This is a genomic window from Kitasatospora sp. NPDC048722, assembly GCF_040650235.1.
GTDB lineage: Bacteria > Actinomycetota > Actinomycetes > Streptomycetales > Streptomycetaceae > Kitasatospora.
The window spans coordinates 1-115,343 of record NZ_JBEZGX010000023.1; the positions used below are offsets into that span (position 1 = coordinate 1).

Here is a 115,343-nt window from a genome sequence, read left to right on the forward strand (position 1 = left end):
CCCCGCGTCCGGTGACGCGGGGCGGCCTCCTCGCACCGCACGGGGTCAGGGCAGCAGGCCACCGATCAGCGGCACTGTCGCGGTGGCACTGCCCGGCGTCGAGGCGGCCGGCGTGCCCGTGCCGCTCGGCGTCGGCGTCCCGGTACCGGTGGGCGTCGGAGTCCCCGTGCCCGACGGGGTCGGCGTCGCGGTGCCGGTGCCGGTGCCGGTGGGCGTCGGAGTCCCCGTACCGCCCGGCGTCGGCGTTCCCGTACCCGACGGCGACCCCGTACCCGACGGCGTCCCGGTCCCGGACGGCGTCCCCGGATTGGTCGACGGCGTGCCGGGCGTGGTGGACGGGGTCCCCGGGTTCGGCGCCGGCGTGCCCGGGGCCGGGGTCGGCACCGGCGGCCGCTGCTCGGCCGGGGTCGGGGCGATCGGCGTGACGGCGTCCCAGCCGGCCGGGAGGGCGGGCACCTTCCAGGCACCGCCGGCGTCGTCGGCCGCGCCGGACGGGTCGGGGCGGACGGCCCCGAGGATCGGCATCGAACCGATCGGCGAGACCTTGATCACCGCGCCCGGCCGGGGGGCCTGCACGATCAGCCCGCCGCCGATGTACATCGCGACGTGGGTGGCGCCCTGGAAGTACACGATGAGGTCGCCGGGCCTGATCTGGTTCAGTGCGACGTGCGGGAGCTCGGCCCACTGCTCCTGGCTGGTGCGCGGGATCGGCTTGCCCGCGTGCAGCCAGGCCTGCGAGGTGAGCCCCGAGCAGTCGTACGAGTCCGGGCCGACGCCGCCCCACAGGTAGGGCTTGTTGAGCTGGGCCAGTGCGAAGGCGACCGCCGCGCGCCCGGCCAGCGAGGGCGTGCGCTCGCCCTGGCCGAGGGCGCCGCTGGCGAGGAAGGCCAGCTGGGCCTCGTCGGCCTTGGCCTTCTCCAGCTTCTCCAGTTCGGTGCGCTGGGCGCCGGTGAGCGAGGAGACCAGCTGCTCGACGGCGGCGAGGTCGGTGGCGACCTTGGCCTTCGCCGCCTCCTGCTGCGCGACGAGCGCCTGGGAGGTCTTGAGGGCGTCCGCGGTCTGAGTGGTCAGCCCGGCGAGTTCGTTGCGGTCGGCCTTGAGCCGGTCGAGGAACTCGGACTGCGAGCGGCTGGCGGTGGCGAGCAGCTCGGCGATGGTGACGGCCTCGTACGGGTCCTTGGAGAGCAGGAGTTCGGCGTAGGCGGAGGTGGCGCCGTTGCGGTACTGGGCGGCGGCGAGCTGCGCGGCGATGTCGGTGCCGGCGTCGACCTGCTTCTGCTGGCGTTCGAGCCGGTTCTGCAGGTCTGTGAGGGCGGCCTGCTGCTCGGTGACCTTGGCGACCGCGCCGTTGTACTGCTCGGTGGCGGCCTCTGCGCCCTGGTAGAGCGCGTGCAGCTGGTCGAGCAGCGGTCCGAGGGTGGCCTTGGCAGCAGCGAGCGGGTCGTCCCCCGGGGCGGCCGTGGGAGCCGTCACGCCGGGCGTGCCGGGGTCGGGTGCGGCGTACGCGGCCCCGGCGGCCAACGGGAGCGCCAGCGCCGCGGCGGCCAGCACGGCTCCGCACCGCAGGGCGGCCCGCACCCAGGGTCGTACGCCCACCGTCTCGCCGCGCCGCGATTCCCCGCCCATGGGTCTTCCTCCCCGCCCTGCCCGTCCCCGGGTTCCCCGGATCCCGGCGATCCTCCCACGGGTTACCCGCCGGAAACAGGGCGCGCCAGGACCGGAAGGTGAATTCTCGCTTCACGACCCCGTTCACCTGTGAGACAGGTCTCAGCAAACCGGAGCGAACCGGGGCGTTCTTCGCTAAGGTCCAGCTCAGCACGGCCGATGTCACTCCTGCGAAAGCTCCTGGCCATCGCCGGGACACCAGCGGAACCACAATTCCCGGCTCAGTTCACCTTCCGTTCACCGAACCTGCCTACGGTCGCGAGCGACACCAACGTCCGTGCGACAACTACGACGATTGTTTGGGTATGGAACACATCTCGTTCCTGGTGGCCGTTGTGATCATCACGGCGCTCGCCTTCGACTTCACCAACGGGTTCCACGACACCGCGAACGCGTCCGCCACCGCGATCGCGACGGGAGCCCTCCGGCCGAAGGTCGCGGTCACCATCGCGGCCGTCCTCAACTTCGCGGGCGCGTTCCTGTCCGTGAAGGTCGCCACCACCATCTCCGGCGGCATCGTCAACGAGAAGACCGGCATCCACCCCGAGATCATCTTCGCCGCCCTGGTCGGCGCGATCCTGTGGAACCTGCTGACCTGGCTGCGCGGCCTGCCGTCCAGCTCCTCGCACGCCCTGTACGGCGGCCTGATCGGCGCCACGATCGTCGGCGTCGGCATGAACGGCGTCAACTTCGACACCGTGATCACCAAGATCCTCATCCCGGCGGTCGCCTCCCCGTTCGTCGCGGGCCTGGCCTCCTTCGGCGCCACCAAGCTGGCGTACCTGATCACCCGCCGCGGCAACGAGGCCACCACGAACAAGGGCTTCCGGACCGGCCAGATCTTCTCCTCCTCGCTGATCTCGCTCGCGCACGGCACCAACGACGCCCAGAAGACGATGGGCATCATCACCCTGACCCTGGTCTCGGTCGGCGCCCTGCCGAAGGGCGCGCTGCCCCCCACCTGGGTGATCGTCTCGGCGGGCGCCGCGATCGCGCTCGGCACCTACATGGGCGGCTGGCGGATCATCCGCTCGATGGGCAAGGGCCTGGCGGACATCCAGCCGCGGCAGGGCTTCGCCTCCGAGTCGTCGGTCGCGACCGTCATCCTCACCTCGTCGCACATGGGCTTCGGCCTCTCCACCACCCAGGTCTGCACCGGCGGCATCATGGGCGCCGGCCTCGGCGGCCCGAAGCCGGAGCTGCGCTGGAGCATGGTCCGCCGCATGGTCTACACCTGGGGCCTGACCCTGCCGGCCGCCGGCCTGGTCGCCGGTGGTGCGGCCCTGGTGGTCCGCCAGGGCACCTGGGGCGTGGTGCTGGTCGGCGCCGCGCTGGTCGCCGGCGCGGGCGGCATGTGGCTGATCTCCCGCCGCCAGCCGGTCAGCGCGGACAACGTCAACGAGGTCGGCTCGGTCGAGGACGTCACCGCGGTCGACGCCATCCCGGTCGACGTCACCGCGGTCGACGTCACCCCGGTCGCCCCGGCGAACGCCGCCCCCACCACCGCCTCGACCACGGTCGCGGCCTGAGCGCCGCCGGCTGAGGAGCACACACCATGCACATCAAGTGGAACGCCCTGGCCCAGACCGCCGGAGTCAGCTTCGGCGTCACCGTCGCCGTGGTCACCGTCTTCGCGCTCGGCATCCTGGCCCTGTCCCGCCGCGAGGCCGCGCTGACCGCCCGCGAGGACGGCACCGCCCAGGCCGGCGGCGGCCGGCTGGTGCTGGCCGGCGCGTACGCCTGCTTCGCCGTCTGCGCCGCGGCCGTCGCCTACGGCCTGGTGCTGATCGCCGCACCGTAGGCACGACCGCGCACACGCGAACGGGCCGGGAAGTGGATCCCCACTTCCCGGCCCGTTTCCGTGCCCGCGTACCGGACGCGTCAGTTCTGCTGCGTGGTCCGCAGCGCCGTCTCCCGGATGAAGAGCACCGTGACGAAGGAGGCCAGCGCGAACGGCGCGGCCCACAGGAACACCGTGCCGACGCCGTGCCCGAAGGCGTCCGTCACCAGCGGCAGGATCGGGGCCGGCAGCTTGTGCAGGTCCGGGATGCCGCCGCCGGAGGCCGCGTGCCCGGCCGGGATGTGCGCGGCGGCCAGGTTCTCGGCGAGGTAGTGGCCGACCTTGTTGTTCATCAGCGCGCCGAGCGCGGAGACGCCCATCGCGCCGCCCATGGTGCGGAAGAACGTGACGACCGAGCTGGCCGCGCCGAGCTCGTTGCGGGGCACCGTGTTCTGCACCGCGAGCACCAGGTTCTGCATGGTGAGGCCGAGCCCGATGCCGGTGATCGCCATGTAGACGGAGAGCAGCCCGTAGCTGGTGTCGGTCCGCATGGTGCCGAGCAGGCCGAAGCCGATCGCGAGCAGCGCCGTGCCGGAGACCAGGTAGGCCTTCCAGCGGCCGTACTTGGTGATCAGCCGGCCGGCGACGGTCGAGGAGAGCGCCAGGCCGAGGATCATCGGCAGGGTCATCAGGCCGGCCATCGTCGGGGACTTGGCGCGGGCCAGTTGGAAGTACTGGCTGAGGAAGGTGGTCGCGCCGTACATCCCGACACCGACCAGCACGCTCGCGAGCGCGGCCAGGGTGACGGTGCGGTAGCGGAAGAGGTCCGGCGGGATGATCGGCTCGGCGGCGCGGCGCTCGATGACGACGGCGAGCGCGCCCAGCAGCAGGCCGCCGCCGACCATGGCCGCGGTCTGCCAGGACAGCCACGCGTAGTTCTTGCCGGCCAGGGTGATCCAGACCATCAGCAGGCTGACGGCGCCGGTGATGGTCAGCGCGCCGAGGTAGTCGATCTTCGGCTTGCGCTTGACCACCGGCAGCTTGAGGGTGCGCTGGACCACCAGGATCGCGGCGATCGCGAACGGGATGCCGACGTAGAAGCACCAGCGCCAGCCGAGCCACGAGGTGTCGACGATGACGCCGCCGATGAGCGGGCCGCCGATGGTGGCGAGGGCGAACACCGCGCCGAAGTAGCCGCTGTAGCGGCCGCGCTCGCGCGGCGGGACCATCGCGGCCAGGCAGATCTGACCGAGTGCGACGACACCGCCCGCGCCGATGCCCTGGAGGGCGCGGCAGGCGATGAGTTCGCCGGTGTTCTGGGAGAGGCCGGCCAGGGCGGAGGTGGCGATGTAGATCAGCAGGGCGATCTGCAGCAGCACCTTCTTGCTGGCGAGGTCGGAGAGCTTGCCCCAGATCGGGGTGGAGGCGGTGAGGGTGAGCAGCGCGGCGGTGATCACCCAGGTGTAGGCGGACTGGCCGCCGTGGAGGTCGGTGAGGATGTGCGGCAGGGCGTTGGAGACGACGGTCGACGAGAGCACGGCCACGAAGAGGCCGAGCAGCAGGCCGGACAGCGCCTCCATCACCTGTCGGTGGGTCATGGGTCGGTCGTCGACGGCGGCGGCTGCGCCGGTCGCGGCCTCGGTGGTCACGGTCATCCCGGTCCTTAGAAATCGTTGACTTAGGCAACCATACGAGCAAATGGTTGCTTAGGGCAACTTTCTTCAAGGCAAAGTAAAGACCGGCCCCACCCGCGCGACCCCCTGCGGTCACTCCCCGGCGGGCTCGCCGAACACGTCGTTGAAACGGTGCAGCAGCTCGGCGAAGCGGACCACGTCCCCCTGGGACCAGCCGCCCATCACCTCGCGGACCCGCCGCATCCGGACGTCCCTGGCCGCGAGGTAGCGCCGCCTCCCGTCCTCGGTCAGCGAGACGAACGCGGCCCGCCGGTCCAGCGGGTCCGCCACCCGGGCGACCAGGCCCAGCTCCTCCAGCGCCCTGATCTGCCGGCTCACGGTGGCCTTGCCGACCGCGAAGTACACGCCGACGTCGGTCACCCGCACCCGCCCGGCCTGCTCGATGTAGCCGAGCATGCTGTACGCCATGCCCTCCAGCTCCGGGTGCACCCGGCGGGACAGCTCGGCGACCCTCGCCCGACCGCGCCGGAACATCAGCGCGACCTCGCGGTCCACCGCCAGCAGCGCGTCCTCGTCCAGTGTTCGCCCGCCCGGCACCCGCTCGCCACTCTCCGCACTCACCGCGCCAGTATCCCGCAGCGGCCGTGGCCGGAACGCGGCGCGTGCGGTGCGACAAGCCAACTACTTCATGGTATGAAGTATCTGTTCTCGTAGTATCTGTTTTCGCTCGAAACGTGGGTTTCCCCCCGAAACCCCAGGTTTCCCCCGATACCAAGGAGATGTGGATGGCCGCCCCGGGGCAGGGTTTCGTCGCCGAACTGAAGGGAGCGGTCACCCCGCGCGCAGCGCTGATGGTGATCGCCGTGCTGCTGCTCCAACTCGGCTTCATCACGTCGTACGTCGGGGCGCTGCACAAGCCGACCCCGCACAACCTGTCGATCGCGGTGGTCGCCCCGCCGCAGGTCGCGCCCAAGCTGGTCGGCGCGCTGGAGTCGGTGCCGAACGACGCCGTGAAGCCGGTCACGTCGCCGGACGCCGGGACGGCCACCCAGCAGATCAAGGACCAGAAGATCTACGCCGCGCTGGTCTTCAACCCGGCCGGCACCGAGGACACCCTGCTGACCGGCGGCGCCCGCGGCACCTCGGCCGCCAAGGCCGCCGAGAGCATCACGACCGCGCTGGAGAAGAGCCAGGGCCGCACCGTCAAGGTCGAGGACGTCGTCCCGCTGGCCAAGGGCGACACCAACGGCCTCTCCGCCTTCTACCTGGTCATCGGCTGGTGCGTCGGCGGCTACCTGGTCGCCTCGATCCTCGGCATCAGCGCCGGCTCCAAGCCGGCCAACGTCCACCGCCTGCTGATCCGGCTCGGTGCGCTGGCGCTGTACTCGATCGCGGCCGGCGTCTTCGGCACGCTGATCGCCGGTCCGGTCCTGGACGCCCTGCCGGGCTCGATCCTGAGCCTGTCGGCGGTGGGCGCCCTGGTGGTGTTCACGGTCGGCGCGTTCACCATGGCGCTGCAGTGCCTGTTCGACATCATCGGCATCGGCATCGCGGTGCTGATCTTCGTCGTGCTCGGCAACCCGAGCGCGGGCGGGGTCTACCCGGCACCGATGATGCCGCCGTTCTGGCGCGCGATCGGCTCGTGGATCCCGAACGGCGCCGGCACCGCCGCGACCAAGTCGATCGCCTACTTCGACTCGACCAACATGGCGATGCCGCTCCTGGTGCTCGTCGTGTGGGCGGTCCTCGGCGTGGCGGTCGCCCTGCTCGCCGTCGTGCGCGGTCCGCGCTCGGGCGGCCGGGAGCTGGTCCAGGAGGCCTGAACCCCCGCGTGGCCGACCTCCTTGCGGAGGGATCCCGTGCCCCCCGGCCCCAGCGGCCGGGGGGCACGGCCGTCTCAGGCGCCCGCCAGCCGGCCGGGGTCGGCCACGACGGCGCGCACCACCCCGACGGCGGCACCCAGCAGCGGCCCGCGCCGCCCGAGCCGGGAGACCGTGAGCCGGTCGTCCGACCAGGGGCGGACGGTCACCCGGGCGCCCATCTCGGCCCGCATCGACGGCAGGAGCCAGGGCGCCAGCTGGGCGTAGCCGCCGCCCAGCACCACCTCGGCCGGGTCCAGCAGGTTGACCGCGCCGGAGGCCGCGATGCCGAGCGCCGCCCCCGCCCCGGCCAGCGCGTCGCGCACCTCCTCGTCCCCGGCCTCGGCGCGCTCGGCGAGCAGGGCCACCCAGTCGCCGCGGATGCCCTCCAGCCCGGCCGCGCGCAGCACCGCCGTCTCCCCCGCGTACTGCTCCAGGCAGCCGTGCGCGCCGCACGCGCAGCGCGGCCCGTCCGGGCGGACCGGCACGTGGCCGAGCTCGCCCGCGTAGCCGTGTGCGCCGCGCAGCAGCCGACCGCCGATCACGATCGCCGCGCCGACGCCGGCCTCGGCCGAGACGTGCAGGAAGTGGTCCGGGCCGCCGCCCAGCCAGAGTTCGGCGAGCCCGCCCAGATTGGCCTCGTTGTCCACGTCGATCGCGAGCTCCGCCAGGTCCTCCGAGCCGGCCGCGCGCAGGGCCAGGCGCAGCTCGGCGGCGAGCGGCACCTCCCGCCAGCCGAGGTTGGCGGCCCGCTGGAGCACCCCGCCGGCGGTGCCGACCAGTCCGGGCACGGCGAGCGCGAGCGCGGCCGGGCGCAGGCCCGCCTCGGCGACGGCGCGGCGCAGCAGTTCGGCGAGGTCGGCCATGACGGCGGCGGGCGTGCGGCCCCGGTTGCGGATCTCCTGACGGCGCCAGGAGACGACCTCGCCGCGCAGGTCGACGACGCAGGCGCCGAGGTGCTCGACACCGATCTCGGCGCCGAGGCCGCCGGGCCCGTGCGGGTTGAGGCCGAGCGCGGTGCCGGGGCGGCCGACCTTGCCGCTCGGCGCGGCCGGGCCCTCCTCGACGACCAGGCCGCCGGCGATCAGCTCCTCGGCGAGCGAGGAGACCGCCGCCCGGGTGAGTCCGGTCTCCGCGGCGACCTCGGCGCGGGAGCGCGGGGCCCGCGCGATCACGCCGAGCACCAAGGCCAGGTTGGCCCGGCGCATGCCCTGCTGGCTGGCGGGTCCGCTCCGGACGCCGTCCGGCTCACGCATGCACCCACCCCGCTCCCTGGCGGTCACCCGGCCTCACCGAGCCCCGGGCACCTCCCGGGACGTCTCGTGTGCAGCGTAACCGGGTTCGAGGGGCGGCTGCGTCCCGGTGGCGACGGGCTCGGCGAGGTGGGTGAACACCCAGCGCTGCATCGCCCAGAAGCGGAAGAGCATCGCCACGAAGGTTCCGACGATCATGCCGCTGAGGAAGTCCGCGACCTCCTGGGTGAACGCGCCCACGTAGGGCTCACGCAGGTCCAGGACGTACCGCGAGACCGCCAGCGGCACGTCGTTGACGGCGATCGCCACCGCGCTGACCAGGAAGAACAGCACCGCCTCGCGCCGCCGCCCCTGGGCCCGGAAGGCCCAGCGGCGGTTCAGTACGTAGGAGACGACGGTGGCGATCACGGTCGCGATGGTCAGCGCGACCACCGGCTTGTGCTCCAGGACGGTGAACTTCAGCTCGAAGTTGATCACCGTGGTGAGCGCGAAGCAGCCGCCGCCGACCAGCAGGAACTTCACCAGCCTGCGGTGGCGCACCAGGACGGGACGCAGCCTCGCCGGCACCCGGGCCAGGACGCGCTGAGTGGGGGACGGCATCCTCGCAGTTTCGCACGCGGTCCGCCGTCCCCCGGCGTCACTCGGCGGAAATCCTCAGGACGCCGGTGGCCGTCCCCCGGCAGACCACTCTGCGGGCAGGGCCCGGCCGGAGCGGCGGTGCCGCTCCGGCCGGGCCCTGATCCCGCGTCAGGCAGCGGCGACGAGCACCTCGGCCGGCTCCAGGGCCAGCTTGAGCACCTCGCGGACGTCCGCCACCGGGTGCACGGTGAGCCGCTCCAGCACCTCGGCCGGGACGTCGTCCAGATCGGCCTCGTTGCGCTTGGGGATGATCACCGTGGTGACCCCGGCCCGGTCGGCGGCGAGCAGCTTCTGCTTCACCCCGCCGATCGGCAGCACCCGTCCGGTCAGCGACACCTCGCCCGTCATCGCCACGTCCGTGCGCACCTTGCGGCCGGAGAGCAGCGAGGCGAGCGCGGTGGTCATGGTGATGCCGGCGCTCGGCCCGTCCTTGGGGACGGCCCCGGCCGGGACGTGCAGGTGCACGCCGCGGTCGCGCAGCGAGGTGACCGGCAGCTCCAGCTCGGCGCCGCGCGAGCGCAGGAAGGAGAGCGCGATGTGCGCGGACTCCTTCATCACGTCGCCCAGCTGCCCGGTCAGGGTCAGCCCGGTGCCGCCCGTCTCGGCGTCGGCGAGCGAGGCCTCGATGTAGAGGACGTCGCCACCGGCGCCGGTGACCGCGAGGCCGGTGGCCACGCCGGGGACGGCGGTGCGCCGCTCGGCCGGCTCCTGGGCGGCCTCCGGCACGTGGTGCGGGCGGCCGATCAGCGCGCGCAGGTCGTCCGCGCCGATCACGGCGGGCAGCTCCCGCTCGCCGAGCTCGGCCTGCGCCGCGACCTTGCGCAGCACCCGGGCGATCGAACGCTCCAGGTTCCGCACGCCGGCCTCCCGGGTGTACTCCCCGGCGAGCCTGCGCAGCGCCGGCTCCTCGACGCCGACCTGCCCGCCGCCGAGCCCGGCCCGCTCCAGCTGGCGCGGGAGCAGGTGGTCGCGGGCGATGACGACCTTCTCGTCCTCGGTGTAGCCGTCGAGCCGGACGAGCTCCATCCGGTCGAGCAGCGGCTCGGGGATGGCCTCCAGCACGTTGGCGGTGGCGAGGAAGACGACGTCGGAGAGGTCGAGCTCGACCTCCAGGTAGTGGTCCCGGAAGGTGTGGTTCTGCGCCGGGTCCAGCACCTCCAGCAGCGCGGCGGCCGGGTCCCCCCGGTAGTCGGAGCCGACCTTGTCGATCTCGTCGAGCAGGACGACCGGGTTCATCGAGCCGGCTTCCTTGATCGCCCGCACCAGGCGGCCGGGCAGCGCGCCGACGTAGGTGCGCCGGTGACCGCGGATCTCGGCCTCGTCCCGGACGCCGCCGAGCGCGACCCGGACGAACCTGCGGCCCATCGCGCGGGCCACCGACTCGCCGAGCGAGGTCTTGCCGACCCCGGGCGGCCCGACCAGGGCCAGCACCGCTCCCCCTCGGCGGCCGCCGACCAGCCCGAGCCCCTGCTCGGCGCGGCGCTTGCGCACGGCGAGGTACTCGACGATGCGCTCCTTCACGTCGCCGAGGCCGGCGTGGTCGGCGTCCAGCACCGCGCGGGCGCCGGTGATGTCGTACGCGTCCTCGGTGCGCTCGTTCCACGGCAGCTCCAGGACGGTGTCCAGCCAGGTGCGGATCCACGAGCCCTCGGGGGACTGTTCGGACGCGCGCTCCAGCTTGTCGACCTCCTTGAGAGCGGCCTCGCGGACCTTCTCGGGCAGGTCGGCCGCCTCGACGCGGGCGCGGTAGTCGTCCTCCTCTCCGGCCGGGTCGCCGTTGAGCTCGGCCAGCTCCTTGCGGACGGCCTCCAGCTGGCGGCGGAGCAGGAACTCCTTCTGCTGCTTGGCCACGCCCTCCTCGACGTCCTTGCGGATCGAGTCGTTGACCTCCTCCTCGGCGAGGTGGTCGCGCAGCAGCGTCAGCGCGTACTCCAGGCGGGCGACCTGGTCGGCCTCCAGCAGCACCTTGAGCTTCTGCTCGGCGGTGGCGAAGGGCGCGTAGCCGATGTTGTCGGCGAGCTCGCCGACGCCCTCGATCCGGTCCACCCGGTCGACGATCTGCCAGGCGCCGCGCCTGCGCAGCCACTGGGTGGACAGCGCCTTGTACTCCTTGACCAGCTCGGCGGCCCGGCCGGCCACCGGCATGCCGACCGAGGACTCCCGGAACGGCGTGGTCTCGACCCAGAGGGCGGCTCCGGGGCCCGTGGTGCCGGCCCCGATCCGGACCCGCCGCACGGCGCGCACCAGCGCCGCCGGGTCGCCGTCGGCCAGCCGGCCGACCTGCTCGACCGCGGCCAGCGTGCCGACCGCCGCGTACGAGCCGTCCACCCGGGGGACCAGGAGGACCTGAGGCTTGTCGGCGCCGCCGGCCGCCGCGCGGGCGGCCTCCACCGCGGCGCGCACCTCCGTGTCCTTCAGGTCCAGCGGGACGACCATGCCCGGCAGGACGACCTCGTCGTCGAGCGGCAGCACGGGCAGGGTGAGCGGTGCGGACGTCGATGCCATGATCTCTCCCCAGTCAGCGAACTTGAGTCGACCTGACTAAGTCTTCGGAGGCGCCGGATGTTCCCCGACCTTTGTTCGCCGTGAGCGAACGGAAGAGGAGCGCAGCCGGGGGCGGCGGGAAGGTCGTCAAAAACCCCCGAACGAGTTAACGGACGTCCAAGACCGGGGCACCGCCGGCGGCCGCGGCCGGCCCGGGACCGGCCTCCGGAGCCTCCGCGCGCAGCGGGCGCGCCCCGCGCCGGGGGCCGTGGCGCAGCCAGCGCCACAGTGCCACGCCGGTCAGCACCGCCGCCGGGTGGCCCACCGCGGTGACCAGGTCGTTCTCGGTGACGATCTGCTCGGCGATCAGCGCCGCCGCGCCGCCCAGCGCCGGCAGCCGCCCGCGCCAGGAGAGCAGCCCGGCGAGCGCGCCGAGACTGACCAGCACGCCGTAGCTGACCCCGATGTCCAGGTAGTCCATCGCCGCGGACTCAAGTCGCCCGGTCTCCACGGCGGTGATCACCACCGCCTGGGACAGCAGCGTGGCCGTCACGTGCCCGATCGCGAAGACCGCCGCCGCCCGCCGGGAGCCGACCCGGCGCTCCAGCGGCGCGACGGTGAAGGCGAATCCCCAGAGGTACGGCATCCACACCGAGCCCGCCACCCAGAAACCACTGAGCAGCAGCGCCCGCAATGGGTGGTGCAAAAGATTGTGACCGTCCGAACTGGAGGCCTCCTGCAGCCGCAGGACGAGATCCGGATCGGCGAGTTTGGCAAAGGTCGTGGTGGCGCCCACCACGGCGAGATATCCGAGGGCGAAAGGGTTGCGCCGGGGCGTCGGCACCCGGGCCAGCAGCCACTCGGCCACCCCGGTGCGCAGCCCGAGCCGCAGCATCCCGTACGGCGGTCCGGCCCACGGCGGGCACGGCCCCGGGCGCGGTCCCACCGGTCCGCCGCCGCGCCGCAGTCCAGCCATGCCGCCTCCGCTCCACGCCCGCAGCAACCGGTCCCCGGCTCCCGCCCGGGGAACCAACGTACCGGCGCGCGCCCGCAATCCCTCCCGCGGGGCGTTGTCGTGATCACGTTACGTCGAGGTTCTGAGAACCAGCTGGGAAAAGCCCGTGAAGACCGGTGAACCGGTCGACCGGTCGGATTCCGGCATTGGTCCAGACCTACTTCCGTTTGACCCGTCAGTAACGGCCCTGACCGGCGACTTGGCGTCAACTCGACTGCATACGTACCGTTACGCAGTGAAAAAACGCCGGGTAAGGTATCGGCCCGTGCCCACTCGTGAGTGGGTCCGAGAGCGGGCCGGAACCGGCCCAACGGGCCGGAAACGTCCGGTCCACCTGCCGGGAGGCACCCGCTGTCCGTACGCTGCGAAGTGCGCGGGAGAAGCGGGTGGCCGACCTCCGCCCTCCGATCCGCGCACGCGACGGGACGGCGGACCCGGCACACAGTCCACGACGGAACAAGACTACGAAGCGGAGCCCCGCCATCCCCACAGGTGGCCGGCCCGCAGCCCTGGGGGCGGTGGCGTGACCGTGACAGAAATTCAGCAGGACAACAGCAACAGCGGCGGCACGGTGAGCAGCCAGCGCAGAGTGCTGGTGGTGGAGGACGAGCCCACGATCGCGGAGTCGATCGCGGCCCGGCTGGGCGCGGAGGGCTTCAAGGTCGCCGTGGCCCACGACGGCCCCGGCGCGGTCGACGGCTTCCACACCTGGCAGCCTGACCTGGTCGTCCTCGACATCATGCTGCCCGGATTCGACGGCCTCGAAGTGTGCCGCCGGATCCAGGCCCAGCGACCGGTGCCGGTGCTGATGCTGACCGCGCGCGACGACGAGACGGACCTGCTGGTCGGCCTCGGCGTCGGTGCCGACGACTACATGACCAAGCCCTTCTCCATGCGCGAACTGGCCGCCCGGGTCAACGTGCTGCTGCGCCGCGTCGAGCGCGCCCAGCAGGCCGCCCGCACGCCCGCGCTCGGTTCGCTGCGCTTCGGCGAGCTGGAGATCGACCACGTGCAGCGCCGGGTTCGGCTCGCCTCGGGCGACGTCCACCTGACGCCGACCGAGTTCGACCTGCTCGCCTGCCTGGCCGCCCAGCCGCGTGCCGTGCTCACCCGCGAGCAGCTGCTGGCCGAGGTGTGGGACTGGACCGACGCGTCCGGCACCCGCACCGTCGACAGCCACGTCAAGGCGCTGCGCCGGAAGATCGGCGCCAGCTGGATCCGCACCGTCCACGGTGTCGGCTACGCGCTGGAGGCCCCGCTCTCCTAGCGGCGCCTCGGGCATCGGGCCTCCGGGGGGCCCGTGTCCCGAACCGCCGTACCCATGCGGGGGACCACAGGGACCAATGACCTTTCCACAGCAACGCAACGGCGACGCCGCCGGCACCCGGTCGCAGACCCTCGCCGCCCGCGCCGCCCGCCGGGTCTGGGCCGACATCCGGCCGCTCGACCCCGTCCGGTCGATCAAGGGCAAGCTCGCGCTGCTCGTGATCGTCTCCGTCTTCCTCGCCAGCGGCATGGTCGTCGTGGCGATGAAGTCCGAGACGCAGATCCGCATCATCATGATCTTCTCGATGATCGCGTCGCTGCTCTTCATGCAGTTCCTCGCGCACGGGCTCACCGCCCCGCTGCGCGAGATGACCGCGGCCGCCCGCGCGATGGCCTCCGGCGACTACAGCCGCCGGGTCGAGGTGAGCTCGCGCGACGAGATCGGCGAACTGGCCGCCACCTTCAACCAGATGGCCGCCGACCTGGAGGCCGCGGACCGCCACCGGCGCGAACTGGTCGCCAACGTCTCGCACGAGCTGCGCACGCCCATCGCGGCGCTGCGCGCCGTGCTGGAGAACGTGGTCGACGGCGTGGTGCAGCCCAATCCGGCGACCCTCGAAGCGGCCCTGGAGCAGACCGAGCGGCTCGGCCGCCTGGTCACCCACCTGCTCGACCTCTCCAAGATCGACGACGGCGTGGTCGACCTCGACGCCCGCCCCTTCGAGGTGCGCGAGTTCCTCGACGGCGTGCTGCGCGGCGTCACCGTGGACGGCGCGACGGCGGGCGGAGCCTTCTCCCGGCGCGGGGACGTCCGGCTCGCGCTGGAGGTCAGCCCGGCCGGCCTGACCGGCGTCGCGGACCCGGAACGCCTCCACCAGGTGGTCGCCAACCTGGTCGACAACGCCTGCAAGCACTCCCCGCCCGGTGGCACCGTGACGGTGCGCGCGCGGCCCGACGGCGAGCCCGGCGGCCTGGTGCTGGAGGTCGAGGACGAAGGGCCCGGCATCCCGCCGGCCGACCGCAACCGGGTGTTCGAGCGGTTCAGCCGCAGCGGCACGGCCACCGCCCAGGGGCCGGGCTCCGACGGCGGCACCGGCCTCGGCCTGGCCATCGCCCGCTGGGCGGTGGACCTGCACGGCGGGCGGATCGCGGTCGCGGAGTCGCCGCGCGGCTGCCGGATCGAGGTCCGGCTGCCCGGTCCGCACTGACCCGCGGCGGCCGGCCCCGCATGATCGTCTCGTGTGATCCCCCAAGGGGGCCCGAAGGGGGTCCCACGGGCACGGAGTGGGGTTTGTGTCACAGATCCGACACAGACGTACACGAAGATCGTTCGAAGATTCGACCGGCTTTTTGTCCGCTTTGATCCCGATTTGGGGGGCGATCCGGCCTGGTCAGTTCCCCTCAGATGCGCGTTTCTAACGCACATTTTCGGCCAATCTGCAGGTCAGGACTGTGATCTGGACGACGCCTGCCCCCCGGGGACTGCGCGATCACTGGTCAGGGGCGTAGCCTTAATCCCCGCTGTCCAAACATCCCAAAAGGAAGCGGAAGAGGGCGGTTGCCGCCGTGTCGCCACAGTCCCAAGAAACCCCCAACAGCTCGGCTAGCTCCACTGGCTTCGGCCCCAATGAGTGGCTCGTCGATGAGATCTACCAGCAGTACCTCCAGGACCCGAACTCGGTCGACCGAGCCTGGTGGGACTTTTTCGCCGACTACAAGCCCGGTTCCGAGGTGACCCCAGTGACCCAGGCCGCGACCCAGGCCGGCCCCACGCCGACCCCCGCCGCTGCCCCCGCGCCCGCTGCCGCTCCGGCCGCCGCGCCCGCCCCCGCCGCGCCGGCCGCCCCGGCCCCGGTGGCGGCTCCCGCGCCGCTCGCCGCCGCGCCCGCCGCGCCGCCGGCCCCCAAGGCCGCCGCCCCGGCCGCCCCCGCCGCTCCCGAGGCCACCGGCCCGGAGCTGGTCCAGCTGCGCGGCCCGGCGAAGGCCGTCGCCACCAACATGGACGCCTCGCTGGAGGTGCCGACCGCGACCTCGGTCCGCGCCGTCCCGGCGAAGCTGTTGATCGACAACCGCATCGTCATCAACAACCACCTGCAGCGCGCCCGCGGCGGCAAGGTCTCCTTCACCCACCTGATCGGCTACGCCCTGGTCCAGGCCATCAAGGCCCACCCGGGGATGAACCACAGCTACAAGGTGGAGGGCGGCAAGGCCTTCCTGGTCAAGCCCGAGCACATCAACCTGGGCCTGGCCATCGACCTGGTCAAGCCCAACGGCGACCGCCAGCTCGTCGTCGCGGCCATCAAGAAGGCCGAGACGCTCGACTTCTTCGGCTTCTGGCAGGCCTACGAGGACATCGTCCGCCGGGCCCGCGCCAACAAGCTGACCATGGACGACTTCACCGGCGTCACGGTCTCGCTGACCAACCCCGGCGGCATCGGCACCGTGCACTCCGTGCCGCGCCTGATGCAGAACCAGGGCACCATCGTCGGCGTCGGCGCCATGGAGTACCCGGCCGAGTTCCAGGGCTCCGCCCCGGAGACCCTGTCCCGCCTGGGCGTCTCCAAGATCATGACGCTGACCTCGACCTACGACCACCGCGTCATCCAGGGCGCGGCGTCCGGCGAGTTCCTGCGCGAGATCCACCGCCTGCTGCTCGGCGAGAACGGCTTCTACGACGAGATCTTCGAGTCGCTGCGGATCCCGTACGAGCCGGTCCGCTGGGCGACCGACGTCGCCACCACCCACGACGACGAGGTCAACAAGACCGCCCGCGTCATGGAGCTCATCCACGCGTACCGCGTGCGCGGCCACCTGATGGCCGACACCGACCCGCTGGAGTACAAGCAGCGCAAGCACCCCGACCTGGACGTCGTCCAGCACGGCCTCACCCTGTGGGACCTGGAGCGCGAGTTCGCGGTCGGCGGCTTCGGCGGCCAGAAGATGATGAAGCTCCGCGACATCCTCGGCCTGCTGCGCAACACCTACTGCCGCACCGTCGGCATCGAGTACATGCACATCCAGGACCCGAACCAGCGCAAGTGGCTGCAGGAGCGCCTGGAGAAGCCGTACACGAAGCCGGAACGCGAGGAGCAGCTGCGCATCCTGCGCCGCCTGAACTCCGCGGAGGCCTTCGAGACCTTCCTGCAGACCAAGTACGTCGGGCAGAAGCGCTTCTCGCTGGAGGGCGGCGAGTCGCTCATCCCGCTGCTGGACGCCACCATCGACGCGGCCGCCGAGCACCGCCTCGACGAGGCCGTCATCGGCATGGCCCACCGCGGCCGCCTGAACGTGCTGGCCAACATCGTCGGCAAGCCGTACGGCAAGATCTTCGGCGAGTTCGAGGGCAACCTCGACCCGAAGTCGATGCACGGCTCCGGCGACGTCAAGTACCACCTGGGCGCCGAGGGCACCTTCACCGGCCTGGACGGCGAGACCATCAAGGTCTCGCTCGCCGCGAACCCCTCCCACCTGGAGGCCGTGGACCCGGTCGTCGAGGGCATCGTCCGCGCCAAGCAGGACGTCCTGGACCAGGGCGGCACGACCTTCCCGGTGCTGCCGATCCAGATCCACGGCGACGCGGCCTTCGCGGGCCAGGGCGTCGTCGCGGAGACGCTGAACATGTCGCAGCTGCGCGGCTACCGCACCGGCGGCACGATCCACCTCGTGGTGAACAACCAGGTCGGCTTCACCGCCGCCCCGGCGTCCTCGCGCTCGTCGATGTACTGCACCGACGTGGCCCGCATGATCGAGGCCCCGATCTTCCACGTGAACGGCGACGACCCGGAGGCCGTGGTCCGCGTCGCGCGGCTCGCCTTCGAGTTCCGCCAGGAGTTCCACAAGGACGTGGTGATCGACCTCATCTGCTACCGCCGCCGCGGTCACAACGAGGCCGACAACCCGTCGTTCACCCAGCCGCTGATGTACGACCTGATCGACAAGAAGCGCTCGGTGCGCAAGCTGTACACCGAGGGCCTGATCGGTCGCGGCGACATCACCATGGAAGAGGCGGAGCAGGCGCTCCAGGACTTCCAGGGCCAGCTGGAGAAGGTCTTCGCCGAGGTCCGCGACGCGGCCCAGACGCCGGCCGCCGGCGCCACCGGCAAGCCGGTCGCCGACTTCCCGGTGAACATCCAGACCGGCATCTCGCAGGAGATGGTCAAGCGGATCGCCGCCTCGCAGGTCAACCTGCCGGAGTGGCTGACCGTCCACCCGCGTCTGTTCCCGCAGCTGCAGCGCCGCGCCGCCTCGGTCGAGGACAACACCATCGACTGGGCGATGGGCGAGACCCTCGCCATCGGCTCGCTGCTCATGGAGGGCCACCCGGTCCGCCTGGCCGGCCAGGACAGCCGCCGCGGCACCTTCGGCCAGCGGCACGCCGTCCTGATCGACCGCAAGACCGGCGAGGACTACACCCCGCTGCAGTACCTCACCGAGGACCAGGCCCGCTACACCGTCTACGACAGCCTGCTGTCGGAGTACGCGGCCATGGGCTTCGAGTACGGCTACTCGCTGACCCGCCCGAACGCGCTGGTCATGTGGGAGGCGCAGTTCGGCGACTTCGTCAACGGCGCGCAGACCATGGTGGACGAGTACATCGCCTCCGCCGAGCAGAAGTGGGGCCAGCACTCGGGCGTCACCCTGCTCCTGCCGCACGGCTACGAGGGCCAGGGCCCGGACCACTCGTCCGCCCGCCCGGAGCGCTTCCTGCAGCTGTGCGCGCAGAACAACATGACGGTCGCCATGCCGACGCTGCCGTCGAACTACTTCCACCTGCTGCGCTGGCAGGCGCACAACCCGCACCACAAGCCGCTCGTCGTCTTCACCCCGAAGTCGATGCTGCGCTTGAAGGCCGCGGCGAGTGCGACCGAGGAGTTCCTGTCCGGCTCGTTCCGCCCGGTCATCGGCGACTCCACCGTCGACCCGGCGCAGGTGCGCAAGGTGGTCATCACCGCCGGCAAGTTCTACTACGACCTGGAGGCGGCGCGCACCGAGCGCGGCGTCACCGACACGGCGATCGTCCGGGTCGAGCGGCTCTACCCGCTGCCGGTGGCCGAGCTCCAGGAGGAGCTGGCCCGCTACGGCGACAACGTCCAGTTCATCTGGGCGCAGGAGGAGCCGGCCAACCAGGGTTCCTGGCCGTTCATCGCGATGAACCTGGTCGACCACCTGCAGGTCGTCATCGGCCGCAGCGCCAACGGCTCGCGCCTGCGTCGCGTCGCGCGCCCGGCGGCCTCGTCGCCGGCGGTCGGCTCGGCCAAGCGCCACGGCGCCGAGCAGCAGGCCCTGATCGAAGAGGTCTACTCGATCTGAGGCCCTGAGCCAGGCTGACGCAACCGGCCCCCGTCCTCCCCTTGCGGGAGGGCGGGGGCCGCTTCGTTTGTCGCAGAACCGTTTCCCCACGATGCCATGTCAAGGTCGCAGCTCTGCAACCAATCGGATACCGGCGTGCCGGCCTTCCTGACGGATCGATAGGTTATGCCTCGCCAGATCGCTGCCCCGGGGGCCCGTCTCCGCGTCCCGGGCCGGTCGGACGCGACCTCACCGCTCTCCCAGGGGGATGACCCAGATGACCGCCGACACGCCGAGGGATGCCAGCAAGCTCCCGCCGGTCTTCCAGCCACTGCAGCCCGACGACCCCCGGGAGGTCGGCGGCTACCGGCTCTTCGCCCGGCTGGGCGCCGGCGGCATGGGCCGGGTCTACCTCTCGTACACGCCGGGCGGGCGCCCGGTCGCCCTCAAGGTGGTCCGCCCCGAGTTCGCCGAGGACGGCGAGTTCCGCCGCCGCTTCGCCCAGGAGGTCAGCAACGCCCAGCGGATCCACGGGCTCTACACCGCGCAGGTGATCGACTCCGGCGGCCTGGACTCGGACGCCCCCTGGCTGGTCACCGCGTACGTGCCCGGCCCGTCCCTCCAGCAGGTCGTGCGCGAGAACGGCGCGCTGCCGGTGCGCACCGTCCTGCTGCTGATGGGCGGCATCGCCGAGGCGCTGCAGGCCATCCACAGCGTCGAGGTGGTGCACCGCGACCTCAAGCCCGCCAACGTGCTGGTCGCCGGGGACGGCCCGCGGGTGATCGACTTCGGCATCGCCCGGGCCGCCGATGCCACCGCGCTGACCGGCACCGGCTACCGGATCGGCTCACCCGCCTTCATGTCCCCCGAGCAGGCCCAGGGCCGCCCGGTCACCCCGGCCACCGACGTGTTCGCGCTCGGCGCGCTGGCCGCGTACGTGGCCGGCGGCGCGGCGCCGTTCGGCGACGGCCCGGACACCGCCGTCCTCTACCGGGTCGTGCACGAGGAGCCCGACCTGGACGCCGTCCCGGCCGACCTGCGCGAGCTGGTCCTGCGCTGCCTGGCGAAGCTCCCGGAGGACCGGCCGACGCCGGCCGAGATCATCCAGGTCGCCCGCAACCACCCGGAGGTCGGCGGGCAGCTGCGGTTCGGCGAGGACTGGCTGCCGCGCCAGGTCAACACCGAGATCACCCGTCGCTCGGACCTGCCCAAGACGCCGCCCACGCCGGTCCCGGCCGTCCCCGCCACCCCGCCGACCCCGGTGCCGGCCGTGCCCGCCACTCCCCCGCCGCCGGCCGTCCTCCCGTCGCCCGCGGGCCCGACCCACCCGCCCACGGCCGTGACGCACCAGCCGGCCGCGCCCCAGGCGCCTGCGGGCCCCCCGCCCGGCTTCGTGCCGCCGCCGGTCGGCGCTTACGGCGGCCCGCAGCCGCCCACCGAGGCGCCGACCGCCCCGGTGCTCACCTCGCCGCCCACCATGCAGCTGCGCAGCGGGCCGCCGAACTTCGACACCCCTCCGCCCGGCCCGGTGGTCACCGACGTCCCGGAGCCCGCCAAACCCGAGCCGAAGGCCAAGAAGGGCGGGGTCTCCTGGAAGGCCCTGCTCGTCGTCGCCCTGGTGATGGCGATCGGCGGCACCGCGGGCGGCGTCTTCCTGATGAAGAAGCTGAACGACGGCAAGTCGAGCGGCGGCACCCCGGCCGCCGTCCAGTCGGTGAGCCAGTCGGCCGCGCCGCTGCCGACGTCGGGCGCCGTCACCGCCCCGGCCTCCGGCACCGGTCCGTCCTCCGGGAACACCCCGGTGCCGGCACCGACGGGCAAGTCCGGCACGCCCGGCGCCACCGTCTCGGCGCCCGCCCGGCCCGCCGGCTACACCCCGGCGCTCGACAAGGTCTCGCTCGCCATCCCCGGCGCCGAGTACTCCAGCGACGCGTACCGGATCGACCTGAACGCCGGCAAGGTCGTCCCGCGCGACACCAACCTGAAGTGGGGCTTCGGGGTCGGCAAGGCGCAGTGCTGCGGCGGCCGGGCGGACGCCTTCTCCGCCTACGGGGACAGCACCTCCGACTTCGCCGTGATCAGCGAGGCCAGCGTCACGCCGGAGCAGTGCGCGAGCGCGATCGACTCCCGCCCGGACACCGACCTCAGCTTCAACCACGTCCCGGCGGGCCGGCTGCTGTGCATCCGCGACCGGGTGACCCAGAACATCGCCGTCGCCGCCGTGGAGGTCGCCGACGCGAGCACCGGGGCCGCCAAGGTGACCGTCAGCACCTGGCGGGCCAACGGCCAGCCGGGTCTATCCTGACCAGGTCAATCCCCATCCGACCGGAGCGAACCGTGTACTTCACCGACCGAGGCATCGAGGAGCTGGAGAACCGGCGCGGCGACGAGGAGGTCACCTTCGAGTGGCTGGCCGAGCGCCTGCGCGAGTTCGTCGACCTCAACCCCGACTTCGAGATCCCGGTCGAGCGGCTGGCCACCTGGCTGGCGCGGCTCGACGACGAGGACGACGAGTGACGCGGTGAACCGCCCGCGAGAGGCCCGGAGGCTGCTGCCCTCCGGGCCTCTCGCGTTGTCCCGTAGGGGTGGCCTCAGGGCCGCGTCCGGGCCGGGATCAGGGGCCGAACCGCTTGCTTTTCCCGCCACGCGATATATCGTCTTCAACAGAGAACGCGATACATCGCGAGTCGCAACGGGAGGCGGCAGAGATGAGCCAGTGGACGGTCGACGGACCCGACAGCATCACCATCGACGAGGCCGTGCGCACGGTCAACGTACGGGTCATCGACGGCACCGTGAACGTGGTGGCGGCCGACGGCCCGGCCCGCCTGGAGGTCACCGAGCTGCGCGGCGAACCGCTGCACGTGACGCTGGTCGACGGCGTCCTCACGGTCACCTACAAGGACATCAGCAGCTGGGGAGAGGTCGGCGACTGGCTCAAGTCCGCCACCTCGATCAAGAGCTTCTTCGGCTCGCTCAAGAACAAGCGCGTCGCCGGCGTCACCCTGACCGTCCCGGCCGCCACCGAGGTCAAGGTCGGCACCGTCTCGGCCGGCGCCACCGTCTCCGGCTTCGCCGGCCACGTCTCGGTGCAGAGCGCCAACGGCGACGCCACGCTCGTCGGGCTCAGCGGCCGCACCGACGCCAACACCGTCTCGGGCGACGTGGACGCCCAGTCGGTGGGCGGCCAGCTCAAGGTGAACACCGTCTCCGGCCAGCTCACCGTGGTCGCCGGCACGGCCGAGCGGATCCAGGCCAACTCGGTCACCGGTGCGGTCACCCTGGACCTCGACGTGGTCACCCCGGCCGACATCAAGGTCACCACGGTCAGCGGCCAGGTCGCCGTCCGGCTCCCCTCGCTCGCCGACGCCCGGGTCGACGCCGGCTCCACCAGCGGCGACGTCTCCAGCACCTTCGACCAGCTCAAGCTCAGCGGCAGCTGGGGCGCCAAGCGCCTGTCCGGCCAGCTCGGCGACGGCCAGGGCAGCCTCGCGGTGACGACCGTCTCCGGCGCCGTCACGGTGCTGCGCCGCCCGGACGCGGAGGACGAGACGCCGGTGGTGGTCCGCGAGCTGCCGGCCGGCCCGAGCCTCGACAAGCCCGCCGGACCCGACTTCACCAAGGAGGCGTGAGATGAGCCCCGTCTTCGGCCACGGCCGGCTGCGGCTCTACCTGCTGAAGCTGCTGGACGAGTCCCCGCGGCACGGCTACGAGGTGATCCGCCTCCTGGAGGAGCGCTTCCAGGGCCTCTACGCGCCCTCCGCCGGGACGGTCTACCCCCGGCTCGCCAAGCTGGAGCAGGAGGGCCTGGTCGCCCACAGCACCGAGGGCGGCCGCAAGGTGTACCGGCTCACCGATGCCGGTCGCACCGAACTGGCTGGCCGCCAGGCCGAGTTGGACCAGCTTGAGGTGGAGATCCACGACTCCGTGACGCAGCTCGCCGGGGCGATCCGCGAGGACGTCCGGGACAGCGCCAAGGACCTGCGCGAGGAGCTGTGGAACGCCGCGAAGGCGGCCCCCAGGCCGGACCGCGCCGAGGACGGGGACCCGTGGGCCGGGCCCTGGGGGGACAAGGAGTCCTGGCAGCGTGCCAAGGACGAGTTCGCCCAGTTCAAGCGCCAGGCCAAGGAGCAGGCCAAGCGGGCCAAGGACCAGGAGAAGGCCGCCAAGGCCAAGGCGAAGGCCGCCGAGGAGGAGGCCCGCCGGCTGCGCGAGCAGTCCAGGGCGGCCCGCACCGCGGCGCAGCAGGAGGCCCTGCGGATCAAGCGTCGGGTCGAGCAGCAGGTGCGCGAGCACGCCGCGAAGGGCGACTGGCCGACCGGGCTGGCCGAGGGCCTCTCGGAGCTGACCAAGGGGCTGGCCGGGCTGGCCGACGCGGCCCGCTGGGGCCACCCGGGCGCGGAGGCGCCCGCCGCACCGGCCGACCGGGTCACGGTGACCAGGATCGACCTGGACAAGGACGAGCCGGTCACCGCCCCGGCCGACCTGCCGCCGTGGGCGGCGACCGACCCGGCCGGCGACCCGGCCCGGGAGCTGGAGCGGCTGCTCGACCGCTTCCGCGACCAGGTCCGCGACGCGGCCCGGGACGGCGGGGTGACGCCCGAGGGGCTCGCCGAGGCGCGCTCGGTGCTCGGCGCGGCCGGCGAGCGGCTCAAGCGGCTGCTCGGCTGAGGCGGGACGGCCGTGCGACAGCACGGCAGGACCGGACGGGCCCGGCGCTTCTCGGGGGAGGGCGCCGGGCCCGTCCGCGCGCGGGGACGGGCCGAGGGACCCTACGGGTTGAGGACGATCTTGCCGAAGACGTCGCCCTTGGCGAGCCGGCCGAAGCCCTCCCGGGCCTCGGCCAGCGGCAGCACCGAGTCGATCACCGGCCGGACGCCGGAGGTCGCGCAGAGCGAGAGCAGCCCGGCCAGCTCCTCCTTGGTGCCCATGGTCGAACCGACCACCTTGAGCTCCAGGAAGAAGATGCGGTTGAGCTCGGCGGCCTTCGGGCTGGGGCCGGAGGTGGCACCGGAGATGACGATGGTGCCGCCCGGGCGCAGCGACTTCACCGAGTGCGACCAGGTGGCGGCGCCGACCGTCTCCATCACCGCGTCCACCCGCTCCGGGAGCCGGGCGCCGCTCTCGAACGCCGCGTCGGCGCCGAGCCCGACGGCACGCGCGCGCTTGGCCTCGTCCCGTCCGGTGACCCAGACCCGCAGGCCGGCCGCCTTGCCGAGGACGATCAGCGCGGTCGCCACCCCGCCGCCCGCGCCCTGCACGAGGACGGTGTCGCCGGGCTTCACCCCCGCGTTCGTGAACAGCATCCGGTAGGCCGTCAGCCAGGCCGTGGGCAGGCAGGCGGCCTCCTCGAAGCTGAGCTCGGCGGGCTTGGGCAGCAGGTTCCAGGTCGGGACGGCCACCCGCTGGGCGAAGGTGCCCTGGTAGCGCTCGGTGAGGATGGACCGGGGCTCGTCCGGCCCCACCCCGTGGCCGGACTGGCCGATCACCGAGTGGAGGACGACCTCGTTGCCGTGCTCGTCGATGCCGGCCGCGTCGCAGCCGAGGATCATCGGCAGCCGCTCGGCGGGCAGGCCGACGCCGCGCAGCGACCAGAGGTCGTGGTGGTTGAGGCTGGCGGCCTTCACGGTGACCACGCTCCACCCTGGGCGGGCCTGGGGCTCGGGGAGTTCGCCCAACTCCAGTCCGGAGAGCGGGTCGTCGGCGTCGATGCGGGCGGCGTAGGCAGCAAACATGCTCGGGACGATAGCCGCGACGGCCGGGGCCGGGAACCACGCGTGGGTGTGACGCGTGTCCCGGCCCCGGCCGTCTGGTTGTCCGATCGTCCTGCCGCACCGGTCGCCGGACCGGTCGCCGGACCGGTCGCCCGGCTCAGATCCGGGCGACGCCCTCGGCGCGCGCGGCCTCGGCGACGGCCTTGGAGACCGCCGGGGCGACCCGGTCGTCGAACGGCGAGGGGATGACCTTCTGCGGGGTCAGCTCGTCGGCGACGACGCCCGCGAGCGCCTTGGCGGCGGCCAGCTTCATGCCCTCGGTGATCCGGCTGGCCCGGACCTGCAGGGCGCCCGCGAAGATGCCGGGGAAGGCCAGCACGTTGTTGATCTGGTTCGGGAAGTCGCTGCGTCCGGTGGCGACGACGGCCGCGTACTTGTGCGCGACCTCGGGGTGGATCTCCGGGTTCGGGTTGGCCATCGCGAAGACGAACGCGCCCTCGGCCATCGTCGCGACGACCTCCTCCGGCACGGTGCCGCCGGAGACGCCGATGAACACGTCGGCGCCGGACAGCGCGTCGGCCAGCGAGCCCTTGAGGCCGGAGCGGTTCGTCAGCGCCGCGATCTCGGCCTTGACGTCCGTCAGGTCGCCGCGGCCCTCGTGGACCACGCCCTTGCGGTCGCAGACCGCGACGTCGCCGATGCCGGCCGCGAGCAGCATCTTGGCGATGGCGATGCCGGCCGCGCCGGCGCCGGAGATGACGGCCCGCAGCGAGCCGACCTCCCGGCCGGTCACCTTGGCGGCGTTCCACAGGGCGGCGGTGGTGACGATCGCGGTGCCGTGCTGGTCGTCGTGGAAGACCGGGATGTCCACGGCCTCCTGCAGCCGGCGCTCGATCTCGAAGCAGCGAGGGGCGGAGATGTCCTCCAGGTTGACGCCGCCGAAGGAGGGCGCCAGCCGGACCACGGTCTCGACGATCTCGTCCACGTCGGTGCAGGCGAGCGCGATCGGCACCGCGTCGACGCCGCCGAACTGCTTGAACAGGATCGCCTTGCCCTCCATCACGGGCAGCGAGGCCTGCGGGCCGATGTCACCGAGGCCGAGCACCGCGGTGCCGTCGGTGACCACGGCGACCGTGTTGGACTTCCAGGTGTAGTCGTTCACCAGCTCCGGCTGCTCGGCGATGGCCGTGCAGACCCGTGCGACACCCGGGGTGTAGGCGAGGGACAGGTCGTCCGCGTCGCGCACCGGGACGGTCGCCCGGATCTCCATCTTGCCGCCGCGGTGCAGTGCGAAAACGGCGTCGACCGGATCGTCGGTGTCCTGGGTGCTGCTGTGGATGATCTCCGCTGCCACGATGACCTCTTCGTCATTGATCTGGCGAGGACGCGCGGCCGACGGACGGAGCGACCCCGTCCGGAAACCGGAAACCGGGTACGCCGAAGCGGACCCGGGGCGGGGCCGGGGCGCTGCGTCGGGCGGCGCCCTCGGATGAGGGTTTTATGGGGTCTTTTGAAAGTCCGCGTCGTACTACCGGGCGAGCGTAAGTCGGACGAAGGCGTTGCACCTGTGCCTTTTCGTCCTCGTCACGAGCCGTTCATCGCCGCGCTGTCGCGTCACGGGCCCGGCTTCGGAAGCGCCGGGCTCCGGCGGCGGCAACGGCGATGACGCGCGTACACCCGCGGGAGTGAACGCAGACACGGAGGGGAGCAGGTGTTCCGGATACGGAGCCGCGTGAGGACTTCCGTTCCTGAGCACCCCGAGCCTGTCGGGACTCGGCGGTCTGGTTCGCGTTCGGGGGTCACCCGGTACCGAATTCTGACACACCCGCCCACCGGCCCGGCAGGGCGGGATGACAGGATCGCTTGTCCGCCATCCGCCGTACACCACCACGGCACCCTGGCGACCGCACAGACCTCCCACAGGAGCAACCACCCTCATGCACCACCGCACCCGTTCCCGAAGCTCCGCCGTCGCCGGCGCCGCCCTGGCCGTCACCGGAGCCCTGCTGTTGACCGGCTGCAACGACGGCGGACAGGCCGCCGCGAAGGACCCGGTCCAGGAGATCCGCGCCAAGCTCCCGAAGGCCCAGCGCTCCGCCGGCGCGCTGCGCGTCGGGATGGACGTGAACTACGCGCCGGTCGAGTTCCGCGGCCCCGACGGCAAGCCGGCCGGCCTGGACCCGGACATCGCCACCGCACTGGGCAAGATCCTCGACGTGCGGGTCGAGCTGGTCGACACCCCGTTCGACAAGCTGATACCGAGCCTCCAGTCCAAGCAGTACGACTTCGCGATGTCCGCACTGAGCGACATCCAGAAGCGCCGCGAGGGCCTGGACGACAACGGCAAGCAGGTCGGCCCCGGCGTCGACTTCGTGGACTACTTCATCGCCGGCACCTCGATCGTCGTCCCCAAGGGCAACCCCAAGGGCATCAAGACCCTGGACGACCTGTGCGGCCGCACGGTGGCGCTCCAGCAGGGCACCACGCAGGACGAGATCATCACCCGTCAGGTGGCCGTCTGCGCACGCACCGGCCGCCAGCTGACCCCCCACAAGTTCGACAGCGACACCAAGGCGCTGGCCGAGGTCGCCTCCGGCGCCGCGGCGGCCGGCGTCAACGACTTCCCGGTGGCCGCGTACGCGGCGAAGACCACCGACGGCGGCAACCGCTTCGAGGTGACGGGCGCGCAGTCCACGTCCAACCCGTACGGGATCGCGTTCCGCAAGGGCGACGACGAGCTGCGCGACACCCTGGCGAAGGCCGTCGACCAGCTCATCCGCAGCGGCGAGTACGACAAGATCCTCGCCAAGTGGGGCGTCCAGGCGGGCGCGGCCCAGAACGCGGTGGTCAACGGCGGCATCTGACGGCGGCATCGAAAAGGGGCGGCGGGCCTCCCGGCGCAGCGCAGAGGGATCTGCATACTTATACGCAGGGTGACAGGGACAAGGGAATCGTCCGAATAGCGGGCAGCGTGACCCCTCGTTATCCGATTTTGATCTGAATGAGGGCCTTCCGACCGTCATCAGATGGCAGGATTCCCCCCATCTCGGATCGAGCCGGCCACTGGTCGAGGCGGTTCGGTCAACGTCCACCTCGGCGGAGGGTGGCGGAAGCAGTACCCAAGCTTCACCCTGGACACCCCCGGTCCAGGCGCACGACCCGGCCCTGCCCGTACGACGACGTACAGCGCCGTGTGTGTACCCGTACAGCGCCGTACGGCCTTGCTGCCCCGGTGCGCCGCTTCCCGCGGCGCGCTCCGCCCGACCTCTCCCTCAGGAGGAGATCCCCCTCATGACCGCCCGTACCCAGCGCACCCGCCTCCTCGCGGTCGGCGCCGTCGCCGCGTCCCTGACCCTCGGCCTCACCGCCTGCGGCAGCAGCGGTTCCTCCAGCGGCTCCTCGACCGGCGCGAACGCGAGCGCCACGGTCCCGGCCGTGTCCGCCGACCCGTCGCTGGCCGCCCTCGTCCCGGCCGACGTCAAGTCCGCGGGCAAGATCGTCGCCGCGACGGACGCGTCCTACGCGCCCAACGAGTTCAAGGACGACAAGGGCAACATCGTCGGCATGGACGTCGACCTGGCCACCGCGATCGCCACGAAGCTGGGCCTGACCGTCGACGTGCAGAACGCCACGTTCGACTCGATCATCCCGGGCATCACGGGCAAGAAGTACACCCTCAGCATGAGCTCCTTCACCGACACGAAGGAGCGCGAGGCCACGGTCGACATGGTCACGTACTTCAACGCCGGCACGGGCGCCGCGGTCAAGAAGGGCAACCCGGACAAGATCGACCCCAAGGACCTGTGCGGCAAGAAGGTCGCCGTCCAGACCGGCACCACCCAGGCCGACTCGATCAAGGACACGATCAACCCCGCCTGCGTCAAGGCCGGCAAGCCCCCCGTCCCGAACGACGGCGACAAGTTCGACCTGCAGACGGACGTCACCCAGGCGCTGGTCTCCGGCCGCGACCAGGTCATGCTGGCCGACTCCCCGGTCGTCGACTACGCGATCAAGCAGACCAACGGGCAGCTGGAGAAGGTCGGCGACGTCACCGACACCGCCCCGTACGGCGTCGTGCTCGCCAAGAACTCGGACCTGACCAAGGCGGTCCAGGGCGCCGTCCAGTCCCTGATGGCGGACGGCACGTACAAGAGCATCCTGGAGAAGTGGGGCGTCCAGGCGGGCGCGATCGACAAGCCCGTCGTCAACGGTGCCACCAGCTGAACCCGCTCTTCTGAACACAACCCCTGAGGCCACACAGTGAACCCTTCCGACCAGGGGTCGGTGCCCCCGGGACGGCCTGAGACCATCAAGGCCGTCCCGGTCCGCCACCCCGGACGCTGGGTGGGAGCAGCCGTCGTCGCCGTCCTCGCGGCGATGCTGATCCACGCCCTCATCACCAACAGCCAGTTCCAGTGGGACGTCGTCGGGAAGTACCTCTTCGACTCCTCGATCACGCACGGCCTCGGCGTCACGCTCGAACTGACCTTCCTGTCCATGGCGATCGGCATCGCCGGCGGCATCACGCTGGCGATCATGCGCCTGTCGCCGAACCCGGTGCTCTCCAGCACGGCGTGGTTCTACATCTGGGTCTTCCGCGGTACCCCGGTGCTGGTCCAGCTGCTGTTCTGGAACTTCCTGGGCTCGCTCTGGGCCAACATCTCCATCGGCATCCCGTTCGGCCCGGCCTTCTGGTCCGAGCCGACCAACCAGGCGATCCCGCTGTTCGTCGCGGCGCTGCTGGGCCTCGGCCTCAACGAGGCCGCGTACATGGCCGAGATCGTCCGCGGCGGCATCCAGTCCGTGCCGCTCGGCCAGACCGAGGCCGCGCACGCGCTGGGCATGAGCCAGTTCAAGACCATGCGGCGGATCATCCTGCCGCAGGCGATGCGCGTGATCATCCCGCCGACCGGCAACGAGACCATCTCGATGCTGAAGACCACCTCGCTGGTCTCGGCGATCTCGCTGGAGGAGCTGCTCCGGGCCGGCCAGAACATCTACTCGCGCACCTTCCAGACCATTCCGCTGCTGCTCGTCGTCAGCATCTGGTACCTGCTGATGACCTCGATCCTCACCGTGGGCCAGTACTACGTCGAGCGCCACTACGCCCGCGGCGCCAACCGCGCGCTCCCGCCGACCCCGCTGCAGCGACTGCGGCGGCTGTTCGCCGGCAAGCCCGTTCCGCCGGCCGGGAACGACGTGGTCCCGGGCATCGAGGGAGGCGGTCACGTATGACCGATCTGACCAAGACCACCGACTCCCGGCCCGTGCCGATGGTCGAGGCGCAGGGCGTGCGCAAGTCCTACGGCCTCGTGGAGGTGCTCAAGGGCATCGACCTGGAGGTGCGCAAGGGCGAGGTGTTCGTCCTCGTCGGCCCCTCCGGGTCCGGCAAGTCGACCTTCCTGCGGTGCATCAACCACCTGGAGAAGATCAACGGCGGCTTCCTCTCGGTCGACGGCGAACTGGTCGGCTACCGGATGAAGGGCGACCGGCTCCACGAGCTGAAGGAGAGCGAGGTCGCGCAGAAGCGCCGGGACATCGGCATGGTGTTCCAGCACTTCAACCTGTTCCCGCACATGACCGCGCTCGAGAACGTCATGGAGGCGCCGGTCCAGGTCAAGGGCGAGTCCAAGGCCGAGGCGCGCGAGCGCGGCATGGCCCTGCTGGAGCGGGTCGGCCTGTCCGACAAGGCGAAGAGCTACCCGTCACAGCTGTCGGGCGGCCAGCAGCAGCGCGTCGCGATCGCCCGCGCGCTGGCCATGAAGCCCAAGCTGATGCTCTTCGACGAGCCCACCTCGGCGCTCGACCCGGAGCTCGTCGGCGAGGTGCTGGACGTCATGCGCGGCCTCGCCGAGGAAGGGATGACGATGATCGTCGTCACCCACGAGATGGGCTTCGCCCGTGAGGTGGGCGACGCGCTGGTGTTCATGGACGGCGGCGTGGTCGTCGAGTCCGGCAACCCCCGCGACGTCCTCTCCAACCCGCAGCACGACCGCACCCGGTCCTTCCTCTCGAAGGTCCTCTGAGCGTGCGCTGAGCGAGCAACCCTTGGCGCCCGGCAGGCCGGTCCTGCCGGGCGCCGCCGTTTTCCCGATCCGGGTAATAGGCTGGAAGCAATCAGCCCGTTACCGAACCCCTGGAAGGACCGCCGTGGAGCTCGCCTCCTACGCCGATCTCGCCGTTCGGCTGGTGAACACCGAGGAACCCGAGCGCGGCACCGACACGCTGACCTCGGTGGACGCCGTGCGCGCCCTGTTCTCCGAGTCCTCTCGCGCCGCCGCCCTGGCCGACGAGTCCGACCTGCCCCGTCTGCGGGCGGTGCGGACCAGGCTGCGCGGGGTCTTCGAGGCCGCCGCCGAGGGCGACGAGGTACGTGGCGTCGACCTGCTGAACAGCCTGCTCATGGAGTACCCCGTCAGCCCGCTGGTCTCCGGCCACGACTACCTCGACGACGCCGGCCGGCCGCGCTGGCACCTGCACCTCGCCGACAACTCGCCCACCGCCACCGCGCACTTCAGCGCCGTCGCGTGCATGGGCCTGGCCGTCCACCTCACCGAGCTCGGCGCCGACCGGCTCGGGATCTGCCAGGCCGCGCCGTGCCGCAACGCCTACCTCGACACCTCCACCAACCGCTCCCGGCGCTACTGCTCGGACCGGTGCGCCACGCGCGCCAACGTCGCGGCCTACCGGGCCCGCAAGCGCCAGGAGGCCCAGGACGCGGCGCTCGGACCGCAGCAACTGCAGGCCTAGAGCCCGGCGTCCACCCAGACGCCGAGGCGGCGGGCCAGCCCCGGGACCCGGGCCAGCCGGGGGGTCAGCAGCAGTCGCTCCAGCCGGCGCCCGGGCGCCAGCCAGGCCGGGCGCGGGCGCAGCCGCAGCAGCACCCGGCCGAGCACGAGCTCGTCCGGGACCGCGCCGTAGCTGCGGCTGTCGCTGTCGACCGGCCGGTTGTCGGAGAGCAGCCACCAGCCGTTCGCCCGGCGCTCGGCCGCCCGCTTGACCACCAGCAGGTCCTGCTGGAACGGGTGTCGGAAGAGCACGACCGCGCCCGGGCGGATCCGCGCGCCGTACCGGACCAGCAGTTGGTCGCCCTCGCGCAGGGTCGGGACCATCGACGGTCCCACCACGTCGACCAGCCCGAACGGCACCGTGCCCGCCCGTACGCCGTCCCCCGGTTGCGTCATCCGCGCCACCACTCCTCCTCCCGGCCGCCGCGTCCCAGTGTGCCGTACGGACCGTCACCTGTCCGATGTCCGGATTACCCCGGTTCCGGATCGGCCTTTTGCCCTAGGCCCACCGCCCGATCGCGAAACCGGGAGGCCGGAAGGGTAGTCTCGGGCGCGGGAAGACGATCTAAGGAAGGACTCCCATGTTCTCTCGTCTGTTTGCACCGCGCGCCACCGCCCACGCCCACTGCGACCTGCCCTGCGGTGTTTACGACCCGGCGCAGGCCCGGATCGAGGCCGAGTCGGTCAAGGCCACCCAGGAGAAGTACCAGGCCAACGAGGACCCGCACTTCCGCGCCCGCGCCATCATCATCAAGGAGCAGCGCGCCGAGGCCGTCAAGCACCACATCTCGGTGCTGTGGAGCGACTACTTCAAGGCCCCGCACTTCGAGAAGTACCCGCAGCTGCACCAGCTGATCAACGACACCCTGAAGGCCGCCTCGGCCACCAAGGCGTCCACCGACCCGGCCACCGGCCAGGCCCTGCTGGACCTGATCGCCGAGGTCGACAAGATCTTCTGGGAGACCAAGCAGGCCTGAGCCTGACGCGTCGCCACGTCGAAAGCCCCCGCCCGGACCGCCGGGCGGGGGCTTTCGCGTGTCCGGGCCGTGCGTTCACGTCCGTTCATCTCCGTACACATACTTGTAAGGACCGCAGCGACCTAGTGGCTGTTATGCTGCCAAGGCGTCCGAGGGAGAAGTCCGGTGTGAATCCGGCGCTGACCCGCAACGGTGAGCGCGGCCCCGCGGCCGTGCCAGCCCGATCGCCCCCGGTCGCCGAACTCCCGACAACTCGCCGAGGACTGCGAGGGGATGGCGCCCGGGGCCCGCACCCGGCCGGCGCCGGCCCCGGCACACCCACGGCCCGAGGCAAGGCACCCGAAAGAACGTGAGCAGCCCGCCGGACTCCCGCCGCACACCCACCGCGCCCCTCGCCATCGGCCTGGCCGCCGCCCTGCTGCTCTCCCTCGTGTGCGGCGTGGCCCTCGGCTCCGCCGAGCTCGGCTGGTCACGCGTCCTGCGGCTGCTGGGCGCCGGACTGACGGGCGGTCGGCTGGAGGCCGGGGAGGCCGCCGCGTACGCGATCGTCTGGGAGATCCGGCTGCCGCGCACCGTCCTGGCCGCCGTGGTCGGCGCCGGGCTCGCCGCCACCGGAGTCGCCGTGCAGGCCCTCGTGCGCAACGCCCTCGCCGACCCGTTCGTCCTCGGCGTCTCCTCCGGCGCCGCCGTCGGCGCCAACGCCGTCCTGCTGCTCGGCGCCTTCGCCTCGCTCGGCGTGTGGGCGATCTCCGCCTCCGCGTTCGGCTCCGCACTGATCGCCATGGTGCTGGTGTACCTGGCCGCGCGCACCGCCTTCGGACTCACCCCGCTGCGCCTCGTGCTCACCGGCACCGCCCTCTCGTACGGCTTCTCCGCGCTGACCGCGCTCATGGTCTTCGCCGCCGCCCGCGGCGAGGCCGCCCGAGACGCCATGATGTGGCTGCTCGGCAGCCTCGGCGGCGCGACCTGGGGCTCGGTGCCGATCGCAGCGGCCACCGTGCTGGCCGGAATCGCCCACCTCGTCTGCGCCGCGGGGCGGTTGGACGCACTGGCCATGGGCGACGAGACCGCCGCCTCGCTCGGCGTCGCCCCCGACCGGCTGCGCCGCGAGCTGTTCGTGGTGACCGCCGCCGTCACCGGCACGGTCGTCGCCGTCAGCGGGGCGATCGGCTTCGTCGGACTGATGGTCCCGCACCTCGCGCGGATGCTGGTCGGTGCCGGGCACCGCCGGGTGCTGCTGGTCGCGCCGCTCGCCGGGGCGCTGCTGCTGGTCTGGGTGGACATCGTCTCGCGCACCCTGCTCGCCCCCGCCGAACTACCCGTCGGGGTGGTCACCGCGGTGCTCGGGGTGCCCTGCTTCCTGCTGCTGATGCGCCGTCGCGGCCACGCACTCGGAGGCCGCTGATGGACCTCGCCCTCGACGCCCTCTCGGTGGAGCTGGCCGGCACCCGGCTCGTCCACGACGTCGCCCTGGAGGCCTCCGCCGGACAGGTGGTGGGGCTCGTCGGGCCCAACGGCAGCGGGAAGTCGACGCTGCTGCGCTGCGTCTACCGGGCGCTGCGGCCCGCCGCCGGGGCCGTCCTGGTGGACGGCGACGACCTGCACGCGCTCGCCCCGCGCGAGGCCGCCCGGCGGGTGGCCGCGCTGCCGCAGGAGCACTCCGCCGAGTTCGACTTCACGGTGGCCGAGGTGGTCGCCATGGGCCGGCTGCCGCACCGGCGGGGCTTCGGCGGCCCCTCGGACGGCGACCTCGGGCGCTGTGCGGAGGCGCTGCGCCGGGTCGGCGCAGGGCACCTCGCCGAGCGCGGCTTCCTGAGCCTGTCGGGCGGCGAGAAGCAGCGCGTGCTGATCGCCCGCGCGCTCGTCCAGGAGCCGCGCCTGCTGGTGCTGGACGAGCCCACCAACCACCTCGACATCGGGCACCAGCTGGAGGTCCTGGCGCTCGTCCGCGCGGCCGGGCCGACGGTGCTCACCGCGCTGCACGACCTCAACCTGGCGGCCGGGCACTGCGACCTGCTGTACGTCCTGCGGGCCGGGCGGATCGTCGCCTCGGGGCCGCCCGCCGAGGTGCTCGAACCCGGGCTGCTCGCCGAGGTGTTCGGCGTCCGGGCCACCCCCGTGCGGCACCCGGGGACCGGGGCCGTCCACCTGCTCTTCGACCGGCCCTGACCGGCCCTGACCGGCCCTGCCCCGCTCCGACCAGACATCACCCGTTCATCGACCCCGAGGAAACCCCTTGCGCACCAAGGCCGTTGCCGCCACCGCCCTGCTCGCCCTGGGACTCACCGCCTGCGGCGCCGAGATCGCCCCGGGCGGCGGGGCCACCGCCGCGTCCGCCCACTACCCGGTGACCGTCGACAACTGCGGCACGAAGCTCACCTTCCCGCACAAGCCCGCCCGCACGGTCACCTACGACGTCGGCATCACCGAGCTGATGCTCTCCCTCGGCCTCGCCGACCGGATGGCCGGCTACGTGATGCCCGACGACAAGGGCCGGATCGACCAGGTGGCCTGGAAGGACGGCTACCAGCGGACCGCGTGGCTCTCCAGGGCACAGATCACCAAGGAGGTCGTGCTCGACGCCGAGGCCGACCTCGTCCTCGCCGGCTGGCACTACGGCTACGACGAGGGCCGCGGCTTCACCCCGGAGGCGCTCAAGGCCGTCGGCGTCGCCTCGTACGTGCTCACCGAGTCCTGCCGCAGCGGCAAGGGCACCGAGCGCGGCGTGATGTCCCCGCTGGACGCGCTCTACACCGACCTGGCCAACCTCGGCGAGATCTTCGACGTCAAGGACCGGTCCGACAAGCTGATCGCCGACTTCAGGGCGCAGGTCGCCGCCGTCCCGCAGCCCGAGCACCGGCCGTCCGTCTTCCTGTACGACAGCGGACAGGACAAGCCGTACACCGCCGGGAGGTTCGCCGCGGCCGACGAGATCATCACGAAGGCCGGCGGGCGCAACGTGATGGGCGACGTCGCCGACTCCTGGATCACCAGCGGGTGGGAGAGCGTCGTCCGGCGCGACCCCGAGGTGATCGTCATCAACGACTACGGCGACACCGGCGCGGACGCCAAGCGGGCGTTCCTGAAGTCCTTCCCGCCGCTGGCCGGGGTCTCCGCGATCAGGAACGACCGGATCTTCGTCCTGGACTACGCCGACCTCGTCGAGAGCCCGCGCAACCCGGCCGCGATCACCGCGCTCGCCGCGTACCTGCGCGGCGGGCAGGCAGGCTGATCCGCCCCGCCCCGACCCTCCGGCCGGGCGTACGCTCGGAGTACGAACCGACGGACCCCGACCGGAGGAGCGACATCATGACCACCATGGCGGCGCCGACGGCCTTCGACGCCCGCGCCCTGCGCGAGGGCATCGAGCGCAGCGACGCCGGGATCCTGCTCGCGCTGTACGCCGAGGACGCGGAACTGCGCGTCGTCGACCACCGGACCCAGCCCAGTCATCCCCTGGTGATGCACGGGCGGGAGGAGATCGGCGCCATGCTGAACGACGTCTACGGGCGCGAGATGACCCACACGCTGGAACAGGTGGTCGTCCAGGGAGACCACGTCGCCTTCATGGAGTCCTGCCGCTACCCCGACGGCGTGCGGGTGCTGATGTCCTCCATGGCCGACCTGCGGGACGGGCGGATCGTCGACCAGACCTCCGTCCAGGCCTGGGACGAGCCCGGTCCCGGCCAGTAGGCTCGGCCGCATGATCCGTACCGCCGTCCCCACCGACGTCCCCGTCATCCGCGCCATGATCCGCGAACTGGCGGAGTACGAGAAGGCCCCGCACGAGGCGGTGGCCACCGACGAACAGCTGCACGACGCACTGTTCGGCCCCGCACCGGCGCTGTTCGGCCTGATCGCCGAGGACGACACCACCGGCGAGCCGGTGGGCTTCGCGGTCTGGTTCCTCAACTTCTCCACGTGGCGCGGCACCCACGGGATCTACCTGGAGGACCTGTACGTCCGCCCGGAGTCCCGCGGCGGCGGCCACGGCAAGGCGCTGCTGCTGGAGCTGGCGCGGATCGCGGTGAAGCGCGGCTACTCGCGGGTGGAGTGGTCGGTGCTGGACTGGAACGAGCCCTCGATCGACTTCTACAAGTCGCTCGGCGCGGTGGCGATGGACGAGTGGACCGTGTACCGGCTCACCGGCGACGCGCTCGCCGCCGCCGGGAGCCGCTGAGAAAGCGCTGAGAATGCGCTGATCAGCTGCCCCGAACCCCTGCCACCCTGCGTCGCGATGCCTTACCATGAGTAACTCCCGCACCGGTATCGCGGCAGACCCCCCGGAGGGGGTACAAACGGGGTGCGAACAGGGGTACCACCAGAGGTACCAAGCAAGCACAGCGCGTCACCCAGGAGGCAAGGGTGTCCCAGATCGACAGCGATCTCGGAGTTCAGGACTTCGTGGAGGTCCGGCTGCCCGCGGCGGGGGCCTACCTCTCCGTGTTGCGCACCGCGACGGCCGGGCTGGCCGCCCGGCTCGACTTCACGCTGGACGAGATCGAGGACCTGCGGATCGCGGTGGACGAGGCCTGCGCCATCCTGCTCCAGCAGGCGGTGCCAGGCTCCGTCCTCTCGTGCGAGTTCCGCCTGGTCGGCGACTCGCTCAAGGTGACCGTCGCCGCACCGACCACCGACGGCAAGGCGCCCGAGCGGGACACCTTCGCCTGGACGGTCCTCTCCGCCCTGGCCGGCGAGGTGGACTCCTCGGTGGACGAGGACAACACCGTCTCGATCAGCCTGCACAAGAAGCGCGGCGGTTCGGCCGCCCACTAGCCGGCCGCGCCGGCAGCGCCGCCGGCAGCACCGCGCACAAGGGCCGTCGGCCGGCACCCCGACCCGGGGCCGGCCCGACGGCGCCCGGTACCGCCCACCACGCGGTACGACCACAGAGACGAATCCGGGGCCGAGGGCCCCGGTGCTCCCGGAACGGAACGGGGGAATGGCCGTGAGTGATCTGGACCGTACCGGCCTCGCGACGGCGGGCCCTGCCGTACCGACCCAGGCGAGCGTTCCCGGCCTCGCCGCCAACGACGAAGCGCACCCGAAGGACGCCCACCGGATGAGCCAGCCGACCGAGCCGACGTCTGAGCCGACGCCCGCCTCCCCGACCCCGCCCGAGCCGGCGGACGGGGCCGCGGACCTGCACGGCGCCGTGCCCGCCCAGGGCTCGCACCGCACCGGCGCGCCCGACCGGGAGGCCGCCCGGGCGCTGTTCGTGCGACTGTCCGCGCTGCCCGAGGGCTCCCCGGAGCGCGTCGAGCTGCGCAACCAGCTGGTGCGCATGCACATCCCGCTGGTCGAGCACCTGGCCCGGCGCTTCCGCAACCGCGGCGAGCCGCTGGACGACCTGACCCAGGTCGCCACCATCGGACTGATCAAGTCGGTGGACCGCTTCGACCACGAGCGCGGGGTCGAGTTCTCGACCTACGCGACGCCGACCATCGTCGGCGAGATCAAGCGCCACTTCCGCGACAAGGGCTGGGCGGTCCGGGTGCCGCGCCGGCTCCAGGAGCTGCGGCTGTCGCTCACGACGGCGACCAGCGAGCTCTCCCAGCGGCACGGCCGCTCCCCCACGGTGCACGAGCTGGCCGAGCACCTGGGCATCTCGGAGGAGGACGTCCTGGAGGGCCTGGAGTCCGCCAACGCGTACTCCACGCTGTCGCTGGACGTCCCGGACAGCGACGACGAGTCCCCGGCCGTGGCGGACACCCTGGGCGCCACCGACGAGGCCCTGGAGGGCGTCGAGTACCGCGAGTCGCTCAAGCCGCTGCTCGCCCAACTGCCGCCCAGGGAACAGAAGATCCTGGTGCTGCGGTTCTTCCGCAACATGACCCAGTCGCAGATCGCCGCCGAGGTGGGGATCTCGCAGATGCACGTGTCCCGGCTGCTGGCCCGCACGCTGGCCCAGCTCCGGGAGAAGCTCCTGGTCGAGGAGTAGAACGGCCGGCCGCTCGACGAGCGGCCGGCCGTCCGGCGGTCCTGCGCGCTCAGCCCTCGTGCTCGGCGTACAGGACCGCCGTCGTCTTCGGGCTCAGCAGCGCGACGATGCCCGCGAGTCCGAGCACGCCGACCAGCACGCCGACGCCGATCATCGCGCCGCCGCTCTTGACCATGTAGTAGGCGACCGGCAGGCAGATCGAGTTGGTCAGCACCGCCGGACTGCGGCCCCAGCGGCGCCCCTTGAGCAGCGCCAGGGCGGCCAGCACCGGCAGCACGCCCAGCAGCACGATGACCGCGCCGCCGAACTCGTTCAGGGCGAGCTGCTTGGCCTGGCCCGACAGCGCGGACACCATGTCCGAGACGCCGACGACGGCCAGCGCGGCGCCCTCCAGGGCGGTGATGGCGGCACCGGCGGTCAGGGCGACCGGGCGGGCGCGGCCGGCCGCGGGCGCGGACGCCGGGGGTACGGGGGCGGAGGATTCTGCGGTCACTCCAGCAGGGTAGCGGCCGGTTGGTCCGTACCGACCCGTAGGCTTTCCCCATGCGTGCTCTCCTGGTCGTGAACCCGAAGGCCACCACCACCAGTGGCCGCACCAGGGACGTACTGATCCACGCCCTGCGCAGCGACCTCAAGCTGGATGTGGCGGAGACCGCGTACCGCGGCCACGCCCGCGACCTGGCCCGCGAGGCCGCGGAGGACGGCACGGTCGACCTGGTGGTGGCACTGGGCGGCGACGGGACCGTCAACGAGGTGGTGAACGGGCTGCTGTCGCACGGCCCGGGCGAGAAGGTCCCGCGACTGGCCGTGGTGCCGGGCGGTTCGACCAACGTGTTCGCCCGCGCGCTGGGCCTGCCCAACGATCCGGTGGAGGCCACCGGGGCGCTGCTGAACGCGCTGGAGCACGGGCGCGAGCGCCCGATCGGCCTGGGCAAGGCGATGACCGACGGACTGCCGGACCGCTGGTTCACCTTCACCGCCGGCCTCGGCTTCGACGCCGGTGTGGTCGGCCGGGTCGAGGAGCAGCGCAGGGCCGGGCGCAAGTCCACCCACGCCCTCTACGTCGGCCAGGCGATCCGGCACTACATCACCCAGCGTGAGCAGCGCCGTTCCGGCCCGGTGGCCCTTCGCCTGCCGGGCCACGAGGCCGTTCCGGGCCTGGTGCTGGCGATAGTCAGCAACACCTCGCCGTGGACGTTCCTGGGCAACCGCCCGGTCTACCCCTCGCCGCTCGCCTCCTTCGACACGGATCTCGACGTCTTCGGCATCACCCGGATGACCGCGTTCGGTACGGCTCGAACGGTCCGTCAGATCCTGCGGTCGTACGCGCCTTCGAGTGACGGCGCCCCGTCGGCCGGCCCCTCCGGGAAGCACGTCGTCTCCTACCACGACGTCAGGCACTTCACCTTGGTTTCAGAGGAACCAGTGCCATTTCAGGTCGATGGGGACCATCTTGGAGACAGGAGTCGCGTCAGTTTCACAGGCGTACGGCGGGCACTGCGTGTGATTGTGTGACCGGAAGTGGGGTTCGCCCTTCTTCTCGAACGCACAAGCCCCCTTCACTCCATAGAAGTACGGGCTGTGAGCTAGGCGACACCGAAGAATCAAAAATTCCTCCCCGAAGGGGGTTGTATCCGAGCCCGAGGTTTGCGAACCTCTACATGGCGATCGGGACACATCGCAGCGACGGCAACCTCAGCACCTGACGGAGGCCGACCGCGGGGTGTCCCTCGAATCGCCGAATCCCTCCCCAGCACAGACCACCCGGGCCCGGCGGGCCTTTGGTCTCTTTTGCTGTTGCGGGATTCGTGAAAGCGTTCACATTCACAAGCCATCGATTATGCCGATCAGGGCCACCCCCGTCGGCAGGAGGAGTTGGACGACCATGGACTGGCGCCACCGCGCTGTCTGCCGCGAAGAGGACCCGGAGCTGTTCTTCCCGATCGGGAACACCGGTCCTGCTCTGCTGCAGATCGAGGAAGCCAAGGCCGTGTGCCGCCGCTGTCCGGTCATGGAGCAGTGCCTGCAGTGGGCTCTTGAGACCGGCCAGGACGCCGGCGTCTGGGGCGGCATGAGCGAGGACGAGCGTCGCGCGATGAAGCGCCGTGCCGCCCGCAACCGCGCCCGCACCGCCTGATCACACGCCGTAGTACCAGCAGTGACCGCAGTACCGATCAACACATGATCAAAGGCTTCCCTGCAGTTCCTGGTGAAGCCTTCCGCACAAAGGACCTTGCCCGGCAAAGTCCTGCGACACCGGTCCGTCCAGCCACTTGATACTGTTCACTTAGAGCAATATTGTGGAGCTGAGGCGCTCACCGTGTGCAACGCACCGAGCGGTGTCGCATCACCCAGAGCCCCCGTTCCGGCCGACTCCCCCCGACGGCCGGAACGGGTTGAGAGGCCCTGTCGACCCACCCCCCCCGGTCGACAGGGCCTCGTTTCTGTTTCCGCACCCGTTGCCGGCTACAGCTGGGGCGCGCGGAGTGCGCACCCGGCGCGTCGGCCGGACGCGCGCCCCGACTCGCACCACAACGCATCGACGCACCGGGTCGGCGGACCGGGTCAGGGCACCGGGATCTCCAGGATCACCTTGGTGCCGCCGTTCGGCCCGGCCACCATGTCGAAGGTGCCGCCCAGCTCGCCGGTGGCGAGCGTGCGCACGATCTGCAGACCGAGGTTGCCCGCCGTCTGCGGGTCGAAGCCCTCGGGCATGCCCCGGCCGTCGTCCTGCACGGTGATCAGCAGGTACTCCTCCGGCCGGGCTCCGCCGTTCCAGCTGTCCGACCAGCCCATGCCGGTGGCCGGGGCGCGGCCGCGCAGCGCGCTGACCTCCAGGTGGCCGGAGGCGCTCGGACCGAAGGCGTGCTCCAGCGCGTTCTGCAGCAGCTCGGTCAGCACCATCGACAGCGGGGTGGCGACCTCGGCGGACAGGATGCCGAAGCTGCCGCTGCGGCGGGTCTCCACCCGGCCGTCCTGGGACAGCTCCATCACCATCGCGAGCACCCGGTCGGCGATCTCGTCGAAGGCCACCTGCTCGTCGAGCGCCTGGGAGAGCGTCTCGTGCACGATCGCGATCGAGCCGACCCGGCGCACCGCCTCGTCCAGGGCGGCCCGGCCGGCCTCCGACTCCATCCGGCGCGACTGAAGCCGCAGCAGGGCCGCGACGGTCTGCAGGTTGTTCTTCACCCGGTGGTGGATCTCCCGGATGGTCGCGTCCTTGGTCATCAGTTCGCGGTCGCGGCGCCGCAGTTCGGTGACGTCCCGGCAGAGCACGAGCGAACCGGTCAGCGCGCCCTTGGGCTTGAGCGGGATCGCCCGCAGGGTCACCACTCCCCCCTGCGCCTCGATCTCGGTCTGCCGCGGCGCCCAGCCGCTCGCCAGCTTCACCAGCGCCTCGTGCACGGCCGCGCGCGACGGCGGGACGAGGTCGGCGGTGGCGCGGCCGAGGTGGCTGCCGACCAGGTCGGTGGTGAGGCCGAGGCGGTGGTAGGCCGAGAGCGCGTTGGGGCTCGCGTAGGTGACGATGCCGTCCGCGTCGAGGCGGATCAGGCCGTCGCCGACGCGCGGGGCGGCGTCCATGTCGACCTGCTCGACACCCGGGTACGGGAAGCTGCCGGCGGCGATCATCTGGGCGAGGTCGGAGGCGCTCTGCAGGTAGGTGAGCTCAAGCCGGCTGGGGGTGCGGACGGTCAGCAGGTTGGTGTTGCGGGCGATGACGCCGAGGACCTTGCCCTCGCGCCGCACCGGGATGGACTCGACCCGGACGGGCACCTCCTCGCGCCACTCCGGGTCGCCCTCGCGCACGATCCGGCCCTCGTCGAAGGCGGCGTCCAGCAGCGGGCGGCGGCCGCGCGGGACGAGGTGGCCGACCATGTCGTCCTGGTAGGAGGTCGGGCCGGTGTTGGGCCGCATCTGGGCGACCGAGACGTACCGGATGCCGTCCCAGGTGGGGATCCACAGCACGAGGTCGGCGAAGGAGAGATCCGACAGCAGCTGCCACTCCGAGACGAGGTTGTGGAGCCAGTCCACGTCGGCCCCGGTCAGGGTGGTGTGGCGGCGGACGAGTTCGTTCAGCGAGGGCACATGGCGAGGGTATCGCCGCCGGGCGGGCGGGGGCGCGGCGGACCGGGGAGCGGACCGGCCGGCCCCGCACCGGCCCCCGGGAGTTGTTTAGACCAATTTGCCGAGCGGCCTGGACAACCGAGATTGGTCTAGTCCACAATGGAAGGGCACCAAGGAGAGGCCCACCGCGCAACTGCCCTGACCGCGCGCGGCCGCTCCTCGGTCGGACGCCGGCGAGCGAGGACCCCGCACAGTTCTCGGTCGACCCCGGCGCCCGACGACAGCTCCGGGCTGCGGTGCCGCATGGGTTGAGGGTCCCGTGTCGGCGCCGTGGCCCGTAGTGCTTTCCGGGTGCGGTGCCCCGGAAGCCCCGACCATGTTCCGCCGCTCAAAGAGCCGGCCCCCGTCCACAGGCTGTGGACGGGGGCCGGCTCTGCTGTCGGGCGGGCGTCAGTGGGTCTCGGTGACCTTGGCCAGCGCACGGGGGGCGTCCGGGTCCTGGCCGCGGGCGATGGTGACCTCGTAGGCCAGCAGCTGCAGGGGCAGGATCTCCAGGATCGGCTGCACCTCCTCGGGCACGCCGGCCGGCAGCGCGAAGCCCGCCGAGGCCACGTCCACCTGCGCCTGCTGGCCGATGACGACCAGGTCCGCGCCGCGGCCGCGCAGGCGGTCCAGCACGGGCTGGAGGGCCTCGCCGCCCTTGCCGTCCGGAACGATCGCGATGACCGGCGAGACGTTGTCCACCATGGCCAGCGGGCCGTGCAGGAGGTCGGCGCCGGAGAACGGGGAGGCCGGGATGTAAGTGGTCTCCATGAGCTTCAGCGCCGCCTCGCGGGCGGTCGGGTAGCCGTAGCCGCGCGAGGTGATGACCAGGCGCTGGGCGAAGCGGTAGCGCTCGGCCAGGGCCCTCACCTCGGCCTGGCGGGCCAGGACGCCGGCGGCCAGGGCCGGCAGCTCCTTGGCGGCCGAGCCGTCGCCGCCGCGCAGGCCCTCGACCAGCAGGTACAGCGCCAGCAGCTCGGCGGTGTAGGTCTTGGTCGCGGGCAGCGCCTTCTCCGGGCCGGCCAGCACGTCGATGTGGAACTCGGAGACCTCGGCCAGCGGCGAGGCGGCGTTGTTGGTGACGGCGAGCGTGATCGCGCCGGCCTCGCGGGCGGCCTTGGTGGAGGCCACCAGGTCCGGCGAGCCGCCGGACTGGCTGACCGTGATCACCAGGCAGTCGGTGAGGTCCGGCGTGGCGCCGTAGGCGGTGGTGGTGGACATCGAGGTCAGGCCGGCCGGCTTGCCGAGCAGGATCTCGATCAGGTACTTGGCGTACAGCGCCGCGTTGTCGGACGTGCCGCGCGCGGTCAGCAGGACGAAGCGCGGGTTGCGGCCGGCGATCTCGGCCGCGACCTCGCGGATCTTCGGGGCGCCCTCGTCGAGGATGCGCTGGAGGACGGCCGGCTGCTCGGCCATCTCCGCCGCCATGATCCGGCCGGGGACGGAAACAGTCTGCGTGTCGGACATCTGGATGTGCCTCCGATGAGTGGTTCGACCCCACTCGGGCCTGAATGCCCGGCGGGGACCTCTACGGCGGCGAGTCCGCACACTCGCTGCGGTGATTCCTGCCGCAATCCTACGGGGGCGGAAGCCCGCCTGCTCGCCCCGGTCCCGGGCCGGCAGGCGGGCGGCGCCTCAGGACGGGTTGTTGATCAGCTGGTCGATCGCCGCGTCGGCGTCCTTGGTGGCCTGGTCCACCGACTTGCCCTTGAGGATCGCGGTCAGCATGTCCGGGATGATCTTCTGCTTCTCGACCGCGCCCCAGCCCGGGGCCAGCGGGGTGAACCAGGCGTCCGGCACCGCGTTGGCCGCGGCGGCGGTGTTGGGCCGGCTCTTGAGCGGGTTCAGCTGGGTGAGGTTGTTCGGCAGGATGTCCTTGTCGGCGAGCGCCTGCTGCGACTTGGTGCCGGTGAACATCCGGATCCAGTCGGTGGCCAGCGCGACCTGCTGGGACTTCGCGGTGACGGCGAGGTCCGAGCCGCCGATGAAGGTGGGCAGCGGCTTGCCGTCCGGGCCCGGCATGGTGGCCACCTTGACGGCGTCCTTGAGGGTCGGGTCGCCGGTGCCCGGCGCGATGACACTGGCCGCCTCGTAGCCGTTGCCGTAGAACGCCGCGGTGCGCCCGCGGGCCATCGACTCGTACTGGTTCTGCTCGTTGGCCGAGAGGTCGCCCTTGTTGTACTTGCGGACCAGGTCGGCGAAGTGGGCGATGCCCTGCTGGGACTTGGCGTCGTGCAGGGTGCCGTGCCAGTTGCCCGAGCTGTCGAACTTGGCGATGCTGCCGCCGGCCGCGGCCACGTAGCTCATCGCCGCGTACCAGTACGGTCCCGGCAGGTAGAGCGGGGAGTAGTTCCTGTCCGCCTTGTTCCTGTCCGCGATCCTGTCGAGGGCGGCCGTCAGGTCCGTCTCGGTCTTCGGGAAGTCGGCGCTGCCGGTGGCCTGCTGGAAGGCGGTCGCGTTGTAGATGGCGACCCGGGCGCCGGCGTAGTAGGGCACGCACCAGAGCTTGTCCTGGTAGGTGCAGGTGTTGGCGAGCGCCTTGATCCAGCTGTCGGAGTTGTCGAAGGTGGTCCGGTCGACCGCGGACAGCGCGCCGGACAGCACGTACTTCATCGTCTCGGTGTTGCCGAGCTCGACCACGTCGGGGGCGTTGCCGTCGGCGATCGCCTTGTCGAGCTTGCCGACCTTGTCCGCCCAGCCCTGGTAGGCGAGCCGCAGGGTGACCTTCGGGTACTTCGCCGCGAAGTCGTCGTTGACCCGCTGCACCAGGTCGGGCCAGTTCTTCTGGGCGTCGTCCATCAGCCAGACGGTGACGGTGCCGGTCGCGTTCCTCGGGTCGGCGGCGGAGCTGCCGGCGTCCCCTGCCGGTCCACCGGACGAGGAACAGGCCGTCAGGCCGACCGCCAGGGCCAGGATCCCGAACGTCGACACGAGCTGACGCTTCATCACGCCATCCTCCGAGGGTGCTAGAGCCGTTGGTGCCCGCCGGCAGCGTGATGGCGCCCGCAGCGGAGGGTCCGGGCAGGGGCGTAGAGCTTCGGGGAGGGCCGATACCACGTCCGGCGAGGTCGAATCTCGAACCGGATGGAGTGGACTCTGGCCTAGACCAATGGTGGTGTCAACGGCCAAATGCCTTTCCCGTCAAGGCCGTTGCAGAGCTGTTGTACCGCGAAGCATTCCCGTGGCGATCAGTCGCGCCCTCGTCACCCTAAGTAGAGCTTAAGGCGGATTTAAGGCTCTCTTGAGAGAGCACGGTCATGTGCGCGCCGTCACCGGTCGACGCCGGGGAAAACGGGACGGGCCCGCCATGCGACATGCGCATGACGGGCCCGTCGGCCGACGTCCCCCGGGCCCGGCCGGTGACGTCCTCGCGGGGGTTCAGCCGACCGCTCCCGGCTGGCCGGTGAGCACCTCGACGGCGGCCAGCCCGCAGACCCGGGCGGCGCCGTGGGTGGCGATGTGCAGTGCGCCGACCGGCTCGGACTGGGGCAGGCCCATCTCGACCACGGCGGCGTCCGGACGGGCCGCCACGAGGCGGCCGAGCACGGCCGACATCCAGGCGTGCCGGTGCGCGTCGCGCACCACCAGCACCATGCGGCGGCCCTCCGCGCCCGCCACCAGCTCGGCGACCAGCGCGTCCAGCAGCTCCGGAGCGGCCTCGGCCGCCGATACCTCGCGGGTGCGGGTGCCGGGGAAGCGGTCCGCCAGCATCCCGGCCACGCCCCACGGGGTGACGTCGCCGACGGCGATGTTCGGCTCGTCCGAGAACGAGGCGACGAACGGGCGCTCGGTCACCGGCAGCACCTCGCGGCCCGGCGCCCGCACCACCCGCAGCGCCCGGCGGGCGGCCCGCAGGCCCACCGCCAGGTCCGGCTCCGGCCGCTCGCCCTGGGCGGAGATCCGGCCCCAGCTGCCGAGCGCCCGCACCCGGGCGGCGGCGTCCGCGAGCCGCTCCTCGGCGAGGCGCCCGGCCCGCACGCCCGCCACGATGGCGTCGCGCAGCATCAGCACGGTCTCCTCGTCGGCGAGGCCGCCGCCGACGCAGATCGCGTCCGCGCCGGCCGCCAGGGCCAGCACCGTGCCCTCGCCCATGCCGAAGGTGTCGGCGATCGCGCCCATCTCGATCGCGTCGCTGACGATCAGGCCCTGGTAGCCGAGGCCGCCGTCGGCCGGGGCCGCGCGGAGCAGGTCGCGCAGGACGGTCGGGCTGAGCGTGGCCGGCAGCTTCGGGTCCAGCGCCGGGATCATGATGTGGGCCGTCATGACGGCCTTCGTGCCGGCCGCGATGGCCGCCTGGAACGGGATCAGGTCGCGGGCGCGCAGCACGTCCAGGTCGACGTCGATGACCGGCAGGCCGTGGTGCGAGTCGACGGCGGTGTCGCCGTGGCCGGGGAAGTGCTTGGAGCAGGCGGCCACGCCGGCCGACTGCAGGCCCTCCACCCAGGCGGCGGTGTGCCGGGCGCACAGCTCCGGGTCGGCGCCGAAGGAGCGCACGCCGATGACCGGGTTGCGCGGGTTGGAGTTGACGTCCGCGGTGGGCGCCCAGTTGTAGTTGACGCCGGCCGCGGCCAGCGCCCGGCCGAGCTCCCGGGCGACGTCCCGGGTCAGCGCCGGGTCGTCGATCGCGCCGAGGGCGAGGTTGCCGGGCCAGGACGAGCCGGAGCCCGCCTCCAGCCGGGTGACGTCCCCGCTCTCCTCGTCGATGGCGATCAGGAGGTCGGGGTTCTCCGCCCGCAGCGCCCGGGTGAGGGCGGACAGCTGGTCGAGGTCGACCACGTTGCGGTCGAACAGGGCGACCGAGCCGAGCCCGGCGGCGAGGTGGCGGCGCAGCCACTCCGGCGGCTCGGTGCCGACGAAGCCGGGCTGCAGGACGGTCAGCGCGTCGCGGTGCAGCTGGTCGCTGTCGGCGACGGTGGGGACGAGGATGCTCACGGTTTCTCAGCCCTTCACTGCGCCGTCGGTCAGACCACTGACCGCCTTGCGCTGCAGGAAGACGAACAGGATGAGGATGGGCAGCGCGAAGAGGGTGGACGCGGCCATCGTGGCGCCCCAGTCGGTGCCGGAGTTGGTCTGGAACGAGGAGAGCCACAGCGGCAGGGTCTGCGCCTGGACCTGCTTGCTCAGGATGTTGACGAGCGGGAACTCGTTCCAGGCGGTGATGAAGCCGAACAGCGAGGTCGACATCAGGCCGGGGGCGAGCAGCGGGAAGATCACCTTCACGAAGGCCTGGGTGCGGGTGCAGCCGTCCACCATCGCCGACTCCTCCAGCTCCTTCGGCACGGCGGCGATGAAGCCGCGCAGCGTCCAGATCGTGAAGGGCAGGACCATCATCATGTAGAAGGCGGTCAGCGGCACCAGGTTGTTGAGCATGTCGCTGTCGCGGACGATCAGGTAGGCCGCGATGATCATGACCTCCCAGGGCGCCATCTGCGCGGCCATGACGACCAGCACGAAGCCCTTGCGGCCGCGGAACCTCATCCGCGCGATCGCGAACGCGGCCAGGGTGGCGATCAGCAGCGAGCCGACCACGGCACCGGCCGTGACGATCAGGCTGTTGGTGACGTACGTCCAGAAGTGGTCGACGTGCACCGCGCGGTCGAAGTGGGCCAGCGTCCCGTCGAGCGGCAGGAAGACCGGGTCCCGGCTGACGATGTCCTTGTCCTGCTTGAAGGACGTCGAGAACATCCAGTAGACGGGGAAAAGGAAGAAGACCAACAGGACCGACGCGACGGCGTTCGGCCAGGTGCGTCCGATGAGCGAGCGCCTCACAGCTCGTCCTCCTGCTTCAGGATGATGCGGAAGTAGTAGGCCATCAGCAGGCTCAGCATCAGGATGGTCAGGACCGCGATCGCGGACCCGACGCCGAAGCGCTGGGCGCCGAAGCCCTCCAGGAACGCGTGGACCGGCAGGGTCCGGGTGAGTCCGTCCGGGCCGCCCTTGTTGATCAGGTAGACCTGGGTGAAGGACTTGAAGACCCAGATGACCTCGAGGAAGGTCGTGGCCAGGAAGAACGGCTTGAGGATCGGGAAGATCACCGAGCCGAAGACCTTGAAGGAGCCGGCGCCGTCCATCCGGGCGGCCTCGTAGAGCTCCTTGGGGATCGTGGTCAGGCCCGCGTAGGTGTTGAAGGCCACGAACGGGATCGACTGCCAGACGATCAGCAGGATGACCACGAAGAAGGTCGAGTACTCGCCGCTGGTCCAGCTGAAGTCGGCCATCGAGTGCCAGCCGAGCTTGTCCAGGAACCAGTTGACGACGCCGTAGTGCTGGTCGAACAGCCAGGTGTAGACGGTGGTCGCGGCGACGATCGGCATCGCCCAGGCCAGCAGTAGCGCGACGGACAGCGCGAGGCGCATCCGCTTGCCGAGCCGGTCGAGCAGCAGGCCGATCAGCGAGCCGAACACCATAATGAGGACGACGTTGACCGCGGTGAAGACCACCGTGCGCAGCGTGATCGTCCAGAACTCGGAACTGCCCAGCTGCTCCGTGTAGTTGGCGAAGCCGTTCCACTCGGTCAGGTGCTGGATGAACTGCCGCTTGTTGAGGTTCTGGAACGACACCACCGCGATCTTGAGCAGCGGCCATCCCAGCAGGAAGACGGTCGCCGCGATGGCCGGCAGCAGCAGCAGGTACGGCGCGCTCCGGGCACCCAGGCTCCGCCCGTCCGCCGGTCTGCGGCCCTTCTTCGGGGTGCGCTCGGCACCGGTAGTGGCGATCTCGTCTGTCACTGCCACCGCGGTCATCCCTGGTTCCGGGGACTGTGTCTGCACCCGCTGCGAATGCACAGCCATCGTTCTCTCTTCCTGACAACCCGTCACGACGGACAGGCGTCGCCCACCGGCCCCCCGCCGGGAGCCGGTGAGCGACGCCGCTCGACTGCCTTACTGCTTCTGGTTGAGACGCTTGGCGATCTCGTCGTCGGCCTTCTTGGCGGCGGCGGCGTAGTCGCCGGTGAGCGCCGCGGTCAGGAAGTCCTTGATCGGGTTCGGCTCGTTCTCGACGTTGCTCCAGGTCGGCACGTTCGGGGTGGTCGCACCGTTGGCCGAGGCCGGCAGGGCGGCCTTGGCGAAGTCGCCGACGACCTGGCTGTTGAGCGAGGTCTTGTTCGGGATGAGGCCGGCGCCGGCCATCAGGCCCTCGTTCTTGTCGCTCATGGCGATCTTGAGGAAGCCCTTGGCGAGCTCGGGGTTCTTGGTCTGCTGGGCGATGGCCAGGTTCGAGCCGCCGAGGAAGACGCTGGAGGGCTTGTCCGCGGTCTTGCCGGGCAGCGGGAAGTAGCCGATCTTGTCGGCGGACAGCTCCTCGGGCTTCGGGATCTCCCAGCCGAGGCCGATGATGGTGCCGATGTTGCCCTTGGCGAAGACGTCCTTCTGCTGCGGGGTGGCCTCGTCCTTGTCCTTCGGGGCGGTGGCCGAGTAGCTCTGCAGCTTCTTGTAGGTCTCGAAGGCCTTCTGCGCCTCGGGGGACGACAGGCCGCCGGCCCACTTGTCGCCGTCCTTCTTCGCGAACTTGCCGCCCTCGCTGGTCAGCAGGCCGAAGTAGGCGTACCACTCCTGGCCGGGCATGTAGAGCGGGTCGGTGACGCCCTGGACGGTCTTGACCTTGTCCAGGTCGGCGTAGAACTCGTCGAGGGTCTTCGGCGCGGTGGTGATGCCGGCCTTGCCCCAGATGTCCTTGTTGTAGGTCACCACGCGGTTGGTGAAGTACCACGGGGCGGCGTACTGCTTGCCGTCCAGGGTCGAGGACTCGTTCAGGTTGGCGGCCCAGTCGGCGCCGCCGACGTTGGCCTTGTCCTTGGTGATGTCCATCAGACCGCCGGTGGCCGCGTAGCCCGCCGTCTGGGTGTTGCCGATCTCCAGGACGTCGACCGAACCCTCGGAGAGCGCGGCGGTGACCTTCTGGCCGATGCCGTTCCACTTCTGGGTCTGGATGTCGAGCTTGGCGCCCGGGTAGGCGGCGGTGAAGTCGGCCTTGACGCTGTCCTCCCAGCCCTTCGGGGCGGAGCCGTCCATCAGCCACACGGTGAGGGTCTTGCCGTCGAAGTTCTTGGCCGCCGAGGACGAACCGCTCTTGCTGTCGTCACTCTTGCCGTCCGAGCCGCAGGCCGCGAGACCCACGACCATTGCCGCGACGCCGACCGCCGCGATGAGCTGACGCTTCACGCCATCCTCCTGAGGGATGCCTGGATTGCCCCCGTCGGGTGGCAGCGGCTCACCCACGCATAGCGGGAGGAAAGGTGCCGCGGACCCCTTCGAACGGGTGGGGGGATTCGTAGTCACCGGTCTAGTGGTGTAGACCAGATGCCTGGAGCTTGGCCTAGACCAATGGGCCTGTCAACGGCTGTTCGACCGATCAGGACCACCCGTTATCAAGCCGACACCGCACATCGTTCATCGCGTGATGAGGTATTCGTTCCGTAGCCATACATGCAACGATGTGACCCGTTAACGATGTGGCGGGGCCGGCGAAGGCCCCGCGAGGAGCGGGAGAACAGGTCCGATGAGCAGCGACGGGGGAACCAGCGCCCAGGTCAACGACCCCGAGGTGAAGAACCTCGCCACGCAGGCCGGCACCGACCCGACCGCGCGCGTCCCCAAGTACTACGGCCTCAAGCGCCACCTGCTCCAGCTCACCGAGACCCAGCCCGCGGGCACCCCGGTCCCGCCGGAGCGCGCCCTCGCCGCCCAGTTCGACACCTCCCGCACGACCGTCCGCCAGGCCCTCCAGGAACTGGTCGTCGAGGGCCGGCTGGAGCGCATCCAGGGCAAGGGCACCTTCGTCGCCAAGCCCAAGGTCGCCCAGGCGCTCCAGCTCACCTCCTACACCGAGGACATGCGGGCCCAGGGCCTGGAGCCCACCTCGCGGCTGATCGAGATCGGCTACATCACCGCCGACGACCGGCTCGCCCCGCTGCTGGACATCAAGCCCGGCGGACGCGTGCTGCGCATCGAGCGCCTGCGGCTGGCCAACGGCGACCCGATGGCCATCGAGGTCGCCCACCTGTCCGCCAAGCGGTTCCCGGCCCTACGGCGCAACCTCGCCAAGCACAACTCCCTGTACGCGGCCCTGCGCGAGGTGTACGGCGTCACCGTCGCCGAGGCCGAGGAGACCATCGAGACCACCCTCGCCAACCCCCGCGAGGCCGGCCTGCTCGGCTCGGACCTCGGCCTGCCGATGCTCCAGCTCTCCCGGCACTCCTTCGACGGCGACGGCAACCCGGTCGAGTGGGTGCGCTCCATCTACCGCGGCGACCGCTACAAGTTCATCACCCGCCTGAAGCGCCCCGAATAGACCGCTCCCCCACCCCCGAATTCCGGGCACCGGCGCACGCGCCGGTGCCCGTTTCGTCATTGCCGGCTCCCACCCGCGAACGCGCGCCGGGTGGGGGCGTCCGGATAGCGGGAAGTTCTGTCATTCCCAGTGACATGGATCACTCCATGGTCTAGATTGCGCAGCCGTACTGACAGCCGATCACCGATGGTGCTGCTCGGCGGGTCCCGGGGGTGCGCACGGCGTCCCGGGGGCTGCGGCGCCGACGGGGTGGACCCTGCGGAGCGGAGCCGAAGATGCCGTCTGATCCCGATGTCACCGAAGATGTCATGCCCGAGCCACCAGGAGCCCCGCTCCCGGCGGTGACGCCCGAGCGGGTGCTGGCCGGGCTCGCCCTGCTCGTGCCGATCGTGGCGATGCTCTGGGTGTCCTCCTACGACAAGACCGGCCCGGCGGTGGGCGGGATGCCGTTCTTCTACTGGTACCAGTTGCTCTGGGTGCCGGCGTCGGCCGTGTTCACCGTCGCCGCGTACCTGCTGATCAACCGCGACGAGAAGGCCCGCAAGGCCGCCAAGACGGGTGGCACGCGATGAAGGACGTCAACGTCCCCGCCCTGACCGTGTTCGTGCTGTTCTTCCTCCTGGTCACCGTGATGGGCTTCCTGGCCTCGCGCTGGCGCCGGGCGGACAACGCGCAGCACCTGGAGGAGTGGGGCCTCGGCGGTCGCAGCTTCGGCACCTGGGTCACCTGGTTCCTGCTCGGCGGCGACCTCTACACCGCGTACACCTTCGTGGCCGTCCCCGCGGCCGTGTACGCCACCGGCGCGGCCGGCTTCTTCGCGGTGCCGTACACGATCGTCGCCTACCCGCTGGTGTTCCTCTTCCTGCCGCGGCTGTGGTCGGTCTCCCGGGTGCACGGGTACGTCACCCCGGCCGACTTCGTGCGCGGGCGGTACGGTTCCCGGCCGCTGTCGCTGGTGGTCGCGCTGACCGGGATCCTCGCCACCATGCCGTACATCGCGCTCCAACTGGTCGGCATCCAGGCCGTGCTGGACGTCCTGGGCGTGGGCGGCGGCGCGAACGCGAACTGGTTCGTCAAGGACCTGCCGCTGTTCATCGCCTTCGGCGTGCTCGCGGCCTACACCTACTCCTCCGGGCTGCGGGCGCCGGCCCTGATCGCGTTCGTCAAGGACGCGCTGGTCTACATCGTGATCATCGTCGCGGTGATCTACATCCCGATCAGGCTCGGCGGATACGGCCACATCTTCGACGCGGCGCACCAGAAGTTCAGCGCGCCGAAGGCGGCCGGCTCGCTGACCGTCCCGGGCGACAAGCAGTGGACGTACGCGACGCTCGCGCTCGGCTCGGCGATGGCGCTGTTCATGTACCCGCACTCGGTGACCGGCGTGCTGGCCTCCAAGTCCCGCAACACGGTGCGCCGGAACATGGCGATCATGCCGGCGTACTCGCTGATGCTGGGCCTGCTCGCGCTGCTCGGCTTCATGGCGATCGCGGCCAACGTCAGCAAGGGCGACAAGACGTTCAACGCCCAGCTGTCGGTACCGCGGCTGTTCGCGGACATGTTCCCGGACTGGTTCACCGGCGTCGCCTTCGCGGCGATCGGGATCGGCGCGCTGGTGCCGGCCGCGATCATGTCGATCGCGGCGGCGAACCTCTTCACCCGCAACGTCTACAAGGAGTGGCTGAAGCCCGCCGCCACCGCGGCCGACGAGACCCGGGTCGCGAAGCTGGTCTCGCTGCTGGTCAAGGTCGGCGCGCTGGTCTTCGTGCTCGGCATGGACAAGCAGGCCGCGATCAACCTCCAGCTGCTGGGCGGCCTGTGGATCCTGCAGACCTTCGTCGCGATCGTCGGGGGCCTGTTCACCCGCTGGTTCCACCACTGGGCGCTGTTCGCCGGGTGGGCGGCCGGCATGACCTACGGCACCTGGGAGGCGTACCGGATCGCCAGCCCGGCCACCAAGCACTTCGGCGGCAACGCGGCCGAGATCCCCGGGATCGGCCAGTACGGCTACATCGGCCTGACCGCCTTCGTGCTCAACCTGGTCGTCGCCGTGGCCCTCACCCTGGTGCTGCGGGCCGTCCGGGCGCCCTACGGCCCGGACGAGACGAAGCCGGCCGACTACAGCGCCGAGGCCGGCGGCGACGACGAGCCGGAGAACGCGCCGGAGCCCGTAGCGGCGCACTGATTGGCCGTGTGCGCGCCCTGTGATCGCGCCGTCTTCTCCGTGAACACTGGGAGAAGGCGGCGCGATCATATGTATGAGCGGGCGCGCACGTCGGGCACCACCAGACCGGACCGGACACCACCGGCCGGCACCTGATCGACCACGGGGAGCTCGCGGCAATGGCAGAACTCGGCACCACCCTCAACGGCCAACACCAGTCCACCCGTCCGCCCGTCACCACGAACGGCCAGGCCGCGAACGGCCAGCCGCCCGCGGTGCGGCTGCCGTCCGTGCTGATCGCGACCCGGCACGGCGAGTCCACCGCCAACGTCGAGTTCCAGCTGGCCGAGGCGGCCGGCGCGCTCAGCGTGCCGATCAGCTGCCGGGACGCCGACATCCCGCTGTCGCTGCACGGGCAGCAGCAGGCGCAGGCGCTCGGCCGCTGGTGGGCCGCGCTGCCCAGCGCCGACCGCCCGCGCAGCGTCTGGTGCTCGCCGTACGTGCGCACCGCCGAGACCGCCCGGATCGCGCTCGCCCAGGCCGCCGGGCTCGGCGCCGTTCCGGTCACGCTCGCGGTGCGCCACGACGAGCGGCTGCGCGACCGCGAGCTCGGCGTCCTGGAGATGCTGCCGAAGGCCGCCATCGAGGCCAAGTACCCGCAGGAGGCGGCCCGGCGGCGCAAGATGGGCGAGCTGTACTACCGCCCGCCCGGCGGCGAGTCCTGGGCGGACGTCGCGCTGCGGGTGCGCAGCGTGCTGCGGGACGTGTGCGAGGAGGACGCCGGGCGGCCGGTCCTGCTGGTGGCGCACGACTGCACCGTGCTGATGCTGCGGTACGCGCTGGACCGGCTCACCGAGGAGCGGCTGATGACGCTCGGGCCGGTGCACAACTGTTCCACCAGCCTGTGGCGGGCCCGGGACGGGCGGCTGCGGCCCTCGCACTGGAACGACACCGGGCACCTGACGGTGACGGACTGACGGTGGCGGACTGACGGCCGGCCCGACGCGTCACTCCGGCCGGACCCCGGCGACGGCCGGCCCGGCGAAGCAGCGCCGGTAGGCCAGCGGCGTGGTCCCGAGCCGGCGCCCGAAGTGGTGGCGCAGGGCCGCCGCGTTGCCGAAGCCGCAGCGGGCGGCGATCGCGTCCACCGATTCGGTGGTCGACTCCAGCAACCGCTGGGCGAGCAGCACCCGCTGCCCGGTGAGCCAGCGGTGCGGGGTGGTCCCGGTCTCCTGCTGGAAGCGGCGGGCGAAGGTGCGCGGTGACATGTGGACCCGGGCGGCCAGCTGCTCGACGGTGGACTCCCGGTCCAGGTGGTGGCGCATCCAGTCGAGCAGCGGGGCCAGGGAGTCGCCGTCCCCCTCGGGCAGCGGGCGGTTCACGAACTGGGCCTGCCCGCCCTCCCGGTGCGGGGCCACCACCATCCGGCGGGCGATCGCCCGGGCCACCTCGGCGCCCTGCAGCCTGCGCACCAGGTGCAGGCAGGCGTCGATGCCGGCGGCCGTCCCGGCCGAGGTGATCACCGGGTCGTCGTCGACGTAGAGGACGTCCGGCTCGACCCTGGTCCTCGGGAAGCGCTCGGCGAGCTCCTCGGTGTGCCGCCAGTGGGTGGTGGCACAGCGGTCGTCCAGCAGGCCGGCCTCGCCGAGCACGAAGGCGCCGCTGCAGATGGAGAGCACCCGGCCGCCGCCGGCGACCGTCGCGCGCAGGGCCTCCAGCAGCGCTTCCGGGTAGCGCGGGCGGATCGCGGAGGCGGTGACGATCACCAGGTCGGCGCCGACCAACCGCTCCGGGCCGTGCGGGACGTCCATCGAGAAGCCGGCGTGGGTGCGGTGCGGGCCCGGGCGGGCGCCGGCCAGTGCGAAGTCGTACCCGGGCAGGCCGTCGGCGGTGCGGTCCAGGCCGAACACCTCACAGGCGACGCCGAGCTCGAAGGGGTGGATCTCCTCAAGCACGACCGCGACCACGTTCCTGAGCATGCGGATCAGCATGCCCGGCGGACCTCGGCGGCGGAAGCCGGCCGGGTCGAAATCAGCGGCGCGGTGGCAGGAATTCGATGCAAGCGGTCGTTCCTGCCACTCGTGGGCGCCCGCACGGTCCGGCCAGGGTGGAGCCATGGACTCCGAAACGATCGCGAGCGCAATCGCCCTGGCCGGTGCCGTCGGCGGGTTCGGCCTGCTCGGCACCCTGATCGGCCGCGAGGTCTCCCGCGGCGCCGCCGCCGGCCGCGACAACTGGCACCGCGCCGGCGGCTACCCGGCCGGCCCGGAACGCCTCGACCGCCTGTACGGCACCATGCCCGCCGCCTCGCTTCGCCCGTCGGCGGACCCGGCCGTCCTCCCGGTCCGCGCGGCCCCCGGGATCAGGACCGCGCACGGCTCCGGCACACTTTCCCCATGGACATCGTCATCCGCCCGGCCCGCGAGGAGGATCTCGCCGACGCCGGCCGCATCACCGTCGAGGCGTTCGTCGGCGACGGCCACACCGCGCCCGACAGCCGCTACGTCGAGCTCCTGCGCGACGCCGGCCGCCGCGCCCGGGAGGCCGAGCTGCTCGTCGCGGTCGACGTGGCCGGCGGACGGGTCCTCGGCTGCGTGACCTTCGCGGTCGGCGGCACCGAGTGGGCCGACATCGCCGTCCCGGGCGAGGGCGAGATCCGGATGCTCGCCACCGCCGCGGCCGCCCGCGGGCGGGGCGTCGGCGAGGCCCTCGTGCGCGCCGCCCTGGCCCGCACCCGCGAACTCGGGCTGGCCGGGATGGCGTTCTCCACCCAGCCGCGGATGACGACCGCCCACCGCATATACGAGCGGGTCGGGTTCCGGCGCGCACCCGAGCGCGACTGGGCCCCCTTCCCGGGCATGGACCTGATGGTGTACGCGATGGCCTTCTGACGGCGTTCCGGCAGCGTGCGCGGCCGGTGGCCGAAGGCCGGTGACTTGAAATGACCATCCGATAGGGACACTGCTAGGATCCGCCGCATGACGACGGGGAGTGCGCCTAGCGGCTGGTATGACGACCCTTCCGGCCAGCCCAACACGCTGCGCTGGTGGGACGGTTCCACCTGGACCGACAAGATTCAGGCCAAGCCCGGAGGCGCCGCGGGCGCCCCCGCGGACGCGGCGGCCCCGACGGCCGTCGCCGCGCCGGCGCCGGGCCCGGCCGCCGCACCGCCCACCCCGACCATGCCGTCCCTGCCGACCCAGACCGCCGCGTCGGGCCCGCAGTCCGGCCCGGCCGCCCGGCCCGCGCCGGCCCCCCAGCCCGTCCAGCCGCAGGTCCAGCAGCCCGCGCCGCAGCCGAACCCGCTGGCCGGTCCCGCCGCGTCCGCGCCGCAGCCGATCCCGACCTCCGTGGTCTTCGAGACCGTCGACCCGAAGCGCGGCAAGAACCGGATCCTCCTGGCCGTCGGCGCCGTGGTGCTGTCCCTGGCGATGGCCGGCGCCGGCTACGTCGTCGGCCACAAGACCGGTGGCTCCCCGAAGGACGCGCCGAGCACCGCGCCCGCGGCCGCCGGCGACCCCAAGAGCCCGAACGGCTTCATGGGCACCGCGCTGACCGGCGGCCAGCCGCTCGCGGGCGGGCGTCAGGTCACCGGCCAGGACGGCAAGATGAACTTCATGGTGCCGCAGGACTGGCAGGTCCAGAACGACGCCAAGACCCCGACCGACGTCCGGTACGCGGTCAACCCGTACGCCTGCGTCGGCCACGGCAACGGCGCCTGCACGCGCGGCCTCGTCGTCCAGAACCTCCGGGTGTTCAACGGCGGCTGGTCCGACCCCAAGTCCCTCGTGCTCGGCATGGGCCAGCTGCTCTACAACACCCGCTACGGCTCGGACGCGCCCAGCCCGCCGGAGCCGGTGAAGCAGTCGGCCGTCAAGATCCAGGGCCTGGACGGCTACCTCGCCCTGTGGCACGTGCCGATGTCCAGCGGCTCCTCGACCCCGGACAGCTACTGCGGCGTCCTGGAGGTCACCCCGGCGGCCGGCGCGACCACCGTCCCGGTGCTGCAGATCTGCCTGGACCAGGCGGCGGAGGCCCCGCCGCTGACGGTCATGGACCAAATCGCGAACTCCGTCAAGATCACACCGTGACGAACGAACCGTCCCGCAGGCCCCGCCCCTCCCGGCGGGGCCTGCGGGCGTTTTCGGCCGCACCGGCCCCGAACCCCCGGCTGTGATCGGTCCACCGCTACCCGTATGCTGACCGACTGAACCGACCATCAGACTGCATCCGTTACCACTCCGGCGCCCCTTCGAACCGTCGAACGACGGGCGGGTGACCACGGCCGACGGACGGTGACAGAGCAGGAAACCAGCGGCTCCGGCGTGACGGAGCGGTTGTACGGGGGAACACCGGTGGACTCCACCAACGAACACGCGGCGAACCGGACCGGCCGGGGACGAGGACGCCACGGACGCGTACTCCCCCGGGCCCGCCACGAACGGCGGCTCGTCCGCCGCGACCTGCGCAACAGCGCCGCCCAGCGCGCCTACGTAGCCGGCGCCGACGCGACCGGCCCGCTGTCCCCGGGCGAGGACGGCGCCGCCGTGCGCTACCGCTCGGTGTCCTCCCGCGGCGTCAAGTTCGTGATGACCGTCCTGGTCACGGTCAACGCGCTGGCCGGCCTCGCCTTCGTCGGCTGGCTGCTGCTGCCCGAGCACATCCCCGGCTCCGGCGTGGGCTGGTCCCCGGACTGGCGGATCAACCTGGCGCGCATCTGCTTCTGCGCCGTCATCACCGTCGAGGTGATCCGGCTCATCCAGAACCTCGCCGTCTGGGTCTTCGCGTTCCGCGCCAAGGACCCCCTGCCGGTCACCCCGCCGCCCGGCCTCAAGGTCGCCGTGCTCACCACGATCGTGCCCTCCAAGGAGCCGATCGAGATCGTCGAGCGCACCCTCGAAGCGATGCTGCGCATCGAGTACGACGGCCAGGTCGACGTCTGGATCCTCGACGAGGGCGACGACGACCGGGTCAAGAAGATGGCCGCCCGCCTCGGCGTGCACCACTTCAGCCGCAAGGGCCGCCCCGAGTACAACCAGGCCGAGGGCGAGTTCCGGGCCAAGACCAAGTCCGGCAACCACAACTCCTGGCGCGCCGAGCACGAGCACGGCTACGACGTCGTGGCCCAGATGGACCCCGACCACGTCCCGCTGCCCTGCTTCCTGGAACGCACGCTCGGCTACTTCCGCGACCCCGACACCGCGTTCGTCGTCGCCCCGCAGGTCTACGGGAACATGTACGACAACTGGGTCGCCCACGGCGCCTCCGTGCAGCAGTACCTGTTCTCCGGCCTGGTCGAGCGCGGTGGCAACGGCATGGACGCGCCGCTGCTGATCGGCACCAACCACCTGTACCGGCCCACCGCCTGGCAGCAGATCGGCGGCTACCAGGACTCGATCATCGAGGACCACCTGACCAGCATGCGGATCCAGGCCACCGTCAACCCGGCCACCGACCGCCGCTGGAAGGGCGTCTACACGCCCGACGTCCTCGCCGTCGGCGAGGGGCCGACCTCCTGGACCGACTACTTCAACCAGCAGAAGCGCTGGGCCTACGGCATCTGGGAGATCCTGCTCAAGAGCCGCCTGCGCTCGGGCCTCAAGCTGCGCCTGCGCCAGCGCGTGCTCTACGGGCTCGTCCAGTTCTACTACCCGAGCGTCGCGGTCAACACCGTCCTCGGCAGCCTCGCCACCTCCGTCTACCTGGCCCTCGGCGTCACCTCCATCCACCTCAACAGCACCCACTGGATGGCCCTGTGGGGCGCCAGCATGGGCAGTTGGTTCGTGCTGTGGCTGTGGCTGCGCCGGTTCAACCTGGCCGCGCACGAGCGGCGCGAGATCGGCATGGCCGGCATGGGCCTGGCCCTGTTCGCCGGCCCGGTGTACGTCGCCGCGGCGCTGGCCGCGCTGCTGCGCCGGCCGCTCGCGTACGCCGTCACGGCCAAGGGCGACCTGCGCAGCGCCGAGTCCCTCTCGACGTTCCGGCTGCACCTGCTGTGGGCGGCGGTCGCGGGCGGGCTGCTGGGGGCGAGCTTCACGCTCCACCACGACATCTGGATCCTGCGGTTCTGGGCGGTCGTCAGCCTGTTCACCGGGGTCGCGCCGCCGGTGATCTCCTTCGTCAGCGGTCGCCGCGAGGCCCGCGCCCAGCGCGCCGCCGCGGCCAGGGCCACCGAAGCAGCCGAAGCCGCCGAGGCCGTCGAGGCCGTCGAGGCCGTCGAGGCCGTCGAGATCGCGGAAACCACCGCCGTCCCCGCGGCTCCGGCCGCGTCCGAGGCCGGGGAATCGCCCGCCGCCCGGCCGGTGCCGACGCAGCGTCGCCGGCCCGCGCGTGCCGAAGAGGCGGACGCCGCCGAGGAGTTCGAGGAGCTGCTGGAGCCCGCACGGGCCGGCGGCCGCCGTGAGCAGAAGGGCCGCTGATGCTGCGGATCACCGTCCCCAGGATCGCCGCCCTGGTCGCCCTGGCCCTGATGGTCGGCTACACCTTCGTGCTCGCGCCCAGGCTGTCGCGCAACCACGACCAGGACCCGTACGGCTTCGCCGGCGCCGCCCCGACCGCGATGCCGACCTGGCTCACCAGCGCCCTGGCCGCGCCCCCGACCGCCACCCCCGCGACGGCCTCCCCCGACGCGAGCGCCGTCCCGGCCCCCACGCCCGCCCCGGCACCGCAGTTCCCGCCGGCCGGCGAGGCGTTCACCGGCATCATGACCAAGCCCGGCCCGTACGACCTCTCCCCGCTCGACGAATTCACCTCCGCCGTCAAGCACCAGCCCAACGTCCTGGAGTTCTCGGTCGGCTGGTGGGACCGCAAGTTCGACCGCCGGATCTTCGACACCGTCGCCCAGCGCGGCATCATGCCGATGGTCGCCTGGGAGCCGTGGGACTACCGCAAGGAGGCGAAGGAGGACAAGCTCCGCGGCGAACAGCCCGAGTACGCCCTCTCCAACATCATCGACGGCAAGTTCGACGACTACATCAAGACCTGGGCCGAGGGCGTCAAGGGCCTCGGCTACCCCGTCGCGCTGCGCTTCGCCCACGAGATGAACGGTTACTGGTACCCCTGGGCCGAGCAGTCCAACGGGAACAAGAAGGGCCAGTACGTCGAGGCCTGGAAGCACGTCCACGACATCTTCAAGCAGGTCGGCGCGACCAAGGTCACCTGGGTGTGGAGCCCCAACGTCGACTACGAGAACGCCACCAGCCTCAACACGCTCTACCCCGGCGACGACTACGTCGACTGGATCGGCCTGTCCGGCTACTACGGCACCACCGGCGTCGAGAAGTACAAGTCCTTCGACCAGATCTTCCAGCCGACGATCAAGGAGCTCCGGGGCTTCACCCAGAAGCCCGTCGTGATCACCGAGACCGGCGCCACCGACACCTCCGGGCTCAAGGCGCAGTGGATCAGCGAGATGTTCGCACAGCTCCCCCAGCACCCCGACATCATCGGCGTGATCTGGTACGAGGCGCGCAAGGAGGTCGACTGGCGGGTCGCCGCGTCCGACGCGGCCTCGCAGGCGTACGCCGCCGGGGTCTCCGCGCCCCGCTACAACACGCCGTGGACCGTCCGATCGGTGCCGGCCCTGACCGCTGCGCCGCCGCCACCGCCGCCCGCGCCCTCACCCGACCCCTCCCCGTCGCCCTCGGCGTCCCCGTCGGCCACCAGGCCGAGCCCGCCGGCCCGGAAGCCGACCAGCACCGCCACCCGGCCGCGGTCGAGCTCCACCCCCGCCGGATGAGCGCGCCCCAGGTCCGGCCGACGGACCGCACGACCACGCAGCAGCAGGGAGGCGAGCACCCCATGACCAACCCCGCCATACCCGGCGCCGGACCCGCCGGCCGGCGCCCGTGGTGGGCGCTCGCACCGGCCGCGGTCCTCGCGCTGGTCCTGTGCGCCCTTCTGCTCCCACGGGGCCAGAAGGATCCCGCCGGGCCGGTCAAGGCCGCCCCCGTGGTCACCCCGCTGCCCGCCGCGACCGCCGGCGAGCTGTGCTCCACCGCGCAGAACCGTTACCCCTCGCAGGCCGTGGACTCCGGCCGCTACCTGATCAACCCCAACGAGTGGAACGCCACCGGCGGCCTGTGCATCAGCAGCACCGACGGCGCCACCGGCTTCAAGGTCACCCGCAGCGGCGTCGGCCCGGCCAGCCTGACCGACCCGCTGCGCGGCCCCGGCGCGTACCCGCACATCAGCACCCAGTTCCAGCCGGGCACCGGACCGCTGCCGATCCCGGTCAACAACCTGCGCTACGCGACCAGCAGCTGGCACACCACCCAGGTCGACTCGGGCGTCTACAACGCCTCGTACGACATCTGGTACAGCAACAGCCGCACCAGCTGCTCGTTCACCGAGAGCGCCGAGCTGATGATCTGGCTGCGCGGCAACGGCAAGACCCCCTTCGGCGACGAGGCCGGCGAGCTCAAGGCCGGCGGCACCTCCTACCGCGTGTTCCAGGCGCCGAAGACGGGCAACCACACCCTGATCACCTACGAGATGGCCACCAGCACGGCCTCCGTCACCGACCTGGACCTGCGGGCCTTCACCCGCGACGCCGTCCAGCGCGGCTACGTCCCGGCCGGCTCCTACCTGTGCGCCGTCCAGGCCGGCTTCGAGATCTGGGACGGCGGCGCCGGGCTCGGCAGCGACTCGTTCTCCTTCCAGGCCGCCGCCGGGCAGCCCAGCGGCGCGATCACCTCGGCCCTGCCGGGCCTGTGCCTGGACAGCCGGGTCGGCGGCGACCCGGCGGCGGTCGGCGCGGGCACCTGCGACGGCTCCCCGGCCCAGACCTGGACGATGGCGGACGACGGCTCCATCAACCAGTCCGGCCGCTGCGTCGAGGACCCCGCGATCGGCTTCCCCGTCCTCACCGCGTGCACCTCACGAGCCGACCAGCGCTGGCGGGTGACCCCGACGGGACAGCTCGCGAACCAGGACTCGGGGCGCTGCATCGAGAACCCGGCGAACCCCGCGGCCCCCTCTCCGGGCGCTTCTGCGGGGGCGGCTGCGGGCGGCGCGACCCAGGTGCGGATGCGCCCGTGCGACACCCGCACGAGCCAGGAATGGCACCCCCCTGCCTGAGCAGTTTATCGCACGCGAGCTCGAACAACTGTGCCGCGCGACACTACATGTGGGGCTGCATCGGATTACCGGCACTAGATGTATGCTCATCCCTGCTGTCGACGCAGGGGAACCCGGTGCGATTCCGGGACTGCCCCGCAGCGGTGTGCGGGCGGCTCAACAGAGCCTCTCCCGCGAGTCCGAGTACCTGCCGACGGCGTGCAGAGGCCCTCCCGCAGAGGCCGGCAGCACACGCAGTACCTTCCGGGCCTCGCGGGCGGGCCGGGGATGACACCGTCGCGCGACGCACCCTTGCGTGCCCGCGCGCGTGCGCCCCTGCCCCGAACGGTCCGGTACTCCGATCACCGCCGCCGATCGCCGCCAGGAGAGAGCGCCTTGACCATCGCTGCCTCAGCCACCCTGCCCACCCAGGGCACCGGCTCCGCCCCCGCCGACCCCACGGTCTCCGACCCCGGCGGCGCGCTCCTGCGACTCCTCACCGACCGCAGCGCCGATCTCCCCCAGGTGGACCCCGGCCACGTCGCCGCCGCCGCGCTGCGCGGGCGCCACGCCGGCTCGGACTTCGCCGAGCTGCGCGGGCTGGCCGTGGACGCCGCCGCGTCGATGATCGCCGAGGACCCCCAGTACTCGAAGCTGGCCGCCCGCCTGCTCGCCCTGGAGATCGTCGACGAGGCCGTCGGCCAGGGCGCCGTCTCCTTCGCCGCCTCCGTCGCCGTCGGCCACGCCGAGGGCCTCATCGGCGACACCACCGCCGCCTTCGTCGCCAAGCACGCCACCGCCCTCGACGCGCTGATCGACCCTCAGGGCGACGACCGCTTCGAGTACTTCGGCCTGCGCACCGTGCAGTCCCGCTACCTGCTGCGCCACCCGATCACCCGCAAGGTCGTCGAGACCCCGCAGCACTTCCTGCTCCGCGTCGCCTGCGGCCTGGCGGTCGGCGACAGCGAGCAGTCGGTGCGCGAGGTCGCCGAGCTGTACGGCCTGATGAGCCGCCTGGAGTACCTGACCTCCTCGCCGACGCTCTTCAACTCCGGCACCCGCCACCCGCAGATGTCGAGCTGCTACCTGCTCGACTCGCCGCTGGACAACCTCGACTCGATCTACAACCGCTACGCGCAGATCGCCCGGCTGTCCAAGCACGCCGGCGGCATCGGCCTGTCCTACTCGCGCATCCGCTCGCGCGGCAGCCTGATCCGCGGCACCAACGGCAAGTCCAACGGCATCGTCCCGTTCCTGCGCACCCTCGACTCCTCGGTCGCCGCGGTCAACCAGGGCGGCCGCCGCAAGGGCGCGGCCTGCGTCTACCTGGAGACCTGGCACGCCGACATCGAGGAGTTCCTGGAGCTGCGCGACAACACCGGTGAGGAGGCGCGCCGCACCCACAACCTGAACCTGGCGCACTGGATCCCGGACGAGTTCATGCGCCGCGTGAACGCCAACGCCGACTGGTCGCTGTTCTCCCCCGCCGACGTGCCCGAGCTCGTCGACCTGTGGGGCGAGGAGTTCGACGAGGCCTACCGCAAGGCCGAGCAGGCCGGCAAGGCCGTACGCACCATCCCCGCGCAGACCCTCTACGCCCGCATGATGCGCACCCTCGCCCAGACCGGCAACGGCTGGATGACCTTCAAGGACGCCTCCAACCGCGCCGCCAACCAGACCGCGCTGCCGGGCCGCACGGTGCACTCCTCCAACCTGTGCACCGAGATCCTGGAGGTCACGGACGACTCCGAGACCGCCGTCTGCAACCTCGGCTCGGTCAACCTCGGCGCCCACGTGGCCGACGGGGCCTCCGTCGAGGACCTGGTCAACGCCATGGACTGGGAGCGCCTGGACGCCACCGTCCGCACGGCCGTGACCTTCCTCGACCGCGTGGTGGACATCAACTTCTACCCGACGGTCGAGGCCGGCGCCTCCAACTCCCGCTGGCGGCCGGTCGGTCTCGGCGTGATGGGCCTGCAGGACGTCTTCTTCAAGCTGCGGATCGACTTCGACTCGGCCGAGGCCGCGCGGCTGTCCACGCTCATCGCCGAGCGCATCATGCTCACCGCGTACGAGCGCTCCGCCGACCTGGCCGAGCAGCTGGGCCGCCACGAGGCGTACGGCGAGACCCGCGCCGCCCGCGGCGAGCTGCACATCGACCACTTCCCGTCGGCCGCCCCGCAGTGGGCCGACCGCTGGGAGGCGCTGCGCGCCCGCATCGCCGTCACCGGCCTGCGCAACTCGCTGCTGCTGGCCATCGCCCCGACCGCGACGATCGCCTCGATCGCCGGCGTGTACGAGTGCATCGAGCCCCAGGTCTCCAACCTGTTCAAGCGCGAGACGCTCTCCGGCGAGTTCCTCCAGGTCAACCCGTACCTGGTGCGCGAGCTCAAGGAGCTCGGTGTCTGGGACCAGCAGACCCGGGACGCGCTGCGCGACTCCAACGGCTCGGTCCAGGACTTCAACTGGCTTCCGGCCGAGGTCCGTTCGCTCTACCGGACGGCCTGGGAGCTGCCGCAGCGCGCGCTGATCGACCTGGCCGCGGCCCGCATGCCGTACATCGACCAGAGCCAGTCGCTGAACCTGTTCATGGCCGCGCCGACCATCGGCAAGCTCAGCTCGATGTACGCGTACGCGTGGAAGGTCGGCCTGAAGACCACCTACTACCTGCGCTCGCGCCCGGCGACCCGCATCGCCCAGGCCGCGCCGGGTGCCGCCCGCGCCGCCGCGCCGGTGCCGGTGAACACCCCCGCCCTCACCCCGGAGCAGGAAGCCGCCCTCGCCTGCTCCCTGGAGAACCCCGAGTCCTGCGAGGCCTGCCAGTGAGCACCCCCGAGAACGACCGCAAGATGCTGCTCGACCCCGGCTTCGAACTGACGCTGCGCCCGATGCGCTACCCGTCGTTCTACGACCGGTACCGCGACGCGATCAAGAACACCTGGACCGTCGAGGAGGTGGACCTGCACTCCGACGTCGCCGACCTGGCCAAGCTGAGCGAGGGCGAGCGCCACCTGATCGGCCGCCTGGTCGCCTTCTTCGCGACCGGTGACTCGATCGTCGCGAACAACGTGGTGCTGAGCCTCTACAAGCACATCAACTCCCCGGAGGCGCGCCTGTACCTGTCGCGCCAGCTGTTCGAGGAGGCCGTGCACGTCCAGTTCTACCTGACGCTGCTCGACACCTACCTGCCCGACCCCGAGGACCGCAACGCCGCCTTCGCCGCGGTGGAGAACATCCCCTCCATCCACCAGAAGGCCCAGTTCTGCTTCAAGTACATGAACGCGGTCGACCACATCGACTCGCTGCAGACCAAGGAGGACCGCCGCGCGTTCCTCCTGAACCTGATCTGCTTCGCGGCCTGCGTCGAGGGCCTGTTCTTCTACGGCGCCTTCGCGTACGTGTACTGGTTCCGCTCGCGCGGCCTGCTGCACGGCCTCGCGACCGGCACCAACTGGGTGTTCCGCGACGAGTCCATGCACATGGACTTCGCGATGTCGGTGGTGGACACGGTCCGCGAGGAGGAGCCCGACCTCTTCGACGACGAGATGGCCAAGCAGGTCACGGAGATGCTGGAGGAAGCCGTCGCGGCCGAGCTCCAGTTCGCCCAGGACCTGTGCGGTGACGGCCTGGCCGGCATGAACACCGACTCGATGCGCCAGTACCTGGAGGCCGTCGCCGACCAGCGCCTGGCCCGCCTCGGCCTGCCGATCCGGTACGGCTCGACGAACCCGTTCGGCTTCATGGAGCTGCAGAACGTCCAGGAGCTGACCAACTTCTTCGAGCGCCGGGTCTCCGCCTACCAGGTCGCCGTCGAGGGCTCCGTCTCCTTCGACGACGAGTTCTAGGCCGCCCGCTCCTACGCAGCTGCCCCGCACGGAAGTTCCGTGCGGGGCAGCGGTGTTGAGGGGCGCTTACGCGTTCGGCACGGTCGCGTAGCGCGCGGTGCCCTCGGCCATCTGGCGCAGGGCGTCCTTGCGGTCCCGCTTCGACAGCTTGTCGATGTAGAGGAACCCGTACAGGTGGTCCGTCTCGTGCTGCAGGCAGCGGGCGAAGAAGCCGGTGCCCTCGACACGGATCGGGTTGCCGTCCTTGTCGACGCCCTTCACCGCGGCGTAGTCGGGGCGCGGCAGCTCGGCGTACGCGGTCGGCACCGACAGGCAGCCCTCGTTGCCGTCGTCCAGCACGCGCTTGCGGTCGGCCGGGTACTCCTCCAGCACCGGGTTGATCACGTGGCCGATGTGGCGCACGCCCTCGTCGTCCGGGCAGTCGTAGACGAAGACCTTCAGGTCCACGCCGATCTGGTTGGCCGCGAGGCCCACACCCTCGGCCGCGTACATCGACTGGAACATGTCGTCGATCAGGGCCGCCAGTTCGCCGTCGAACGCGGTCACGTCCTTGACCTCGCGGTGCAGGACGGGGTTGCCGACCACGGTGATCGGACGCGCGGTGCCCTTGGTGAGGTCGGGCTCCTCGCCGATCACCTTGACGGGTGCCTCGGGCGCGGCCCCCTCCACGTCGTGCTCGTGCTCGTGGTCGTGCTGCTCCGCCATGTCTTCCGCTTCCATAGGTCTACGCGTACCTCACCAGGGTACTCAGCAGACTTCTTCGAGATCCCGGTAAGCCCGGCTTCCGGGGGCCGCCGCGACCCAGCGGTCCAGCAGCGCGCGCACCAGGTGCGCGGGGGCGGCGATCCCGCACTCGCGCTCCACCAGCCACGACATCCCGGCCGCGCCGCCCTGGCTCAGGTGGCTCAGGTGGCCGGGGTGGGCCGCGTCGCCGTCGTCGTGCGGGTCGTGGTGGGCGGTGTGACCGTCGTCCGAGGCCATCCGGCTCTCCGAGCAGGCCCGGCACAGCAGCCGCACCGAGGACGTCCAGTCCTCCGCGGCGTAGCCGGCGTCCGCGACCATCCGCTCCAGCGCGTCCCGGTCGCCCGCCGTGGCCGCCTGGAGCAGCACGACGTAGGTGGGCACCGGGGACGGCGCCCACAGCTCGATCTCGTCGAACACCGGGTAGGCGATCCCGTCGGTGACCCGTTCGCCGTGCGGGGCGCCGTCGTGCAGCACCACCTCGCCCCAGCGGCGGCCGGAGGACGGCAGCGGGATGGACAGCACCTCGATGCGGGCCGGGTCCAGCCGCCGGCCCCACACCACCTCGGACTCGCCGTCCGGGGACAGCCGCACCGGCGTCGTCCCGAGGTCCAGGGCGACCGGGCCGTCCTGCTGGGCGCCCGGGCCGCCGGGCAGCTTCAGCCCGTACGCCTGCCAGGCGCGGCGGGCCAGCGGCCAGTCCTGGAGGGCGGTCGCGGTGATGCCGAGGTTCCACCAGTCGGGGGCGCCCTGTTCGCGGTCCAGCAGGGCGACGGCCCGCAGGCCGGCCGAACGGGCCTGCTCCCAGTCCCGGCGGAACTTGTGCAGCAGGGCGAGGTTGAACCAGGAGTCGGAGAGCCACGGCTCCAGGTCGGCGGCCATCACGAGCAGCGCGCCGGCGTCCTCGTAGCGGCCGTCGCCGATCAGCGTGAAGGCCCGGTCGGTCGTCTGCCGCCAGGTGGCGGACGGCCGGTGCCGTGCCCGGTGGAAGATCCTCACGTTCGTCCCTGCCGTCGTCGTCCGCTCAAGTCCCGTACCGCCGCTCCCGTATCCGCGATTTCCGGGATGCGGGCCCGGTTCCCCGGGTCGGTGTTCCACGCTACGACCGCATCCAACCACGCCCGCCCCCGGGCGCGCTCCCCACCGCCGGGGTCGGGGACGCCCCTACCCAGCCTGCCCGCCCCACCTCCGCACCTCAACCCCGGGGCGCGGAGCCCGCACCGCGGCCGCGCTCCGCTTCCGGCCGCCCCGCCGTACCGGGGGTGCGCCGGGTGTCCGCCCCCCGGCCGTCGGCGGCGGGAGGTCAGCTCCCGGCCTGGCCCCCCACCCTGGCCAGGGCGTCGACGACCCTGGCGTCGTACACCCGTCCGCGGCCCAGGCGCAGGACCTCCAGCGCCTCCAGGCGCCCGACCGCCTCGCCGACGCCGCGCCCCCGGGCGGCCGTCAGCAGGTCGTCATGGGCGTTGGCCACCCGGATGATGCGGGCCGCGAGCGGCACCGAGCCGTCGCCGCCGGCCGGTCCCGGGTAGGGGTCGGCCAGCCGGGCGACCTGCTCGGCCACCTGCCGGGGCACCCCGGTGCGGCTGATCACCTCGCTGCCCAGGCGGGCGATGCGCTGCTGCTCGGCGCAGGGCAGCAGGGCGGTGGCGCCGTCGGGCACCGGCTCGACCAGCGACAACTGGCCGACGTCGTGCATCAGCGCCGCGTACTCCAGCAGGGCGAGTTCGCGGGTGCCGAGTCCCAGTTCGCGGCCGAGCGCGCAGGCCGTGTCGGCGACCCGCCGCGCGTGCCCGTGCGGGGTGTAGCCGGCCACCTCGGTGGCACGGGCCAGGCTGGCGATGGTCTGCCCGGTGGTGGCCCGGACGGCCGCGGCGCGGCGGAACGACACCTGGGCGAGCAGCAGCGGGGCGCAGAACAGCGGCAGCGCCCACAGCCCGACCTCGCCGGCCGCCAGGCTGACCAGCATCCCGGTGGCGACGATCGCCGAGCCGATGCCGAACAGCGCGTGCAGCTCGTCCTCCAGCGCGGCCGAGAACCGCAGCCCGGCCCTCGGGGCCGTCTTCGGGCCCCGGCTGCGGGTCCAGTCGCGGCGCAGCAGGGCCGCGAGGGTGGCGTCGCAGAGCGCGGCCAACGCGGCGACGGCGGTCAGGAACACGCCGTAGGCGGGGCCCTCGGGCGAGAAGCGGTCGACCAGGCCGCTGGTGTAGAGCGGCTGGAACACGGCGGCGGCGAACCCGACGCCGAGCAGCCGGCGGGCGGCGCTGTCGCGCCGGACGGGGTCGGCCCAGGGTGGGCGCCGGTGCGGGCGCCCGGAGTGGGGCAGGGCGAGCCCGGGCAGCCAGGCGAGCAGCAGGCCGACGCCGGTGACGGCGACCACCTGCAGCGTGCCGTGCGCGGTCGGCAGCCCGCGCAGCGGCCCGAGCAGCGCGTACGCCAGTGCGCCGGCCGCGCCGATGGGCGCCTGCTCGCGATCGCCCGGAAGGGTGATCCGGACGCACTCGCCGAGCGCGATCAGCCCGGTGAAGGCGAGCGCGACCCGGGGCTGCTCGACCCCGCGCGCCGCGACCGCCACGAGCGCGGCGGCCAGCAGCCCGGCCGCCGCCGCCCGCACCGCGTGCGCCGCCCACCGGCCGTCCCGCGGCCGGGCCCGCTCCCGTCGGCGCGGCCCGCTCACGGCTGCCCGGCCGAGGGGACGCTCCCGCCCCGGGCGGGCACCCGGCCCGGCGCGGCCCGGACGGGCTCCGGCACGCCGAGCGGGATGTCCGGGACGGCCCGCAGGCACTCCCCGGTCGGGGCGGGCAGCACCGGCTGCCAGTCGTGGACGGCGAGCGCGCCGATCAGCGCGCGGACCATCACCGGATCGAACTGGCTGCCCGAGCACCGCTCCAGCTCGGCGACGGCCTCGGACACCGGCCGACCGCGGCGGTAGGAGCGGGTGGAGGTCATCGAGTCGAAGGCGTCGGCGACGGAGATGATCCGGGCGAACTCGGGGATCTGCTCGCCGGCCAGCCCGCTGGGGTAGCCGCGCCCGTCCATCCGCTCGTGGTGGTGCAGGATCCCGGCGTGCGCCTCGCCGAGGAAGGCGATGCCGCGCACCAGCTCGTACCCGTACACCGGGTGGACCTCGACGGCCCGGCGCTCGGCGTCGGTGAGGGGACCGTTTCTGCGGAGCAGCTCGGTGGCCACGCCGAGCTTGCCGACGTCGTGCAGGATCGCGGCGAAGCGCAGCGTGCGCAGCCGCTCGGCCTCCATGCCGAGCTGACCGGCGATCAGGACGGCGGCCCGGCCCACCCGCTCGCTGTGCCCGCGGGTGTAGGCGTCCTTGATCTCGACGGCCTGCACGAGCGCCTGGACGGTCGCCTGGTGGGCGTCGCGCTCGCGGTGCCCCTGGGCGAACACCCACGCCGAGATCGACAGCGGCAGCAGCGCGAGCAGCGCCGCGAACGCGCCGTACGGTCCCTGCCACAGGACGGCGACCATGAGCCCGCCGGCGGCGTGGACCAGGACCGGTAGCCCGCACACCGTGCACGCCCCGCGCAGCAGGACGTCGGCCCGGCTGCCCTCGCTGAGCATCAGCATGACGCCCACCAGGACGCCGTTGACCAGGCAGAACGCGATGAGGGCGGCGAGGCCGGGCAACAGGGCGGCCGGGAAGCGGGAGCCGAGGAGCAGCTGCGGGCCGCACAGCAGGTGGAAGGCGACGGCGGCGGCGAAGGCGCTGAGCGCGAGCTGGGAGCCGTTCCACAGCTGGCGCTGCCGGTAGTGGCGCCCGCCCGGGCCGCCGAGCAGCGCCGCAGGCACGGCGACGAACGCGGCGGCGGCCGGCGGGAGCATGAGCACGCCGGCGAACAGCACCGGGAAGAAGGCGTTCACCCCGGGCCGCACGGGTGCCCGATCGGCCGGCACTGGGCGGCGCAGCAGCCGGCGCACCAGCCGCTGGCAGGGAGTGGGCAGGCCCTGGGCGAGCGACTCCCAGCAGCCGTGGAGGAAACCGAGCAGCCCGACCTTGGGCCAGTCGACCGGGGAGCCGAGCCAGCGCGGCACCCCGGGCAGGGCCACGGTGGGCAGCAGCGGCAGCAGGCAGCAGAGCGCCGCCACCGGTACGGCCACGAGGTACCGCGCCGCGCCCTCCGGCAGGGCCGCGCCTCCACTGTCGCTAGCGATCTCGACCTCCCCGCCGTCCCGGCCCGCTCTCCGCGCTCAGCGCGCCGGGCGGACCGGCGGTGAGTGTCCGTCAGGAGGATAGGCCGCTCATCGGGCGCGGGGACGCATGATCGCGCAATGCCGCAGCTGGCACACCGCCAACTCACTCGAACGAGTGAGGGGCGCATGCAAGCAGAACGGGAGCGGCCCCGGGAGCACACGCTCCCGGGGCCGCTGAACTCCGTGTCCGGACCGCCCGGCCGGTTACTCCGCCTGGGCGCCGGCCTCGACCGGCGCACCGGGGCGCACACCCGGCTGCGGTGCGCCGCCCACCTCGGGGACCGGCCGCGCGGTCTCGGCGTGGATCTCGACCGCGGTCTCGACGGCCACCACGACCTGCTCGCCCGAGCGCTGCCCGGCGCGGATCGAGTCGATCCTGGCCAGCACCTTGCTGCGCAGGTCGGCCGGGGTGTCGTCGCAGCCGCAGGAACGCTTGATCAACGCCTTGATCGCCTGCTCCAGGCCGTACTGGCGCAGGCACGGCGAGCACTCCTCGAAGTGCTCGCGCAGCTTGGCGCAGTCGCCCTCGGCCATCTCGTTGTCGAGGAATTCGTAGAGGTGGTCGAGGACCTCGCCACACTCGGTGTCGTGCGGATCGCCGCAGCTCATGAGCCCGAGCCCTTCGCTTCCTGCCCTGCCCCGCTGCCGGCCGGGACGAGCCCGCGCTCACGGGCGTAGTCCTCCAGCATGCCGCGCAGCTGACGGCGGCCGCGGTGCAGCCGGGACATCACCGTACCGATGGGAGTACCCATGATGTCCGCGATCTCCTTGTACGCAAAGCCTTCGACGTCCGCGAGGTACACGGCGATCCGGAATTCCTCCGGGATGGCCTGGAGGGCGTCCTTCACATCGCTGTCGGGGAGGTGGTCCAGGGCCTGGGTCTCGGCCGAGCGCAGCCCCGTCGACATGTGCGACTCGGCGCGCGCAAGCTGCCAGTCCTCGATCTCCTCGGCCGCGGTGCGCTGGGGCTCCCGCTGCTTCTTGCGGTACGAGTTGATGAAGGTGTTGGTGAGGATGCGGTACAGCCAGGCCTTGAGGTTCGTGCCCTCGCGGAACTGGTGGAACGACGCGTACGCCTTGGCGAACGCCTCCTGGAGCAGGTCCTCCGCGTCCGCCGGGTTGCGCGTCATGCGCAGCGCGGCCGAGTACATCGGATCCAGGTAGCCCAGGGCGTCGCGCTCGAAGCGCTCCCGCCGGGCCTGCTCGGTCTCCTCGGCCGACACCCGGAAGGTGTCCTCACCGATCGCCTCGGCCAGCTCCTCACCGGTGAGCGCCTCGCCCTCGGGCCGGCCCTCATCCGGGCCACGGCCGGGTTCGGCCTCGTGCTCGGTCCCGACGACCGGACCCACCTCCTCGGCATGGCGCGCACGGCCCACGGCGGGCCGCCCCGAAATGGAGGATATCGGGCTGACGGGCTTCTCGCCCGCGACAATCCAGTCGGACCAGGCGGGAGCGAACGCCGTGGCGGCCTCGCGCTCCTCCGGCCGCTCCGGGCACGCGATCGAACCCATCTGCCCTGCCTCTCACCGGTTAATCTGCTGACGAGGGTGTCAACCACAGGGCCCCCGCCCGCATTCCCGGCCCCGCACGGCTTTCACCCGCACGGGCGAGCGAGCCGCGAACGGGAGCCGGACGGGCAAGAACCCCCAGGTCAGCGGCCGGTCCCGCGGTCACAGCAGCCCGAGCACCCAGTCCCCGACCGCCCGGCAGATCAGCTCCAGCACCTCGTCCTGCCCCACCGGCGCCCGCTTCGGCACCTCGAAGCCGTGGCTGCCGTACGGCACCTCCACCAGGACGTGGCCCCGCGGCAGCTCCGGGAACTCGGCCGGCCCGCCGAACGGGTCCGCCGCGCTCTGCACCACCAGCGTCGGCAGCCCCGACTCCAGCAGCTCCTCCGCCCGGCTCTTGTCCGGCTTGCCCGGCGGGTGCAGCGGGAACGCCAGCGCCACCACGCCCGCCGCCCCGCTCGCCGCACCCGTGCGGCACGCCACCCGCGCCCCGGCGCTGCGCCCGCCGACCACCAGCGGCAGGCCCTGCCCGGCCAGCCGTTCGGCCACCGGCCGCCAGCCGAGGTCCAGCGTCCGCGGCGCCGGGCCGAGCTTCTTCCCGGCCACCCGCCACGGCTGCTCCACCAGCGCCACGGTGATCCCGCGCGGCGGCAGCGCCGCGGCCAGCGCGACGAGGTCCCGCGCCCCGATCCCGCCGCCCGCGCCGTGCCCGAGGGCCAGCAGCGCCTTCGGCGCGGGCGCCCGGTGGTAGGTGATCCGGGCGTCCCCGGCCTCGGTGGGGACGAGTTCGGTGGTCGTCAACGGTGGCTCCCTCTCGGAGAACGGCACGGGTGCGGAACGCGGCTGGTCGGAGCGGACGGTCAGAACAGCGTGGTCTCGTACTCGACCTCGGTCCACGGTTCCTTGAGCTCCGGTCCGTTGTTGCGGATGCTGCCGACCGCCGGCGACACCGGGGTGGCCCGCAGCGCGCCGGGCGGCGGGGGTATCAGCAGCCGGCGCAGCTCGTCCGGGTCGCCCAGCCCCGGGTCGAGCCACTCGTCGAACGAGGACGGGTCGAGGAACAGCGGCATCCGCTCGTGGATCGGCGCGAGCAGCGGCTCCGCGTCCGTCGTCACGATCGTGAACGTCACCAGCCAGGCCTGCGGGTGCCCGGCCGGCACCGCCCGGTCGCGCCAGAACTCGTACAGCCCGGCCAGCGCCAGCGGGGCGCCGTCCACCCGGGAGACGAAGAACGGCTTCTTGCGCGGCCTGCCGCGCTCGGCGGGCACCGTCTGCCACTCGTAGTAGCCGTCCACCGGCAGGATGCACCGCCGGGAGGCGAACGCCTGCCGGTAGGAGGGCTTCTCGTGCACGGTGTCCGACCTGGCGTTGATCATCTTCACGGCCGTCTCGGCCGAGTTCGACCACTGCGGCACCAGGCCCCAGCGCAGCACCCGCAGCTGGCGCACCGCGCCCGGCCGCTCCTTCGACATCCGTTCCAGCACCACGAACGCGCTGTTCGTCGGCGCCACGTTCCAGTTCGGCGCGAGGGTCTCCTCCGGATCCCACTGCTCGACCCCGAAGAGGTCGAGGAGGTCCTCGGGCTTGCTGCTGGAGGCGAAGCGACCGCACATGCGGGCCACTTTGCCATGACCCCGGGTGTCACCACGTCGTCTCTCTCCGGCCCCGGGCCCGGAGAACGCAACCACCGCCTCCCCCGCCCCCGTCCCCGCATGGGAGGCTGCTCCGAACGGCCCAGCACAGCGAACGGAGGCGAGACCACGCCATGACGCCCAGCCCGACGACCGGACAGAACCTCGGCGACCTGTGGGACCGGGTGACCGGCACCCAGGCCGCCCCGCCCGGCTGGCTGGTCCTCGCCACCGGCGCGGTCGCCCTGCTCGCCGTCCTCGCCCGCCCGGTGTGGCACGTCACCCGCAACGCGGTGACCATCGCCCACGAGGGCGGCCACGGCCTCGCCGCCCTCGCCACCGGCCGCAAGCTCGCCGGGATCCGGCTGCACTCCGACACCTCCGGCCTCACCCTCTCCTACGGCCGCCCCACCGGCCCCGGCATGGTCCTCACCGCCGCCGCCGGCTACACCGCCCCCGCCCTGCTCGGCCTCGGCTGCGCCGCCCTGCTCGCCGCCGACCGCATCACGCTGCTGCTGTGGCTCGCGATCGTGCTGCTGCTCGCCCTGCTGATCCGCATCCGCAACGCCTACGGCCTGTTCACCGTCCTCGTCGCCGGCGGCGCCTTCTTCCTCGTCTCCTGGTTCGGCAGCGCCCAGGTCCAGGCCGGCTTCGCCTACCTCGGCTGCTGGTTCCTCCTGTTCGGCGCCGTCCGCCCGGTCCTGGAGCTCCAGCACCAGCGCCGCACCGGCTGGGCCCGCGACTCCGACGCCGACCAGCTCGCCCGCCTCACCCACGTCCCGGGCCTCGCCTGGGTCACCGTCTTCCTGCTGGTCGCCCTCGCCTCGCTCGCCCTCGGCGCGAGCTGGCTGCTCCAGCCCTTGCACTGAACCCCCACAGTCCCGGCATGCGGCCACAGCGGGGGCCGTTCCGGTACGGCCCCTAAACTGGCCCCCATGACCGAGACCCTGTGGCCCGCCCCCGTCGCGACCACCCCCGTTGACGCCACCGTCACCATCCCCGGCTCCAAGTCGGTCACCAACCGGGCCCTGGTGCTGGCGGCACTGGCCGACGAGCCCGGCTGGGTCCGCCGCCCGCTGCGCAGCCGCGACTCCCAGCTGATGGCCGACGGCCTGCGCGCCCTCGGCGTCGGCATCGAGGAGAAGGTCAACAACGACTCCGGCGGCACCGGCGGCGGCGAGGCGTGGCGCGTCATCCCCGCCCCCGCCCTGCTCGGCCCGGCGTCCATCGACGTCGGCAACGCCGGCACCGTCATGCGCTTCCTGCCGCCGCTCGCCGTCCTCGCCGACGGCCCGGTCCACTTCGACGGCGACCCGCGCAGCTACGAGCGCCCCCAGCACGGCGTGATCAACGCCCTGCGCGCCCTCGGTGCCCGCATCGACGACGAGGGCCGCGGCGCCTTCCCGCTCACCGTGCACGGCACCGGCGCCCTCGACGGCGGCCCGGTCGAGCTCGACGCCTCCTCGTCCTCCCAGTTCGTCTCCGCCCTGCTCCTGTCCGGCGCCCGCTACAACCACGGCGTCGAGGTCCGGCACGTCGGCGGCCCCGTCCCGTCGCTGCCCCACATCCGGATGACGGTCGAGATGCTGCGCCTGGCCGGCGCCCAGGTCGACGCCCCCGAGGACGGCGGCGAGAAGGACGTCTGGCGGGTCACCCCCGGCGCCCTGATCGGCCGCGACCTGGTCGTCGAACCGGACCTGTCCAACGCCGCGCCGTTCTTCGCCGCCGCGCTCGTCACCGGCGGCCGGGTCACCGTCCGCGACTGGCCCCGGCACACCACCCAGCCCGGCGACCAGCTGCGCGAGATCTACTCCCGCATGGGCGGCGCCTGCGAGTTCACCGACGAGGGCCTGCAGTTCACCGGCACCGGCCGCGTCCACGGCATCGAGGCCGACCTGCACGACGTCGGCGAACTCACCCCGGTGATCGCCGCCGTCGCCGCGCTCGCCGACTCCGAGTCCCACCTCTACGGCATCGCCCACCTGCGCCTGCACGAGACCGACCGGCTCGCCGCGCTCGCCAAGGAGATCAACGACCTCGGCGGCGACGTCACCGAGACCGAGGACGGCCTGCGCATCCGCCCCCGCCCGCTGCACGGCGGCGTCTTCCACACCTACGAGGACCACCGCCTGGCCACCGCCGCCGCCGTCATCGGCCTGGCCGTGCCCGGGGTCCGCGTCGAGAACGTGGCCACCACCGCCAAGACCCTGCCCGACTTCCCGAACATGTGGGCGGACCTGCTCGGCGAAGCGGCGGCGGACGCCTGAGCGGAGACTGAAGCCATGCGCCGCTACGGCAAGGACGCCGACGAGGACGACATCCGCAACCGCCCCGCCCGCCGGGGCTCCCGGCCGCGGACCCGGATCCGACCCAAGCACGAGGACGCCGCCGAGGCGATGGTGCTGACCGTCGACCGCGGCCGGATCACCTGCCTGATCGACCCCGGGACCAAGCAGGAACGCCAGATCGTCGCCATGAAGGCCCGCGAACTGGGCCGCAAGGGCGTCGTCGTCGGCGACGTCGTCAACATCGTCGGCGACCTCTCCGGGGACGCCGACACCCTCGCCCGGATCGTCCGGGTCGAGGAACGCACCTCCGTGCTGCGGCGCACCGCGGACGACGACGACCCGTACGAGCGGATCGTCGTCGCCAACGCCGAGAAGCTCGCCATCGTCACCGCCCTGGCCGACCCGGAGCCCCGGCCCCGGCTGATCGACCGCTGCCTGGTGGCCGCCTACGACGCGGGCATGGAACCCCTGCTCGTGCTCACCAAGGCCGACCTCGCGTCGGCCGGGCCGCTGCTGGAGTCCTACGCCCCGCTCGGCATCGACTACGTCGTCACCCGCCGGGACGACCTGGAGAGCGCGGGCGCCGAGGCCGTGCGCGAGCACCTGCGCGGCCGTTCCACCGTGTTCATCGGCCACTCCGGCGTCGGCAAGACCACCCTGGTCAACGCCCTCGTCCCGGACCGCCAGCGGCAGACCGGCCACGTCAACGCCGTCACCGGCCGCGGCCGGCACACCACCGTCTCCGCCCTCGCGCTGCGCCTGCCCCCGCCACCGGGTGCCAAGGCCGGCTCCAAGAAGGCGCTGAACCCGGGCTGGGTGATCGACACCCCGGGCTTCCGCTCCTTCGGCCTCTCCCACATCGACCCGTCCCGGGTCATCCACGCCTTCCCCGACCTGGAGCCCGGCACCGCCGACTGCCCCCGCGCGTGCAGCCACGACGAGCCGGACTGCGCCCTGGACGCGTGGGTCGCCGACGGCCACGCCGAGGCCGCCCGGCTCTACTCGCTGCGCCGCCTGCTGGCCAGCAAGGAGGCCCGGGAGGACGACTGACCCCGCCCGGCCCCGCCGTCTTCCCGCGAGGCCCGTGGCCCGTTCGAGGTGTCGGACCGCGCCGCCCTGGTGATCATAGGAAAGTCGGGCCACAGCGTGGTCCGACCCGTCGATCGACAGGGAGGGCACGCGATGGCATGGGCCCTGGTGATCCTGGCCGGCCTGCTGGAGACCGGCTTCGCGATCAACCTCAAGCTCAGCGAGGGCTTCACCAGGCTCTGGCCCACCATCAGCTTCTGCGTGTTCGCCCTCAGCAGCTTCGGCCTGCTGACCCTCTCGCTCAAGAGCCTGCCGGTCGGCCCCGCCTACGCGGTGTGGACGGGCATCGGCGCGGCGGGCACGGCGATCTACGGCATGGTCTTCCTGGACGAGGCCACCTCGGTGCTCAAGCTGGTCTCGATCTCCCTGGTGATCGCCGGCGTCATCGGCCTGCAGCTCAGCGGCACCGCGCACTGAGCGGCGGGGCGAATCGCGTTCACTCCGTGAGCCCGGCTGTCTTGATCCGGGCGGGCTCGCTAGGGTTTCGGACATGGCCGACTACCACGACGACCTCCGACTCGCCCACGTCCTCGCCGACTCGGCCGACTCGGTCACCCTGGAGCGCTTCCGCGCGCTCGACCTCACGGTCGAGACCAAGCCCGACCTCACCCCCGTCAGCGACGCCGACAAGGCCGCCGAGGAACTGGTGCGCGGCGTCCTGCAGCGCGCCCGCCCGCGCGACGCCGTCCTCGGCGAGGAGTTCGGCCTCCAGGGCTCCGGCCCGCGCCGCTGGGTGATCGACCCGATCGACGGCACCAAGAACTACATCCGCGGCGTGCCGGTCTGGGCCACCCTGATCGCCCTGCTGGAGGACGGCCCGGACGGCGTCGAGCGCCCGGTGGTCGGCATCGTCTCGGCCCCCGCGATCGGCCGCCGCTGGTGGGCCGCCAAGGACCTCGGCGCCTACGCGGGCCGCAGCCTCGCCAAGGCCTCCCGGATCCACGTCTCCGGCGTCTCGCGCATCGAGGACGCCTCCTTCTCCTACTCCTCGCTGTCCGGCTGGGAGGAGCGCGGGCGCCTCGACCCGTTCCTCGACCTCACCCGGGCCTGCTGGCGCACCCGCGCCTACGGCGACTTCTGGTCCTACATGATGGTCGCCGAGGGCGCCGTGGACATCGCCGCCGAGCCCGAGCTGTCGCTGTGGGACATGGCCGCCAACTGCGTCATCGTCGAGGAGGCCGGCGGGCGCTTCACCGGCCTGGACGGTGTCCCGGGCCCGGGCGGCGCGGACGCCGTCGCCAGCAACGGCCTGCTGCACGAGGAGACGCTGCGGCGCCTGAGCGTCTGACGCCCCGTCCCCGGACGTGGTCGCGGGCCCCTCGACCAGTGGGAGCTGGTCGGGGGGCCCGCCGTCCTTCTCGGGAGGGGGAAGCCCGCGGCTACTTCTTGCGCAGCTCCCGGACGGCCGCCTCCAGCCGCTGCCCGTAGTCGGCGTCGGCCTTGCGGAAGTTGTCGACGGCCCGCTCCACGATGTCCTCGCGGTCCTCCGAGACCTTGGCGATGAAGCCGGCCAGGCCCGCGATCAGGCGCTGCTTCTCGTCCTCGGAGTAGAGGCGGTAGAGGTTGCCGGCCTGCACGAAGTCGTCGTCCTCGGCGTGCGAGGGCGCCACGTGGTTGCCGGTCGCGCCGGTGACGGCGGTGGCGGCCCACAGCGGGCGGCCGGTCTCGACCGGGCCGCCGAAGCTGTTCGGCTCGTAGTTCTTCTGGCGGCCGTGGCGGCCGTCGTACAGGTAGCCGTCGCGGCTGTTGGTGCGCGCCGCGGTGGCGTGCGGGCGGTTCACCGGCAGGTGGTCGGCGTTGATGCCGACGCGGTAGCGGTGGGCGTCCGCGTAGGCGAGCAGGCGGCCCTGGAGCATCTTGTCGGGGGACGGGCCGATGCCGGGCACGAAGTGCGCCGGGGAGAAGATCGACTGCTCGACCTCGGCGAAGACGTTGTCGGGGTTGCGGTTGAGCTCCAGCTTGCCGATCTCGACCGGCGGGTAGTCCGCGTGCGGCCACACCTTGGTCAGGTCGAAGGGGTTGAAGCGGTAGTTCGCCGCGTCGGCCGCCGGCATGATCTGGACCTGCACGGTCCAGGTCGGGAACTCGCCGCGCTCGATCGCCTCGCGCAGGTCGCGCTGGTGGCTGTCCGGGTCCTCGCCGGCGAGGCGGTTGGCCTCGTCCTGGGTGAGGTTGCGGATGCCCTGGTCGGTCTTGAAGTGGTACTTGACCCAGAAGTGCTCGCCGGCCTCGTTCTGCCACTGGAAGGTGTGCGACCCGTAGCCGTTGAGGTGGCGGTAGGTCGCCGGGATGCCGCGGTCGCCGAACAGCCAGGTCACCTGGTGGGTCGACTCGGGCGACAGGCCCCAGAAGTCCCAGACGTTGTCCGCCTCCTGCGAGCCGGTGTACGGGTCGCGCTTCTGGGTGTGGATGAAGTCGGGGAACTTGATCGCGTCCTTGATGAAGAACACGGGGGTGTTGTTGCCGACGAGGTCGTAGTTGCCCTCCTCGGTGTAGAACTTCAGCGCGAAACCGCGCGGGTCGCGCACCGCGTCGGCGGAGCCGAGGTTGCCCGCCACGGTGGAGAAGCGCAGGAAGACCTCGGTCTGCTTGCCGATCTCGGAGAGGAATCCGGCCCGGGTGTAGGGCGTCACGTCGGCCGTCACCGTGAAGGTGCCGTAGGCCGCGGCGCCCCGGGCGTGCACCACGCGCTCCGGGATGCGCTCGCGGTTGAAGTGCGCGAGCTTCTCGAACAGCAGCTGGTCCTGGATGAGCGCCGGGCCGCCGACACCCGCCGTCTCGGTGTTCTGGTTGTCGGCGACGGGGGCGCCCGCCTCCGTGGTGAGGGTGGGGCGCAGCTCGTCCTGGGTCGTCATGAGAGAAGCCTCCGCGTGATCCGGTCGTGAGGACTCGATCCTAACTTGGACTTTGTCTAAGTCAACACTGGCACCAATCTCAGAGCGTGACCTACTCTGGTGCGCATGAGCGACCTGCTGGAACGACTTCGCGGCCGCGGCTGGCGCCTGACCTCGCAGCGCCGGGTCGTGGCCGAGGTCCTCGACGGCGAACACGTCCACCTCACCGCCGACGAGGTGCACGCCCGCGCCGCCCGGCACCTGCCCGAGATCAGCCGCGCGACCGTCTACAACACGCTCGGCGAACTCGTCGCGCTCGGCGAGGTCCTGGAGGTCGCCACCGACGGCCGCGCCAAGCGCTACGACCCCAACGCCCGCCACGCCCACCAGCACCTGGTCTGCTCGGGCTGCGGCGCGATCCGCGACGTCCACCCCCACGGCGACCCGCTCGCCGCCCTGCCCGCCACCGAGCGCTTCGGCTTCGTCCTCTCCGGTGCCGCGATCACCTACCGCGGGCTCTGTCCGGCCTGTACGGACGCGCCGGCCCGCTAGTGCCGCGCCAGGGGCCGCAACGCGGTGGACCTATCCGGCCACGGCACTAGGCCACACGCGTCCGTCCGCGACGCACCTCACGGGACACACCGCGCGCGACGCACCCCACGAGCGGCACCTCACGAGCGGCACCGCACGCGAGCCCTGTCACGCGCTCAGCTCAGCGTGCAGCGCCCCGAGCAGCCGCCCCGCCCGCTCCGCCACCTCGGCCGGTCCGTAGTCGGCCGCCCGGCGGCACCAGTTCTCCGCCTGCACCGGCTCCCCCCGGCGCAGCGCCAGCAGCGCCAGGCGCAGCGCCGCCCGCCCGTGCCCGGCGTCCGCCGCCCGGGTGTACCAGAGCATCGCCTCGGCCTCGCTGTCCTGCCGGGCCAGCAGCAGCCCCAGGTTGAACGCCGCACTGCGGCTCCCGGCCTCCGCCGCCCGCCGGTACCAGCTCTCGGCGATCTCCAGCGCGCCGCGCTCGGCCGCCCGCACGCCCATGCGCACCTGCGCCCGGCGGTGCCCGGCGTCCGCCGCCACCGCGTACCAGTGTTCGGCCTCCGCATCCGCGTCGCCCCGCCGGTCCAGCACCGACGCCAGCCGGAACGCGCCCTCGGCCGAACCGCCCGCCGCCGCCTGCCGGTAACGCTCCAGCGCGCCCGCCAGGTTGCCGCGCTGCTCCTGGACCACCGCGAGTTGCAGCGCCGCCTCGCCGTGGCCCTCGGCGGCGGCCCGCGCGTACCACTCCTGCGCCTGCTGGTGCTCGCCGCGGCCGGCGTGCAGCACCCCGAGGTTGAACGCGCCGTCGACGCTGCCCGCCTCGGCCGCCTTGGAGAACCACGGCTCGGCGCCGGACTCGTCGCCGCGCTGGAGCAGCACCACGGCCAGCGCGTTGCACGCCTCCCGGTGCCCGGCGTACGCGGCCCGGCGGTACCACTGCTCGGCCTGCTGCTCACGGCCGGTGCCGGCGCACAGCAGCCCGAGGTTGAAGGCGCCGTTGTGGTCGCCCGCGTCCAGCGCGCCGCGGTACCAGTGCTCGGCCTCCTTGGCCTCGCCGCGGCTCGCGTGCAGCGCGCCGAGCGCGTTGGCGGCGTTGCCGTCCCCGGCCTCGGCGGCCTCCTGCCACCACTCGGCGGCGGCCGCGACGTCCCCGGAGTCGCGCAGCAGGAAGCCGAGCGCGCACGCGGCCCGCGGCTCGCCGTTCTGCGCGGACTGCCGGTACCAGCGGGCGGCCTCGTCCAGCAGCGCCTGGTCGGATCCGGCCCGCTCCTCCAGCAGCACGCCGAGGCGCAGCGCGGCACGGGCGTGGCTGCGGGCGGCGGCGGTGCGGTACCAGGTCTCGGCGGTGTCCTTGTCTCCGGCGGCCTCGCGCATCCGGGCCAGCCGGTAGGCGGCCTCGCGGTGGCCGGCGTCGGCGGACACCTTGAACCAGCGCTCGGCGCGGACGTCGCGCCGGTGCTCCATCAGGTCGCCGAGCGCGTAGGCGCCGAGCGGGTGGCCGTGGTCGGCGGCGAAGTGCAGCCAGTACTCGGCTGCCTCCTCCTCGCCCTGGTCGCGCAGCTGGAGCCCGAGCGCGTGCGCGGCGGGGGCGCTGCCGGCGACGGCGGCCTGGCGCCACCACTGGGCGGCCTCGGCGCGGTGGCCCTGCTGGTGCAGCAGCACGCCCAGGTTGTTGGAGGCGGCGCGGACCCCGGCCGCGGCCGCGGCGCGCAGGTACGGTTCGGCGTCCTCCAGTTCGCCGCGGCGCAGCAGCAGCGTGCCGAGCCGGGAGGCGGCGTCCGGGTCGCCCTCCTCGGCGGCGCGGCGGTGCCGGGCCTCCAGCGCGGCCTGCTCGCGGGCGGCCAGCGCGGTCTCGAAGCTGGTGGTGTCCAGGCCCGCCGGGTCGAGGGCGCCGCCCCCGTGGGCGCCGCCGGAGCCGTCCGCGGACTCGCCGTACGGACCGACGGCGGAGGTGAACTGACGGGTGGACACGTGGACGAGGCTGTCGGGGCCGCAGCCGGCCGCGCGGCGCTCGGCGAGGCCGCCGGTGCGCTGGGCGGGCAGGGCGCCGGGACGGCTCTCCGGGCTCTCCGCCCAGGCGTCGGTGTCCGCCTCGGTGGCGGCCGCGGACCTGGCACCTGGCCCGTTCTTGCCGATCAGCCTCATCCGGACTCCCGCTCCCCCAGAGTGTCGCGGCATCCTCCCCCAGCCACCGGCCGGGGGGTCCTCCAGGGGAAGCACCGGACCCGACGGCCGGTCAGCAGCCGTGCACCGTCCCCCATGTGTCCCATCGTCGCACCACCCGCAACCCGCGTACACCTGCCCCGGCCGAATTCGGGCGGGGCTGCCCCGAAGCCGACGAAATTGCTTCGGCGCTTTGTCGATTTCCCGACACTTCAACCCCACAAACCCTGTGCCGTCATCGTTGGCGACGGTCGATAGTACCGGAGCGGTTCCCGCCGCTTCGGGGCGAAAACGCCAGAGGCCCGGAGGACGAATCCTCCGGGCCTCTGTCACTACTGAGTAGCGGGGACAGGATTTGAACCTGCGACCTCTGGGTTATGAGCCCAGCGAGCTACCGAGCTGCTCCACCCCGCGTCGGTGACTCAACAGTAGCACGGACGCGGGGCGGAACCGAAATCGGTTGCCGCAGCTCAGCGGGCGCGGGCCCGGCGGCTCAGGGCTTCGGGCTCGGCGACCCGCCCGCGGTGGCGGACGGGCTGCCGCTCGGGGCGGCCGGCGCCGGAGCGCCGGAGCGGGCCGCGTCGGCGGCCTTCAGCGCGTCGCCCAGCGCCTTCTGCGCGTTGCCGTACGCCACCCAGTCGCCGTTCTTGAACGCCGCCTGGCTGTCGTTGTACGCCTTCTCCGCGTCCGACAGCGCCTTCTGCAGCTCCGGCGAGATCGTCCCGCCCGGCTGCGGCGTCGTCGGACCCGTCGCCGTACCCGGGTTCGTCGGGGTCCCCGGGTTCGCCGGGGTACCCGGAGCGCTCGGCGCCGTCGGCGTCGTCGCCGGCGCGGCCCCCGCGAACACCTTGCGCAGCGCCTCCTCCAGCGTGTTCTCGAACGCCACGTTGTCGTTCCCGTACACCGCGAGGACCTTCTGCAGCGTCGGGTACTTGGCACCGCGCCCGCGCACGTACACCGGCTCGACGTTGAGCAGCCCGCCGCCCACCGGCAGCGTCAGCAGGTTCCCGTACTCCAGGTCCGAGTCGCCGCCGCTCTTCAGCAGCGTGATCTGCTGCGCCACCTCCTGGCGGGAGTTGAACTGCGACTGCACCAGGTTCGGGCCGAGCGTCTTGCTGTCGCCCGGCACCTTGAGGATCCGGATCTTCCCGTAGTCCGGGCCCGGATCGGCGTTGACCGCCATGAACGCCGCCAGGTTGTCCCGGCCGTTGGGCACGAACGTCGTCGTCAGCGAGAAGCTCGCCGACGTGACCTCCGGGTCCGGCATCCGCAGCGTCAGGTAGTACGGCGGCTGCACCTGCTTGGTGTCGCTCGTCGGGTCCACCGGGACCTGCCAGATGTCACTGCCGTTGAAGAACGAGTTGGCGTCCGTCACGTGGTACTGGCCGAGCAAGTCACGCTGCACCTTGAACATGTCCTGCGGGTAGCGCAGGTGCGGCAGCAGCGTCGCCGGGATGTCCGCCTTCGGCTCGACCGTGCCCGGGAACGCCTTCATCCACGTCTTCAGCACCGGGTCGTTCTCGTCCCACTGGTAAAGCTTCACCTCGCCGGTGTACGCGTCGACCGTGGCCTTGACCGAGTTGCGGATGTAGTTGACCTGGTTCGCCACCGTCAGCAGCTCGCCGCGCTGGTTGGTCAGCGAGTCCTTCGTCGCCGTGCCCAGCGTCGTCTTCGAGGCGAACGGGTAGCCGTTGGACGTGGTGTAGCCGTCCAGCACCCACACCACCCGGCCGTCCTGCACCACCGGGTACGGGTCGGCGTCGATCGACAGCCACGGGGCGACCTTCTCCACCCGCTCCTTCGGCGTCCGGTTGTAGATCACCTTCGCGCCGTCGGTGATCGCCCCCGCGTACAGGATCTGCGGCTCGGCGAAGCGCACCGCGTAGGCGGCCCGGGTGAGCGGGTTGTCCAGCGAGACACCGCTGTTGCCGGTGTACTGGTACTGCTTGTTCTCGCCGGTCTCGGTCGTGTAGTCGATCTCCTGGTTCGAGCCGCCGACGATCGAGTACGTCGTCGTCTTCTCGCCGTAGTAGACCCGCTGCTCGTAGTCGCCGAGCGCCCCGGTCGCCGGCAGGCCCGACTCGGTGAACACCGGCTGGCCCTTGTCGTTGACCTGGTTGCCCTTGGCGACCACCGCGCCGTAGCCGTGCGTGTACTTGAAGTGGTCGTTGATCCAGTTGCGCTGCACGCCGTTCAGGTCCAGCTCGCGCAGGCCGATCACGGTGTCCTGCTTGTCCGTGCCCGCGCCGTAGCGGTCGACGTCCAGCGTGTTCGGGAACGCGTAGTAGTTGCGCTGCTGCTCGATCGACTGGAACGTCGGCGACACGATGTTGGGGTCCAGCAGACGGATGTCGGCGATCGTCTGCGCGTCCGGCTTCAGCGCGTCCGCCGTCGTCGACCCCTGTGGGGTGTACTGCGTCGTCTGCGCGTCCGCGATGCCGTACGCCCGACGCGTCGCGTCGATGTTCTTCTGGATGTACGGCGTCTCCTTGGCCTGCTCGTTCGGCTTCACCTGGAACTGCTGCACGATCGCCGGGTACACCCCGCCGATCAGCACCGCCGACAGCACCATCAGCCCCAGGCCGATCAGCGCCGGTGCCCACGTGCGCCGCACCGGCGTCAGGAAGAACAGCACCGCGCAGATGATCGCCACGAAGAACAGGATCGTCTTCGCCGGCAGGAACGCGTTCGCGTCCACGTAGCGCAGGCCCGTCCAGCCCGAAACACCCTTGTACGAGCCGGTCTTGACCGCCAGCGCGTACCGGTCCAGCCAGTACGCCACCGCCTTCAGCAGCACGAACACGCCCAGCAGCACCGCCAGGTGCCCCTGCGCCCCCGCACTCGCCCGCCGGCCGGGCCCCTGCAGCCGCAGCCCGCCGTACAGGTAGTGCACCAGCACCGACGTCAGCAGCGACACGATCACCGCGCTGAACGCGAAGCCCAGCACGAACTCGTAGAACGGCAGGTCGAAGGCGTAGAACGACACGTCCATGCCGAACTGCGCGTCCTTCTCGCCGAAGGACGTCGCGTTCGTCCACATCAGCCACGTGCGCCACTGACCCGACGCCGCCGCCCCCGCCACCAGGCCGATCACCAGCGACACGCCGATCAGCGCCCAGCGCTTGAACGGCGCCAGCCCCGCCCGGTAGCGGTCCAGGCTCTGCTGCTCCACCGACATCGCCGACAGCGGCGGGCGCAGCCGGTGCGCCAGCCACACGTTGAAGCCGACGATCAGCGCCATCAGCAGCCCGAACACCGCGAACAGGCCGACCTTCGTCCACAGCTGGGTCGTGAACACCGACGAGTAGTGGACCGACCTGAACCACAGCCAGTCCGTCCAGAAACCCGCGAACATGACGAACAACAGGAACAGCACCGCGAGCACGCCCAGGGTCAGCAGGGCCACCCGCGCCCGCCGGGAGGGCGGGCCTACCCTGCGCCGGAAACCCGGCCCTGAGCGTTCCGGCATCTGGAATACCACGGTGGCACCTCAGCTGTGTCGTCTGGAGTCGGTCGGTCTTCAGAGCAACTTAACCAGGCTCCGACCGAGTTCCCACCGTTAGCAGACGGTTACGACGCCGCTCCCCCGCACCACCCGCACCGCCCGGCGCGGCAAGCCCCACCCGGCGTGTGAGGATTGAGACATGTCCGACGCCACCGCCACGCCCCAGCCCGACTCCCCCGACGATGTCTCCACCCTCCCCGCGGCCACCCCCCTCACCCGCGCCGCCCTGGAGATCGACGAGTACGCCGCCACCCTCGGCTGGGACCTGCCCGCCCGCCTCTTCGCCCTCGTCGACTCCGGCGCCCTGCGCAAGGCCGACCCCCGGGTCGCCGAGCAGCTCGGCCTCACCGACGACGCGGCCGGCCTCACCCCCGTCGAGCAGGATGAGATCCCGGCCGGCACCCCCCTCGACAAGTTCCTCGGCACCATCGCCTGGCCCGACGCCGTCGCCGGCTGCGCCCTGGTGGTCGAGCGCCTCATGCTGCCGCCGGGCGCCGAGCAGAGCCGCCCGCGCAACGCCAGCGACGCCCAGCTCGCCGAGTGGGTGGCCAACCACCCCAAGCGCGAGGAGGTGCGGATCACCGCCGCGGTGCTGCGCGACGGCAAGAAGGAGATCGCGCTGCGGCTGCGCTCCAAGGACACCGCGCGCGAGGTGCTGACCGGCCCCGATCTGGTGCCCGGCCTGACCGAGGCCCTGCTGGCGACCTTCGCGTAGCCCCCCGGGGCCCTGCTCCCCGGCGGGGCCCCTGAACGGCGGGTCCCTACTTCGCGGCGCAGGACGGCAGTGCGGAGGTCTGGCCTGAGCGGATCTGCTCCAGCGACTTCAGCGCGCCGTCCAGCGTGTCCGTCTTGACCAGGGTCAGCCCGGACGGGACGTTCTTGCCCGCCTCGGCGCAGTTGCCGGACGGGGTGAGGAAGTACTCCGCGCCGGCGTCGCGGGCGGCGATGATCTTCATCGATATCCCGCCGATCGGCCCGACCTTGCCGTCGTCGTCGATGGTGCCGGTGCCCGCGACGAACCTGCCGCCGGTGAGGTCGCCGCCCGGGGTCAGCTTGTCGACGATGCCGAGCGAGAACATCAGGCCGGCGCTCGGCCCGCCCACGTCCTGCAGGCCGATGTCGATCTGGAACGGGTAGGTGTGCCGGATCCCGGTGCCGATGCCGACCACCGCGAGGCCGGCGCGCTCGGCCGGGGCCTTCGGGTCGAGGTCCCTGGCCGCCACGGTCGGGACGGTGACGTCGGTGCGGGCCGCCGGGTCCGCGGCACCGTTGCCCGAGGTGTCCTTGAGCCGCGGGACGACGGTGAAGACCACCGACTCGCCCGGCTTGTGCTTGGTGACGCCCGCGGCCACCTGGTCCGTCGTCGTCACCGCGGTGCCGTCGACGGCGACGATCTGGTCGCCCGCGTGCAGCCGGCCCTCGGCGGGCGCACCCGCGGTGACCGTCTTGACGATCAGGTCGTTGCCGACCGGGATGCCCAGCTGCTTGAGCGCCGCGGTGCGGGCGCTGTCCTCGGAGGAGGCGAACTCCTCGGCGTTCTGCTTCTTCGCGTCCGCGTCCGACTGCCCCTTGGGGTAGACGTTGTCGTGCGGCACCACCATCACGTCGCCGCGCAGCCACCCGATCACCGCGTTCACCAGGCTGGGCTCGTACTTGGCCCCGGTGACCTGCACGGTCGTCATGTTCAGGTGCCCGGTCGTCGGGTACGAGTCGTGCCCGGTGATGGTGATCACCGGCTTGCCCCCCTGCTGGCCGAGCGTGTTGTACGTCGGCCCCGGGCTCATCTCCGTGTACGGCACCTTCATCAGCACCGAGACGCAGAGCAGCGCTATGAGCAGCAGGGTGGCGGCGAGCATCGTCGCGGAGCGGCGTGGCATGGCACGACAGTACGGGACTCGGGTGAACCGGCGCCCCCCGGGCTACCGGCCGGAGCGGTCCCCGGAGCCGGTGGTGCCGGCGGTGGTGCGTTCCATCGCGGCCATGAACCGCCGGTGTTCGGCGAGCGAGGCCGGGTCCCCCGTGGCCTTCGGCGCCCGCTGGGCCCAGCCCGCCCACACGGCGGCGAGCAGGACGGCGGCAACCGGAATGATCAACCAGGCGAGCGCACCCATGTCAGTACTCCCAGCTCGTCGTGTCTATGAGCAGATTAACCACTCCGGCGGACAACGCGATCACCGCCGTCCGGGTTACGGGAGCGCCGATCGGCTCACTGCCGGGGAGTATCCGGCGCGGGCGGCCGGACCCGTTCGGGTGAGGCCACGGCGCGCCTGACGCTCCGCGTGCTGGGAACGTGCGGGTTCAGCAGCTGCCGGCGCCGACCCACTCCTCCTCGCCGTCGGCGAAGACCTGGTGCTTCCAGATCGGCACCTCGTGCTTGAGGTCGTCGATGAGCCGGCGAGCGGCGGCGAAGGCCTCGCCCCGGTGGGCGCAGGAGACCGCGACGATCACGGCCTTGTCGGTGATCTCCAGCCGGCCGATCCGGTGCACCGCGGCGAGCGCGCGGACCGGGAAGTCCGCGACGATCTTCTCGGCGATGCGGCGCATCTCCTGCTCGGCCGTGGGGTGGCAGCTGTACTCCAGCGCGGCCACCGACTTGCCGCCGTCGTGGTCACGGACCGTCCCGACGAAGACGGTCGTGCCGCCGGCCGCGTCGTCGCCCACCGCCTCGTACACCTCGTCCAGGGAGAGCGGGGTGTCGCGGACGGCGAGCAGGCGGATGGGGTCGTGGTTCTCGGACATGACCCCATGATTGCCCATCCGGGGTGGTCCCGGGCAAGGGGCTTCCGCATCACGATCCGGGAATTTCGCATCGTGAGAAGTCGGGGTGCGACCTGCCCCCTGCGCTCCGGCTCGCGGCGCTCTCTCGGGCCGCCCGTCCGGACGTCCCACGCGGAACGCCCCGGTGCGGGCGCCCCCGTCGGACTCCTCAGAAGCGGCGCCGCTTGCGCGCCCGCCGCACCAGCGCCGCCGTGCCGACCAGCGCCACCGTCGCCCCGGCCGCGCCCAGGCTGGTCGCCGCCTCCTTGCCGCCCAGGCGCCGCCCGGCCACCGCGTGCTTGCCCGCCACCTGCGCCAGCAGCTCCGCCAGTACCTGCTCGTTCGTCCAGTCCGGACGCCAGCCCGCCTCGTGCAGCCGGCTGCCGGACACCACCCAGGGGTACATCGTGTAGGCCAGGTCCCCGGCCGGCGCCGGGGTCAGGCCCAGGCGGTGCAGCCGGGCCGCGGTGCCGAGCGCCAGGGCGGCCGGCAGCTCCATGCGGCGGATGCCGGACAGCCGCTCCACGTCCTCCTGCTCCAGCCAGCCGTCGCAGCCGACCGTCACCTCGCCCTCGACCAGGCCGAGCGCCGCGTACTCCAGCGCCGTCGCCAGGTCTTCCACGTGGCAGAACTGCCAGCACGGCCGCGAACCGGCCACCACCAGCAGCCGGGGCGCCTCGAAGTGCCGGGTCAGCACCGTGTCCACGCCCGGACCCACCACGACCGCCGGGCGCAGCACCGTCACCTGCAGCCCCGGGTGGGCGCGCGGCGCCCGCCGGGCCAGGCGCTCGATCTCCAGGAGGTCCCCGACCAGCGAGGCCTCCTCCGTCGCCCGCAGCTCGGAGTCCTCGGCCAGCGGCACCTCGTTGTCGGCCAGCGCGCCGTAGACCATCGCCGACGTGCACAGCACCACCCGGTGCACCCCGGCCGCGGCGGCGGCGGTCAGCACGGTCTGCGCGCCGCGCACGTTGTAGGCGCTGCGGGCCCGCGGATCGGACTCCATGCCGAAGTCCATCGCCAGGTGCACCACGACGTCGACACCGGCCAGCCGCTCGGCGACCGCCGGGTCCCGCACGTCCAGCACCCGCCACTGCACGCCCGGCACGTCACCGCGCCGGTCGTCCACCGCGAGGACCTTCTTCACGTGCGGGGAGGCCACCAGGCGGGCCGCGACCCGCTCGCCGAGCACTCCCGCGGCTCCCGTGACGGCCACGACGACCGGCCGGCCGCCGTAGGCTGGAGGCGGCGACGCCGTGGTGTCCGGGGCGTCCTCTCCTCCGGTCAGCCCAGAGCGAACGTCCGAGGGCGGGGAACTCACCGGCCATCCTCCACGGTTAGCTTATGTGCGTACGTACGTGTGTCACGTACGTCCATCCTGCCCGAGGCGAAGGCCCCGCGGTGCACCCGGCGCGGGCCCGCCGCGCGGGAACCGCTCGCGAGTCCCCACTCCACCGCCGCCCCGGGCCCGCAGGATTTCCCGCCACACCCGCATGACGGCCGACCGGATCGAGGACCCCGTGAGCGACCTTCCCTTCGGATTCGGCGTTCCGCCCGAGGAGCCCGAGGACGGCAAGGCCAAGCCCGACGACGAGCAGAAGAAGAAGGACCAGGGCTCGCAGAGCGCCGACCAGAGCGGCCCCCAGCCCTTCGGTTTCGGCGCCGGCAACCCCTTCGGCGCGCTGTTCGGGATGCCCGGCGCCCCGGGCGCCCCCGGCGCGGGCGACAACCCGTTCGCCGCGATGTTCGGCGGCCTCAACCCGGGCGACCTCGGCGCCGCGTTCCAGCAGCTCGGACAGATGCTCTCCTTCGAGGGCGGCCCGGTGAACTGGGACCTCGCCACGAACATCGCCCGCCAGACCGTCGTCGCCGAGCCCGCCGAGGGCAAGAGCAAGGACCGCTCGGTCAGCGCCGCCGAGCGCTCCGCCGTCGCCGAGGCCGTCCGGCTCGCCGACCTCTGGCTCGACGGCGCCACCGAGTTCCCCTCCGGCGCCGGCACCGCCGTCGCCTGGAGCCGCGCCGAGTGGATCGAGGCCACCCTCCCGGTCTGGAAGGACCTCGTCGACCCCGTCGCCGAACGCGTCGGCACCGCCATGGGCGGCGTCCTGCCCGAGGAGATGCAGGCCATGGCCGGCCCCCTCATGGGCATGATGCGCTCCATGGGCGGCGCCATGTTCGGCACCCAGATCGGCCAGGCCCTCGGCGCCCTCGCCGCCGAGGTCGTCGGCTCCACCGACGTCGGCCTGCCCCTCGCCCCGGCCGGCAAGGCCGCGCTGCTGCCCCAGAACGTCGCCGAGTTCGGCGAGGGCCTCAGCGTGCCCGCCGAGGAGGTCCGCCTCTACCTCGCGCTGCGCGAGGCCGCCCACCAGCGCCTCTTCGCCCACGTGCCGTGGCTGCGCGCCCACCTGCTGGGCGCCGTCGAGGCCTACGCGCGCGGCATCAAGGTCGACACCTCCCGCATGGAGGAACTCGTCGGCCAGCTCGACCCCAGCAACCCCGAGGCACTCCAGGAGGCGCTCGCCGGCGGCCTCCTCCAGCCCGAGGACACCCCCGAGCAGAAGGCCGCCCTCGCCCGCCTGGAGACCGCGCTCGCCCTCGTCGAGGGCTGGGTCGACGCCGTCGTCCACACCGCCGCCGAGCCCCACCTGCCCCAGGCCGGAGCCCTGCGCGAGACCGTCCGCCGCCGCCGCGCCGCCGGCGGCCCCGCCGAGCAGACCTTCGCCACCCTCGTCGGCCTGGAGCTGCGCCCGCGCCGCCTGCGCGACGCCGCCCGGCTCTGGGCGCTGCTCGCCGACGCCCGCGGCATCGAGGGCCGCGACGCCCTCTGGCAGCACCCCGACATGCTGCCCACCGCCGCCGACCTCGACGACCCGGACGCCTTCGTGCACCGCGGCGCGGCCGGCGACCTGGAGGGCGGCATCGACTTCGACGCGCTCGACAAGCTGCTCGGCGAGGCCGCGGCCGGCGGCACCACCGACCTGACCAAGGGCGACGCCCCCGAGAAGGACGGGCCCGAGCAGGACGGCACCGACGGAAAGGGCGAGCCCACCGCATGACCGCCACCGACCCGGGGGCGTCCGCCCTGCACGCGGACGCCGTCGGCACCCTGACCCGGTGGCGGCCCGCCGACCAGGACCAGGAACAGCTGCGGCTGGACTACCTGGAGCACCTGCACGCGCAGCCCGAGGGCCTGTACCGCTCCTGCCTGCCCGCCCACATCACCGCGAGCGCCGCGGTCGTCGACCCGGCGGCCGGGCGGGTGCTGCTCACCCTGCACCCCAAGGTCGGCCTGTGGCTGCAGATGGGAGGGCACTGCGAACCGGGCGACGCCGACCTCGCGTCGGCCGCGCTGCGCGAGGCCGTCGAGGAGTCCGGCATCCCGGACCTCACCCTGCTCGCGGTCGACGGCCGGCCCGCCCCGGCCAAGCTCGACCGGCACCAGGTCCGCTGCACCGGCAAGGACCGGCCGGAGAACACCCACCTGGACGTCCAGTACATCGCGCTGGCCCCGGCCGGCGCGCAGGCACTGATCAGCGAGGAGTCGCTGGACCTGCGCTGGTTCGACTACGACGGCCTGCCCGAGCTGACCGACCACTCGGTGCGCGACCTCGTCGCGCGGGCCAGGCGGCTCACGAGCTGAGGTGCGACAGCCGGAAGGGGGCGCGGGCCGCATTGGCCCACGCCCCCTTCCGTCGCTCCCACGTTCGATCGCACGGCCCCGCCGCGCCGCTGCCCGCCCTCCCCGTCTCCCTGCCTTCCCCCGCTTCCCGCCTTCCCCCGTCTCCTGCCTTCCCCGCCGGACTCCTCAGCCGCAGGAACGCGCCGGATCGGACTCCGGGTCCGCGCTCCTGGCCCCAGGGATGTGCGGCAGCCGCGCCGCCGACACCACGCCCTCCAGGTACCCGCGCGCCCGCTCCGTCCGGGGATAGGCCTCCAGCAGCGCCCAGAACCCCGGACCGTGGTCCGGCACCAGCAGGTGCGCCAGCTCGTGCAGCAGCACGTAGTCGAGCACGTACTCCGGCATCCCCTGGAGGCGGTGTGAGAGCCGGATCGTCCGCTCGCTCGGCGTGCACGAGCCCCAGCGCGAATTCTGGTTCGTGACCCAGCGGACCTGGGCCGGCTTCGCCCGGCCGTCCAGGTACTCGGCCGACAGCTCGCGGGCCCGCGCCTCCAGCGCGTCGTCCCCCGGGATCCGGCGACTCTCCTGCGCGGCCAGCTTCTCCAGCATCTGCGCGACCCACCGCTGCTCCTCGGCATGCGACATCCGCGCCGGGATCAGGACGACGGTGCGGTCGCCCTCGCGGTAGGCCGAGACGGTGCGGCTGCGGCGGGCACTGCGGCGCACCTCGACCCGCGTACGGTCGTGCGGCTCCCCCGGCTTGGGCGGGGACGGCTGGTGCTGCGACTGGTGCTGCGGCTGCGCGGATTTCGGCTGCTGGTCCGGGCGCCCGCGCGTGCTCGGCGCCGCCACTTGCGACCCGGACGCTGCACGGGCACGTCGACGCGACGCCGGTGGATGGGAGTCCCGCTCGGCTGCCATGGCACACGACGTTACCCGCTACCACTGACAGAAGTCCGCTGCCATGGCCGAAATCTTTCGTGGAGTGATCGGGAACGAAAGGCCGACACAGGGTGTCCGGAAACCGACGCCAGGGCGGATGTCCAGTTATCCACAGGGTCCGCGAACCGATGATGTGATCATGGGCCAGTGCCTGTGGATAACCCGGCGCACGAGGTCGCCCCGATCGGGCAAGCTGCCGTCAGCCGTCCGAAAACGATCGGAAAGGAGACCGCCGTGCGCCTCGCCCTCAAACCCGCCCTGTCCCGCAGCTGGCGCGACACCGAGACCCTGCAGTTCGGGACCATCAGCCGCTACGCGGGAGTGGTCGAGCACGCCGACAAGACCCTGTGCGACTTCCTGGGCCTGCTCGACGGCACCCGGGACCGCCCCGCGCTGCTGGCGGCCGGCGAGAAGGCCGGGCTCGGCCGCGACCCGGCCGAGGCGCTGCTCGCCGAACTGGAGGAGGCCGGGCTCCTCGACGACGCGGAGGCGGCCGAGGCCGCGCTCGCCCGCTTCCCGCAGCCGCAGCGGGAACTGCTCGGGCCGGACCTCGCCTCGCTCTCACTGGTCCACTCCGGCCCGGGTGCCGCACCGGCGGTGCTCGCCCGGCGGGCGGACACCCGGATCGAGGTCCGCGGCGCGGGGCGGGTGGGAGCCGCCGTGGCGGCGGTGCTCGCAGCGGGCGGGGCGGGGGCCGTCACGGTGAAGGACGGCGGCCGCGTCCGCCCCGGCGACTGCTCCCCCGCGGGAGTGCCACCGTCCGACGTCGGGCGGCTGCGGATGACGGCGGCGAAGGAGGCGGTCCAGCGGGCCTCGGCCCGGCGTCCGGCACCCGCGCCGCGGCGGGCCGCGGACGAGCCGCCCGATCTCGTGGTGCTCGCGCCGCGGGACGGCAGCGGGGCGTTCGCGGGCGGGGCGTACGAGGCGCGGCAACTGCTGCGGGCCGGGGTGCCGCATCTCTATGTCGGAGTGGTGGAGGAGTTCGGGGTGGTCGGGCCCCTGGTGGTGCCGGGGGTGTCGGCCTGCGGGCACTGCCTGGTGCTGCGGAGGGAGGACGAGGACGCGGCGTGGCCACGGGTGCTGGCCCAGCTCGCGGACGGAGGACCGGGGCGTGCGCGCACCCCGGCCTGCGACACCGCGCTGGCCACCGCAGTGGCCGGTCTCGCGGCACTCCACGTCCAGGTGCTACTGGACGGCGGCCGACCGCCGAGCGTGGACGGGTGGTGCGAGTTCTCGGCCACCGACGGCATGCCGCGCCGGATGCGCCTGAGGGGCCACCCGGACTGCGGCTGCCTGTGGCAGCCGTTGCCACCGAGATAGCGCGCCGGGAGGCGGGAGGCGGGTGGGGAGGGGAGGGGTGGGGGGCGGGGGGGGAGGGGCCCCTCCCGGAACGGAGAACACGGAGTAGGTGGACAACAAGACGGAGAGGTCGGCCCCGCCGACTTCTCGCGCACAGCACCGAGAAGGCCGGTACCCCCTCAGGGGCACCGGCCTTCTCGGTGTGGAAACGTCGGACTGCGCCCCGTCAGGTGGCGAGCTCCGCGCCCTCCGCCCGCTCGTCGGCCGCATCGGCCGCCGCCCCCTGCTGCGCCCCCGCCGGGCGGCCCCGCATGACCAGCGTGGCCACCAGCGCCGCCGCGAGCACCCCGATCGCGCTGATCGTGAAGGTGGTCGTCATCGCGCTCGTGAACGCCTCCCGAGCGGTGTGCACGAGCCCGGCGTCCCCCTTCGCGACCGCCAGCGCCCCGGCGATCGAGTGCCTCGCCTCCTCCGGCAGCCCCGTCGGCATCCGGCCGGCGAAGCCGCTCGACAGCAGCGAGCCGAGGATCGCGATGCCGAGCGCGGTGCCGGCCTGCTGGATGGTGTCGTTGAGCGCCGAGCCGACGCCCGCCCTCTCCGCCGGGATCGTGCCCATCAGCGCCCCCACCGCGGCCGGCATGGCCAGACCGGCCCCGAGGCCGAGCAGCCCCAGCGCGACCGCCGGGACAGTGAAGCCGCCGTCGGCCGAGACGGTGGTCAGCAGCCCGAAGGCGGCGGCCATCGCGAGCATCCCGGCGAGGATCAGAGGGCGGTTGCCGATCAGCGCGGCGAACTTGGCCCCGGCCCCGTTGCCGATCAGCGCGGCGACGGCGAGCGGCATGAACGCGAGCCCCGCCTTGACCGGCGAGTAGCCCAGCACGAACTGCAGGTACTGGGTGAGCACCAGCAGCAGCCCGCCGTTGCCGATCTGGACCAGCGTCAGTGAGAGCGAGCCGCCGCTGAAGTCGCGGTGCCCGAAGAGGACCAGCGGCACCATCGGCGCGTCGGTGACGTTCTCCCAGACCACGAACCCGACGAGCGCCACCACCGCCACGCCCAGGGTGAGCAGCGACCGGCCGCCGAACGCGCCGTGCTGCGGGATCTCGATGATCCACCAGATCAGCGCCGTCATGCCGGCCGCGGACAGCACCGCGCCGAGCGGGTCCGGCTTCTGCCACGGCCCCCTGGACTCCGGCATCAGCACGAGACCGGCCAGGATCGCGAGGGCGACGACCGGAACGTTGAGGAAGAAGATCGAGTGCCACGAGAAGTGGTCGATCAGCACGCCGCCGAGGACCGGGCTGCCGACCAGGCCGAGCATCGCCACCGACCCCCAGGCCGCCATCGCCTTGCCGCGCTCGTCCTCGTCGAAGACGGTGATGAGGATCGACAGCGTCGACGGCATGATCAGCGCGCCGCCGACCCCCATCGCGACGCGGGAGGCGATCACCTCGCCGGGATTCGTGCAGAAGGTCGCGGCCAGGGACGCCGCGCCGAAGAGCAACAGGCCGATGATCATGACCTTCCGTCGGCCGAAGCGGTCACCGAGGCTGCCTGAGGTCAGCAGCAGCCCGGCGAAGACCAGGACGTAGGAGTCGAGGATCCACTGAGTGTCCTGGGCGTTCGCGCCGAGGTCCGCCGTCATCGAGGGCACCGCCACGGTCAGCGCCATGCTGTCGATCACCAGGACCAACGAGCTCAGGCACAGCACGATCAGAATCCACCAGCGGTGCGGGTTGCGGGCTTGCATGAGATCTCCCCTCTCCATGCGCACACCGTTCCCCCGGCGCGCACTGCGTTCCGTCGCTGCGCACACTGTACGCACCAAGGAACGCTGTGCGCAACTAGCGCTTGCTGTACGCTGACTGCGAACGGTGTACGCAGAAGGGGATGCCCATGGCCGTCAGCACGAACCCGATCCCGTCCGTATGGGCCCGCCGCCAGCGCGAGCCCGACCAGCCCTCGCTCAGCCGGGACGCGATCGTCCGCGAGGCGATCGTGATGCTCGACGCCGAGGGCACCGAGGCGCTGAGCATGCGCAAACTCGCCTCCCGCCTGAACGCCGGCGCGACCTCCCTCTACCGCCACGTCGCGACCAAGGACGAGCTCATGGAGCTCGCGGTCGACGAGGTCTTCGGTGAGATCGCCCTCCCGCCCGCCGACGGCCCCGACTGGCGCGCCGCCGCCACCGACGCCGCCCAGGCCTTCCGCGCGACGGTGTTGCGCCACCCCTGGCTGTCGTCCGTCCTCGGTCAGGCGGGCCTCGCCTACCTGGGCCCCAACCTGATGTCCTTCGCCGAGCAGCTGACCGTCCTCTTCACCGCCGCCGGGTTCCCCGAGCCGGTCCGGGCGATCGACACCCTGCTCTGCTACACGATCGGCATGGGCACCACGGAGTCGGCCTGGCTCACCACGGTGGCCCGGTCCGGCCAGACGGAGGCCGAGTTCATCGCCCGGCTCATGCCCGCCGCTCAGGAGGCGGCCGGCGACTTCGAGCACCTCGCCGACGCCTACGCGACCGCCGCCGGCACCGATCCGGTGACCACCCGCGACAGCAAGTTCAGTTACGGCCTGGAGGTCGTCCTCGACGGCCTGGCCCTGCGCCTGCCCCGCTGATCAGCTGAACCACTGCCGACCCGCCACCGGTCCGCCGCTCACGCCTGCGCGAAATACGGGCTGGTGCTGGGCGGCGAACGGGCACAATGGCGTAGTGATGGTCGGCCGTCCGGTACCGGGTGGCCGGGGGTGTGTCGGATGGAGGCCCGGTGAGCGATCTTCCGCGCAAGGCAGTGACCCGCACGGCACGGCTCGCCGCCCTGCCCCTGGGGATAGCCGGCCGCGCCACGCTCGGCCTGGGCAGGCGGATCGGCGGCCGGTCCGCCGAGGTGGTGACGGCCGAGCTGCAACAGGCCACCGCCGACCAGCTGTTCAAGGTGCTCGGCGAACTCAAGGGCGGGGCCATGAAGTTCGGGCAGGTCCTGTCCGTCTTCGAGGCCGCGCTGCCCGAGGAGGTCGCCGGCCCGTACCGGGCGGCGCTCACCAAGCTGCAGGACGCCGCTCCCCCGATGCCCGCCGCCAAGGTGCACGCCGCGCTCACCGAGCGCCTCGGGATCAACTGGCGTGAGCTGTTCCAGGAGTTCGACGACCGGCCGGCGGCCGCCGCCTCGATCGGCCAGGTGCACCGGGCGGTCTGGCACGACGGCCGCCGGGTCGCCGTCAAGGTGCAGTACCCGGGCGCGGGCGACGCGCTGCTCGCGGACCTGTCACAACTCAGCCGGGTCGCCTGGCTGCTGGGCCCGCTGATCCCGGGACTGGACATCAAGCCGCTGATCGCCGAGCTGCGCGAGCGGGTCTCCGAAGAGCTCGACTACGAGCTGGAGGCGCAGGCGCAGCGCCGGCACGCCGAGGAGTTCGCCGGCGATCCGGACATCGCGGTGCCCGGCGTGGTGGCGCAGGCGGATCAGGTCCTGGTGACGGAGTGGATGGACGGCACGCCGCTGGCGGAGGTGATCGCGGGCGGGAGCCAGGAGGAGCGGGACCGCGCGGGCCGGCTGCTGGCCCGGTTCCTGTTCGCCGGGCCGTCGCGGACGGGGTTGTTGCACGCGGATCCGCATCCGGGCAATTTCCGGTTGTTGAAGGACGACGGTCCGGTGTCGGGGTGGCGGCTGGGGGTGCTGGACTTCGGCACGGTGGACCGGTTGCCGGGTGGGTTGCCGGCGCCGATCGGGGCGTCGCTGCGGATGGCGTTGGCCGGTGACGCGACGGGCGTGCTGGAGATGCTGCGGGAGGAGGGCTTCGTGAAGCCCTCGATCGAGCTGGATCCGGACGCGGTGCTGGACTACCTGGTGCCGATCATCGAGCCGGCGGCGGTGGATTCGTTCCACTTCACGCGGGCGTGGATGCGGGCGCAGGCGGCGCGGATCGCGGATCCGCGGTCTCCGGCCTACAACCTGGGCAAGCAGTTGAACCTGCCGCCGTCGTACCTGCTGATCCACCGGGTGACGTTGAGCACGATCGGGGTGCTGTGCCAGCTGGGGGCGAAGGCGCCGTTCCGGGCGGAGATGCTGGAGTGGCTGCCGGAGTTCGCCGCGCAGGGGCCGGGTGGCAAACGGGCCCGCAAGGGTCGCTGAGTAGCGGGGAAGCCGAGAGGTCGGAGCCGAGTAAGCGACGAAACGGCCGCAGGCCGCTCCCCGGGTACGGGGGGCGGCCTGCGGTGCGACGGGGGTCTGCCGTTCGTCCTGTGCCAGTCCGGGCGCTCCGGCACGCGCCTGCGCGCGCGTGGCCGCGCATGGCCACGCGGCGCGCGCGTCGAACTGCGGTGGCGGACTTACATCAGGGCGACGGCGAGGGCCTTGCGGGCCCGCAGCGAGGCGCGCTCGGCCCGCTGCTTGAGCTTGCGCGCCCGGGCGATGCGCAGGACGAGCCGTTGGTGCTCGGCCTCGTGCAGCCGGTCTTGCATATGGGCGCGGGCCAGGGATTCGTGGAGGAGTTGCATTTCGAGGGTCCTGTTCTGGATCTGAAGTTCGTTGGCCTGTTCGGCGCGGACGGCGGGGTCGATGGCGGCGGTCATGTGGCGGTCCTGCTCGTGGTGCGTCGTCGGGAAGGGGTTGGTGCGGGCCGCGTCGGCCTTGGCGGCGGCGATCCGCACGGAGCGGCGGAGGGAACTGTCCAGTGGGGGCTGCTCTCCCCGGCGGACGGCTCCGGCTCCGAGGTCGGGGCTCACGCCATGACCTCGGTCTTGCGCGGACGGCCACGGGGCCGCTTGCGGGCCACGACGACGCCCTGGACGAAGAGCTCGCCACCCCAGACGCCCCAGGGCTCGCGGCGCTCGAGGGCGCCGGCCAGGCAGGCCTCCTTGACGGGGCAGGTGCCGCAGAGGGACTTCGCGTACTCGACGTCGGCGGGCGTCTCGGCGAAGAAGACCTCGGGGTCGAAGGCGCGGCAGGGGATGGGGAGACCGAGTGCCTCGGCCTGCTCGATCGAGCTGAGCTGCATGGAAAGAACCTCCGGGGGGTCGGCCTGGTCGGCCTTGGTGATCTGGCTTGTCGGCGGTACGGACGGGGTGGGCGGTGTGATGACCGTGGACACTGTCTGCGTCTTCCTCGTCTTCTCAGTGGTTCCGGCCCGGCTGACTGGTGGGGCTGGGCCGGAGGCCCCGGGGGGCCTGGGTGGTCGTGCGTACCGGACAAAACAGAAGGGCCGCGGATCCCGGTGTGACGGGTTCCGCGGCCCTGGAGGTGCCGACCTGAGGCTCAGGTTCGTTCTCTCCAGGGTTCAGGCCCGCGGAAGGCCCGCATCCGGATGGCCGTGGCGCCGATGAAGGCGGCCTCGGCCTGCTTGTTGATCTGCTGCTCGTTCTGCTTCTGGGCGTTTCCGGCACCGATGACCTGCGCATAGCCGCCATGCATGGCTGCGGCTACGACCGCCTTCGGTGCCTGGGTCGGTCGCTCGTCGCGCTCGGAGCGCGGCGTGCCGAACGACGCCCAGTCGCGGGACAGACCGGTCTCGACGGAGGTGCCTTCGATGCTCCTGCCGCCCGCGACGCACAGATCAGTGTGTCCGAGACCACTGACAGCGACGGAGGGGACGACGGAGACACCGGTGGTGTCGAGACCCAGACCGGTTCCACCGAGCTCTGCGGGCGCCCACAGGAGGGCATCACGCAGGGAGGCAGGGACAACGGTCTGGCCAGTCATTTTGGTGATCATGATGTTTCCCACTGTCTTCGCCTCCTCTCGGCGTCTCGCGGAGCCGGGTTTCCCCTGCTCCGATGTTCGGATGTCTGTCTCGGTGAAGCTTTGGGCGCGGGAACTCTGCACAGGCGTCACCCCGTGCGTTCGCGTCCCCTTGACCGCTCCGGCAGGCTATTGCGCTCCCGGTACGCCGCGCAAACTATTTTTCACGGCGGTTTTCGCGTCGCGCCGGACGGCGCGTTCCGATGCCCTGCGGGAGTCCCCTGAGCAGTCCCCGTGACCACGCCCGGACCGGCTCACGCCGGTTCGACCGGACCGTCGTCCACGACGTCGTCCGGTTCCTCCTCGGGCTCCTCCCCCGCACACAACGAGAGCACGGCGGCCCCGTACTTGTCCAGCTTCATGGCGCCGACCCCGGAGATCTGGGCCAGTTCCTGGCGGCTCGCGGGCACGTCCTCGGCGATCGCCATGAGCGTCGCGTCGGTGAACACGACGTAGGCGGGGGCGCCCTGCTTCCTGGCCTGCCCGGCGCGCCACTCGCGCAGCCGCTCGTACAGCGCCTCGTCCATGGTGGACGGGCAGTTCTCGCAGCGGCGGAGCTTGCGTTCGACGGCGTCGGTCAGGACGCGCTCGCAGACGCGGCACTTGACCGGTCCGCGGACCTTCCGCCCGGCGGCGCGCTCACCGAACTCCACGCCCCCGCGCCCGCCCCTCGCGCCGGTGCGGGTGCCGGGGGCGGCGGAGCCGGGGCGCAGCCCGTCGAGGAAGCGGGTGGGCTTGCGGCTGGCGCGGCCGCCCGGGGAGCGGGAGAGGGCCCAGGAGAGGGAGAGGTGCTTGCGGGCACGGGTGACGCCGACGTAGAGGAGGCGGCGCTCCTCCTCGACCTGTTCGTCGGTCTTGGCGTAGATGATCGGCAGGGTGCCCTCGGTGAGGCCGACGAGGTAGACGGCGTCCCATTCGAGGCCCTTGGCGGCGTGCAGGGAGGCGAGGGTGACGCCTTCGACGGCGGGGGCGTGCTGGGCGGCGGCGCGGGCGTCGAGTTCGGCGACGTAGGCGGCGAGGTCCGCGCCCAGGCCTTCGGCGGTGCGGGTGCGTTCGAACTCCCCGGCGAGCCGGACGAGGGCGGCGAGGGACTCCCAGCGGTCGCGGACGGCGCCGGAGCCGGCCGGGGGTTCGGGGGTGAAGCCGCGGCTGGCGAGGACGGCGCGGACCTGGCCGGCGAGGTCGGCGCCGTCGGTGAGGGGGTCGGCGGCGGCACGGGCGGCACCGCGCAGCAGGACGCCGGCGTCGCGGACCTCGGGGCGTTCGAAGAACCGCTCGGCGCCCTTGAGCTGGTAGGGGACGCCGAGGTCGGCGAGGGCCTGTTCGTAGACCTCGGACTGGCCGTTGGTGCGGAACAGGACGGCGACCTCGCTGGCGCGGACGCCGGTGGCGAGGAGGTCCTTGATGCGGCGGGCGGTGGTCTCGGCCTCGGTGGGCTCGTCCTCGTACTCGGTGTAGCCGGGTTCGGGGCCGGCCTCGCGCTGGGAGACGAGTTCGAGGCGGTGGCGGGCGGCCTCGCCGCGGGCCTGGGCGAGGAGTCCGTTGGCGAGGTGGACGACCTGGGGGGTGGAGCGGTAGTCGCGCACGAGCTTGACGACGGTGGCCTCGGGGTGGCGGCTGCGGAAGTTGAGCAGGTAGTCGGGGGTGGCGCCGGTGAAGGAGTAGATGGTCTGGCTGGCGTCGCCGACGACGCAGAGGCTGGCGCCGCCGCCGGGGCCGGTCCACTGGTCGAGGAGGCGCTGCTGGAGCGGGGAGACGTCCTGGTACTCGTCGACGGTGAAGTGCCGGTACTGGGCGCGGACCTGGTCGGCGATGTCGGGGCGGTCCTCCAGGATGGCGGCGGTGAGCAGGAGGACGTCCTCGAAGTCGATGACGCCGCGGCGGCTCTTGGCCTCCTCGTAGACGCGGTAGACCTGGGCGGTCTCGGCGGGGTCGCGGGGGGCGTCGCGGCCGGACTTCTGGACGGCGGCGGGGTAGTCGTCGGGGCCGATCTGGGTGACCTTGGCCCATTCGATCTCGGCGGTGAGGTCGCGCAGTTCGGTGCGCTGGACGCGCAGGCCGCACCGGCCGGCGGATTCGGCGACGAGCTGGATCTTGCGTTCGAGCAGCTGCGGGACGGGCCCGCCGACGGCGCGGGGCCAGAAGTACTGGAGCTGGCGCAGGGCGGCTGCGTGGAAGGTGCGGGCCTGGACGCCGTCGGCTCCGAGCTGGCGCAGGCGGCCGCGCATCTCGCCGGCGGCGCGGGCGGTGAAGGTGACGGCGAGGACCTGCTGGGGCTGGTAGACGCCGCTGCGCACGCCGTAGGCGATGCGGTGGGTGATGGCGCGGGTCTTGCCCGTGCCGGCGCCGGCGAGGACGCAGACGGGCCCGTGCAGGGCGGTGGCGACGGCGCGCTGTTCGGGGTCGAGGCCGGCGAGCACGGCGTCGGGGCCGGCGTCGCGGGCCGCGGCCGCGGGGTCGGTCCAGAGGTCGCCGGGGCCGCCGCTCAAGAGGTCTTCCTGCATGCGTTCCATCCTCTCAGCCCGGTGGGACAACCGGGGCCGGGTTGTCCACAGGCCCGGTGTGATCGCAGGATGATCGCTCTGCCTCTCCGGGCCGCAGCAGCCTCTCCGGGCCGCAGCAGCCTCTCCGGGCCGCAGCAGCCCCTCCGCGACGCGGCGGTCCCTCCGGGCCGCGGCGGCCGGAATGCCCGCCGGGCGTCGGACGTTGCGTCCGGAGAACCAGAGACCGTCCGCCCCCTCCCCTAAGGAGTCCCCCCGATGTCCGGCACCGTGACGATGTACAGCACGACCTGGTGTGGGTACTGCAATCGACTCAAGAGCCAGCTGGACCGTGAAGGCATCGGCTACACCGAGATCAACATCGAGGAGGACCCGGCGTCGGCGTCCTTCGTCGAGTCGGTGAACAACGGCAACCAGACGGTCCCGACGGTGCTGGTGACGCCGGCGGGCGGCGGCGAGCGGGTGGTCATGACCAACCCGAGCCTGCTGCAGGTCAAGAAGGCCCTCGCGGCCTGATCCCGGCCCGTCGGCCCGGCCCCGGCACGCGTCTCAGGGCGCGTCGGCCGGGGCCTGGTCGACGGGCGCCGCGGGCGCGGGCAGCGTGGTGCGCGCACCGAGGTCGCCGACGCCGTAGACGAGCCGGCAGCGGTCGGCCGAGTAGCGGGTCTCGATGACCCGCACCGGCCCGCGCCGGTCGTAGGTGACGCGGGTCTGCACCATGAGCGGCACGCCGGGGCCGCCCTGGAACCACTGGGCCTCCTCTGGTCCCGGCATCCGGGCCACGAGGTGGTCGACGGCGCCGATCTCGGTGCGGCCGAGGGCCGCGAGGACGGCCTCGTCCCCGCCCTCGACGGCGTCGGGCTCCATCAGCGGGGTGCCCGCGGCGAGCCCGGCCCGGTAGTGGCTCTCCTCGATCGAGTACGGCTCGCGGTCCAGCGTGCGCAGCTGGCGGCGCACGACGATGGCCTCGCCGGGGCGCAGTCCGAGGCGTTCGGCGATGTCGACGCGGGCGCGGACGATCATCATCTCGAAGTCGGTGCCGAGTTCGCGGCCGGCGTCGGCGGCCTCGCCGAGGTAGACGGCGCTGGGGACGGCGAGGCAGTCGCGCGGGGCGCTGGGCAGTGCGGGGCCGTAGGCGCGGTGGTCGAGGACGGGGTGTTCGCGCAGGTAGGTGCCCTTGCCCTGGAGGCGGACGAGCCGGCCTTCGTTGACGAGGACGTCGACGGCGAGGCGGACGGTGTTGCGGGCGACTCCGTACTGGCGTTCCAGTTCGCTCTCGACCGGGAGGGCGGCGTCGGCGGTGAACTCGCCCTCGGCGATGCGGCGGCGCAGGTCGGCGGCGAGACGCTGGTATTTGGGGGATTGGGCGGTGCCCCGGGGAATTGTCACCCGAGTGAATGTAGCGAGCGCGGTGACGCGGTTTCAGCCGTTTCCGGCAATGTCGTCCGCGCGGGTCGTCGACGCACGCCGGGTGGCGTACGGCCTGGGCGGGCAAGGCCCGTCCGGTCACGAACATCTGGAGGGCGCGGCTTCCGGAACGGATCGAAATCGGAAAAGGGGGCGCGTGTTACGTGCCACGCGCCCCCTTTTCCGGAGCTTTCCAGCGCTTTCCGGGAGCGCCCGGGAGCAGATTACCAGCGCGCCGCGGACGGCAGCGGTTCGCCGTACCAGAGTTCGACGAGGTGACGCGCGATCGAGATCCCCGAGGGCGGCAGGATCTCCCCCGCCTCCATGCCGGCCCGCAGCTCCTCGCGCGAGAACCAGCGCGCCTCGGCGAGCTCCTCGCCGTCCACCGTGATCTCGGTGCCGCCGGGCAGGGCCTTGCCGGTGAAGCCGAGCATCAGGCTGGACGGGAACGGCCAGGGCTGGCTGGCGACGTACTGCACCTCGCCGACCCGCACGCCGGCCTCCTCGTGGACCTCGCGGGCGACGGCCTGCTCGATCGACTCCCCCGGCTCGACGAAACCGGCCAGGGTGGACCAGCGGCCCTCGGGCCACAGCGCCTGGCGGCCGAGCAGGCAGCGGTCCTGCTCGTCGGTGATCACCATGATCACCGCCGGGTCGGTGCGCGGGTAGTGCTCGGCCGCGCAGGAGGTGCAGCGCCGCACGTGCCCGGCGCCGGCCTTCTCGGTCGGGTGGCCGCAGCGCGAGCAGAAGCTGTGCAGGCGGTGCCAGTGCTCCAGGGCGACGGCGTGCACGAGCAGCCCCGCGTCGCGGTCGGAGAGCAGTGCGCCGACCTCGCGCAGCCCGGCCGGGCGGGCGTCGCCGTCCAGCCGCCCGGGCAGGCTCTCGCCGGCCAGCGCGAAGTAGGAGACGCCGTCCTCGTCGGTGCCGAGGAAGTACCGGTCCCCGGTCTGCGGCGCCTCGAAGGAGGGCAGCAGGACCAGCTCGGTGCCCCCGGCGGTGTCGACGACGAAGGCCTCGCCGCCCGCGATCGGCAGCACCCGGGTGTTCGGGTGGCTCCAGGCCGCGGCGAGCCAGGGCTCGTCGAACCGGTGCTCGGCCGCCCGGTCCACGCCGGCCCGGGCCAGTGCCAGGTACAGGGGGCGTTCGGTCTCAGGCACGGTGCTCACGTCGTTCCATCCCCACGTGGTACATCAGGTGAATCATCCGGATGAGTGATCTGACTGCCGGGGCGGCCCCGGTGGGCCCGGGCCCGCTCATGCTCCCGCCTCGCCGCGCCCGCTCACGCGCCGGGCCGGAAGTTCTCGGCCAGGTCGCCCCACAGGTAGGCGGCGGTCTCCACGCCCTTGAGCAGCAGGTCGAGTTCGACCTTCTCGTTGACCGAGTGCCAGCCGTCGGAGGGCACCGAGATCCCGAGGAACAGCACCGGCGCGCCGAGCACGTCCTGGAGGTCGGCGGCGGGGCCGGAGCCTCCCTCGCGGGTGAAGAGGACCTTCTGCTCGAAGGCCCGGCCCATCGCACGGACGGTGGACTGCAGCGCCGGGTGGTCCAGCGGCGTCAGGCAGGGCCGGGTGGCGCCGGGGAAGACCAGCTCGTGGCGGATGCCCGCGGGCACCCGCTCGGCCACCCACGCGCGCACGGCCTCGCGGACCTTCTCCACCTCCTGCCCGGCGACCAGCCGGAAGGAGAGCTTGAGGTGCGCCGACGCCGGGACGATGGTCTTGCCGCCGGGGCCGGTGTAGCCGCCCCAGATGCCGTTGACCTCGGCGGTCGGGCGGGCCCAGATCCGCTCCAGCGTGGAGTAGCCGGCCTCGCCGCGCGTGCCGGAGGACTTGGCGACCGCCAGCCACTGCTCCTCGTCGAAGGGCAGTTCGGCGAACAGCGCGCGCTCGCGCTCGGTCAGCTCGATCACGCCGTCGTAGAAGCCGGGCACGGCGACCCGCCGGTCGTCGTCGTGCAGGGCGGCGGCCAGCTCGGCCGCGACCTGCGCCGGGTTGGGGACGGCGCCGCCGAAGGAGCCGGAGTGGATGTCGGTGTCCGGCCCGTACAGGTCGATCTGGGCGTCGGCCAGGCCGCGCATGCCGGTGCAGACGGTCGGCGTGCTCTCCGACCACATGCCGGTGTCCGAGATGATCACCACGTCGGCGGCCAACCGCTCCGCCTCGCGCCGGACCAGGGCCGGGAAGTGCGGCGAGCCGGACTCCTCCTCGCCCTCGATCAGCAGCTTGAGGTTGACGGCCGGCGCGGTGCGCCCGGTGGCGGCCAGGTGGGCCCGCACACCCAGGGTGTGGAAGAACACCTGGCCCTTGTCGTCGGCCGCGCCGCGCGCGAACATCCGCCCGTCGACGACGGTCGGCTCGAACGGGTCGGTGTCCCAGCCGTCCTCCTTCGCGGCCGGCTGGACGTCGTGGTGCCCGTAGACCAGGACGGTCGGGGCGGACGAGTCACCGGAGGGCCACTCGGCGAACACCGCCGGCAGGCCGTCCGTCTCCCAGACCTCCGCCACCGGGAAGCCGGTGTCGCGCAGCTTGGCGGCCAGCCACTCGGCGGAACGCCGCACGTCCCCGGCGCGGGCCGGGTCGGCGGAGACCGACGGGATGCGCAGCCAGTCGGACAGGTCGGCCAGGAAGCCGGACCGGTGCTGGTCGATGTAGGAGCGGACGGCGCTGTCCGGGGTTCTCGTCATACCGACGACTGTAGTTCGCCCGTACGGGTGCCCGCCCCGGCCGTCCGGCCGCCGGGCCCGAAGGGGACTGTAACCTCCGTCACCCCGCCCGCCGTGGTGTGGCGGGCGGGGCCGGCGGACGGTCGCCGTGGGCGGGCGGCGGACAGGCGGGCGCGGGCTCAGCCGCTGCGGCGCAGCAGGGTGATCCGCGAGCGGGTGAGCAGGGTGGCGAGGCCGACGGCGATGATCGGCAGGCCGATCACGAGGAGGCCGACGTTGCCCCACGGGACGACCACCAGGGACCGGTTGGCCATCTCCTCGGGGCTGATGCCGGGGTAGGGCTCGACCGCGCCGAGGACCTTGCGCAGGGCGACGGCGGGGACGGCTCCGCAGACGATGCCGAGGAGGGTGCCCATGGCGGCGATGACGCCGCACTGGAAGCCGGAGAGCGTGCGCCGGATCCGGGGTGTGGCGCCGACGGCGGCGAGGGTGGTGAGGTCGCGCTGGGAGTCGGCGGCGGCGAGTCCGGTGGCGATGCCGGCGGCGCCGAGGGCGACGAGGGCGGCGAAGCCGGCCAGGCCGAGGCTGATGAGGTCGCCCTTTGGCTGGTAGCCGCGTTCGACCGAGAACTCGGTGTGGTCGGCGAGTTTGCCGATGGCGCCGGCGGCCTTCTGTTCGGCGCCGTCGCTGGGCGCGGTGGCCGGCAGCCAGACGGAGCCCCCGTCCACGACGCCGAGGCCGAGGCGGCGGGCGGTGTCGGGGCTGATGACGGCGATGCCGGTCTGGATGGGCGAGTTGGCGAGGTAGGCGTCGATGGTGGTCTCGTGCCGCCGCTTGCGGTCCTCCTCCTCGGACGGGACGTAGGGGGCGGACTTGGTGCCGGCGGCGGGCAGCGGCATCGGGTCGTTGGTCTGGAGGATCAGTTTGCCGTCCTTGATGTAGCGCGGGTCGAGGACGACGGCCTTGCCGTCGGCGAGGGCCTGGGTGGCGGCCGGGTCGGTGATGCCGTGCAGGTTGCGCAGCATGGTGGCGTCCCCGGCGCCGATGCCGCCGTAGACGGCGGTTCCGCGCCGGCCGGCGCTGAACTGGCAGCGCTTGTCGTCGTGGCGCAGCCGCTTGATCTCGTCGGAGGAGAGGCTGCCGTGGTCGTCCTCCAGGGGACAGCGGAGGTCCTTGGGCAGGAGGGGCGAGATCCATCCGCAGGTGCCCTGGTGCTCCCCGCAGCCGGCGGGGTAGATGAGCTTCTTGACGTCGGCGCGCGGGCCGAGGTCGGGGACGCTGGACTCGACGGCGTCGCGCATCCGGGGCAGGAGGGAGCCGTCGGAGGCGGCGCCCCAGCCGGTGCCGAGGAGGACCGCGCCGGCGGGGGCGGAGGCCTCGTAGCCGCGGCGGTTCTGTTCGTCGGCGCTGGCGGCGTAGATGGACACGGCGACGGAGCCGGCGACGGCGGCCATGACGGCGGCGACGGCGGGGGCGGTGCGGCCGCGGTGGCGCACCGAGTCGCGCAGGGCGAGGCGGGGGCCGAGCGGCAGCCAGCGGCCGGTTCGACCGAAGAGGCCGACGAGGTAGGGCACCAGGGCGACCATCCCGAGTTCGGCGATCATCGAGCCGCCGAGGACGGCGACGGTGCGGCTGGCGATGCCGCTGGCGGCGCCGAGCAGGGCGAGGGCGGTGCCGCCGCCGAGCATGACGAGGCCGAGGAGGGCGAGCCAGCGGTTGGGCGGCTTGAGGGAGTCGCGGCCGGTGAGCGCGGAGACGACGTCCTGGCGGGCGGCCTGGACGGCCGGGACGATGGCCGCGAGCAGGCCGGTGACGATGCCGATGAGCAGGACCCCGGCGAGGTCGAGCGGCTGGAGGGCGAAGTGCCCGAAGCGGTGGCCGGCGTAGTCCTCGGCACGGGTGCGCAGGAGGGCGACGAGGCCGATGCCGACGGCGAGGCCGGCGGCGGCGCCGGCGGTGCCGAGGACGACGCCGCCGCCGAGGACGACGGCGCGGATCTGGGCGCGGTCACCGCCACCGGCGGCGATCAGGCCGAGCTGCCGCCGGGAGCGCCTGGCCCCGACGGCGAAGGCGGGGCCCGCGAGGAGCACGATCTCCAGGAGGGCCATGCCGACGACGGTGCCGAGGATGACGATGGCGGTGCGGTCGAGGAGCGCGGGTCCGGCGCCGTTGTTCTGGTCGGCGTAGAAGGGGACGGCCGCGCGCGGCGGTGGGTCGAGGAGGACGGCGCGGGAGGCGGCGGTGAAGCCGTACTTGTTGAGTTCGATGACCTTGGGCCAGTCGAGCACGGCGCCGGCGGGCATCTTGACGAGCCAGTTGCCGCCCGTGCGCGGAGTCGCGCCGGGGAGTTTGGCGAGCGGTTCGACGAGCTCTCCGGGGCGGGCGACGAGGGTGGTGGCGCTGAGTTCGCCGGGGTACTCGACGACGCCGGTGATGGTGAAGGGGGTGGCGTCGAGGCCGCGGACGGTGGTGGTGGCGCCGAGCTTGAGGCCGGAGCGGTCGAGGAAGGTACGGGTCACGGCGATCTCGCGGGGGGCGCTCGGTGCGCGGCCCCCGACGAGGTTGATCTTGCCGCGCCAGACGGGGTCGGTGAGGTCGGCCTCGGTCGTGTCGGCGGAGATGAGACCCTGGGCGCTGCTGGTCGCGGTGTAGGAGCCCATGCCCTCGGGGACGAGGGTGGTGCCGACGGGCAGGAGGGCGCCGGCCAGTTCGGCGGGGTCGGTGTCGCGGCTGCGCCGTTGTTCGGGCGTGAGGTCGGGTGCGCCCGCCTTGGTGGCGACGGGCTGCTCGAAGCTGCTGCCTTCGCTGGGGTCGGGGGCCTGCCTGATCGTCACGCCGCCTTCGAGGAAGCGCAGTTCCGCGTCGGACTGGCCCATCAGGCGGGTGGCGCGTTCGGCGGGGCTGAGCTCGGCGCTGCGGTAGACGACGTCGGCGCCGGTGACGCCGAGGACGGGCAGGGCGACCATGGCGACCACGAGGGCGCTGCGGCCCTTGGCGCGCAGGGCGTCGCGGCGGGCTATGCGCAGGGCGACCCGCCAGGAGCTGAACTTCACTCCTCCCCCTGTCGCTTGGCGTTGGTGGCGGCGCTGACGAGCAGGCTGCCGGCGTCCTGGCTGATGCTCTCGTCGACCATGCGTCCGTCGCGCAGGAAGACGACGCGGTCGGCCCAGGCGGCGTGGCGGGCCTCGTGGGTGACCATCATGGCGGCGGCGCCGGCGTCGCAGCGGGCGCGCAGGACGGCGAGGACGGCCTCGCCGGTGGTGGAGTCGAGGGCGCCGGTGGGTTCGTCGGCGAGGACGAGGCGGCGGTCGCCGATGAGGGCGCGGGCGATGGCGACGCGCTGCTGCTGGCCGCCGGACATGTCATCGGGGAAGCGGTCGGCGAGCTCGGGGATGCCGAGCTCCTCCAGGGCGGCGAGGGCCTCGCGGCGGGCGGCGCGGGCGGAGAGGCCGTCCAGTTCGCGCGGGAGGGAGATGTTCTCGGCGGCGGTCAGGGCCGGGATCAGGTTGTAGTCCTGGAAGACGTAGCCGACGGAGCGGCGGCGGACCTCGGCGAGGCGCTTGCGGCTCAGGCCGCCGAGGGCGACGCCCTCGACGAGGACCTGGCCGCTGGTCGGGGTGTCGAGGCCGCCGGCGAGGGTGAGCAGGGTCGACTTGCCGGAGCCGGACGGGCCCATGACGGCGACGAACTCGCCGGGGTCGACCCGCAGGTCGATCTGACGCAGGGCGTGTACCTCTGCTGCGCCCTGGCCGTGCACCCGGCTGATGCCGTCCAGGTGCAGGACGGGCCGGACGCCGGTGCTGGTCGGGTCTGTGTAGGACACGGTCCCCCCTCTTGCTGGTTATGGGCCCGGTCGCGGCCGGGCCGTGGATCGGTGACGTCGGTGGGCCCCGGCGAGGGCCCGGGCCGCGCGCCGCCGGGGCGGGCCCGCGGCGCTAGGACCGGGCGCGGCGCCGGCCGGGCCGGAACGCGCGGGCGGGCTCCTGCCCGGCGGCCCCGCCGGCCTCGGCGGCCTCGGCAGCCCGGGCCTGCTGGAGCTCGGCCTGCTGGGCCAGGCGGGTCTCGCAGTGGTCGAGCCAGCGGATCTCGGCCTCGGTCTGGAAGATCAGCTGTTCGAGGACGAGCAGCCAGGCGAGGTCGCTGCCGGCCGATGCGGGTGCGGCGCCGGCTCCGGGCCGGGCCTCGCCGGCCAGGGCCCGGCCCTTGAGCCGGGTGTAGTCCTGGAGCGCCTTGATGCTGTGCCGGCGCTGGCCCTGGACGACGGCGGAGACGTCGACGCCGGGCACGGTGACGGCCATCGCGAGCTTGATCGCGAGTTCGTCGCGCGGCGGGTTGGTGCGCGGCACCGGGGTGTCGAACCAGGCGCGCAGTTCGGCCCGGCCGGCCTCGGTGACGGCGTAGAACTGGTGGCCCTCGTCGTCCTCCCCCGCGGGTTCGACCAGGCCGTCGCGCTCCAGGCGGGCGAGCGTGGTGTAGACCTGCCCGACGTTGAGCGGCCAGGTGGCGCCGGTGCGCGCCTCGAAGTCGGCGCGCAGCTGGTAGCCGTAGCGCGGGCCCTGGTCGAGCAGGGCGAGCAGACCGTGACGGATGGACATACTCAGTATGTATACCCGGTATGCCCTCCCGGCTCAAGCGACGCGACCGGCACCGGCGAGCGGGTACCGTCGTGCGGTGTGAGCCACTTGCGCATCGCCACCTTCAACCTGTTGCACGGTCAGCCGCTCGCCGCGGACGGCGCCCCGCGGCCCTACCCGGCCGACGCGGGCGACCCGCTGGCGCAGGCGGTGGCCGCGCTGGACGCGGACGTCCTGGCCCTTCAGGAGGTGGACCGCCACCAGTCGCGCTCGGGTTGCACCGACCAGGCGGCCGTAGCCGCCAAGGCGATGGGCGCCGCCGACTGGCGCTTCGCCGCCGCGCTGCACGGGCGCCCGGCGCCGGTGGCCGGCTGGGTGCCCGAGCCGTCCGGGCCGAGCGGCCTGAAGGTGTACGGGCCGGACGAGGTCGGCGACGGCGCCGTGCCCTCGTACGGGACGGCGCTGCTGACCCGGCTGCCGGTGCGGCACTGGCGGGCCCGGCGCTTCGCCCCGGCACCGTTCGGGCTGCCGCTGCGGGTGGCCGGGCGACGCGGCCTGACCCCCGTGCCGGACGAGCCGCGGGCCGCCCTCGCGGCGGTGCTGGAGGGCGAGCACGGGCCGTTCACCGTGGTGGCAGCGCACCTGTCCTTCGTGCCCGGGTGGAACATGGCGCAGCTGGCCGGCATCCGGCGCTGGATCGCGGACCTGCCGCAGCCGTACCTGGTGCTGGGCGACTTCAACCTGGTGGGCGCGGTGCCGCGCACGGTGCTCGGCGGGGCGACGGCGCTGGAGCGCACCGCGCCGCGCGCTCGCGTGCGGGAGCTGCGCGAGGCGCGGCGGGCCCGGCCTGCGCTGGCCGGGCCGCGCCGGCGGCGGGTGCGCGAGCCGCGGGCCCGGCTGCAGGGCTGGTACGACCTGGCGCGCACGCCGACGTACCCGTCGCACCGGCCCGCGGTGCAGTTCGATCACGTGCTGGCGGTCGGCGTGCCGCGGACCGCGGTGGGTCCGGCGGCGGCGCCGCGCACCGGGGTGTCGGACCACCGGCCGCTGGTGGTCGAGGTGGCGCTGTAGCCCTCGGCCTCAGTTGAGGTGCGAGAGGGCCCCGTTCTGGTGCGGGACGTGGGCGATCTGGGCGGGCTGGGGGTCGTACTGGAGGAGCAGCATGGCCGCGTCGTCGCCGAGCTGGCGCCCGACGTGGCGCACGACGTCCTCGTGCAGGCGCAGCAGGACGTCGGCCGGGCGGCCGTCGGCGCAGTGCGGGAGGCGTTCGGCGAGCGGGTAGAAGGCGCCGGAGCGGTCCCGGGCCTCGATGACGCCGTCGGTGAACAGCAGCACCCGGTCCCCGGGCAGCAGGGCCGTGCGGTGCACCGGCGGGCGGACGTCGGCCGGGTCGAGGACGCCCAGCGGCGGCACGGTCTCGGCGAGTTCGAGCGGGCGGACCTCGGCACCGCGCAGCAGCAGCGGCGAGGGGTGCCCGCAGTTGACGATCTGGGCGGTGCCGTCCGGGGCGACGCCGATCAGCACGAGGGTGACGAACTCCTCCTCGACGCCGGGGTGGTCGTTCTCGTGCAGGGCCCGGTCGAGGCTGACGGCGAGCCAGCCGGCCACCCGGTCCAGCGCGGGCTCCTGGTGCGCGGCTTCGCGGAAGGCGCCGAGGACGGCGGCGGCCGTCTCGACCGCGCCGAGGCCCTTGCCGCGTACGTCGCCGACCACGGCCCGGACGCCGTGGCGGGTGTTGACGACCTCGTACAGGTCGCCGCCGATCCGCGCGTGGGCGGCGGCGGCCTCGTAGTGGACGGCCGCGCGGACGGTGCCGACCCGCTCGGGGACGGGCCGCAGCAGCACGCGGCGGGCGATCGAGGCGACGAGCTGCGCGTCGGCGAGCGCCCGTTCCTGGCGCAGGCGCAGGGTGGCGCTGACCCAGCCGATCGCCGCGACCAGGACGATCGCGACGACGCTGGCGGCGTGCACGGACTGGCCGAGCGCGTCGCCGCGGAAGGCCATCAGGAAGGCCACGGCCTCGGTGCACAGGCCGATGGCGAGCGGGTACCAGGTGCGGCGGCTGACCACGGCGGCCAGCGCGGGTACGGCGGTGAGGGCGGGTTCGACCGTGACCTCGGTGCCGCTGACGTAGTCGAGGAGGACGATCAGCGCCATGCCGATGTAGGGCAGCGTGAGCGCCGTCCTCGGCCAGGTGCCGGTCGTGCCCGGAGCGGGTCCCGGGGTCGGCCCGGTGAACCGCTCTCTGATCCATCCGGTCGCGCTCAACTTCGGTTTCTCCAGCAGAAGACGCCGATGCCCGGAGGCACCTGCGGTGATGACTGAGGGTTAGGGAATGCGGGCCTCGCTGGCGGCCGGAGTACGGGGGTTGACCGGTTACCGACCCCACAATAGGCGCGAAACGTGCACTACGCACAGGTTTCGCCCGTTGCCATGATGACTTGGATGCTCTCCGTGACTCATTCTTCACTGTTCCCGATCAGGAGCCGTTCCAACTCTTTTCGGTCGGGAAGTCCTGACGGTCGGACGACGCGCCCGCTGCGGACGTACAGGAACGACGCCGTGACCTGCTCCGGCGGGACTCCCGCG

Annotated in this window: 97 protein-coding genes, 1 tRNA gene, 1 pseudogene and 2 riboswitches (1 of these 101 running past the window's edge); of the genes and pseudogenes, 50 read left to right on the top strand and 49 right to left on the bottom strand. The window is 72.6% G+C overall.

Annotated elements, in window-relative coordinates; translation table 11 throughout:
• Nucleotides 1-45 precede the first annotated feature (45 nt).
• On the bottom strand, nt 46-1,626 hold the full coding sequence (locus tag AB0C76_RS18585) for an NlpC/P60 family protein (RefSeq protein ID WP_359966053.1): 1,581 nt from the start codon (nt 1,624-1,626) through the stop codon (nt 46-48).
• A 344-nt stretch (nt 1,627-1,970) separates the two neighbouring features.
• Here AB0C76_RS18585 and AB0C76_RS18590 point away from each other — a divergent pair, with 344 nt between their 5' ends.
• Both AB0C76_RS18590 and AB0C76_RS18595 read left to right on the top strand, forming a co-directional pair.
• Entirely contained in the window at nt 1,971-3,194 is a 1,224-nt protein-coding gene (locus AB0C76_RS18590) for an inorganic phosphate transporter (protein WP_359966056.1), read from the top strand.
• Nucleotides 3,195-3,220: 26 nt separating this feature from the next.
• On the top strand, nt 3,221-3,466 hold the full coding sequence (locus tag AB0C76_RS18595; RefSeq protein WP_359966058.1) for a hypothetical protein: 246 nt from the start codon (nt 3,221-3,223) through the stop codon (nt 3,464-3,466).
• Between the two features lie 80 nt (nt 3,467-3,546).
• Here AB0C76_RS18595 and AB0C76_RS18600 read toward each other — a convergent pair whose 3' ends face one another.
• Both AB0C76_RS18600 and AB0C76_RS18605 read right to left on the bottom strand, forming a co-directional pair.
• Entirely contained in the window at nt 3,547-5,100 is a 1,554-nt protein-coding gene (locus AB0C76_RS18600) for an MDR family MFS transporter (protein WP_359966061.1), read from the bottom strand.
• A gap of 111 nt (nt 5,101-5,211) precedes the next feature.
• Nucleotides 5,212-5,700: a MarR family transcriptional regulator gene (locus AB0C76_RS18605; protein WP_359966064.1), complete on the bottom strand. Its 489-nt coding sequence runs from the start codon at nt 5,698-5,700 to the stop codon at nt 5,212-5,214.
• Between the two features lie 164 nt (nt 5,701-5,864).
• Here AB0C76_RS18605 and AB0C76_RS18610 point away from each other — a divergent pair, with 164 nt between their 5' ends.
• Entirely contained in the window at nt 5,865-6,902 is a 1,038-nt protein-coding gene (locus AB0C76_RS18610; protein ID WP_359966066.1) for an ABC transporter permease, read from the top strand.
• Between the two features lie 74 nt (nt 6,903-6,976).
• On the opposite strand, the gene AB0C76_RS18615 is transcribed toward AB0C76_RS18610, so the two are convergent.
• From AB0C76_RS18615 to AB0C76_RS18630, 4 genes are all read right to left on the bottom strand, one after another.
• Entirely contained in the window at nt 6,977-8,194 is a 1,218-nt protein-coding gene (locus AB0C76_RS18615; RefSeq protein ID WP_359966069.1) for an ROK family transcriptional regulator, read from the bottom strand.
• A gap of 33 nt (nt 8,195-8,227) precedes the next feature.
• Nucleotides 8,228-8,791, bottom strand: coding sequence for a GtrA family protein (locus AB0C76_RS18620; RefSeq protein ID WP_359966072.1), 564 nt, complete (start codon nt 8,789-8,791; stop codon nt 8,228-8,230).
• Nucleotides 8,792-8,938: 147 nt separating this feature from the next.
• Entirely contained in the window at nt 8,939-11,335 is a 2,397-nt protein-coding gene (gene lon, locus AB0C76_RS18625; protein WP_359966075.1) for an endopeptidase La, read from the bottom strand.
• 145 nt (nt 11,336-11,480) lie between these two features.
• Nucleotides 11,481-12,290, bottom strand: a complete 810-nt coding sequence (locus AB0C76_RS18630; protein ID WP_359966078.1) for a rhomboid-like protein — start codon at nt 12,288-12,290, stop codon at nt 11,481-11,483.
• 568 nt (nt 12,291-12,858) lie between these two features.
• On the opposite strand from AB0C76_RS18630, the gene AB0C76_RS18635 reads away from it, so the two are divergent.
• The 7 genes from AB0C76_RS18635 to AB0C76_RS18665 all read left to right on the top strand — a co-directional run bounded on the left by AB0C76_RS18635 (nt 12,859) and on the right by AB0C76_RS18665 (nt 23,555).
• On the top strand, nt 12,859-13,596 hold the full coding sequence (locus AB0C76_RS18635) for a response regulator transcription factor (RefSeq protein WP_326846781.1): 738 nt from the start codon (nt 12,859-12,861) through the stop codon (nt 13,594-13,596).
• Between the two features lie 76 nt (nt 13,597-13,672).
• Nucleotides 13,673-14,803 (top strand): HAMP domain-containing sensor histidine kinase, encoded by a 1,131-nt coding sequence (locus tag AB0C76_RS18640; RefSeq protein ID WP_359966081.1) that lies wholly within the window; start codon nt 13,673-13,675, stop codon nt 14,801-14,803.
• A gap of 358 nt (nt 14,804-15,161) precedes the next feature.
• Nucleotides 15,162-18,905 (top strand): multifunctional oxoglutarate decarboxylase/oxoglutarate dehydrogenase thiamine pyrophosphate-binding subunit/dihydrolipoyllysine-residue succinyltransferase subunit, encoded by a 3,744-nt coding sequence (locus AB0C76_RS18645; RefSeq protein WP_359966084.1) that lies wholly within the window; start codon nt 15,162-15,164, stop codon nt 18,903-18,905.
• 256 nt (nt 18,906-19,161) lie between these two features.
• On the top strand, nt 19,162-21,189 hold the full coding sequence (locus AB0C76_RS18650) for a protein kinase (RefSeq protein WP_359966087.1): 2,028 nt from the start codon (nt 19,162-19,164) through the stop codon (nt 21,187-21,189).
• Nucleotides 21,190-21,221: 32 nt separating this feature from the next.
• Entirely contained in the window at nt 21,222-21,401 is a 180-nt protein-coding gene (locus AB0C76_RS18655; protein WP_030057990.1) for a DUF6104 family protein, read from the top strand.
• A gap of 191 nt (nt 21,402-21,592) precedes the next feature.
• Nucleotides 21,593-22,516 (top strand): DUF4097 family beta strand repeat-containing protein, encoded by a 924-nt coding sequence (locus AB0C76_RS18660; RefSeq protein ID WP_359966091.1) that lies wholly within the window; start codon nt 21,593-21,595, stop codon nt 22,514-22,516.
• A 1-nt stretch (nt 22,517) separates the two neighbouring features.
• Nucleotides 22,518-23,555, top strand: coding sequence for a helix-turn-helix transcriptional regulator (locus AB0C76_RS18665; RefSeq protein WP_359966093.1), 1,038 nt, complete (start codon nt 22,518-22,520; stop codon nt 23,553-23,555).
• A 101-nt stretch (nt 23,556-23,656) separates the two neighbouring features.
• Here the strand turns inward: AB0C76_RS18665 and AB0C76_RS18670 are convergent, their stop codons facing one another.
• Both AB0C76_RS18670 and AB0C76_RS18675 read right to left on the bottom strand, forming a co-directional pair.
• Nucleotides 23,657-24,619, bottom strand: coding sequence for a zinc-binding dehydrogenase (locus AB0C76_RS18670; protein ID WP_359966096.1), 963 nt, complete (start codon nt 24,617-24,619; stop codon nt 23,657-23,659).
• 136 nt (nt 24,620-24,755) lie between these two features.
• Nucleotides 24,756-25,952, bottom strand: a complete 1,197-nt coding sequence (locus tag AB0C76_RS18675) for an NADP-dependent malic enzyme (protein ID WP_359966099.1) — start codon at nt 25,950-25,952, stop codon at nt 24,756-24,758.
• Between the two features lie 583 nt (nt 25,953-26,535).
• Between AB0C76_RS18675 and AB0C76_RS18680 the strand changes: the two genes are divergently transcribed.
• From AB0C76_RS18680 to AB0C76_RS18700, 5 genes are all read left to right on the top strand, one after another.
• Nucleotides 26,536-27,462 (top strand): ABC transporter substrate-binding protein, encoded by a 927-nt coding sequence (locus tag AB0C76_RS18680; protein WP_359966102.1) that lies wholly within the window; start codon nt 26,536-26,538, stop codon nt 27,460-27,462.
• Between the two features lie 427 nt (nt 27,463-27,889).
• Nucleotides 27,890-28,822, top strand: a complete 933-nt coding sequence (locus AB0C76_RS18685) for an ABC transporter substrate-binding protein (protein ID WP_359966105.1) — start codon at nt 27,890-27,892, stop codon at nt 28,820-28,822.
• A 120-nt stretch (nt 28,823-28,942) separates the two neighbouring features.
• Complete coding sequence (locus AB0C76_RS18690; RefSeq protein ID WP_359966108.1) at nt 28,943-29,833, top strand: amino acid ABC transporter permease; 891 nt, start codon at nt 28,943-28,945, stop codon at nt 29,831-29,833.
• Nucleotides 29,830-30,624, top strand: coding sequence for an amino acid ABC transporter ATP-binding protein (locus AB0C76_RS18695; RefSeq protein ID WP_359966111.1), 795 nt, complete (start codon nt 29,830-29,832; stop codon nt 30,622-30,624). The genes AB0C76_RS18690 and AB0C76_RS18695 overlap by 4 nt, the downstream gene beginning before the upstream one ends.
• A gap of 124 nt (nt 30,625-30,748) precedes the next feature.
• Nucleotides 30,749-31,348, top strand: coding sequence for a CGNR zinc finger domain-containing protein (locus AB0C76_RS18700; RefSeq protein ID WP_359966114.1), 600 nt, complete (start codon nt 30,749-30,751; stop codon nt 31,346-31,348).
• Here the strand turns inward: AB0C76_RS18700 and sodX are convergent.
• Complete coding sequence (gene sodX / locus AB0C76_RS18705; protein WP_359966117.1) at nt 31,345-31,782, bottom strand: nickel-type superoxide dismutase maturation protease; 438 nt, start codon at nt 31,780-31,782, stop codon at nt 31,345-31,347. The genes AB0C76_RS18700 and sodX overlap by 4 nt on opposite strands.
• 185 nt (nt 31,783-31,967) lie before the next feature.
• On the opposite strand from sodX, the gene sodN reads away from it, so the two are divergent.
• The 8 genes from sodN (at nt 31,968) to AB0C76_RS18745 (ending at nt 38,304) form a co-directional block, all read left to right on the top strand.
• Nucleotides 31,968-32,363 carry a superoxide dismutase, Ni gene (gene sodN, locus AB0C76_RS18710; protein WP_238865337.1) on the top strand — a complete coding sequence of 132 codons (396 nt, stop codon included), beginning with the start codon at nt 31,968-31,970 and terminating at the stop codon, nt 32,361-32,363.
• A gap of 155 nt (nt 32,364-32,518) precedes the next feature.
• Nucleotides 32,519-32,589: riboswitch (cobalamin riboswitch) on the top strand.
• 123 nt (nt 32,590-32,712) lie between these two features.
• On the top strand, nt 32,713-33,768 hold the full coding sequence (locus AB0C76_RS18715) for an iron ABC transporter permease (RefSeq protein WP_359966120.1): 1,056 nt from the start codon (nt 32,713-32,715) through the stop codon (nt 33,766-33,768).
• The gene (locus AB0C76_RS18720; protein WP_359966123.1) at nt 33,768-34,532 is read left to right on the top strand and encodes an ABC transporter ATP-binding protein; all 765 of its coding nucleotides are present in this window, start codon (nt 33,768-33,770) and stop codon (nt 34,530-34,532) included. Before AB0C76_RS18715 ends, AB0C76_RS18720 begins: the two co-directional genes overlap by 1 nt.
• A gap of 67 nt (nt 34,533-34,599) precedes the next feature.
• On the top strand, nt 34,600-35,595 hold the full coding sequence (locus tag AB0C76_RS18725; RefSeq protein WP_359966126.1) for an ABC transporter substrate-binding protein: 996 nt from the start codon (nt 34,600-34,602) through the stop codon (nt 35,593-35,595).
• A gap of 77 nt (nt 35,596-35,672) precedes the next feature.
• A complete protein-coding gene (locus AB0C76_RS18730; RefSeq protein ID WP_359966129.1) occupies nt 35,673-36,056 on the top strand; it encodes a nuclear transport factor 2 family protein in 384 nt (127 codons plus the stop codon).
• 10 nt (nt 36,057-36,066) lie between these two features.
• Complete coding sequence (locus tag AB0C76_RS18735) at nt 36,067-36,543, top strand: GNAT family N-acetyltransferase (RefSeq protein ID WP_359966131.1); 477 nt, start codon at nt 36,067-36,069, stop codon at nt 36,541-36,543.
• A gap of 185 nt (nt 36,544-36,728) precedes the next feature.
• Nucleotides 36,729-37,139, top strand: a complete 411-nt coding sequence (locus AB0C76_RS18740) for an anti-sigma regulatory factor (protein ID WP_359966134.1) — start codon at nt 36,729-36,731, stop codon at nt 37,137-37,139.
• A 286-nt stretch (nt 37,140-37,425) separates the two neighbouring features.
• On the top strand, nt 37,426-38,304 hold the full coding sequence (locus AB0C76_RS18745; protein ID WP_329928156.1) for an RNA polymerase sigma factor SigF: 879 nt from the start codon (nt 37,426-37,428) through the stop codon (nt 38,302-38,304).
• Between the two features lie 49 nt (nt 38,305-38,353).
• Here the strand turns inward: AB0C76_RS18745 and AB0C76_RS18750 are convergent, their stop codons facing one another.
• Entirely contained in the window at nt 38,354-38,797 is a 444-nt protein-coding gene (locus AB0C76_RS18750; protein ID WP_359966137.1) for a hypothetical protein, read from the bottom strand.
• Between the two features lie 50 nt (nt 38,798-38,847).
• Between AB0C76_RS18750 and AB0C76_RS18755 the strand changes: the two genes are divergently transcribed.
• Complete coding sequence (locus AB0C76_RS18755) at nt 38,848-39,819, top strand: diacylglycerol kinase family protein (protein ID WP_359966140.1); 972 nt, start codon at nt 38,848-38,850, stop codon at nt 39,817-39,819.
• Nucleotides 39,820-40,189: 370 nt separating this feature from the next.
• Complete coding sequence (locus tag AB0C76_RS18760) at nt 40,190-40,441, top strand: WhiB family transcriptional regulator (protein WP_014138019.1); 252 nt, start codon at nt 40,190-40,192, stop codon at nt 40,439-40,441.
• A gap of 428 nt (nt 40,442-40,869) precedes the next feature.
• Here the strand turns inward: AB0C76_RS18760 and AB0C76_RS18765 are convergent, their stop codons facing one another.
• The 7 genes from AB0C76_RS18765 to AB0C76_RS18795 all read right to left on the bottom strand — a co-directional run bounded on the left by AB0C76_RS18765 (nt 40,870) and on the right by AB0C76_RS18795 (nt 50,573).
• Nucleotides 40,870-42,390 carry a PAS domain-containing sensor histidine kinase gene (locus AB0C76_RS18765; protein WP_359966143.1) on the bottom strand — a complete coding sequence of 507 codons (1,521 nt, stop codon included), beginning with the start codon at nt 42,388-42,390 and terminating at the stop codon, nt 40,870-40,872.
• A 429-nt stretch (nt 42,391-42,819) separates the two neighbouring features.
• Nucleotides 42,820-43,878 carry an SIS domain-containing protein gene (locus AB0C76_RS18770; protein WP_359966146.1) on the bottom strand — a complete coding sequence of 353 codons (1,059 nt, stop codon included), beginning with the start codon at nt 43,876-43,878 and terminating at the stop codon, nt 42,820-42,822.
• A gap of 168 nt (nt 43,879-44,046) precedes the next feature.
• Nucleotides 44,047-45,357 carry an extracellular solute-binding protein gene (locus AB0C76_RS18775; RefSeq protein WP_359966149.1) on the bottom strand — a complete coding sequence of 437 codons (1,311 nt, stop codon included), beginning with the start codon at nt 45,355-45,357 and terminating at the stop codon, nt 44,047-44,049.
• Between the two features lie 432 nt (nt 45,358-45,789).
• Nucleotides 45,790-47,343, bottom strand: coding sequence for a glycoside hydrolase family 3 protein (locus AB0C76_RS18780; protein WP_359966152.1), 1,554 nt, complete (start codon nt 47,341-47,343; stop codon nt 45,790-45,792).
• Between the two features lie 6 nt (nt 47,344-47,349).
• Nucleotides 47,350-48,180, bottom strand: a complete 831-nt coding sequence (locus tag AB0C76_RS18785; RefSeq protein ID WP_359966155.1) for a carbohydrate ABC transporter permease — start codon at nt 48,178-48,180, stop codon at nt 47,350-47,352.
• Nucleotides 48,177-49,154 carry a sugar ABC transporter permease gene (locus AB0C76_RS18790; RefSeq protein WP_359966158.1) on the bottom strand — a complete coding sequence of 326 codons (978 nt, stop codon included), beginning with the start codon at nt 49,152-49,154 and terminating at the stop codon, nt 48,177-48,179. The genes AB0C76_RS18785 and AB0C76_RS18790 overlap by 4 nt, the downstream gene beginning before the upstream one ends.
• 138 nt (nt 49,155-49,292) lie before the next feature.
• Complete coding sequence (locus AB0C76_RS18795) at nt 49,293-50,573, bottom strand: extracellular solute-binding protein (protein WP_359966161.1); 1,281 nt, start codon at nt 50,571-50,573, stop codon at nt 49,293-49,295.
• 337 nt (nt 50,574-50,910) lie between these two features.
• Between AB0C76_RS18795 and AB0C76_RS18800 the strand changes: the two genes are divergently transcribed.
• The 4 genes from AB0C76_RS18800 to AB0C76_RS18815 all read left to right on the top strand — a co-directional run bounded on the left by AB0C76_RS18800 (nt 50,911) and on the right by AB0C76_RS18815 (nt 54,843).
• Entirely contained in the window at nt 50,911-51,702 is a 792-nt protein-coding gene (locus AB0C76_RS18800) for a GntR family transcriptional regulator (protein WP_359966164.1), read from the top strand.
• 308 nt (nt 51,703-52,010) lie between these two features.
• Nucleotides 52,011-52,274, top strand: a complete 264-nt coding sequence (locus AB0C76_RS18805) for a DUF3311 domain-containing protein (protein WP_359966166.1) — start codon at nt 52,011-52,013, stop codon at nt 52,272-52,274.
• A complete protein-coding gene (gene mctP / locus AB0C76_RS18810) occupies nt 52,271-53,887 on the top strand; it encodes a monocarboxylate uptake permease MctP (RefSeq protein ID WP_359966169.1) in 1,617 nt (538 codons plus the stop codon). Before AB0C76_RS18805 ends, mctP begins: the two co-directional genes overlap by 4 nt.
• Nucleotides 53,888-54,045: 158 nt before the next feature.
• A complete protein-coding gene (locus tag AB0C76_RS18815) occupies nt 54,046-54,843 on the top strand; it encodes a histidine phosphatase family protein (RefSeq protein ID WP_359966172.1) in 798 nt (265 codons plus the stop codon).
• A gap of 30 nt (nt 54,844-54,873) precedes the next feature.
• On the opposite strand, the gene AB0C76_RS18820 is transcribed toward AB0C76_RS18815, so the two are convergent.
• The gene (locus tag AB0C76_RS18820; protein WP_359966175.1) at nt 54,874-55,845 is read right to left on the bottom strand and encodes a helix-turn-helix domain-containing protein; all 972 of its coding nucleotides are present in this window, start codon (nt 55,843-55,845) and stop codon (nt 54,874-54,876) included.
• Nucleotides 55,846-56,262: 417 nt separating this feature from the next.
• On the opposite strand from AB0C76_RS18820, the gene AB0C76_RS18825 reads away from it, so the two are divergent.
• The 7 genes from AB0C76_RS18825 to AB0C76_RS18855 all read left to right on the top strand — a co-directional run bounded on the left by AB0C76_RS18825 (nt 56,263) and on the right by AB0C76_RS18855 (nt 66,768).
• Nucleotides 56,263-56,757, top strand: coding sequence for a GNAT family N-acetyltransferase (locus AB0C76_RS18825; protein WP_359966177.1), 495 nt, complete (start codon nt 56,263-56,265; stop codon nt 56,755-56,757).
• Nucleotides 56,758-56,844: 87 nt separating this feature from the next.
• Nucleotides 56,845-57,957 carry a DUF2510 domain-containing protein gene (locus tag AB0C76_RS18830; protein WP_359966180.1) on the top strand — a complete coding sequence of 371 codons (1,113 nt, stop codon included), beginning with the start codon at nt 56,845-56,847 and terminating at the stop codon, nt 57,955-57,957.
• Between the two features lie 264 nt (nt 57,958-58,221).
• Nucleotides 58,222-60,285 carry a glycosyltransferase family 2 protein gene (locus AB0C76_RS18835; protein ID WP_359966183.1) on the top strand — a complete coding sequence of 688 codons (2,064 nt, stop codon included), beginning with the start codon at nt 58,222-58,224 and terminating at the stop codon, nt 60,283-60,285.
• On the top strand, nt 60,285-61,604 hold the full coding sequence (locus AB0C76_RS18840) for a glycosyl hydrolase (protein WP_359966186.1): 1,320 nt from the start codon (nt 60,285-60,287) through the stop codon (nt 61,602-61,604). The genes AB0C76_RS18835 and AB0C76_RS18840 overlap by 1 nt, the downstream gene beginning before the upstream one ends.
• Before the next feature lie 62 nt (nt 61,605-61,666).
• Nucleotides 61,667-62,944 carry a ricin-type beta-trefoil lectin domain protein gene (locus AB0C76_RS18845; protein WP_359966302.1) on the top strand — a complete coding sequence of 426 codons (1,278 nt, stop codon included), beginning with the start codon at nt 61,667-61,669 and terminating at the stop codon, nt 62,942-62,944.
• A gap of 65 nt (nt 62,945-63,009) precedes the next feature.
• Nucleotides 63,010-63,154, top strand: a riboswitch (cobalamin riboswitch).
• A 189-nt stretch (nt 63,155-63,343) separates the two neighbouring features.
• Nucleotides 63,344-65,749: a ribonucleoside-diphosphate reductase subunit alpha gene (locus AB0C76_RS18850; protein ID WP_359966305.1), complete on the top strand. Its 2,406-nt coding sequence runs from the start codon at nt 63,344-63,346 to the stop codon at nt 65,747-65,749.
• 23 nt (nt 65,750-65,772) lie between these two features.
• Nucleotides 65,773-66,768, top strand: coding sequence for a ribonucleotide-diphosphate reductase subunit beta (locus tag AB0C76_RS18855; RefSeq protein WP_359966307.1), 996 nt, complete (start codon nt 65,773-65,775; stop codon nt 66,766-66,768).
• A 66-nt stretch (nt 66,769-66,834) separates the two neighbouring features.
• Here the strand turns inward: AB0C76_RS18855 and def are convergent.
• From def to AB0C76_RS18895, 8 genes and pseudogenes are all read right to left on the bottom strand, one after another.
• A pseudogene (def, locus tag AB0C76_RS18860) lies at nt 66,835-67,377 on the bottom strand (peptide deformylase); the annotation flags it as partial.
• A gap of 138 nt (nt 67,378-67,515) precedes the next feature.
• Nucleotides 67,516-68,508 (bottom strand): hypothetical protein, encoded by a 993-nt coding sequence (locus tag AB0C76_RS18865; protein ID WP_359966189.1) that lies wholly within the window; start codon nt 68,506-68,508, stop codon nt 67,516-67,518.
• Between the two features lie 304 nt (nt 68,509-68,812).
• Nucleotides 68,813-70,183, bottom strand: coding sequence for an HD domain-containing phosphohydrolase (locus AB0C76_RS18870; RefSeq protein WP_359966192.1), 1,371 nt, complete (start codon nt 70,181-70,183; stop codon nt 68,813-68,815).
• Nucleotides 70,180-71,619 carry an HD-GYP domain-containing protein gene (locus AB0C76_RS18875; protein WP_359966195.1) on the bottom strand — a complete coding sequence of 480 codons (1,440 nt, stop codon included), beginning with the start codon at nt 71,617-71,619 and terminating at the stop codon, nt 70,180-70,182. The genes AB0C76_RS18870 and AB0C76_RS18875 overlap by 4 nt, the downstream gene beginning before the upstream one ends.
• 297 nt (nt 71,620-71,916) lie before the next feature.
• On the bottom strand, nt 71,917-72,321 hold the full coding sequence (rsrA, locus tag AB0C76_RS18880; RefSeq protein WP_359966198.1) for a mycothiol system anti-sigma-R factor: 405 nt from the start codon (nt 72,319-72,321) through the stop codon (nt 71,917-71,919).
• Complete coding sequence (locus AB0C76_RS18885; protein WP_359966310.1) at nt 72,318-73,061, bottom strand: sigma-70 family RNA polymerase sigma factor; 744 nt, start codon at nt 73,059-73,061, stop codon at nt 72,318-72,320. Before AB0C76_RS18885 ends, rsrA begins: the two co-directional genes overlap by 4 nt.
• Nucleotides 73,062-73,382: 321 nt before the next feature.
• Entirely contained in the window at nt 73,383-74,021 is a 639-nt protein-coding gene (locus tag AB0C76_RS18890) for an alpha/beta family hydrolase (protein ID WP_359966201.1), read from the bottom strand.
• A gap of 59 nt (nt 74,022-74,080) precedes the next feature.
• A complete protein-coding gene (locus tag AB0C76_RS18895) occupies nt 74,081-74,833 on the bottom strand; it encodes an SOS response-associated peptidase (RefSeq protein WP_359966204.1) in 753 nt (250 codons plus the stop codon).
• Between the two features lie 152 nt (nt 74,834-74,985).
• Between AB0C76_RS18895 and AB0C76_RS18900 the strand changes: the two genes are divergently transcribed.
• The 5 genes from AB0C76_RS18900 (at nt 74,986) to hisN (ending at nt 79,516) form a co-directional block, all read left to right on the top strand.
• Nucleotides 74,986-75,720: a M50 family metallopeptidase gene (locus AB0C76_RS18900; protein ID WP_359966207.1), complete on the top strand. Its 735-nt coding sequence runs from the start codon at nt 74,986-74,988 to the stop codon at nt 75,718-75,720.
• Between the two features lie 66 nt (nt 75,721-75,786).
• Complete coding sequence (gene aroA, locus AB0C76_RS18905; RefSeq protein ID WP_359966210.1) at nt 75,787-77,118, top strand: 3-phosphoshikimate 1-carboxyvinyltransferase; 1,332 nt, start codon at nt 75,787-75,789, stop codon at nt 77,116-77,118.
• 15 nt (nt 77,119-77,133) lie between these two features.
• A complete protein-coding gene (gene rsgA / locus AB0C76_RS18910) occupies nt 77,134-78,189 on the top strand; it encodes a ribosome small subunit-dependent GTPase A (protein ID WP_359966213.1) in 1,056 nt (351 codons plus the stop codon).
• Nucleotides 78,190-78,321: 132 nt separating this feature from the next.
• On the top strand, nt 78,322-78,645 hold the full coding sequence (locus AB0C76_RS18915) for a multidrug efflux SMR transporter (RefSeq protein ID WP_359966216.1): 324 nt from the start codon (nt 78,322-78,324) through the stop codon (nt 78,643-78,645).
• 73 nt (nt 78,646-78,718) lie between these two features.
• On the top strand, nt 78,719-79,516 hold the full coding sequence (gene hisN / locus AB0C76_RS18920) for a histidinol-phosphatase (protein ID WP_359966219.1): 798 nt from the start codon (nt 78,719-78,721) through the stop codon (nt 79,514-79,516).
• Nucleotides 79,517-79,607: 91 nt separating this feature from the next.
• On the opposite strand, the gene AB0C76_RS18925 is transcribed toward hisN, so the two are convergent.
• Entirely contained in the window at nt 79,608-81,083 is a 1,476-nt protein-coding gene (locus tag AB0C76_RS18925) for a catalase (protein WP_359966221.1), read from the bottom strand.
• A 105-nt stretch (nt 81,084-81,188) separates the two neighbouring features.
• Between AB0C76_RS18925 and AB0C76_RS18930 the strand changes: the two genes are divergently transcribed.
• Nucleotides 81,189-81,614, top strand: a complete 426-nt coding sequence (locus AB0C76_RS18930) for a Fur family transcriptional regulator (RefSeq protein WP_359966224.1) — start codon at nt 81,189-81,191, stop codon at nt 81,612-81,614.
• A gap of 147 nt (nt 81,615-81,761) precedes the next feature.
• Here the strand turns inward: AB0C76_RS18930 and AB0C76_RS18935 are convergent, their stop codons facing one another.
• The 3 genes from AB0C76_RS18935 to AB0C76_RS18945 form a co-directional block, all read right to left on the bottom strand.
• Nucleotides 81,762-83,738, bottom strand: coding sequence for a tetratricopeptide repeat protein (locus tag AB0C76_RS18935; protein ID WP_359966226.1), 1,977 nt, complete (start codon nt 83,736-83,738; stop codon nt 81,762-81,764).
• 358 nt (nt 83,739-84,096) lie between these two features.
• Nucleotides 84,097-84,170: transfer RNA gene (locus AB0C76_RS18940), tRNA-Met, on the bottom strand.
• A 79-nt stretch (nt 84,171-84,249) separates the two neighbouring features.
• Nucleotides 84,250-87,225: a UPF0182 family protein gene (locus AB0C76_RS18945; protein ID WP_359966229.1), complete on the bottom strand. Its 2,976-nt coding sequence runs from the start codon at nt 87,223-87,225 to the stop codon at nt 84,250-84,252.
• A 175-nt stretch (nt 87,226-87,400) separates the two neighbouring features.
• Between AB0C76_RS18945 and AB0C76_RS18950 the strand changes: the two genes are divergently transcribed.
• Complete coding sequence (locus tag AB0C76_RS18950; protein WP_359966232.1) at nt 87,401-87,976, top strand: PPA1309 family protein; 576 nt, start codon at nt 87,401-87,403, stop codon at nt 87,974-87,976.
• Nucleotides 87,977-88,022: 46 nt separating this feature from the next.
• Here AB0C76_RS18950 and AB0C76_RS18955 read toward each other — a convergent pair whose 3' ends face one another.
• The 4 genes from AB0C76_RS18955 to AB0C76_RS18970 form a co-directional block, all read right to left on the bottom strand.
• Nucleotides 88,023-89,138 (bottom strand): PDZ domain-containing protein, encoded by a 1,116-nt coding sequence (locus AB0C76_RS18955; RefSeq protein ID WP_359966235.1) that lies wholly within the window; start codon nt 89,136-89,138, stop codon nt 88,023-88,025.
• A gap of 42 nt (nt 89,139-89,180) precedes the next feature.
• The gene (locus tag AB0C76_RS18960) at nt 89,181-89,372 is read right to left on the bottom strand and encodes a hypothetical protein (protein ID WP_359966238.1); all 192 of its coding nucleotides are present in this window, start codon (nt 89,370-89,372) and stop codon (nt 89,181-89,183) included.
• Nucleotides 89,373-89,559: 187 nt separating this feature from the next.
• Nucleotides 89,560-90,000, bottom strand: coding sequence for a molybdenum cofactor biosynthesis protein MoaE (locus AB0C76_RS18965; RefSeq protein ID WP_359966241.1), 441 nt, complete (start codon nt 89,998-90,000; stop codon nt 89,560-89,562).
• Between the two features lie 187 nt (nt 90,001-90,187).
• Nucleotides 90,188-91,231: an NAD-dependent epimerase/dehydratase family protein gene (locus AB0C76_RS18970; protein WP_359966244.1), complete on the bottom strand. Its 1,044-nt coding sequence runs from the start codon at nt 91,229-91,231 to the stop codon at nt 90,188-90,190.
• Nucleotides 91,232-91,535: 304 nt separating this feature from the next.
• On the opposite strand from AB0C76_RS18970, the gene AB0C76_RS18975 reads away from it, so the two are divergent.
• Nucleotides 91,536-93,071, top strand: coding sequence for a zinc-dependent metalloprotease (locus tag AB0C76_RS18975; RefSeq protein WP_359966247.1), 1,536 nt, complete (start codon nt 91,536-91,538; stop codon nt 93,069-93,071).
• Nucleotides 93,068-93,655, top strand: coding sequence for an NUDIX domain-containing protein (locus tag AB0C76_RS18980; RefSeq protein WP_359966250.1), 588 nt, complete (start codon nt 93,068-93,070; stop codon nt 93,653-93,655). The genes AB0C76_RS18975 and AB0C76_RS18980 overlap by 4 nt, the downstream gene beginning before the upstream one ends.
• Before the next feature lie 165 nt (nt 93,656-93,820).
• Here AB0C76_RS18980 and AB0C76_RS18985 read toward each other — a convergent pair whose 3' ends face one another.
• A complete protein-coding gene (locus AB0C76_RS18985) occupies nt 93,821-94,486 on the bottom strand; it encodes a M48 family metallopeptidase (protein WP_359966253.1) in 666 nt (221 codons plus the stop codon).
• A 324-nt stretch (nt 94,487-94,810) separates the two neighbouring features.
• Between AB0C76_RS18985 and AB0C76_RS18990 the strand changes: the two genes are divergently transcribed.
• Nucleotides 94,811-95,896, top strand: coding sequence for a TOMM precursor leader peptide-binding protein (locus AB0C76_RS18990; RefSeq protein WP_359966256.1), 1,086 nt, complete (start codon nt 94,811-94,813; stop codon nt 95,894-95,896).
• 205 nt (nt 95,897-96,101) lie between these two features.
• Here the strand turns inward: AB0C76_RS18990 and AB0C76_RS18995 are convergent, their stop codons facing one another.
• Nucleotides 96,102-97,625, bottom strand: coding sequence for an MFS transporter (locus AB0C76_RS18995; RefSeq protein WP_359966259.1), 1,524 nt, complete (start codon nt 97,623-97,625; stop codon nt 96,102-96,104).
• A gap of 146 nt (nt 97,626-97,771) precedes the next feature.
• Here AB0C76_RS18995 and AB0C76_RS19000 point away from each other — a divergent pair, with 146 nt between their 5' ends.
• Together AB0C76_RS19000 and AB0C76_RS19005 are read left to right on the top strand one after the other, a co-directional pair.
• Nucleotides 97,772-98,491: a TetR/AcrR family transcriptional regulator C-terminal domain-containing protein gene (locus AB0C76_RS19000; protein WP_359966262.1), complete on the top strand. Its 720-nt coding sequence runs from the start codon at nt 97,772-97,774 to the stop codon at nt 98,489-98,491.
• Between the two features lie 149 nt (nt 98,492-98,640).
• On the top strand, nt 98,641-100,005 hold the full coding sequence (locus tag AB0C76_RS19005; protein ID WP_359966265.1) for an AarF/ABC1/UbiB kinase family protein: 1,365 nt from the start codon (nt 98,641-98,643) through the stop codon (nt 100,003-100,005).
• Between the two features lie 197 nt (nt 100,006-100,202).
• Here AB0C76_RS19005 and AB0C76_RS19010 read toward each other — a convergent pair whose 3' ends face one another.
• The 4 genes from AB0C76_RS19010 to AB0C76_RS19025 form a co-directional block, all read right to left on the bottom strand.
• On the bottom strand, nt 100,203-100,445 hold the full coding sequence (locus AB0C76_RS19010) for a hypothetical protein (RefSeq protein WP_359966313.1): 243 nt from the start codon (nt 100,443-100,445) through the stop codon (nt 100,203-100,205).
• Between the two features lie 149 nt (nt 100,446-100,594).
• Nucleotides 100,595-100,912 carry a WhiB family transcriptional regulator gene (locus tag AB0C76_RS19015; RefSeq protein ID WP_329928159.1) on the bottom strand — a complete coding sequence of 106 codons (318 nt, stop codon included), beginning with the start codon at nt 100,910-100,912 and terminating at the stop codon, nt 100,595-100,597.
• Between the two features lie 215 nt (nt 100,913-101,127).
• Nucleotides 101,128-101,595, bottom strand: coding sequence for a hypothetical protein (locus AB0C76_RS19020; RefSeq protein ID WP_359966268.1), 468 nt, complete (start codon nt 101,593-101,595; stop codon nt 101,128-101,130).
• 269 nt (nt 101,596-101,864) lie between these two features.
• Complete coding sequence (locus AB0C76_RS19025) at nt 101,865-104,030, bottom strand: ATP-dependent DNA helicase UvrD2 (RefSeq protein WP_359966316.1); 2,166 nt, start codon at nt 104,028-104,030, stop codon at nt 101,865-101,867.
• A gap of 339 nt (nt 104,031-104,369) precedes the next feature.
• On the opposite strand from AB0C76_RS19025, the gene AB0C76_RS19030 reads away from it, so the two are divergent.
• Nucleotides 104,370-104,627 (top strand): mycoredoxin, encoded by a 258-nt coding sequence (locus AB0C76_RS19030; RefSeq protein ID WP_329928084.1) that lies wholly within the window; start codon nt 104,370-104,372, stop codon nt 104,625-104,627.
• A 33-nt stretch (nt 104,628-104,660) separates the two neighbouring features.
• Here AB0C76_RS19030 and AB0C76_RS19035 read toward each other — a convergent pair whose 3' ends face one another.
• The 6 genes from AB0C76_RS19035 to AB0C76_RS19060 all read right to left on the bottom strand — a co-directional run bounded on the left by AB0C76_RS19035 (nt 104,661) and on the right by AB0C76_RS19060 (nt 112,775).
• Nucleotides 104,661-105,500 carry a GntR family transcriptional regulator gene (locus AB0C76_RS19035; RefSeq protein WP_359966271.1) on the bottom strand — a complete coding sequence of 280 codons (840 nt, stop codon included), beginning with the start codon at nt 105,498-105,500 and terminating at the stop codon, nt 104,661-104,663.
• Between the two features lie 242 nt (nt 105,501-105,742).
• Complete coding sequence (gene nudC / locus AB0C76_RS19040) at nt 105,743-106,684, bottom strand: NAD(+) diphosphatase (protein WP_359966274.1); 942 nt, start codon at nt 106,682-106,684, stop codon at nt 105,743-105,745.
• A gap of 113 nt (nt 106,685-106,797) precedes the next feature.
• Nucleotides 106,798-108,201, bottom strand: coding sequence for a dipeptidase (locus tag AB0C76_RS19045; RefSeq protein WP_359966276.1), 1,404 nt, complete (start codon nt 108,199-108,201; stop codon nt 106,798-106,800).
• 158 nt (nt 108,202-108,359) lie between these two features.
• Nucleotides 108,360-111,233, bottom strand: a complete 2,874-nt coding sequence (locus AB0C76_RS19050) for an FtsX-like permease family protein (protein ID WP_359966279.1) — start codon at nt 111,231-111,233, stop codon at nt 108,360-108,362.
• Complete coding sequence (locus AB0C76_RS19055; RefSeq protein ID WP_359966282.1) at nt 111,230-112,003, bottom strand: ABC transporter ATP-binding protein; 774 nt, start codon at nt 112,001-112,003, stop codon at nt 111,230-111,232. The genes AB0C76_RS19050 and AB0C76_RS19055 overlap by 4 nt, the downstream gene beginning before the upstream one ends.
• 112 nt (nt 112,004-112,115) lie before the next feature.
• Entirely contained in the window at nt 112,116-112,775 is a 660-nt protein-coding gene (locus AB0C76_RS19060; RefSeq protein ID WP_359966284.1) for a PadR family transcriptional regulator, read from the bottom strand.
• Between the two features lie 78 nt (nt 112,776-112,853).
• Here AB0C76_RS19060 and AB0C76_RS19065 point away from each other — a divergent pair, with 78 nt between their 5' ends.
• On the top strand, nt 112,854-113,825 hold the full coding sequence (locus AB0C76_RS19065; protein ID WP_359966286.1) for an endonuclease/exonuclease/phosphatase family protein: 972 nt from the start codon (nt 112,854-112,856) through the stop codon (nt 113,823-113,825).
• Between the two features lie 9 nt (nt 113,826-113,834).
• Here AB0C76_RS19065 and AB0C76_RS19070 read toward each other — a convergent pair whose 3' ends face one another.
• A complete protein-coding gene (locus AB0C76_RS19070; RefSeq protein WP_359966289.1) occupies nt 113,835-115,022 on the bottom strand; it encodes a PP2C family protein-serine/threonine phosphatase in 1,188 nt (395 codons plus the stop codon).
• A 191-nt stretch (nt 115,023-115,213) separates the two neighbouring features.
• Nucleotides 115,214-115,343: the final stretch of an ATP-dependent DNA helicase gene (locus AB0C76_RS19075; protein WP_359966292.1), read on the bottom strand. The gene runs 3,104 nt beyond the window's last position; the window shows 130 of its 3,234 coding nt (coding positions 3,105-3,234); the start codon falls outside the window, past its right edge — the gene reads right to left on this strand; its stop codon occupies nt 115,214-115,216.

Excerpts from the sequence above, each read along its gene's own strand:
- AB0C76_RS18585 (WP_359966053.1), bottom strand. The coding sequence starts at position 1,626 with ATGGGCGGGGAATCGCGGCGCGGCGAGACGGTGGGCGTACGACCCTGG.
- AB0C76_RS18590 (WP_359966056.1), top strand. The coding sequence starts at position 1,971 with ATGGAACACATCTCGTTCCTGGTGGCCGTTGTGATCATCACGGCGCTC.
- AB0C76_RS18595 (WP_359966058.1), top strand. The coding sequence starts at position 3,221 with ATGCACATCAAGTGGAACGCCCTGGCCCAGACCGCCGGAGTCAGCTTC.
- AB0C76_RS18600 (WP_359966061.1), bottom strand. The coding sequence starts at position 5,100 with ATGACCGTGACCACCGAGGCCGCGACCGGCGCAGCCGCCGCCGTCGAC.
- AB0C76_RS18610 (WP_359966066.1), top strand. The coding sequence starts at position 5,865 with ATGGCCGCCCCGGGGCAGGGTTTCGTCGCCGAACTGAAGGGAGCGGTC.
- AB0C76_RS18615 (WP_359966069.1), bottom strand. The coding sequence starts at position 8,194 with ATGCGTGAGCCGGACGGCGTCCGGAGCGGACCCGCCAGCCAGCAGGGC.
- AB0C76_RS18620 (WP_359966072.1), bottom strand. The coding sequence starts at position 8,791 with ATGCCGTCCCCCACTCAGCGCGTCCTGGCCCGGGTGCCGGCGAGGCTG.
- lon (WP_359966075.1), bottom strand. The coding sequence starts at position 11,335 with ATGGCATCGACGTCCGCACCGCTCACCCTGCCCGTGCTGCCGCTCGAC.
- AB0C76_RS18630 (WP_359966078.1), bottom strand. The coding sequence starts at position 12,290 with ATGGCTGGACTGCGGCGCGGCGGCGGACCGGTGGGACCGCGCCCGGGG.
- AB0C76_RS18640 (WP_359966081.1), top strand. The coding sequence starts at position 13,673 with ATGACCTTTCCACAGCAACGCAACGGCGACGCCGCCGGCACCCGGTCG.
- AB0C76_RS18650 (WP_359966087.1), top strand. The coding sequence starts at position 19,162 with ATGACCGCCGACACGCCGAGGGATGCCAGCAAGCTCCCGCCGGTCTTC.
- AB0C76_RS18660 (WP_359966091.1), top strand. The coding sequence starts at position 21,593 with ATGAGCCAGTGGACGGTCGACGGACCCGACAGCATCACCATCGACGAG.
- AB0C76_RS18665 (WP_359966093.1), top strand. The coding sequence starts at position 22,518 with ATGAGCCCCGTCTTCGGCCACGGCCGGCTGCGGCTCTACCTGCTGAAG.
- AB0C76_RS18670 (WP_359966096.1), bottom strand. The coding sequence starts at position 24,619 with ATGTTTGCTGCCTACGCCGCCCGCATCGACGCCGACGACCCGCTCTCC.
- AB0C76_RS18680 (WP_359966102.1), top strand. The coding sequence starts at position 26,536 with ATGCACCACCGCACCCGTTCCCGAAGCTCCGCCGTCGCCGGCGCCGCC.
- AB0C76_RS18685 (WP_359966105.1), top strand. The coding sequence starts at position 27,890 with ATGACCGCCCGTACCCAGCGCACCCGCCTCCTCGCGGTCGGCGCCGTC.
- AB0C76_RS18695 (WP_359966111.1), top strand. The coding sequence starts at position 29,830 with ATGACCGATCTGACCAAGACCACCGACTCCCGGCCCGTGCCGATGGTC.
- sodX (WP_359966117.1), bottom strand. The coding sequence starts at position 31,782 with ATGACGCAACCGGGGGACGGCGTACGGGCGGGCACGGTGCCGTTCGGG.
- sodN (WP_238865337.1), top strand. The coding sequence starts at position 31,968 with ATGTTCTCTCGTCTGTTTGCACCGCGCGCCACCGCCCACGCCCACTGC.
- AB0C76_RS18720 (WP_359966123.1), top strand. The coding sequence starts at position 33,768 with ATGGACCTCGCCCTCGACGCCCTCTCGGTGGAGCTGGCCGGCACCCGG.
- AB0C76_RS18730 (WP_359966129.1), top strand. The coding sequence starts at position 35,673 with ATGACCACCATGGCGGCGCCGACGGCCTTCGACGCCCGCGCCCTGCGC.
- AB0C76_RS18735 (WP_359966131.1), top strand. The coding sequence starts at position 36,067 with ATGATCCGTACCGCCGTCCCCACCGACGTCCCCGTCATCCGCGCCATG.
- AB0C76_RS18745 (WP_329928156.1), top strand. The coding sequence starts at position 37,426 with ATGAGCCAGCCGACCGAGCCGACGTCTGAGCCGACGCCCGCCTCCCCG.
- AB0C76_RS18755 (WP_359966140.1), top strand. The coding sequence starts at position 38,848 with ATGCGTGCTCTCCTGGTCGTGAACCCGAAGGCCACCACCACCAGTGGC.
- AB0C76_RS18760 (WP_014138019.1), top strand. The coding sequence starts at position 40,190 with ATGGACTGGCGCCACCGCGCTGTCTGCCGCGAAGAGGACCCGGAGCTG.
- AB0C76_RS18770 (WP_359966146.1), bottom strand. The coding sequence starts at position 43,878 with ATGTCCGACACGCAGACTGTTTCCGTCCCCGGCCGGATCATGGCGGCG.
- AB0C76_RS18775 (WP_359966149.1), bottom strand. The coding sequence starts at position 45,357 with ATGAAGCGTCAGCTCGTGTCGACGTTCGGGATCCTGGCCCTGGCGGTC.
- AB0C76_RS18790 (WP_359966158.1), bottom strand. The coding sequence starts at position 49,154 with ATGACCGCGGTGGCAGTGACAGACGAGATCGCCACTACCGGTGCCGAG.
- AB0C76_RS18800 (WP_359966164.1), top strand. The coding sequence starts at position 50,911 with ATGAGCAGCGACGGGGGAACCAGCGCCCAGGTCAACGACCCCGAGGTG.
- AB0C76_RS18805 (WP_359966166.1), top strand. The coding sequence starts at position 52,011 with ATGCCCGAGCCACCAGGAGCCCCGCTCCCGGCGGTGACGCCCGAGCGG.
- mctP (WP_359966169.1), top strand. The coding sequence starts at position 52,271 with ATGAAGGACGTCAACGTCCCCGCCCTGACCGTGTTCGTGCTGTTCTTC.
- AB0C76_RS18815 (WP_359966172.1), top strand. The coding sequence starts at position 54,046 with ATGGCAGAACTCGGCACCACCCTCAACGGCCAACACCAGTCCACCCGT.
- AB0C76_RS18820 (WP_359966175.1), bottom strand. The coding sequence starts at position 55,845 with ATGCTCAGGAACGTGGTCGCGGTCGTGCTTGAGGAGATCCACCCCTTC.
- AB0C76_RS18825 (WP_359966177.1), top strand. The coding sequence starts at position 56,263 with ATGGACATCGTCATCCGCCCGGCCCGCGAGGAGGATCTCGCCGACGCC.
- AB0C76_RS18830 (WP_359966180.1), top strand. The coding sequence starts at position 56,845 with ATGACGACGGGGAGTGCGCCTAGCGGCTGGTATGACGACCCTTCCGGC.
- AB0C76_RS18840 (WP_359966186.1), top strand. The coding sequence starts at position 60,285 with ATGCTGCGGATCACCGTCCCCAGGATCGCCGCCCTGGTCGCCCTGGCC.
- AB0C76_RS18845 (WP_359966302.1), top strand. The coding sequence starts at position 61,667 with ATGACCAACCCCGCCATACCCGGCGCCGGACCCGCCGGCCGGCGCCCG.
- AB0C76_RS18855 (WP_359966307.1), top strand. The coding sequence starts at position 65,773 with ATGCTGCTCGACCCCGGCTTCGAACTGACGCTGCGCCCGATGCGCTAC.
- rsrA (WP_359966198.1), bottom strand. The coding sequence starts at position 72,321 with ATGAGCTGCGGCGATCCGCACGACACCGAGTGTGGCGAGGTCCTCGAC.
- AB0C76_RS18895 (WP_359966204.1), bottom strand. The coding sequence starts at position 74,833 with ATGTGCGGTCGCTTCGCCTCCAGCAGCAAGCCCGAGGACCTCCTCGAC.
- AB0C76_RS18900 (WP_359966207.1), top strand. The coding sequence starts at position 74,986 with ATGACGCCCAGCCCGACGACCGGACAGAACCTCGGCGACCTGTGGGAC.
- aroA (WP_359966210.1), top strand. The coding sequence starts at position 75,787 with ATGACCGAGACCCTGTGGCCCGCCCCCGTCGCGACCACCCCCGTTGAC.
- rsgA (WP_359966213.1), top strand. The coding sequence starts at position 77,134 with ATGCGCCGCTACGGCAAGGACGCCGACGAGGACGACATCCGCAACCGC.
- AB0C76_RS18915 (WP_359966216.1), top strand. The coding sequence starts at position 78,322 with ATGGCATGGGCCCTGGTGATCCTGGCCGGCCTGCTGGAGACCGGCTTC.
- hisN (WP_359966219.1), top strand. The coding sequence starts at position 78,719 with ATGGCCGACTACCACGACGACCTCCGACTCGCCCACGTCCTCGCCGAC.
- AB0C76_RS18925 (WP_359966221.1), bottom strand. The coding sequence starts at position 81,083 with ATGACGACCCAGGACGAGCTGCGCCCCACCCTCACCACGGAGGCGGGC.
- AB0C76_RS18930 (WP_359966224.1), top strand. The coding sequence starts at position 81,189 with ATGAGCGACCTGCTGGAACGACTTCGCGGCCGCGGCTGGCGCCTGACC.
- AB0C76_RS18935 (WP_359966226.1), bottom strand. The coding sequence starts at position 83,738 with ATGAGGCTGATCGGCAAGAACGGGCCAGGTGCCAGGTCCGCGGCCGCC.
- AB0C76_RS18945 (WP_359966229.1), bottom strand. The coding sequence starts at position 87,225 with ATGCCGGAACGCTCAGGGCCGGGTTTCCGGCGCAGGGTAGGCCCGCCC.
- AB0C76_RS18950 (WP_359966232.1), top strand. The coding sequence starts at position 87,401 with ATGTCCGACGCCACCGCCACGCCCCAGCCCGACTCCCCCGACGATGTC.
- AB0C76_RS18955 (WP_359966235.1), bottom strand. The coding sequence starts at position 89,138 with ATGCCACGCCGCTCCGCGACGATGCTCGCCGCCACCCTGCTGCTCATA.
- AB0C76_RS18960 (WP_359966238.1), bottom strand. The coding sequence starts at position 89,372 with ATGGGTGCGCTCGCCTGGTTGATCATTCCGGTTGCCGCCGTCCTGCTC.
- AB0C76_RS18965 (WP_359966241.1), bottom strand. The coding sequence starts at position 90,000 with ATGTCCGAGAACCACGACCCCATCCGCCTGCTCGCCGTCCGCGACACC.
- AB0C76_RS18980 (WP_359966250.1), top strand. The coding sequence starts at position 93,068 with ATGACCGCCACCGACCCGGGGGCGTCCGCCCTGCACGCGGACGCCGTC.
- AB0C76_RS18995 (WP_359966259.1), bottom strand. The coding sequence starts at position 97,625 with ATGCAAGCCCGCAACCCGCACCGCTGGTGGATTCTGATCGTGCTGTGC.
- AB0C76_RS19000 (WP_359966262.1), top strand. The coding sequence starts at position 97,772 with ATGGCCGTCAGCACGAACCCGATCCCGTCCGTATGGGCCCGCCGCCAG.
- AB0C76_RS19010 (WP_359966313.1), bottom strand. The coding sequence starts at position 100,445 with ATGACCGCCGCCATCGACCCCGCCGTCCGCGCCGAACAGGCCAACGAA.
- AB0C76_RS19030 (WP_329928084.1), top strand. The coding sequence starts at position 104,370 with ATGTCCGGCACCGTGACGATGTACAGCACGACCTGGTGTGGGTACTGC.
- AB0C76_RS19045 (WP_359966276.1), bottom strand. The coding sequence starts at position 108,201 with ATGACGAGAACCCCGGACAGCGCCGTCCGCTCCTACATCGACCAGCAC.
- AB0C76_RS19060 (WP_359966284.1), bottom strand. The coding sequence starts at position 112,775 with ATGTCCATCCGTCACGGTCTGCTCGCCCTGCTCGACCAGGGCCCGCGC.